This window comes from Tistrella sp. (assembly GCF_002684955.1).
Taxonomy (GTDB): domain Bacteria; phylum Pseudomonadota; class Alphaproteobacteria; order Tistrellales; family Tistrellaceae; genus Tistrella; species Tistrella mobilis.
Genome location: NZ_NYWI01000076.1, coordinates 1 through 112,370 on the forward strand (window position 1 = coordinate 1; position 112,370 = coordinate 112,370).

Sequence of the window (112,370 nt, forward strand, 5' to 3'; positions counted from 1 at the left end):
ATGGCTTTGGCATTCCTCCGCCTCGCCATGATCCGGATCATGATGCGGAGAATCGCAAGGAGCCGGAAATCATAGATAACTTCTCGGACGGACTCTGAGATCGCCAGCGCCGTCACGAAGGGCAGCTGATAGTACAGCTCGTAAGGCATGGTGTTGCGCTCACCGCCCCAGATCGCCAGGCGGATGATCAGCGATGCGGCGAAGCTTGCCGGCAACAGCCAGCGGGGCAGGGTGCGACGGTAGTGGCGGGCCAGCCCACGCGCCAGAAGATGGGCACCGGCCGAGAAACAGGCATAGCCGGTGAACGATAAGACCGTGGTCCAGGGGGTGACCCGCAGCAGAACCTCTGCGGCCGGCGCCCCGGTGCCCACCCCCCAGGCGGCGGCGATCCAGCCCAGATGCCGGAAGGCCGGGTGCGAGCGGGCGATCAGCAGGAAGACGGCGGCGAACAGCCCCGACACCACGACGTTGATCGCAAGGGCGAGCAGGCCGCCGGTCATGCGATGCTCCGCATCCGGCAACGCCGCCGCACGAGGTCTGCGTGCCGTGGTATCGGCATCTCATCCTCCCCTTCGTCCGGATCACCCGGTGTGGCACCACAGGGTGTATTTCGGAAATGATCATTCCATCGAGACGAAGCCGTCGGATGGATGGCATCCGCAGGTACCGGGGTCTTCATCACAAGTTTTCGCGTTCCGGCATCATCTTCCAAACGCTTTCTTCATGCTTCCTGTCGTTTTCTATCCAGGATAAAGCAAAGCTCCACCACATGCCGGTCCTGGAGGTTAAATGGCGCGCGACGCAGCCGATCCGGCGGCAGCCCGCAAGGGTATGTCCGGCCTCGGGTCGCAGATCTGGATCGCGGGGCTCGCGGGCCTGATGACGCTGATGCTGGCCCTGCAGATCTGGGCCGGCTTCGGCGTGATCTCGTCGACCCGTGCGGTGGCCGACGGCGACGCGCTGATGCGGGAAACCGACAGCCTGCTGCATCTGCTTCAGGAGACCGAGGTCACGCAGGGGCGATACCTGCGCCTGCAGACGGCGGAGGCGCTCGATGACTACCGCCGCACCCGTGGCAGCGCACCGGTCGCCTTCGGTCAGCTGGCACGTCTGGCAGAGGCGGAAAAGGCCGACAGCGGTGCCGGGTGCAGCGTGATGACGGCGATGCTGGAAGAGGCGTTCCGGAGCATGGACCGGGTGATCCACCTCCGCCAGGCGCGCGCCGATGACGAGGTTCTGATGGCCGCGGAAGCGCGGCAGATGCAGGCGGTCGATCTGGCGCGCCAGCAGATCGCCCTGGCGCAGACCCAGATCGGCCAGCGGATTTCTGCGCGGCTTTCGGCTGCCGACGAGAATTTCACCATCGCCGCCGGCGCCTCGCTACTGGGCTTCAGCTTCGCCATCCCGTCCGCGATCGTCATGTTCCGCCGCCTGCGCCGCAGCCGGGAGCAGGAACGCCATCTGCGCCTTCAGGTCGAAGCCGCCAATCTGCAGCTGGAAAGCCGGGTGGCGGTGCGGACGGCCGAGCTTCTGCGTGCCAATCGCGCGCTCGCCGACGCCAATGCGGTCAAGGATCGCTTCCTGGCCAATATGAGCCACGAGTTGCGCACGCCCTTGAATGCGGTGATCGGGTTTTCGGACATGATCGCGACCGAGATGCTGGGCCCCGTCGGCAACCCGCGCTACACCGGCTATGCACGCGACATTCTGGCCAGCGGCCGCCATCTGCTGGCCCTGATCGAGGATATTCTGGACCTGTCGCGCATCCAGGCCGGGCGGATCGATATCGACCCGGTGGAAACCTCGCCGCGCCAGCTGGCGGCCGAGGCGATGTCGATCGTCTCGACCATGGCCCGCGATGCCGGTGTCGAGATCGTATTGGAGGCGGATCAGGCCCCGGATCAGGCCAGGCTGGATGCGCGGCGGGTGAAGCAGGTGCTGATCAACCTGCTGACCAATGCCATCCGCTATGGCAGTCAGGGGGGAGAGATCCGGCTTGGCATCGCGCCGGCCGAGGCGGCGCCCCATGCGGTGCGTTTCGTGGTGGAAGACGGCGGCGCGGGCATGACCGAGGCGGAGCTTGCCCGCGCGCTTCAGCCCTTCGAACAGGTCTCGGCCGACCGCCAGCGGCGGGCGGGCGGCACCGGGCTCGGCCTGCCGCTGACCCGCCTGCTGGTCCTGGCCCATGGCGGACGGTTCGACATCACCAGCCGCCCGGGCGTCGGCACCCGCGTGGTGGTCGAGATCTGACCCCTGTCGCAGAAAGCGACAGGGGCGGCGTCGCATGCGACAGCCGGGCCGTCGCAACGCGCGACGCCGCCCCGGGTGACGCAGGGCAATGACGGATTGAAACTCCAGATATTCCGCGGTCTTATCCTGATCATTCCCGGGTGGCATGACGGTTGCGATGACCGGAACGACGGCGCGCGAGGGAACGCCGCGCCGAATGTTCCGGGAGGAAGACCTGATGGATACGATCCAGCCGAAGAAGATGGGGCTCGACGTCGATAACCCGTATAAGGGGCAGTACGAGAACTATATCGGTGGCCAGTGGGTGGCCCCGGTCGGCGGCGAATACTTCGACAACGTCTCGCCGATCACCGGCAAGCCCTTCTGCCGGGTGCCGCGTTCGGGTGCGGCCGACATCGAGAAGGCGCTGGACGCCGCCCATGCCGCCCGCAAGTCCTGGGCGCGCACCTCGACCACTGAACGCGCCAACCTGCTGTGGCGCATGGCCGACCGGATGGAGCAGAACCTGCTGCTGCTGGCGGTGGCCGATTCGATCGACAACGGCAAGCCGGTGCGCGAGACCATGGCGGCCGACCTGCCGCTGGCCATCGACCATCTGCGCTATTTCGCCGGCTGCATCCGCGCCCAGGAGGGCGGGATCTCCGAGATCGACCATGACACCGTCGCCTATCATTTCCACGAGCCGATCGGCGTCGTCGGCCAGATCATCCCCTGGAACTTCCCGCTGCTGATGGCGGCCTGGAAGCTGGCCCCGGCGCTGGCCGCCGGCTGCTGCGTGGTGCTGAAGCCCGCCGAGCAGACCCCGGCCTCGATCCTGCTGCTGATGGAACTGGTCGGCGACCTGTTCCCGGCCGGCGTGATCAACGTGGTCAACGGCTATGGCCGCGAGGCCGGCCATGCGCTGGCGACCAGCACCCGGATTTCCAAGCTCGCCTTCACCGGGTCCACCCCCACCGGCAAGCTGGTGCTGAAGGCGGCGGCCGACAATCTGATCCCGACCACGGTCGAGCTGGGCGGCAAGAGCCCGAACATCTTCTTCGCCGACGTGATGGACCGCGACGACGCCTTCTTCGACAAGGCGCTGGAAGGGCTCGCCATGTTCGCGCTGAACCAGGGCGAGGTCTGCACCTGCCCGTCGCGCGTGCTGATCCAGGAATCGATCTATGACCGCTTCATCGAGCGCGCGATCAAGCGCGTCGAGGCGATCACCACCGGCAACCCGCTCGACCGCAACACCATGGTCGGTGCGCAGGTGTCGGAAGCGCAGATGGAGAAGATCCTCTCCTATATCGATATCGGCCGTCAGGAAGGCGCCCAGTGCCTGACCGGCGGCGAGCGCAGCCGCCTGTCGGAAGATCTGGCCAACGGCTTCTACGTCAAGCCGACCATGCTGCTCGGCAACAACAAGATGCGGATCTTCCAGGAAGAAATCTTCGGCCCCGTCGCCTCGGTCATGACCTTCAAGGACGAGGACGAGGCGCTGGAGATCGCCAACGATACCTTCTACGGCCTGGGTGCCGGGGTGTGGAGCCGTGACGGCACCCGCGCCTATCGCATGGGCCGCGAGATCGAGGCCGGCCGCGTCTGGACCAACTGCTACAACCTCTATCCCGCCCACGCCGCCTTCGGTGGTTACAAGCAGTCGGGTATCGGCCGCGAGAACCACAAGATGGCGCTGTCGCACTATCAGCAGACCAAGTGCCTGCTGGTCAGCTACAACCCGAACGCCCTGGGCTTCTTCTGAGCCGGGCGTCGGTCTGATCGGGGAGGGCGAAGACGATGGCACGCCTGGTCTATCACGAGGGCGAGCGCGAGGCGCATCGCCGGTTCGGGGTCGAGGACGAGGCGGCGGAGATCTCGGACATGGTCACCGACCGGCTGAGCCTGGGGGTGCGCCGTTTCATCGAGGCCCGGTCCATCGTCTTCGTCACCACCGTCGACGGCACCGGTCGTCCGGTCACGGCCTTCAAGGCGCGACCGGACGACATGCCGGGGCAACCGCCGCTGATCCGCGCCGCCGATTCGAAACGCCTGATCATGGCCCTGCAACCATGGGATGATCTGGACGTTTTTGATAACTGTCTGCAGGATGATATCGGTATCGGCCTGCTCTTCGTCGATTTTGATCGGCGGGCGCGCTATCGCGTCAATGGCCGGTGCCGCGCCGTCGATCCGGCGGCGATCGAGGCGGAGATGGGAACGCTCTGGCCCCAGGCCCGCGCGCTGGTAGAGGTGACCGTCGACCAGGCCTATGCCAACTGCCCGGCGCGCATCGTGCGGCTGATCGCCGCCGACTGAACGCCGCCAGCCATACCCGCTGACACGGTCTCTCACGCTGACCTTACCGGTCGTCGTGACGACGTCGCATGCCTTGGAACACAACCTAAGATAAAAGAGGGAGGACGATATGGTGTCCCTGAAGTCAGCCGATCTGAATGCCCCCCGTCGCCAGGCGATCGACGCCATGAAGGCGAGCCTGTCGCCCGAGCAATGGGCGCGGAACGCCGCCTTCGTGGCCGAGCTGCGCCGCGAGATTTCGGCGCACCCGGTGTCGCGCCACCCGGCGATCGACATCCTGAACCGTGGCGTGCTCGATCACGACGCGATGCGCCTGATCCATCTGGAATATCGCCACGCCATCGTGCAGATCTTCACCGATGCGCTGCTCGCCGCCCAGATGCAGAGCCGCCAGCTGGAGCCGCGCCTGGCCCCCGCTTCGAAGATGGCCGGCCGCTTCCTGCTGACCCTGAACGTGCTCGACGAATTCGGCTTCCGCCCGGGCAAGGACACCGAGGGCTATTACCGCGGCAACCCGGCCTGCGCTCATTATCCGCTGTTCGAGGCGGTGCTGGACGATTACGGCGTCAGCGCCGACGACCGGGCGACCTTCAAGCCCACCGCGATCGCGACCGAGGTGCGATCCTTCCTGGAAGATGCATACGGCAGCTATGTCGATGTCTCGGCCCTGCTGGCGGTGGCCGAGGAAGAGGTGATCCTGTTCAGCCCGCCGCTGCGCCGGGCCACCGGTGCCCTGGGTCTGGGGGTCGATGACGGCTACTACTACGTCCATGGCGTCAGTGACGACGACACCGCCGAGGCGGCGGATGACGATCACGAGGACGATCTCTGGTTCATCCTGACCCAGGCGATCACCGAGGATCAGTTCGATCACGTCCGCCGCATCAGCCTGGAATATTGCGACCTCTGGGTGCGGTTCTGGGACGAACAGCTGGCGCTCGCCGGCGCGGCCGAGACCTCGGCTGCCTGATCCGGCGATGCAGCCGGGCCTCCGCCACCTCGGGGTGAGGGTGGCGGAGGCCCCTTTTCGATTCGGGGTACATAAAGAATGCCAGGGAGGCCGATCGCATGGTGACCATCCCGGCCGCCGAGGCGGCGGTGCTGGAGGCGCTGCCCTTCTTCATGCTGGGAACCGTCGATGCCACGGGTGCGGCGGACTGCTCCCATCGCGGCCGCATGCCTCGGGGAGAAGGCGGGGGCGAGGGGGGGCATGATCCCCTCGTCAAGGTGACGGGCCCCCGGCGGCTGGTGTTCCCCGACTACAAGGGGAATGCCATGTTCAATTCGCTGGGCAATCTGATCCAGCGCCCGGCGGTCAGCCTGCTGTTCCTCGATTTCGCCCGTGGTCTCAGGCTCAGGGTCGACGGCGATGCCGTGATCCATGACGACCCGGCCCGCTGGCCCGATGCCTGGCATGGCTGGTGGCCCGCGGCCCTGCGCTGCATCGAAGTGGCGGTCACCGGTTACGATGCCGGCTCAGCCGGCACCGTGCCGCGGTTGCGACCGGACGAGGCGGCGGTCACGCCGCTTCGGTGACGTGCCAGGCGCCGCGGCCCAGACGGTTCCAGGCATTGATCAGGGCGATCTTCATCGTGATGGCCGCCTGTTCCTCGGGCGACCAGTGGCGGGCCAGTTCGGCGCGCGGGGCATCGAGTGCCGCCTCGTCAAAGGGCAGGGTCAGGGCTTCGGCCCAGGCGAGGGCGGCGGCGAGGCGGCGATCTTCAAGTGCCGCCACGGCGGCCGGATCGCCCATCTGCGCGATCAGCGCGTCGTCCACGCCGGTCTCGCGCGCTTCGGCCAGATGAAGCAGCTTGCAATAGCTGCAGCCGTTCAGCCGCGAGACGTGAAGGTCGATCAGATGGCCGAGGGCCGCAGGCAGGGCAGGGCCGTTCAACGCCTCGCTCGCAGCCATCAGCTTGCGCGACGTTGCGGCCGTCGCCTTTGAGCCGTGGATGTCGATCAGGGATGTGGCGGCGGGCAGATTGGCGAGGTTGGTCATGACGGACACTCCGTTTCGTCATCGGGCCTGGCCATCAGGCCAGGGGCCATTCAGGTCTTGATACCTGTCAGACGACGGCGGGGCCCCGGACGTGACATCCCTGGACGCAAAAAGACGGCACCCGGCAAAAAATACCCGGCAGATCCGACCCGGCGGCAGAAAATGCCGGGGGATCTGCCGGGTTGTGTCGTTCCGGAAAAGGCCGGTCAGGCGGTTGCGCTGACCCGCGAATAGGCGCCGGCGGCGGCGTTCTGGCCATAGCCCTGCTGGCCCGAGGCGCGGCCGCTGGCACCGGCTTCGGCGACGATCTGGGCGTCCAGCGCATGCCAGGCTTCCGACAGCGGCCGGAGCAGGCCGATCACGTCATCGGCGGCTTTGGCATCATTGCGCAGGTCGATCTGGATCATCCGGTTGAGCATGAACCGGTAAAGCCGCGACAGATTGGCAGCGATCTCGCCACCCTTCTCCAGATCGAGCGTCGCCTGCAGGTGGACGATGATCTCACCCGCATGATTGTTCGCGTCGTGCCGGGCCTTGACGTCACCGCGTTCGATGGCGGCCTTCGCTTCCTGAAGCCAGGTGATGGCACGGTCGTAGAGCATTGCCACGCGCTGCGCGGCGCTGGCCGTCATCACCGACTGGATGCGATAGGTCTGGGCGGAGGCGCCGTAGGGGTTGCTCATCGGCCTATTCCTCGTGTGGCAGCGCCGCGGATCAGTTGTTGGAGTTCGGGTTCATGGCATCGACCTGGGCCTTCAGGCTTTCCAGAATCGAATTCATCTGCGAGAGCGATTCTTCCATCCGCAGGAACTTCGCCGTGATCCGGGTCTTGTACAGGTCGAGGCGGGTTTCCATCCGGGAGATCTGATCCTCCCAGGCGTTGGTCCGGGTCTCGAATGTATCGAGCTGTGCAGCAATCGTGCCAGTCTCGCTGGCAAGCGCTTTGTCGGCAACGTCGTAGAGCTGGGAGGCTACACCCTGGGTGACACTGAAGGTGCTGTTGGTCGTGCCGTCCGCACCCGGGCGGAAAAACAGCTTCAGACCCTTGGCGCTGCCTTCGGTGGCGGTCAGTGTGGTGCCGCTGACCTCCATGTCGACGCCGTCGAGCTTGGCCGAGGTGATCACCCCCCCGGCGACGGTGACTTCCAGATTGTAGCCGCCATTCTTGTAGCCGGTGGTCGAGGCAAAGCTCACAAGCGACAGATCGGCATTGTCGGTGGTGAAGCGGAAGCTGAGCAGGTTGCGCACATCGTCGAAATTGTTGAGCAGCGATTCGTTCAGCTTCGCTTCGTCGATCTGCAGCGTTTCTTTGTCGAGCGGATCGGTCAACGTCGCGGTCGAGGTCAGCGTGATGCCGATGGCCGAGAGTGCGGCGAAATCGATACCCAGGCCTTCGACATCACCGTTGATGGCATCGCGCAGCGAGGTATTCATGTCCTTGAGCGCGCTGTTGCCGAACAGCGGCCCGGCATCTTCGGATTTGGTGCCGTCGGCTGCGGTCAGGTTCTGCTCGTTATAAAACCGGCGCATCTCGTTATAGGCGTCGACGAAGGCGTAGACCTGATCCTTCACGCCGTTCAGGTCGCGTTCGACCTGAAGGTTGATCTTGGTGCCTTCCTCGGCCTGGTAGAGATTGATGGTCATGCCGGTGAAGAGGTCGGAGACCGTGTTGCTGCTCCGCTCCACCACCAGATCATTGTCGACACCCAGCGAGGCCATCAGCCCGTCGCTGTCGATGACGCTGAGCTGGCCGCCATTGGTGTCTTTCAGCACCAGCCGCGCACCGCCGCCGTCATCCATGATCGAGGCCTCGACACCAATCGCCGCCGCATTGGCGTTGATGGTGTTGGCGAGGTCGGAGAGGCTGTCGGTGGTGGTATCGAAATTGATCGCGACCGATCCCAGGCCCGTGGACAGAGTGAAGCTGCCGGTCGACGGCGCGGTCGAGACCAGTGACTTGATCGAGGCCGAGTCGTTGGCGAAGCGGTGGCTTTCATAGCGCGACGGGTCTTTCAGACCGTCCACCGCCATACGCGCGGTCTGCGCTTCCTGCAGCACGTTCGAGAAGGTCGCCCCGCCATCGGCCGAAATGCCGAGCGTGGAGAGCACGCCGCCGGTCTCGTTGCCGATCTGGATCGGCTCGCCGGTGGCATCATTGGTCAGCACCAGATAATTCTGGGTACCGCCGACCGAAATGATGCTGGCGGTCACACCGGTCTTCGTCGTGCCGGTGTTGGCGTTGTTGATCTTGTCGCGCAGCGACTGCAGCGAATCCGTGCCGGAGACGTTGATCGTGGTCGCCACACCATCGCCGTTCACGATATCGAAGCTGCCCGACACCGAATTGGCCGCCCCCCCGAAGGCGCTGCCGAGATCCGTGGTCTGCGACGATGCCGCACCGGTCGCGACTTTGGCCTGGGTCGCTACCCTCAGCACCTCGATCGAGCGCACGCCGACCTCGGCCCGGTTAGTGGCCGAGATGCTGACCAGATTGGCGGCATTGGAGGCCGTGCCGCCATCGAGGCGCGACGTCTGCAGAAAGATGTTCTTGGTCTCGAAAGCACTGCCGCTATTGTCGAAGGTCACCTTGCCGCGCAGACCGTCAACCGCGGTGCGGAAGTTCTGCATCAGGGTCTGGTATTCCTTGAGCGCGGCGATCTGTTTGTCGACCGTCTCGACCTTGGTCTCCAGCCGGTCGATGGGCACACGCTTCGCCTTGACCAGCGCCTCGACCGCTGCGTCGGTATCGATACCGCTGTTCGACAGGCCGGTCACGGTGAGGCGGCCGTTCGCATCCGTCGACAGCTTGTAGCTGGAACTTACCGAACTGGTCGACATGGGGCCTTGCCTCTTCGCAGAACTGGATCAGGCGGCCGGCTGTAACCGGCAGATGCGTGTCGGACGGACCGACCCGGACAGTTTACAACGTCCGGTCGACGACGGCACCGACCATCTCACGCAGCGCCGCGATCATACGCAGCGTCTTCTCGGGCGGCAGCTGCTCCACCACCTCACCGGTGTTCCGGTCGACGATACGGCCGACCACGTCGCCGGTATTGGTATCGATGTCGAGCGCCAGCTTGACCTGGCTGGCCATGCCGCCCAGATCAATGCCCTGTTCCCGCAGGGCCTTGGCCAGAGCTTCGGCTGCCTTGTTGCCGCTGCTCTGATCTTCCGTCTGGGTCAGGTCGACCCGTCGGAAGGGTTCTATCGTGGCAGCGCGCGCATAGCCCGCCGCTGCCGCTGATTCGCCGCCACCACCGCTCCCTGACCGGGCATTGGTTGCCGGCCGGTCGGTCACGGTCTGAACGTATGAGCTTCCGCGTACCGATGCGATGTCCATTGTCCCCTCCATGGCGGCCGCGTTCCCTTGCCCTGACGCGGCTGCTGAGGATGCCTTGACGGCTTGCTGTACATGTCGGGTCGAGACGTGCGGTACACGATGGATGTCACGCAAAAGCGGACGGCAGCGCCAAACCGGCCCCGCCGCCCGTCAGGTGCGATCTCTCGGATCGTGCCACCGTAATGGAAAGGCGCCGGAACCGCCGGGCCATCAGGCGCCGGCGGTTCCGGAAGGGCCGTCAGGACAGCAGCTTGAGCAGGTTCTGAGGCATCTGGTTGGCCTGCGCGAGCATCGACACGCCGGCCTGCATCAGGATCTGCTTCGAGGTGAACGAGGTCATCTCGGAAGCGATGTCGAGGTCGAGCAGCTCGGACCGTGCGGCCTCGCTGTTCTCGATGCTCGACGCCAGGTTGGCGGCGGCGAATTCCAGACGGTTCTGGTTCGCACCGATACCGGCGCGGCGCTCGTTGACCTCGTCAATGGCTGTCGCGATGTTGTCGATCGCGGTCTCGGCATTGGCGCGGGTGTCGAGCGTGTCGGCGGCAAGGCCGGCAGACAGGGCCGCCACAGCGGCGCTGTCGAGGGTGAAGGCCATGTCGTCTTCGGCCGCCGTCGTCCCCGTACCGATCTTGTAGGTGAAGGTGGTCGAGGCGCTGTTGGCGACGGTCGCGTCGAAGGTGTTGTTCGCCGTGATGGCGGTCGCCGGGTCGAAGTCGGAGGTCAGCGTCAGGGTCAGGCCGAATTCGTCGAACCGGACATCCTGGGTCGCACCGGCCGCCGGGGCCGCGGTCACCTGCTCAGAGGTCTGGGCCACACCGGTGGTGGTGTTGGTGACCGTGAAGCGGTTGGTGGTGGTGTCGTATGCGATGCTGAACTGATCGGCGTTCGACACGCCGGCCGCGTTGTTGTCGAAGGTGATCGCGCCGAAACCGTCGGCCGATTCGATATCGGTGCCGATGGTGCCCGCGGTCACGGTCTGCGAACCGTTGATCAGCTTCTGGCCGTTGAACTCGGTATCACCGGCAATACGGTCGATTTCCGTCCGCAGCTGGGTGAATTCGTCGTTCAGATAGACACGCTCGGCGTCGGAGACCTGGTCCGAGGCGGCCTGGGTGGCGAGCGTCTTCATCCGGGTCAGAACGTCGCTGATGCTCGACAGCGCGCCGTCGGCGATCTGCAGCATCGAGCCCGCCTGACCGGCGTTGACGCTGGCCTGACGCAGCGCCGCGGTCTCGGATTCGAGACGCTTGCCGATGGCGAGCGAGGCGGCGTCGTCACGGCCCGACAGAACGCGAGTACCGGCCGACAGCTTGGCGAGCGACCGGGTCGCATCACTGTCGCTGTCCTTCAGGTAACGGTACGCGACGTTGGCCGAATAGTTGGAGGCAATGGTCATGGCCATGGTACGGTCTCCTACTTGGAACCGATGGCGCGGGCATCCACCCGCTGATGCCGACATCCTGTCGGCAGCACGTCCTTCCTGGTCGTGCCTGTGGGTAAGTATGCAATGGCGATGCCAGAGACGCAAGCCCCTGAAATACCGTGAGGCAGCCTGTCGCAGGCAGAGGAAACCCGGCAAAATCTGCCGGGTTCTGGCGGTCTGGCCCGGCAGATTTTGCCGGGAGACGGTGCAACCGGGCTATTTTTGCCGGGCTGGCCATACGCCGGATGGGGCGTGCGCCGGGCGCACCGGCCTGAACGACTGCGGGGCGGCCCGGTTCCCTTTGCGGCGACCCTGAGGTGCCGCTGCGGGACGGGGCCGCCCCGGAGGACGGTCCTGGAGCGGAAGAGGGGGCCGCGGTCGCGGCCGCCCTGATCAGCCCAGCAGCTTGAGGAGGTTCTGCGGCATCTGGTTGGCCTGGGCGAGCATCGAGACGCCGGCCTGCTGCAGGATCTGCTTCGAGGTGAACGAGGTCATCTCGGAGGCGATGTCGAGGTCGAGCAGTTCCGAACGGGCGGCTTCGCTGTTCTCGATGCTCGACGCCAGGTTCGCCGCGGCGAATTCCAGACGGTTCTGGTTGGCACCGATGCCCGCGCGCCGGCTGTTGATCTCGTCGATCGCGGCGGCGACGTTGTCGATCGCGGTTTCGGCATTCGCCCGGGTGTCGAGGGTGTCGGCGGCGAGACCGGCCGAAAGCGAGGCGACGGCCGCGCTGTCGATGGTGAAGGCCAGATCGTCTTCGATCGCGTTGGTGCCGGTGCCGATCTTGTAGGTGAAGGTCGCCGAGTTGGTGTTGGCGATGGTCACGTCGAAGGTGTTGTTCGTCGTGATTGCGGTCGCCGGGTCGAAGTCGGAGGTCAGCGTCAGGGTCAGGCCGAATTCGTCAAACCTGACATCCTGCGTGGCGCCGGCCGCCGGAGCCGCGGTCACCTGAGCCGAGGTCTGGGCAACACCGGTGGTGGTGTTGGTGACCGTGAAGCGGTTGGTGGTGGTGTCGTATGCAACGCTGAACTGATCGGCGTTCGACACGCCGGCGGCATTGGCGTCGAAGGTGATCGCGCCGAAGCCGTCGGCCGATTCGATATCGGTGCCGATCGTGCCCGCGGTCACGGTCTGCGACCCGTTGATCAGCTTCTGGCCGTTGAAGTCGGTGTCGGCCGCGATCCGGTCGATTTCCGACCGCAGCTGGGTGAACTCGTCGTTCAGGTAGACACGCTCGGCATCCGACACCTGATCCGAGGCCGACTGGGTGGCCAGCGTCTTCATCCGGGTCAGGATGTCGCTGATGCTGGAGAGCGCACCGTCGGCGATCTGGAGCATGGAGCCCGCCTGGCCGGCATTGACGCTGGCCTGACGCAGGGCTGCTGTTTCGGCTTCCAGCCGCTTGCCGATGGCGAGCGAGGCGGCATCGTCACGGCCCGACAGCACGCGCGTGCCGGCCGAGAGCTTGGCGAGTGAACGGGTGGCGTCGCTGTCGCTCTCGCGCAAATGGCGGTGCGCGACGTTCGCGGCGTAGTTCGAATTGATCGTCAGCGCCATGACTTGGTCTCTCCGATACTTGCGCTTCCGGTGGCTTTGGAGCGTTCCATCGCGCCACTTCGAGCGGCCAACCCTGGCCCGGCCCGCACGGCACGATCTGATCGGGGACGCTTATTGCACGGGGTGTGCCAAGTCTGAAAAATTATAAAATTCAATAAGTTATAATGTTCGATCCGCCGCATCTGCAGACCGTGCGGAGATTCCGACCCGGCAGTTTCCGCCAGGGCGGGCGGCAGAAACTGCCGATCGGCAGGCTCGCATCACCCGAGGCACGGCGGTAATCTCGTCGCGACCCCGTCAATATCTGCCGAGCCGGAGGAGCCCCATGGCCGGACCCGAGATGGTCGAATACGAGGATGCATCGCCCGAGGTGCGGGCGGTCTTCGACGACATCATGCAGACCCGTCGCGTCGACCGGCTGAACAATTTCTGGAAGGTGATCGCGGTCCACCCGCCGACCCTGAAGCGGACCTGGGAAAGTCTGAAGGAGGTGATGGCCCCGGGCGCGCTGGACCCGATGGTGAAGGAGCTGATCTTCACCGCCGTCAGCGCCACCAATGGCTGCGCCTATTGCGTCACCAGCCATGGCGGCGCGGCGGCGAAGGCCGGCGCCAGCCCCGAGATGATCCGCGAGATGCTGGCCGTGGTCGGCATGGCCAACGAGACCAACCGCCTGGTCTTCGGCTATCAGGTGCCGATGGACGAGCCGCCTGCCACCGCCGCCGAAACGGATGCGGCCGACGCTTCGAAGCGTCGGCCGCGGTCAGCTCAGGTCAGGGCGCGTCGGGCGGGGCGCGATCAGCGGTAGCCGTATCCCACCACACCGGTCTCGGGGCGGATCTGCAGGGTGTCGTAGCCGTCGAGCAGCGCCTCGGGGCCGAGAACCGGGTCGCAGGCCCGGAAGATGATGTCGAAGCCCTCGATATGGCGCGGCAGCATATCCGGCTCATCCTGCAGCCGCTGCCAGGCGAGCACGCAGGTGACGCCCAGCGGCCGGCGGGCGACGGCAAAACCGTAGCGGCCATAGGCGTTGCGGCGCGGCACGGCCGAGATCTGCGGCTCCAGCCCCGGGAACTCCTTGGCCAGCAGCAGCCGCAGCTTTTCCTGGGTGAACCGGTCGCGGGGCGCGTTCACCGGCAGATCGGCGAAAGACCACAGGCTGTCGGTGCGCACCAGCCAGAGATCGGCCTCCAGCCGGTTCTGTCCGGCTTCGACCGAACGGTTGGGCAGGATCGACACCTGCTTCAGCTCCGAACCGTTGTTCGATTTCGTCTGGGTGACGATCAGCGGATCGGGGGCCGCCGCCAGCCGGGCCAGCGCCTCCAGCGGGCCGAGACGGGTGGCGCCGGCCTCTTCCGCCAGCGCCGTCGGCTCGGGGCCCGCACCTTCATAGGTGCAGCCGGCAAGGGCCAGAAGGCCCAGGACAGCCGCGACGAGGCCGGGGAGAGCAGGCTTGCGCATCCGGGTCATCGGGATCACTCCGGATAGAAGGTGACGACGCGCAGGCCCTCGCGCGATTCGGGCGTGCTGAGTTCGGTATCGAGCCGCTGGAACAGATCGCGTGATTGATCGAGCTTGCGGGTATGATAGAGCGACCAGGCCCGCATCAGGGCCAGATCCCGCCGTTCGGGGGCGATCTGGCGGCGGGTGTCGAGCAGGCGCATCGCCAGCAGATAATCCTCGTCGTCATAGGCGGCCTGGGCACGGGCGGCAAGCAGTTCCGCCTGCAGATCGGTACGGCGTTCCGGGGTGATCGGCTGGGTTTCGATCATCCGCTGCGCCTCGCTGACCAGCCCCATCTGCATCAGGGTCAGGATTTCGCCATAGACGGCATCCGCCCCCATCTCGCCGCCGGCCGCGCGGGCCTGGGCAAAGGCGTATTGGGCTTCTGCGGGCCGGCCGAGGCCCAGCAGACACCAGGCGCGCTGCATGGCGGTGCCGGGCGCCTCTACCGGCACCGGCGGCAGGGCGGCGGCGCCTGAAAGCGTCGTGGCTGCCGGTGCGGCAACGGCGGTGGCGCGCGATCCTGCGCTCGCGCCGCCGGGGACGATGCCCCCTGCTGTGGCCCGCCCTGCCGTGGTCGACACCCCTGCCGGCACACCCGTCTGTGCACTGGTGGCGCCACGGCTCGCCACGGCATCGGGGGGATAGCCGTAGGAGCGGCCATAGACGTCGCCCCCGGTATAGCCTGTGGTCGGCGCATAGCCGGCCGCGGCCGGCAGGCCCGCCCGATAGACCGGCTCGCCCGCCGACCAGGACACACCCGCCCGGCCGGTGCCATATCCGGTATAGGCGGTGGGCACGGCGTCGGGGGGCAGCACCGGTGGCAGGCGCCCGGCCAGGGCGCGGGTGGCGTCGGTGGGCATTTGTGCGGCATATCCGGCCGCCCCGCCCCGCGGATCCGGGGCCAACCGGCCATCCAGCACCAGCAGGCAGCCGGCATTGTCGCCGCGGGCATAGGCTTCGGTCGCGGGGCCGCCGCCACCGCCACCGCTGCCGCGCAGACCGCTGAAGAACTTCGTCAGCCGCGCCGAGCGGCCGGCATATTGCTGTTCCAGTGCCTGGAACCGGGCGGTCTGGCCACTGCCCTGCAGGCCGAGGGCAAGGCCTTCGACCGCCTCGTCTCCGCCGCCCCAGGCCAGCGCATTTTCGAACCAGAGCGCCGCCGTGGCGGGATCCTCGCGCCGGCTGTGCCACCAGCCGAGCGCTATGGCGGCGCGGGCATCGTGCTTTTCTTCGGCCCAGGTCGCGAAATCCACCACCATTGCGCGCGGCGCGTTGGTCTGGCGGCCGAGCATGGCGCTCATGCTGTCGACATAGTCGCGGCCAAGCCCCGACGAGCGGGCGAGGCGCGCCGCCTCGGCGGTCTTGCCCTGGCGGGTGAGGGCCTGAATCCGGCCGCGCAGCCCGGCCTCCTTCGCACCCCAGCCTTCGGCCTTGCGGAACCAGGCTTCGGCCTCGCCGGCCTGGCCCTGTTCCATCAGATACCAGGCGACCAGCATTGCGCCGTCGGCATCGCGGCCCGCCTCGACATCGGCCTTCACCGCGTCCAGCGTTTCGGCGGTCACTTGCGGCCGGGTGCCGGATTTGCGGGCCTCGGGCGACATCGCCGCGGCCAGCTCGCCGCGGCGCAGCCCGCCGACCACCTGCTGCAGCGCCGCCGGATCGGTGCCGACCCGGCCGCGTTCGATCGCCACCAGCTGTTCCACCTGATCGGATGGCAGGATGGTGCCGGCCTTCTGCAAGGTGGCGCGCCGCTCCTGCGCATTGTCGCAGGTGGACACGATGGTCCGGTAGAGGCCGAAGGCCGCATCCGGATCGCCGAGTTCGGCCCGCGCTTCGGCCAGGCGCCACATGCTGTCGACGCTGGAGCAGCTGATCAGCGCCGGATGGCGGTCGGCGATCTCCACCACGGTCCGCCACTGCTTCGCATCGCTGGCCGAGACCAGCCGGGTGCGGTCTTCGCCCATGGCCAGGGTGTCGAGCATGGCCTGCGACGGTGACCAGCCGGGATAGCGGCCGCGCAGCTCCGCCACCCGTGCCCGTGCCTCGGCAAAGCGGCCATCGCCGATCAGATCCCAGATCGGGCGTTCGTCCACCGGGCTGTCGGGCGTGCGGCTGAACAGGTCGGTCGGCGTCTGCCAGTCGGGATGGAGCGCCTTCAGCCGGCGGATTTCGGCCTCCAGCTTCTCCATGTCGCGGATGCGGGCGTAATAGCGCAGCGCCGTTTCGTCGACGGTGCCGGTGGCCGGCGTGCTCGGCTGAACCTCGACCCGCACGCCGGGGGCCAGGCTTTCGGCGCCGGATCGCGGGGTGGCCGTGCCCTGCGCCGCGGCCATGCCGGTGCCGGCGAGCAGGGCGATCACCGACACCATCGCCGGCGCCGAGGCGCGGAGAAGCGGTCTCAGGGTCACAGGCATGCAGGCTTCCTCCCGGCGGCGGCAAGGCGGACCATCAGGGTCAGGCTGGCCGCGTAATACGAGGCGTCGTCGTCGACGGCGGTGACATCGGCCGGCATCGGCCTGTCGTGAACGATACAGGCGACCAGGCCGGCCACGGCGCGGAAACCGGCATCGCTGCCGCGCTCGGTGACCCTGCCGTCGGGCAGGGCCACCACCTGCGGCCGGTCGGTGATGCGGGCGGCCCCGGCCGGCCAGAGCCGGTCGAGATCGACATAGATCGGCAGGGCAGGGTCCAGCACCCCGGCCCAGGCCAGATACAGCGGCACCCGCACGGCGTTGTAGCCGAAGGCGGCGGGGAAATTCGGATCCTGCGGCAGGGTGAAGGCGCCGTCAGGCTCCGCCACCACCCATTCGGGCGGCAGGGCCGGGGTGCCGAAGCGCACGGCGGCCATGACCGCCGGGGTTTCGGCGGCAAGCCGGTTCCAGACCGCGGCGCCGTCCGGATCGATGTCGGCCAGAACCGGGAAGGCCGGCAGCACCCAATAGGCCGGGTTCACGACCACCGACGGGTCGCGGCGGAAGCCTTCCTGGCCGGGCAGGACCATCAGCCGCCCGGCATGTTCCACGATCACGGTGCGGCGGATCGCGGCGGCAAGTTCTGCCGCCGCCTCGCGATAGCGATCGTCGCTCCAGCGCCGCCCCGCTTCGGCCAGCGCCCAGGCCGCCAGGATGTCGCCGTCCGACGCGCTGTTGCGATCGGTCACCGCCGGGTCGGCCTTGGGGTCGTAGCGCCAGGCCATCATGCCGTCATCGCGCACGAACAGCGTGGTATAGGTCCACGACCAGATCCGCGCGAAACTGGCCCGGTCGCCCATCAGCACCGACAGCAGCAGGCCATAGCCCTGGCCTTCCGAATGGCTGATGCCGCCATTGCCGGTGTCGATCACCCGGCCTTCGGGGGTGAGAAAACGCTGCCGCCAGTCTTCCCACAGGGCCACGGTGCCCGCATCCAGCCCCGCCTTGCGGTCGGCCTCGGGCCGCGGGGTGTCGGCGCGCGCCGTCTGAACCGGCGGGGTATCGGCAGGGGCGGGGGGCGGCAGCTGTGTCCGGTCTTTCGCTATGGCTTGTCCCTCTGACGAGACGGCCTCTGACGAGACGGGCACGACCACCGGCGTCGCCGCCGCAGCCAGGGCACGCGGGGCCGGCTGGGCCGGTGCGGCCGGTGCCGTCCCGGCCTCGGCGGTGCCGTCCGGCGTGCGGCTTTTGGTGGTCGCCCAGACTGCAAACGCAATCGCGGCGATCACCGCCAGGCTGATCACGCGGGAACGGCTGCTCATACGGGTCTCCGGGGGGAATGGCGAACAAGAATATGGGTGGCGACGCCCAGCGTACCGATCAGCAGGGCGATCACCGCGGTCCAGATCAGCACATTGCGCGAGAACCAGCTGGCGGTGATCGACAGCACGCCGAAGGGCCCCACCTCTCCGGTCAGCACGTGATAAGACGGGCCGCCATCGGCCGTCGCCCCCGTGCGCCCGTCGCTGGCCAGCGTGGCGACACCGCCCTTGAGCGCGTCCCAGGCCTCGTCGGCGGCCAGCAGCCGCACGCCGCCCAGCAGGCGCTGATCATCGGCCGCGGTCACCAGCGTCCAGGTGGTGCCGACATCCTGGGGGGCGGCATACTGCATCACCGCCAGCAAGGGCCGGCTGCCCTCGGTGAACAGCGTTTCCGGGCTGCGCCGGTCGGGCAGGGTCTCGTCCAGAATCCAGCGGGTCTGGGTGCGCAGCCAGCCCCAGCTGCGGCTGGCCCAGCCGATCATGCCGTCGCCCCGGTCTTCGGCATTTTCCCCCAGCCGGCGCTGCCATTCCTCGCGCAGCCCCTCGGACCAGCGACTGGTTGCGGCGGCTCGGGCTTCCAGCCGCCGGGCCGTCTGTGCCTGCAGCAGCTGCGGGCCGGATTCGGCATCACCCCCGGGGGCCGCGGCGTCGTCGCCCTCGACGATCGTCTCGGGCAGACGGCCGCGGTTCAGATCGCCCAGCAGTTCGGGCCCGACCGGTGCCGCCGCGACCAGATCCAGGCCCAGCCGCGCGATCGGCGCCACGATCAGCGTGTCGCGGGCGCGCAGCCGCGGCATCTGGTCGTAGAAATGCGGTTCCATCGGCACGCCGGCCGCCCGGGCCATGCGGGCAATGACCGTGGCCGCCGCCGTCACCCCCAGCGGCTGGTCCAGCGGGGTCACCACATGGAAGGCGCTGATGTCGTGGCCGGGGCGGTTATAGGGAAAGCCGGTCCCGGCCATGACCCGCAGATCGGGCAGGCTGGCCAGATGGGCGACCGGCGGCACCTCGATCGCCGTGGTGTCGAACAGGGTGAAGCGCGGTGCGCCGCCGCCCGCCGTGCCCCCGCCCCCGGGGCCGGCCAGAACGCCGTCGGGGCCGCAGAAGGCGGGTGTGCCGGGCAGGCGGGTCTCGAACGAGATCACGTTGCGGCCGGGCTGGAACATCGACAGCGGTGCCAGCAGCTCGGCATTTTCGATCAGGGCGCCGCCGGGGGCGTCCAGCTGCAGGGCGGTGGCGAAATTGCCGTTGATCAGCACCGCCACTTCGGCCCGCGGGCCGACATTCGCGCCATAGGCGGCATCCAGACGGATCCGGACCCGCGAATTGTCGCCGACATACAGATCCATCGGCATGTCGACCGGCAGGTCGATGCGCTGGCGCAGACCGTCGAAGGGATCGGTGTGATAACCCAGCTGGGCAAGGCTGTAGCTTGCGTCGCCGTCGATCCTGGGGGTGGGGCGGGCGGGCACGCGGGTTTCGATGTCATAGAGGTCCGCCACCAGCCGGTCGCTGCCGGGCAGGGGCCGGGTCTGGTCGGCGAAGCGGCGGGCCGCCAGCTGGGCCTCGCGGGTGTCGCGGCCGGTCAGCACCAGGATGCTGCGGCCGCCGGTGCTGCGGATCAGGCGCAGCACGCCGTCGCCGGCATCGCCCGGATCCTCGCCCACCAGCCCGGCAATGGCCGGTGCCGAGCCCACCACGATCACCCGCCGGGGGCCGTCGGCAGAGCCGGGATCCGACAGCTGGCGGGCCAGCCGGGTATCGTCGGTGGCGTCGATCATCTCGAAGGACGGCATCGACACCCCGGCGCGGATCGCCAGCGCCTGGGCGGCGATCGCAGCCGCCGTCATCCCGCCATCCGACCGGAAGCCGTCGGCGACCACGATCGCGACCGGATCGTCCGCCAGGGCCGGATCGGTGATCAGGCTGTCGAAATCGGCCAGGCCCGGGCCGTCATCGGCGACGGCGAGCATCAGACGCGAGGCCTGATTGTCGAGCCGCGCCCAGAGTTCATAGGTGGACGGGATGTCGCAGAGCAGCCGATGGCGCTGTCGGGCGATGATATCCACCCGGTTCTGGCCGACCGTCAGCATCTCGACCGGCAGTTCGATCCGCGCGGTGACCGGGCCGCGATGGGCATCCAGTGGCAGGCGGGCCACCGGCTGGCCGTTGATCCAGACATCCAGCGCCGAAGCCTCGGGCGAGGTCTCGACCGAATTGCTGTAGACCAGCTTCAGCACCGCGTGATCGACCGCCACCGCATCGGGCAACAGAACCGAGAAGCGGCCGACCGCATACTCGCCCGAAAGCAGCGTGCCGCGGCTGCCGGTCGGGTCCAGCGGCACCAGGGCGTAGCCGAGCATGTCGTCCGGCACCGGCTGGGGGGCGGGGGTGGGTGCCGGGGCCGACGCCGCCGGCAGCGGTGTCGGCGGCACGGTCACCCGCGGTGCCTGCGGCCTGGGGGCCGCCGGTTCCGGTGCCGGGCGTGGCTGTGATGCCGGGCGGGGGGCCGGCGGCGATGCACGCCGCGGCTGTTCCACCGCCCGCGGTGCCGGTGCGGGTTCCGCCGGCGCCGGCGCCGGGGCGATGACCCCGCGATAGGCGCCACCGGCATCGGCCGGGGTCTGCCCCCAGAGCTTCAGATCCACCGGCCCCTGCGACTGGGCCATGGCGGGGGCGGCGCCCAGCTGCAGGGCAAGCACGCCCAGCGCCAGAAACCGGAGACGGCCGCGGGTGGCGAGCGGTACACGGAATGATGGATGGATGGCCATCTGCGTCGTCCTCCGGCTCAGCTGGTGCGCGGGGCGGGTGCGCTGCCGCTCCAGCCGGCGGGCGGCGTGAAATTTCCGTCCGGCGGCACGCCGTCTTCGGCGCCGGCCGGCTCGATCTGCAGCCGCGGCGGCGGGGGCGGCGCCGGGTTGGTGCGGAAGCGCGATCCGCCCAGCACGAAGCCGAGAGACCGGAAGCCGTAGGCGGCGCTCAGACGGATGAAATGGGCAACGCCGCGCACCACGCCCGGCCGCCTGTGACGGCGCGAGAGCAGTTCGGCCCAAAGCGCGCTGGAGCCGTAGACCAGATCCACGATGGCTTCTTTGGCGGCGTCGGTTTCCGGCATGAAGCGCAGGCCGATCTGGATGTTGCCGGCATCGTCGGGCCGGCCATAGCGCATTTCGACCGGCACCGGGCGGGCCTCGCCGGTGGCCATATGGGCGGGTGCCGTCAGCTCGTCGACCAGAAGCTCGGCAAAGCGGCCGGTCAGGCGACCCTTGGGCGCCTGGCGCGCCGGAATGGCGAGCCGGGCACCGCCCTGCGACAGGTCCAGCAGCGCGCCTTCATAGAGCGTGCCGTCGATCAGGATCCGGGCCGGGCGCTTCACCGTGACCCGTGGGGCCGCGCGATGCTGGGCGTGCTCGCAGACCACCCCCAATGCCGCCGAGGCGAGCAGCAGGTTGAAGGTGTTCCAGAAGGTCACCACCAGCAGCACGTCGCGGGTGGCCGGTTCCATCCACCAGCGCCAGAGCGCGGCAACCGTTCCCAGAACCAGCAGGCCGACCACCACCACCAGCGGCTTCGCCAGCGGCGAAACGTGGTCATGGGCCAGGGTCGCACCCTTGGCGGTAACCTGGAAGGTCGGCTTGCGTGGGTCGATCATCGTCTTGACGATCGCGACCGAGGTATGCAGCGACTGGCTGAGTTCGTAGAGTTCCGAAATCAGCGGCCAGCGGAACCGGCCGTTGAGTGCGTTCTGGATCATCAGCGAGGCGACGAGATAGGTCAGCGTATAGCCGGCAAACTCCGCCGCCGTCGCCCGATAGATTTCCAGCCCGAAGAACAGATAGAACAGCGGCGCGACCAGGAACATCAGCCGCGAGAACGGGAACAGCCAGAACATGCTGCTCGCGAGATAGCACAGCCGCTGGGGCAGCCGCAGGCCGCGCTTGATCAGCGGGTTCTTCATCATGAAGATCTGGGTCATGCCCTGGGCCCAGCGCGAGCGCTGGCCGATGAAGGCGGCATAGCTTTCCGGCTGCAGGCCGGCGATCAGCGGCTTGCCGTAATAGACGCTGTTATAGCCGCGGGCATGCAGGTCGAGCGCGGTTTCCGCATCCTCGGTGATCGACAGGCCGCTGAACCCGCCCACTTCTTCCAGGCAGGCACGGCGCAGCAGGGCCGCCGATCCGCAGAAGAAGGCGCCGTTCCAGCGGTCCAGGCCGCGCTGGATCATGCCGTAGAACATCTCGTTCTCGCTGGGCATGCGCTCGAAGGTCTTGAGGTTGCGCTCCAGCGGATCCGGGCTGAGGAAGAAATGCGGGGTCTGCACCAGGAACAGCTTCGGATCCTTGCGGAAGAAGCCGACGGTGGCGAGCAGGAAGTCGCGGGTGGGCACGTGGTCGGCGTCGAACACCGCGATCAGGTCGCCATGGGTTTCCGGCAGTGCGGCATTCAGATTGCCGGCCTTGGCATGGGCGTTGGTTTCCCGCGTCAGATAGTGCACGCCCAGCCGGGCGCACATCGCCTTCAGGCGCTCGTGCCGTTCACGCGCCTTCAGTGCCTCCTGCGGGTCGGCCGACATCCGCTTCACATCGGTCGATCCGTCGTCGAGCAGATAGACGTTCAGCCTGTCGGCCGGATACCACATCCGCTTTGCGCCGATCAGGGTCGTCTCGATCAGCCCGTCATCCTCGTTGAAGCTGGGCACGAAGACATCGACCGTCGGCAGTTCCGCCGGATTTTCGGGCAAAGGCGGGCTCATCCGCGTCACCGGGTCGATCACGACGAAGTTGTTCACGAAGAACATGACGATCGCGTAGACCTCGGCCGCATAGAGCACCAGGCCGGGCACGAAGGCGAAGGGGTCGTCCAGCGGCGGCAGGGTGGACAGCGTGCGCCAGCACAGATAGCGCGCCACGATGAAGCCGCCGATCATCACCAGCATGGTGCGGCGGACGCTGGCGTCCTCGTGCGCCCGGGTGCCTTTCAGCACCGCCATCGCCGCCAGCAGCAGGATCATCAGCACGATCTGCGCCGGCAGGCTCACCGGTTGCGCCGCGGCCGCCAGCAGCGCGACCAGCGCCAGGATCCAGATCAGACCGAGCGCGAGGCGCCCGAAGCGTTGTGCGACCATCCTGTCAATTCCATACCGGGTCCGGGGTGATACCAGGGACACGGATCGTCGTCGACGTTCCGCTGCGACGTGGGGGCTGACCGGTGCGACGACCAAGGGATGGTTCGATATGACCCTCTGGAAACATAAAATGCCAGTAAAATTTTCCGAAGAATCTCTTGAATGCCCGCGTGCCCACCGCTCCTCGATGCATGATGACGCATCGAGCGATGGGCCCGTCAAGTCAACATTGCGTAAGACAGCAGACCATGGACACGCCCTGCGCTGTTCCAGCCACACTCGGTGGCAAGCGCATCGATCAGCGCCGGACGGCTCAGATGCTCGAACAGGCGGGCGATGACGGCGGCATCGGCGGCGAAGGCGGCGCGGGCCTCTCCGGCCTCCGGCGCGGCATCGGTGTCGAGATCGAGTGCTGCCACCCGTGCGGCAAGTGCCGTCATGGCGAAGGTGACGGCCAGCCGGATGCCGGGCAGGGTTTCCGGCGTGGTCGTGGGCAGCGGGGCCGCCGCCGGCGCGTGGGGAGAAGCCAGAAGCTGATGGTCGATCCAGGCATCGAGCATCCGGGCGAGGCCCGAGGGGGCGGCATGGCGCCGCCAGGCCGCGTCGCGTGCGGCCCTCAACACATCGGGATCGTCCTGCCCGCGGATATCGAGCGCAAGCGTCGTGCGATCGAGCGTCACACCCAGCGCCGCCTCCAGCCGCCCGGTCAGCCGGTCGAGCGCCGGCCGCCAGACGCCGCCCGTGGCATGGACCAGGGCGCCCAGGGTCAGCAGCAGGCGCGGTTCGTCGAGCGGGTCGCCCGCCGGCTGGGGCAGGCGGTCGAGGATCGATCGGGCAAGCGCCGCCGCCGCGGCGGGTTTTTCGGCCTCGGCAAACCGGGCGACCGAGCCGGTGAGCGCGGTGAGTGCGCGCATGCGCTGATCGGCCGGCGCATCGGCCGCCAGCCGGGCCATCACCGCCCTCAACCCCTCGCCGGCAGGGGCAGGGGGGCCGACACCGTCCCGGGCGGTGGGGTCGAGCGCCAGCCGGGCGATTTCCGGGCAGGCGAGCTGGGCGATGCGCAGCCGGCTGCCGTCGGCGAAGCTCGCCACCCGGCGCGGGAAGCCGCCACAGGCTTTGGAGAGCACGTCATGACCATGGGCTGCGTGCAGCCGGCACCAGCCCTGATCCAGCGCCACACAGGCACCGTCGCGGCGGGCCATGCTGCGGCCGGCATCGGCATCGGTGCTGGTGAGCGAAGCCAGTTCCGCCGGTGGGAACAGGTCCTGCCAGCGCGCCCAGGTCTCGTCGTCGACCTGCATCGACCAGCCGGCGCAGCAGGTGTCGCCGCAGGCGGGGCCGATGCAGGTGAAGGCATCGAGAACGGGTTGGTTGCGCGGGCTGTCCTGCTCCATGCGGTCCGGACGAGACGGGTTGGGCTCAGCCTGCGATCAGCGGCTGGCGGATCGGATATTTGGGATTGTGCAGCACATGCTGCCAGCCCCGGCGCGCCTCGACATCCACCAGGATCGGCGCCCGGCGGTTGATGGTCAGCAGCACGCCGCCTTCCACCCGGTGGCTGGCGACCACCAGCAGTACGGCGGCATTGGTGCGCGCGATGCCCAGATGGGCCAGCGCCTCGTCCAGATCCTCGGCATCGATGGCATCGGTCTTGACCGGCACCGGCAGCACCAGCATCGACACCTTGGGATTGTCGATCGAGACCAGGATCTTCAGATGGTCGATGCGCTCGTCCGCAACCTCGGCGAGGGCGAAGCGGCCGCGACCGCCCAGGCCGACCAGGCCGCGGGGAATTTCGATGGCGCGATCGGGGTCGATCGCGATCCGGCCGAAGCGGGTGTCGAGCACCAGCGGCGCGTCGGGGGTCATCGGGGCATCGGGGGTGGTTTCGGACATGTCGGGCGACATCCGGATAGCATGGGCGACAGCCGTCAGCATGACACGCTTTCCTTCGCTTGAGCAGTCCCCGTATGGGCAAGTGCCGCGATACGGGGGAGAATCGGGTGGATGCAGGGGCAGGCCCTGCGGGGGGCGCTTACTTCAGATAGTCGGCCAGCGACATCCGGTTGATCTGCGACACCATCATGTAAGAGGCGTCCAGAATGGTCTGGTCGTTGGACATCCGGATCGTGGCCGAGGGGATGTCGGTATTCTCGATCGCCGAGATGGCTTCTTCCTGCGTCACCTTCCGGTCCTCGTGGCCGGTGATGATGCTGTCGAGCCGGGCCTGATTGGTGCCCACCTCGGCGCGATAATCGGCGAGGGTGGCGATGGCGTCATTGACCATGGTCAAGGCGGTTTCCGCCATGGCGGTCGATCCGATCTGGCCGGCCTCGATCGCCGCCTTCAGCGAGCCGATCAGCTGCTGAAAGCCTGGCCGGTCGGCATTGATGCCGTAATCCATGGTGATCTGGTCGTCGAGCCGGGCGCTGAGTTCGACCTCATCGCCCGCGTAATAGCTGGCATCCGGGTCGCCCCAGATCGCCGGATCGGGCACCGGGACGGTCACCGGCTTGGTATCGGTGCGCGAGCCGCCGAACAGATAGCGGCCGTCCTCCGACACGTTCAGCGCACCGGTCACCGTGTCCAGCAGACCCTGGGCTTCCTGTTCCAGTGGCACCGCATCCGACAGCCCCGAGGTGGTCGCCTGCATCAGCAGGGTGCGCAGGCTGCTTGCCGCATCACCGATGGCCGAGAGACTCTGGTCGATCAGGGTCAGCCGGCGATCCACATCCTTGGCATTCGACAGATAGTTGTCGATCCGCGTCGCCTCGGAGCGCAGGTTCAGCGTCTTTTCCGAATCCCCCGCGATGCCCGCATAGTTCTGGGCGACCTTGCCGCTGGAGATCTGCGTGTTGGTCGCATAGGTCCGCGCCTGAACCTCCATCACGTTGTTCAGGCTGCGGTTCATCTGGGCGTAGTTGGTGACGCGGATCATGATCGGAAACCTGCATCGAGAGGATCTGGCGGAACCGGCGGGGGCCGGGCGTCATGCTGAATGAAGGGGCCGGCCGGGTCAGTTGCCGACGATGTTGAGCAGCTCGTCGAACATCTGCTTCGCGGTGGTGAGCACGCGGGCCGATGCGGTGTAGGCGTTCTGGAACACGATCAGGTTGCTCATCTCCTCGTCGATGTTGACCCCCGTGACCGAGGCATCGCGATAGGAGAGATCTTCCTTCAGGATGGCCGAGTCGCTGGCGCGGGTAGAGGCTTCGGCCGACACGCTCGCGATGTTGGAGATGATGCCCGAGGCATAGCCGGTCAGCGTGTAGTTGCCGCGGGCGAGCGAGCCCACCCCGGGCATCGCCTGGGCGGTGTTGACACCGACCGCCAGCGCCTGGGCGTTGCGGTTGTCGCCCGAGGTGACGGCGACGTCGCCCGCAAGCAGGGCGGTGTCTTTCAGCAGCCCGGTCGCGACCCGGCCCGGATCGGCGACCACGGCCTTGGACACTTCGATCGTCGCGGCATCGTCGCCGTCGAACAGGTTGTTCAGCCCCAGATGATGCGACAGGCCGCGCACCGTGCCGTCGGTGTCGGTCACCTGGCTGGTGCTTTCCGACAGCGCGATGCCCGAGGCGGTCCCGGTGGCGGTCAGCGTGAACTTGCCGTCCACGATCGAGGCCGAGACATAGGGGCCGAGCGCGCTGGCATTGATGGTGTCGCGCAGGTCGCCGATGCTGGTGACGGTGGAGAGATCGATGTCGAGCGGGGGGGCCACCAGCGTGCCGTCGGCTGCAACCGCGGCGATGCGGAAATTGCCGGTGGCCGAGAGCGGCGTGGTCGCCGCGACATCGGTCGAGCCGGTCAGCGACGAGGGTGCCAGCCAGCCGGTGCCCTGGTTGTGGATGGCGTTCATCCGCTCGACCAGATTGTCGGCCAGGGTGTCGAGCTGGCCGCTGAGCGCCGCCAGATCCTTGTCGCGCACCTGCAGCAGGCCGGCGAGGTTGCCGCCCTTGATGGTGGAGGTGACCTGATCGCTGGTGCCGCCGGTCACCAGCACATCGCCGTCGTTCAGCTCTTCCAGCGTGTCGGGATCGACCGCCACCGCCTTGATCGGGCCATAGACGGCGTCGGCGCCCGGCTCCATCACCGGCGTATAGGTCAGCTGGCGCAGGCTTTCGTCCAGCAGGGTCTGGCCGGCGCCGGTATAGATCGCGATCCGGCCGTTGCTGCCGCTGACGATTTCGACGTCGATCTCGGCGGACAGGCTGGCGATCGCGATGTCGCGCTTGTCTTCCAGCTCGGATGCCGATTCGCCCAGCGCATTGGCGCGCTGGATGCGGGCGTTCAGATCATAGATCTGGCGCAGCGCCGCATTTGCGGTCTCGACCGAGTCGCCGATCTTCGCATCGGTGTCGGCACGCACCTGGCCGACCTGGGCGGCATTGGTGTTCAGCCGGTCGGTCAGGGCCTTGGCGGACGAGACCAGATTGTAGCGCTCGCTGCCCGACTCGGTGGCGTTGGCGACCGATTCGAGCTGGGTGAGGAAGGCATCCAGATCGGCCGCGATCGAGTTGCTGCCGCCGACCTTGCCGAACATGCTCTGCACCTGATCCAGGATCGAAGCACGGGTGCTGTCGCGCGCCTCGTCGGAAGAGGCGCGGCGCAGCTCGGCCCGCAGATAGTTGTCGACCTCGCGCTCGACGCCGGTCACCCGCACGCCCATGCCGTAGCCGCCGATGGTCGCCGATTCCTGGACGACCGTCTTGCGGGTATAGCCCGGCGTGTTGGCGTTGGCGACGTTCTGCGACGTCACCGACAGCCCCGCCTGGGCCGCGTTCAGGCCGGTGGTCGCGTTGCGGAAGGCGGCGTCGAGGGAGAGCGACATGGCGAAGGGCTCCGGCGGCTCGGGGTCTGGATCAGATGCTGGTGTTCACGCTGATCGCACCCGCCCGGATGGTGCCGGCGCGGCCTGCGGTGCAGGTGCGGCCATTGGCGCCATAGACGGTGGTGGGGGCCTGGGCCCGGACGATGGCGCTGCGCACCGCGCCCAGGATCCGTTCGTTGAGCGAGCGGGCCGCCCCGATCCGACGCAGGTTTTCCTTCACCGCCTCGGCGAAGCGCGGGGCGATTTCGCCCAGGCGCGCGAAATCCGGGGTCTGCCGCACCGCCGCCTGATCCTGCCGGCCGAGCAGGGCATAGAGCTGCTCGTAGCCGCGGCCCAGGCGCTGCTTGTCGCCCTGCAGCGCGCGCATCCGGTCCATGTCCTTGATCGCCAGCGCCGCGGTTTCCTCTTCCAGCACCCGGGTCAGTTCCTCGACCACATGGGCGAGGTCGGCGACCAGGGTGGCGACTTCGGGATTCTGGCGACCGGCGGCGGCACGAATGGCGGCAGCGAGGCCGTCCTGGCCGGCGGTGATGATGTCGGTGGGTGCGGGCATGACGAAACTCCCGAAGGGACGGCAGGACAGCTCAGGACTGGGCTTCCTGTATGCGGATCAACTGGTCGAGGACTTCGGCAGAAAGACCGATACCGCCGGCCTGGGCCATGGCCTGGCCGGTCTTTTCGGCCAGCATCGACTTCTGGAAGTCTTCCGCCGCCCGGGCGCCGGCGCCGTCGCCCATGCCAGGCATCAGATCGATGCCTTCCAGCATGGTCGACATCAGCCGCGACAGGAAAACGCCTTCCAGGGCTTCGGTCTTGTCGCGGGCCTTGTCGATGTCGATGCTGCGGCCAGTGGCCAGCTGGTTCAGCCGGCCGGTCTCGACGCGGCCTTCGGCATCGCGGCTCTGCGTGCCCGAAAAGGCGGAGGGGATGAGCGGGGTGGCAAGGGCGCCGGAGCTGCTGATCGACATCTGACCGGTCCTCACATCACTTCGATTTCGGCCTGGAGGGCGCCTGCAGCCTTGATCGCCTGCAGGATCGAGATCATGTCGCGCGGGCTGATGCCGAGCATGTTCAGCCCGTCGACCAGTTCCTGCAGCGTGACCCCCTTGGGCAGCACCGCCAGCTTGCGGTCGTCGCCCTTGTCGACCTGGATGTTGGTGCGCGGCACCACCGCGGTCTGGCCCTGGGAGAAGGGGCCGGGCTGCGAGACCTGCGGGGTCTCGGTGATCCGGATGGTCAGGTTGCCCTGGGGGATGGCGACGGTGTCGATCCGGACGTTCTCGCCCATCACGATGATGCCGCTGTTCTCGTCGATCACCACCTTGGCGACCTGGTCGGGCTGGACGCGCAGCTGTTCGATCTGGGTCATCAACCCGGCGACGTCGCCCTGCCACTGCGCCGGCACCTGGACCCGCACGCTGGCGGGATCGGTCGCCTTGGCGATGGCGCCGCCCATATAGGCATTCACGGCAGAGGCGATGCGCTGGGCGGTGGTGAAATCGGGGTTGCGGAGCGCGATCGTCACCTGGTCGAGCGAGTCGAAGGCGAAGGTCACCTCGCGCTCGACGATGGCACCACTGGCGATCCGGCCCACCGTCGGCACGCCCTGGGTGACCGAGGCGCCCTGGCCCTGGGCCGAGAAGCCGCCGACGGCGACCTGGCCCTGGGCGACGCTGTAGATCTCGCCATCGGCGCCCAGCAGCGGGGTGACCAGCAGGGTGCCGCCCAGAAGCGAGCTGGCATCGCCGATCGCCGAGACCCGCACATCGACCCGGCTGCCCTGGCGGGCGAAGGGCGGCAGGTTGGCGGTGACCATCACCGCCGCCACATTGTCGGTGCGCAGGCGCGATCCGCGGCTGTTGACGCCCAGCCGTTCCAGCATCGCCACCAGGCTCTGTTCGGTGAAGGGGGCGTTGTTCAGGCTGTCGCCCGTGCCGTTCAGGCCCACGACCAGGCCGTAGCCGACCAGCAGGTTGTCGCGCACGCCTTCGATATCGGCGATGTCCTTGATCCGCGACTGGGCCAGTGCCCCGGTCGGCAGGGTCATGGCCGCCACGGCGACCAGCGACGCCGCGAACACGGCGCGGATCGCGCGGAAGGCGCGGCGCGGGCGGTCATGGGTCAGATGGCGGGAGGCGGACATGGGCGGATCTGCTCCGGTTCGGGGGGCTTCGCTTCGGCAGTGCAGATGCGAGAACCGTGCCAGGACAGAAGCCTTTGCCGTGTCGTGGTTTTTATGGTGCGACCCGGGCAGGGCGGGCAGAAGCGGCCACAGGGGTCGCGGCAAGCGCTGCATGGTGCCCGGCAGAAACTGCCGGGTTCCCGCTGCAACAGCGGGCCGCCTGATGGCCGCTTGCCGCCGGGGCTTGGCACCCGGCACATGCACGCCGATATACAGATGTGGGTGCCGGTTGTTATAAACGTCGTATGCAGCCCGCGGTCCCCGGTGGGACCGCTTCAGGCAGTGGAGGCTGACGAGGCAATGAAGGTCACAGGCGTCGGTACCGGCGCGCCCGCATCCAAGAGCCGTCGGACCCAGGGTCGCAGCGGCAGCTCCGACGATTTCGCGAGCCGCGTCGACGACGGAGGTGAGACCCGCTCCACCGCGGCGCCCGCCAAGGCGGGGCCGCTGACCGCCATGGACGCCCTGCTGGCATTGCAGGGTGTGCCGGGCCGCGGCGAGGATGCCGATCGTGATGCGGCCGAGCGCGGCGGCCAGATGCTAGACCTGCTGGACGACATCCGCCTGGGTCTGCTGGACGGGCGGGTGCCGAAGGCGGCGCTCGGCCAGCTCCGCAGCCTGGTCGATGCCGAGCGTGGCAAGGTCTCCGATCCCCGTCTGGCAGAGGTTCTGGCCGAGATCGACGTTCGTGCTGCCGTCGAGCTTGCGAAACTCGATCGTATCGGGTAACTACAGGCCCGACCGGACGGGCCGCCGTGTTCCCCCGCGGGCCGGCCGCCAACCGGAACGCGAGCGACCACCTGCCCGCGGCCGTATCGTGGGTGGATGGCCTCTCTGAGGGGAGACCAGGATGGCTGTCACGCTGCCGCCCGACTACTTGCCGTCCGAAGACGAGCCGTTCATGAATGATCGGCAGGTCGAGTTCTTCCGCCGTCGCCTTCTGGCATGGCGCGAGGAAATCCTCCGGGAATCTTCGGAAACGCTGCGCAACCTGCAGGAAGACAGCCTGCAGGAGCCGGATATTACCGACCGTGCCTCGGCAGAGGCCGATTGGTCGATCCATCTGCGCACACGCGACCGTCAGCGCAAGCTGATTTCCAAGATCGATGCCGCGCTGAAGCGCATCGAGGATGGTTCCTACGGCTATTGTGAGGAAACGAGCGAGCCGATCAGCCTGAAGCGGCTGATCGCACGGCCGATCGCGACCCTCAGCATCGATGCCCAGGAACGCCACGAGCGCCGCGAGCGCAGCTATCGCGACGACTGACCGCGGGGCCATGCACCGGAAGCGGGGCATGTCGTGGCCCTGCAACCGCCAGAACGTAAGGGGCGCACCGATGCCGGGAACATCGGTGCGCCCCTTATTTTTTCTGAGCGCGGCCCATATTCCTGAACGTGACCCGATATTCTTGAGCGTGACCGGGAAACCATGTCTGCTGGAGGGTGGTCGGGCGACGGCTGTGATGCCATAGTCGTGTAACGGTTGCATGCGGGAAGGGGGATGGTCCCGCAGGGCAGGTGCCGGGAACACGTGGGGGACGTGGCTGCCGATGGACGGTCGTGCATGGCCTTAACCGGGCCGACGGGGGAATCCGATCCGACGATGTCGATGGCCGATCCGACGATCGCGATGGAGCGTCGGCGTCGGCGTGAGCGCCGCTGGCTGATCGTCGTGGCCTCGCTCGGCGTCGTCTTCTCGATCGTTGTCTGGTCGATCGCCCGACATGACCGGCTTCAGGCCAGCCGGCACGCTTTTTCCGAGATCGCGACGGCCACCGCGGCCGCCATGGCGCTGGACATCGACCGCCATATCGGTGTGGCCGACGATCTTGCGGCCCTGTTTGCCTCGTCCAACGACGTCTCGGCCGACGAGTTCGAACGCTATGTCGTCTCGGCCCGCAGGCGGGCGCCGGCGATCAGCGCTCTGGCCTGGTATCGCGGCCAGATCGTCTCGCCCCTGCGGGAGGTGCCGCCGGCCCCGGGGGAGATGCTGCCTCATGACGTGGATCTGATGGCGGCGCGGCTGGAGCGGCAGGTCCTGGTCCAGGCGCGGGATGTGGCCGGGCCCGAGGACGAAACCGGGCAGCTGTCGAGCGGCCCGCCCGTGGAGCCGTCGGTCATGACGCGGCTGGTGGAACGGGCCCTGTTTTCGGGGGCGACGGCGGTGGAACCCTTCGGTCATCCGGATGCGAGCGGCCCGGTCACCGGGCTGCTGTTCGCGATTCCGGTCCGCACCGGCGGCAGGGTCGGCGGGCTGGACGTGGTGATCGGCCTGATCGACGCCATGCGGCTGGTCGACGATGTCGGCCGGCGCACCGACGATCTGATCCGGGCCGGCAAGCTCAGCCTGCGGCCGATCGAGCGCCTGCCCTCGGCTGCCGCCGTGTCACCGAGAATTTATGACCGCATGCCGGAAGGATCCGATCCCTCGGCCTGGACCCGGGTTCGGGGTGTAGAGGTGGGCGACCGGCTGTTCCGGATCAAGATCGCGGCCGGCAGCGACATGCCCGGGCGCTGGACGATCGAAGTGCCGGCGCTGGCCGTGTTGCTGGCCGGCTTTGCCGTGACCGGCATGGCCGCCGGGCTGCTGCGGCGCACCCAGCGGCGCGCTGCGATGCTGGAAGACGCGCGGGCGGGCAATCTGGCCACCCTGCGTCAGCTGGAGGCCGAAATCATGGCCCATGACGACACCGAGCGGCGGCTGGTGGAGACGGTGGAGCGCCTGGCGATCAGCGAGCGCCGCTTCCGCAGCACTTTCGATCATGCGGCCGTGGGCATCGCCCATCTGAGCCCGGCCGGCACGATCGAGCGCAGCAACAGCCGCTTCGCCACCATTTTCGGCCTGTCGACCCAGACCCTGCGCGGACGGCGGGTGGATGATTTCGTCCATCCCGACGACCGCCCGGACTGGACGGTCGGGGTGACCGCCCTGCTTTCGGGGCAGACGGATGTGCTGTCGACCGACTGCCGGGTGATCCGCGCCGGCGAAGCGATCTGGCTGCGGGTGACGGCAAGCCTGGTGCGCGACACGCTCGCGGGCGGCGACGACCGCCTCAACCACGTCATCATCGTGGTCGACGACGTGACCGAGCAGACCGTGATGATGCGCCGGCTGAGCCTGAGCGAGCGCAGCCTCGCCTCGGCCCAGCGCGTTGCCGGCCTCGGCATCGTCGAATGGGATCCGGCGACGGATACGGTGTGGTGGTCGGCCGAAACCTACCGGCTGTTCGATCGTCCGCCCGCGTCCGGCCCGCTGCCCTTCGAACGGCTGGCGGAATATGTCGTGGCCGAAGACATGGCGCTGCTCGACCGGGCGCTGGCCCATACGGTGGAAAGCGGCGCACCGCTGCGCATGGACCTGCGCATCCGCCGTCCGGGGGAGGAGCCGCGCTGGCTGCGGGTGGAAGGCGCCATGGAGGTGGATGGCGGCCGGCGGGTGCTGCTGGCCGCCCTGCTGGACGCAACCGCCGACCGGGTCGCCGCCCAGACCCTGCGCCGCGCCAAGGAACAGGCCGAGGCCGCGAACGAGGCCAAGTCGATCTTCCTGGCCAATATGAGCCACGAACTGCGCACGCCGCTGAATGCGATCATCGGCTTTACCGAAGCCATGCTCGGCGGGCTGGGCGGCGCGCCGTCGGACCGGCATCGCGGCTATCTGGCCGATGTGCTGTCGGCCGGCCGGCATCTTCTGGGGGTGATCGAGAGCATTCTGGATCTGTCGAAGATCGAGGCGGGCAAGGCCCGGCTGGATGAAAGCCATGCCGATCTGGGCGCCATCGGCCGCGAGGCGGTACGGCTGATCACGCCGCAGGCGGAGACGCGCGGGGTGGAGGTTTCTCTCGACCTGCCCGATCCGGCGCCGGTGGTGCTGGCCGACCGGCTGAAGCTCCGCCAGCTGGTGCTGAACCTGCTGTCGAATGCGGTGAAGTTCAGCGACACCGGCGGCGCCGTCTCGCTCTCGGTCGTGCGGCGCAAGGAAGGCGGTGTGATGCTGGAGGTCGTGGATGACGGCATCGGGATGGACCCCGAGCAGATCGCCGTCGCCCTGCAACCTTTCGAGCAGCTGGCGGCGGGGCGCGGCCGGGGCGGCGGCACGGGGCTCGGCCTGCCGCTTGCCCGTGCGATCGCCGAACTGCATGGCGGCCGGCTGGAGATTTTGAGCCGCCCGGGCCTCGGCACCACGGTGCGGGTGACCCTGCCGGCAGAGCGCACGCTGGGCCTGGACGGCGCACCCGAGCCGCCGGTCGCGGCCAGAAAGCCGACGAGCCCCGGAGATCTTCCCCCGGGGCCCGCCGGCCGTCTGCATTGATCTGCCGCCCGGGTCAGAAGGGCAGCAGGATGTCCATGACCTGGGTGCCGTAGCGCGGCTGCTGCACGTCCGAGATCTGGCCGCGGCCGCCATAGGCGATGCGGGCCTCGGCTATCTTGTCGTGCGGGATGCTGTTGTCGCCGGCAATGTCTTCCGGCCGGACCACGCCCGCCACCAGGATCTCGCGGACCTCGTAATTCACCCGCATCTCCTGGCGGCCGTTGATGACCAGATTGCCGTTGGGCAGGATCTGGGTCACCACCGCGGCGATCGAGATGGCGACCGCCTCGGTTCGCTGCACGCCGCCCTGGCCGACATTGCTGGTCGACGAACCCAGATCGACCAGGCTGCCCGGATCGATCGGCTCGGCCAGCACCTTGCCCAGCTGGTTTTCGACACCGAAGAAGCCGTCGAGGCCGATCTTCTCGCTGTTGGTGCGCGACCGGTTGGTGCGGTTGTTGATCTGGGCGCGATCGTTGATCGTGACCTTCACGGTCAGGATGTCGCCGACCTGCTTGGCGCGCTGATCGTCGAAGAAGGCGCGGGCGCCGGCCTTCCACAGCGAGTTGGGCGCGCGGCTGTCGGTGCGCACCGGCGGCATCGGCATCGAGACCGGCTTGTAGCCTTCCGTCTGGGTCGGGTTGTTGATCGGCGACAGGTCGGGCGCCTTGCCGATGTTTGCAATGCGCTCACCGGCATTGCAGGCGCCGAGGGCGAGGGCCAGGCCGAGGACGGCGACATGGGCGCCACCGAAGCGGCGACCGGTCCGGGCAGGGGCAGAGGTGCGGGGGGTGCGGGCCGTCGTCATGATGCGGTCCTCGGATCTCGGGAAGCCTTGGGAAAGGAAAAAGCTCGGGCAGATGCGGCAGTGGTCAGTTGCGTGCCAGGCTGGGGCCGGCGTCACCAACTTCCAGCGTGCCGTCGGGGGCGACCCGGCCGTAGACGGTGTTGCGGCTGCGCGGGTTCAGCACCCGGACGGTCTCGCCTTCGCCGCCATCGTCCAGCGCCTGGCCCTGAGCGGTGAGCACCAGACCGCCGCGGCGGAAGATCATGGTGACCATCTCGCCCTTGCGGATCAGCTGCGGGGTGCCGACGTCGCGGGCCATCAGCGGCCGGCCGGGATAGCCCGGGCGGCGCAGGGCCTGGCCGATCAGCTGGTTGGGGTCGGTGACCTGCTGGTTGGTCAGCCGGCGGCGTTCCACCTCGATCAGGTCGATATCGCCCGGGCCGATGATGGCGCCGCGCGCCAGCCGTTCCCGCAGCACCGGAACCGAGACCACCGCGGTCGCGCGCCCGGCCGCCACCACCACCAGCGGTGCCAGCCCCTCGCCCTGATCGACCTCGATCCGGGCCGAGAAGCGCTCGCTGCGCGGGTCGTAGATGAAATCCGCCAGGCGCGGCATCACCTCCAGCCCTTCGGCCACGATGACCTCGGGGGCGCGGCCGGTATAGTCCAGCCGGTATTCGTCGGCCATGCCGGCACCGGGCGCCCGGTCGAGCGCATCGGTGATCAGCGCGTCGATCTGCTCCCGCGGGATGCGCTGGCCCCGGCGGGTGATGGTCACTTCTTCCGTGCCGGTCGACGGCTGCCAAGCAATTTCTGCCCGGCGGGCCATGCCGTCCAGCTGGCGGGCATTGATGGTCATGCTCTCGCCGGGGGCGGGGGCCGGAAAGGCGATCAGGCTGCCGGTCTCGGGCGCCAGACCGTCGAACAGATCGGACAGGCGGACCTGGGCGCTGCCGACATCCGATGCGGCACGCAGAACGACCCCGGCCATGGCCGGGACCACGGCAACGCCGGCAAGCAGCAGGCCAAGGCCGGCGGCGCGGAGATGACGGGTGAGGCGGGCGGTGGGGCGGGTCATGGCGGCCGGGCTCCGATAACGGAAGAGGACGGGAGGCAATCAGCGCAGCTTGGTGACGGTGGAGTACATCTCGTCCGAGGCGGTGATGACCTTGGAATTCATCTCGTAGGCCCGCTGGGCGGTGATCAGGTTGGTGATTTCCTTCACCGGGTCGACGTTCGAGCGCTCGATATAGCCCTGCAGCAGGGTGCCGTAGCCGGCGGTGCCGGGCACGGCATTGGCGGGCTCGCCCGAAGACGGGGTCTGGGCGAAGAGGTTGTTGCCCAGCGCTTCCAGGCCGCCTTCGTTCGGGAAGATGGTCAGTTCCAGCTGGCCGACATTCTGCGGATCCACCTGGCCGGCCAGCTTCACCTGAACCTCGCCCGTCGGGTTGATCGAGATTTCGGTGGCCTCGGCCGGGATCACGATCTGCGGCTGAACGGTGAAACCGTCGGCGGTGACGATCGCGCCCTGGGGCGACAGCTGGAAAGAACCGGCGCGGGTATAGGCATCGTCGCCATTGGGCAGCGCCACCCGGAAATAGCCGTCACCCTGGATCGCGAGATCGAGCGGGTTGTCGGTGACCTCCAGCGGGCCCTGCAGGGTGATGCGGTAGACCGAGGCGGTTCGCACGCCCAGGCCGATCTGCACGCCCGACGGCACGATCGTGCCCACATCCGACGAGGCCGAGCCCACGCGGCGCTGGTTCTGGTAGAGCAGATCCTGGAATTCCGGGCGCCGCACCTTGTAGCCGGCGGTGTTCATGTTCGCGATGTTGTTCGCGATCACGTCGACATTGGTCTGCTGGGCGACCATGCCGGTGGCTGCGATGCTGAGCGATCTCATATGCCTGGCCTCTCTCTTCCGATCCTGTACGTCCTGGGGTCAGCCGGCTCAGGCCTGACGGAGAATGCGCTCGACGGCGCGGCGCTGGTTGTCGTGTTCGGTGTCGATGACGTTCTGGGCGGCCTCGAAGGCGCGCAGCAGTGACATCATCCGGGTCATCTCCACCACCGGCTGGACGTTGGAGCCTTCGATCATGCCCTGCACGACTTTGGGCTGGTCGACCTCCTGCGGCTGCGAATCGGTGGCGTAGAGGCCCGACTGGGTCTTGCGCAGCAGATATTCGCTTTCGAAATTCACCACCCGGATCTGCGCCACCGGGCCCGCATCGGTTGCGACCGTGCCGTCGGTGCCGACCCGGATCGGGCCGTCGTTCAGCGGCACCGTGATGGTGCCGCCACCCGCCGCCGTGACCGGGTCGCCGGTCACGCTCACCAGCCGGCCGTCGACATCGGTCGAGAACTTGCCGTTGCGGGTGTAGCGGGGGCCGAAGGGGGTTTCGACCTGGAAGTAGCCGTCGCCCTCGATCATCACGTCCAGCGGCGCGCCGGTCTGGATCGGCCGGCCCTGGGCCAGGTTGCGGACGACCGCGACGTCGCGGGCGAAATGGGTCTTGGGCGCATCCGACGGATCGTGGAGGAAGTCGGTGAACATCATCCGCTCGCCGCGATAGGCCGTGGTCTCCGCGTTGGCGATGTTGTTCGCCACCAGCTCCAGCTCGCGGGCCATCGTCATCTGACGCGACAGGGCGACATAACTGGTGTTCTGCATCGGATCGGCCTCGAAACGCTCTGCTGCCGGCATCCCGGCGGGGTCGCTGAACCTCTATGCAGATGGCGTGCCAAACTCGTAAGATATTGAAAGATATGAAAGTTGATGGATGGGTCTGCGGCAGAAAGCCGACTCTGCCCCTGCCGGGCGGCAGGATCTGCGGGTCGACCGCCGGTCGGTCCGGAAAAAATTGCCGGTCCGTGGTGCAGCGCAAGAGCTTGTTAACCGTGTTCCGATTAGGGTACGGCTGAACGGTGGAGAGGACGGCCGCGCCTGCGGATCGGACGGCACCGGGGCTTGCAGCTCCGTCAGAGGCGGACGATCTCGTATATCAGAGGCACGTGCCCGGATCTCCGACGGGACGGACAGAAGCGGGAAGCTTGGAAGATGGCGGACGAGGCAGTCGGTATGGACGGCGAGGGCGAGGGGAAGAAGAAGGGCGGCAAAAAGCTGATCCTCTTCATCCTGCTCCCCCTTCTGCTGATCGGCGGTGGCGGAGCCGCTGCCTTCCTGACCGGCATGATAGGTGGCGGCGGCGAGGAAGCGGCCCATGCGGAAGGCGATGCGGCCGGGCACGGCGCTGCGGCCGCCGCAGGCGGCGGCCATGGCGCGGCCCCGGCCGGCCAGCAGGCCCGCGATCCGCTGACCGCGGTGTATTACGATCTCCCTGAAATGCTGGTGAACCTGAACACCGGCGGCAAACGTGTGAGTTTCCTCAAGCTGAAGGTTTCCCTCGAACTCCAGAAGCAGGAAGATACGCCCCTGGTCGAAAAAGTGCTGCCGCGCATCATCGACAGCTTTCAGGTCTATCTGCGCGAGATGCGCGTCGAGGATCTGAGCGGGTCTGCCGGCATCTACCGCCTCCGCGAGGAGCTGCTCGACCGGGTGAACGTGGCGGCCCGGCCCGTCGTGGTGAACGACGTGCTGTTCCGCGAGATGCTCGTCCAGTAGGCGGCGGGCGGCGGGGCCCCGGCCACGCCGCCTCTGCCGGAAGGAGACCAGGTCCATGGCCGATCCCAACGACGAAGACGGCAGCCCCGACGAAGACGCCATCGCCGCCGAATGGGAAGCGATGATGGCGGCCGAGGGCTCCGGCGAGGGCGGCGGCGACCAGGGCGATGTCGATGCGCTCTTCGCCGAAGAGGGCACGCGTGCGCTCAGCCAGGACGAAATCGACAGTCTGCTGGGCTTCGACCAGGGCGACGAGGGCGACGAGGAACGTTCGGGCATCCGGGCGATCATCAACAGCTCGCTGGTCTCTTACGAACGTCTGCCGATGCTGGAGGTCGTGTTCGACCGCCTGCAACGGCAGATGACCACTTCGATGCGTAACTTCACCTCGGACAACGTCGAAGTCTCGCTCGACAGCACCTCGTCGATCCGCTTCGGCGACTATCTGAACTCGATCCCGCTGCCGGCGATGATCGCGGTGTTCAAGGCCGAGGAATGGGACAATTACGGCCTGGTCACCGTCGACAGCTCGCTGATCTATTCGATCGTCGACGTGCTGTTGGGTGGCCGGCGCGGCACCACGATCATGCGGATCGAGGGCCGGCCCTATACGACCATCGAGCGCAACCTGGTCGAACAGATGATCCGGGTGGTGCTGAACGACCTGTCCGCGGCCTTCGATCCGTTGAGCCCGGTGAACATGAAGTTCGAGCGGCTGGAGACCAACCCCCGCTTCGCGACCATCGCCCGCGGCGCCAATGCCGCGATCGTGGCGCGGTTCCGGGTGGATATGGAGGATCGCGGCGGCCGACTGGAGATCCTGATACCCTATGCGACCCTGGAGCCGGTGCGCGAACTGCTGCTTCAGATGTTCATGGGTGAGAAGTTCGGTCGCGATACGATCTGGGAGACTCATCTCGCTCAGGAGCTGTGGTATACGAACGTGACCGTCGAGGCTCTGCTCGACGAACAGACCCTGACCCTGGGCGAGGTGATGAGGTTCAAGGTGGGGACCACCCTGAAGCTGAATGCACGGCCGAATTCCGATGTGCTGGTGCGCTGCGGCAGTGTGCCGCTGGCGCGCGGCCGTCTGGGGCGGGTTATGGATAACATCGCGGTCCAGCTCAAGGACAGCGTGCGCAAGTCGAAGATGACACGATGAGCTTCAGCCTGGGCATGATTCTCGACGTGACGCTGGTGGTGCTGCTGGGCGCCACCATCGGCTATTGCGTCGCCCTGCACCGGCGCCTGGGGGAGCTGCGTGCCGCCCAGAGCGAGCTGCCCAAGCTGATCGACAATTTCATCGAAGCCACCCGCCGGGCCGAGGCCGGCATCGCCGGGCTGAAGGCGGCGAGCGCCGCCACCGCCGACGAGATCGGGCCCAAGCTCGGCGAGGCGCAGGTCCTGCGTGAGGATCTGGCCTTCATGATCGACCATGGCGGCAAGCTGGCCGACCGGCTGGAAGCCGCTGTCCGGGTGGCGCGGGTGGAGGCGCAGAGCCGTGCCGCCGCCCCCCTGGCCTCCGCACGGCCCGAGTCTGTCGAGCGGGGCGGGCCTGCCGATCGGGGTGGGCCCGCCCGGCGCAACGGCGCCGCCGAGCCCCAGGCCCATGATTTCGACGACGAGGACGACGACCGGCCGTTGCGCGCGGAGCGGCCGGCGGCGACACCCGAACCCGCACAGCCGCGCGCCCAGCGCAGCCGCGCCGAAACCACGGCCGCGATCCTGCGCATGCTGAAGGGGGGTGACTGATGGCCTCTCTGATCCGCAGGCGGCGGACGACGGCGCCTGCACCACAAGCCGCTGCCGCGAACCCGAGGCCGAGTGTTGCCGCCGTGCAGCGCCGCTCGGGCCCGCTGGGCCTGCGCCTGCTGCCGGCGACGATCTTCGTGGCGGCATTGATGCTGTCGGTGCGCGTGGTCGACATCTTCGACGGCCGGGATCCGGCGGTGGAGATCGGTGTCGGCGGCGCGCCCGCCGAGGCGCAGGCCGTGCCGCCGACCCCGCCCGAAGGCAAGCCCGGCACCGAGGGGGGCGCTGCACCGGCTGCGGCCGCGCCGGCCCAGCCTGCCGCGCCGGCCCAGCCTGCCGCGACCGAGCCTGCACCGGCACCCGACCGTCCGATCGCGACCGACGCCTTCCGCACCCCCGACGTCCCGTCGGGGAGCGAGGGGGCCGAGCCGATCGACGTGAGCAAGCTGACCCGCGGCGAGGTGGCCGTGCTGCAGCGCCTGTCCGAACGTCGCCGCGAGCTTGACGAACGTCAGTCCCGGGTCGACGAGCGCGAGCGGCTGCTGGCGGCGATGGAGACCCGCATCGACGACAAGATCGCCCAGCTCCGTTCCATCCAGACCGAGATCGAGTCCCTGCTCGGCAAGGTCAGCGAGGCACAGGAGAGCGAATATCAGCGCCTGGTCCGCATCTACGAGGCGATGGAGCCCGAAGATGCCGCCCGGATCTTCCAGGGGCTGGACCTGCCGGTACTGATGCAGGTGATGGAACGTATGAAAGAGCGCCGCACCGCGCCGATCCTGGCCCAGATGGACCCGGTCCGCGCGCGTGAGGTGACCACGGAACTCGCCGAGCGGCGCAAGCTGCCGCCCGGCGCGGAAGGTGCAGTGGAGGGCGGGACGCTCGCAACCCCGGCTGCTCCCGGAAACGGCAACTGAAGAACGAACGGAGTTGGACCCTTATGAGTGTCGACCTCAACATGCCGATCCTGATCGTCGACGATTACAAGACGATGCTGCGGATCATCCGTAACCTGCTGAAGCAGCTCGACTTCGTGAACGTCGACGAGGCGACCGACGGCGGCATGGCCCTGCGCAAGCTGCGCGAGAAGAAGTATGGGCTGGTCATCTCCGACTGGAACATGGAGCCGATGACCGGTCTCCAGCTGCTCAAGGAAGTGCGCAAGGACGTGAAGCTGAAGGACACCCCCTTCATCATGATCACGGCCGAAAGCAAGACCGAGAACGTGCTGGCGGCCAAGGAAGCCGGCGTGAACAACTACATCGTGAAGCCGTTCAACGCCGAGACGCTCAAGTCGAAGCTTGTTGCGGTCCTCGGGCCGTTCTGATTTCAGGCGGGTTCCGGTCCTTTCGCAGGCTCATCGGGAGCACCGTGCTATGAACGTCAAAGGCAATCTGCGTGCCGACCTGCAGCAGCGTATCGATACGCTGCGTGCCGAACGCGGCGAGAACGTGCAGCTCTCGGAAGTGACCGAAGTGGTCGAGGCGCTGCTCGGCACGATGGATGGCGATATCACCGCCCAGGAGCTGCAGCTCTATGGCGAACTGAACGAACTCGCGACCTACATCCAGCGCGCCAAGCTCGAAATCGCCGAGCTGAGCCCGCATGAGATCCGGACCGATCACATCCCGTCGGCCACCGACGAGCTGGATGCCATCGTGGGCGCGACCGAGGTTGCGACCAGCAACATCCTGGATGCGGTCGAGACCATCGAGACCGCGCTCGACGGTATGGAAGGCGAGGCGGCCGACCGGATGCGCGATCAGGTGACCCGCATCTACGAGGCCTGCAACTTCCAGGACGTGACCGGTCAGCGCATCGGCAAGGTCGTCAAGACGCTGAAGTATATCGAGATCAAGATCGACGCCATGATCTCGGTCTTCGGCGATATGGGCGAGGCCGAGAAGGCCCCGGCCGACCCGTCGCACAAGACCTGGAAGGATGTGGTCTCGCGCGTCGACGACGATCAGACGCTGGAAGGGCCGGCGTCGAACGACGATGCGATCCGCCAGGAAGACATCGACGCGCTGTTCGATTGAGACCAGAGGCTCAGATGCTGCGATCGGCGGGAAGCTGAGGGAGACGGGGAATGGAGGATGAGGCGCCACGCCCCAAGCGGCGGCACGCCGACGGCAACGTGGCCCTGTATCTGGGGCTCTACCTCATTCTCCTGTCCTTCTTCATCATGCTGAACGTGATCTCCAAGGTCAGCGAAGAGAAGGTTCAGTCGACGGTCGACAGCCTGCAGTCGACCTTCGCCTCTTCGACCGCCACCGATGGCCGGCTCGACCGGATCGCGATCCTCTATGGCCCGGGCAATATCTCGGAAGCCTTCCGCACCGCCCTGTTCGAACTGCTGCAGGCAGCGATCCCGCGTGCCCGGGTGCAGGCTTTCGACAATGGCAACGTGCTGCAGGTGCGCGTGCCGATGGACGAGGTCTTCACCGAGGGGGAGCCCCGGGTGCGGCCGCGGGTTTCGGACCTGCTCGACCGGGTGAGCGATCTGCTCTCCACCCGCGGGCCCGAGGTGCGCGAGGTGACCTTTGGCCTGCCCCGCGGCCCGGGTGGTGATGTCGACCGGCAATCCCTGCTCCGCGCCGGGGTGCTGGCCCGCACCGCCGTCGCCTTCGGCATGCCCGAACGGATCCTGGCGACCGGTGTCGGCGACCACAGGGACCCCGAACTGGTGATCGAGTTCCGCGCCGGGTCCCCGCCGCAGATCGACCCTCAGGGCGGGGGGGCCGCACAATGAGCGGCCTGGACGATCCGATGGGCGCCGATGGAGCCGGCGGCGAGGACGGACCGGTCCATGGCGAGCCGGCCAAGGCCGACTGGATGTACACTTTCGCGGATCTGGTCTCGCTGCTGCTGACCTTTTTCGTGATGCTGTTCGCCATGTCCTCCCTTCAGGACGACCGTTTCCAGGAGATCGCAAGCTCGCTCGGCGCGCGGCTGAACCTGACCCAGGCGGTGCCGGCCCCGCGGCCCTCGGCCTCGGTCGACATGCCGAGCGTGCTGATCCCGCGGGCGGTGGATCTGGATTATCTGCGCCGGATCATGACCGCCAAGCTGGCCCAGCTGCCCATGGCGGAACGCATCCCGGATCTGGAACTGCGGCGCGAGAACGGCCGGGTGGTGCTGTCCCTGCCGGCCGACAGCCTGTTTCAGCCAGGCAGTGCCGAACTGGTGCCGGGCGCGCGCCGGGTGCTGTTCCTGCTGGGTGAAAGCCTGTCGGTTTTCGCCAACCGGGTGAGTGTCGAGGGCCACACCGATCCGATCCAGATCCAGAACGACCGCTATCCGTCCAACTGGGAACTGTCGATCGATCGTGCCGCTTCGGTCGCACGGGCCTTGCGCCAGAGCGGGTACACGAAGACGATAGCGGTCTATGGTCACGGGTCTTCGCGGTTCGACGATGTCGATATCCGCCTGCCCAGGGACGAACGCTATGCGAAGAGCCGGCGGGTCGACGTGCTGATCGACGAACCGGAAGCGGAGGGCTTCGGATCGTGAGGGATCTGAAGGGAGGGTACGGGCCCGTAACGCGGCTGACGGTCGCGCTGGCGGTGGCGGCAGGGTTGTGCCTGCCGTCGATGTCCCCCCGTGCCTTCGCCCAGCAGGCGCCTGCCGCCGCGGCCCGGCCGGACGGGGCTGCCGCGCAGACCCTGCCGTCCATCCGCGTGCGTACCGGCCTGCACCCCACTTTCGGCCGCATCGTCTTCGACTGGACCGGCCGTGTCGGCTATGAGGTGAAGGTAGAGGGCAATGCCCTCACCATCGTCTTTCAGGAACCGGTGACGATCGATGTGACCGACGTGCCGGTGCGCCTTGGCCGCTATGTCGCAGCGGCGGCGGTGGAGACCGGCAACGGCCGCACCGCGGCCGGTTTCACCGTCAAGGCCGATGCCCGCATCCGCCATTTCTATGTCGGCAATCGTGTGGTGATCGACATCTATGAACCCGCCGACGCCGCGGCACGCGCCGCCGGGCGGGAGCCGATCGCCGACATCGCGACGCTGGTGGGCGAGAGCCCGACCCCTGCGACGCCCACGCCGACGCCTGCCGTGCCCGACGGGCCGGTGCCGCCGGTTCAGATCCAGACCGCGCCGGGTGCGGCGCCGGGCGGTGCCGACATCTCGGGAACCACGCCGGCGGCCCCCGCTGCCCCCACCCCCGCGACGCCTGCCCCTGCCGGTGGCCTGCCTGGCCTGCTGCCCGGTTTTCAGGCCGGCACCGGCAGCACCGAGGCCTCGGGTGTCACGATCATCACCACGCCCGCCGATCGCGGCGTGGTGATCGATTTCGACTGGGGCGGCAATGCCCCGGCCGCGGTGGTGTTCGAAGCCTATGATGCCATCTGGATCGCCTTCGACCGGCCGGCCAATGTCGTCACCGAAAGCCTGACCGGGCCGTCGGCGGGGCAGATCGAACGGGTGCTGGTGGTCGACAATCCCGACCGGGCGCTGGTGCTCCGGCTCGACACCCGGCCGGGGCTGAGGCCGCATGTCCGCCGCGACGAGGGGATCTGGCGGGTGCGGCTGCTGGAAGACGCCCCCTTGCCCGACCAGCCGCTGACGGTGGCCGGCGGCACGACCGGCGGGCTGGTGGTTGATGGCAGCGATGGTGCAGCACCGCTCAACGTCACCGACCCGGTCTCGGGCATCCACATGATTCTGGTACCGATACGCGCGTCGTCACGCGGGGTGGTACCGGCGCGGAAATTCGTGCCCTTCGAGCTGCTTGAAACCGCGCAGGGCGTCGCGATCCGGCCGCGGCCGGATACCCTGCCGGTCGCCAGCCGCCGCGACGGCGTGGAGATCGGCGGTGGCGGCGGCCTGCCGATTTCGGCCGAGGCGCTGGCGCCGGCTGCCCTGCCGCCGGCCCCGGCGGCCCCGGTGCAGGAGACCGATACCGAGGCGGCCCGGCTGATGACCGAAATGGCGATCGGCGGCCGCGATCCGTTCGATTTCGCCCGCTGGGTGCGCACCCCCGATCTGATCACCGAGACCCGCCAGGCCCTGCAGCAGGCGATCGTGTCGGTGGCGCCGCCGCTGCGCACCGGGCCGCGGCTGACGCTGGCGCGTTTCCTGCTGGCCAACGGCTTTGCGGCCGAGGCGGCGGGGGTGATCGAAACCGCGATCGCCCTGGAGCCGGGCATTGCCGACCGGGTGGATGTGGTGGCCCTGAAGGGGGCCGCGGCCTATATGCAGGGGCATTACGACGAGGCCGAGACCGCCTTCAACGATCCGCGCTTCGATCAGGATCCCGGCTATGCGCTGTGGCGCGCGGCGGTGGCGGCCGGGCGGGAACGCCATCAGCAGGTGGGCGAGTATGCCTCGGGCGGCGTGAAGGTGCCGGCCGATTTCCCCGAAGCACTCAGGGTGCGGATGCTGGTCCAGATCGGACAGTCGGCGCTGACCAGCGGCCGGCTGGAGATCGGCCGCGAGATCCTGGACAACCTGTCGTCGATGAACCTGTCGCCCTCCGATCGGGCGATGACCGATTATCTGTCGGGTCTGGCCGACAAGGCGGCCGGCAATCCGGAGGCTGCCATCCAGCGCTGGCGCGCCATCGCCGACCAGGGCATCGACCGCAAGGTCTCGGTTCTGGCCCGCCTGGCGCAGATCCAGACCGAGGTCGATACCGGCGCAATCACCCCGGCCGACGGCGCGGCCGCGATCGACAAGCTGCGCTTCGACTGGCGCGGCGACGAGATCGAGCTGCACATGCTGCAGCTTCTGGGCGAGATGCAGGAGAAGGCCGGCAACTACCATGATGCGCTCGCCGCCTGGAAAGAGGCCGTGACCTACTATCCCGACGCCCCGCAATCGGCGGCGCTGGCCAAGCGCATGAGCGACACTTTCTCATGGCTGTTCGTCGATGGTGGCGCCTCGAAACTGGCACCGCTGGATGCGCTGGCCCTGTTCTACGACTATCGCGAGCTGACCCCGGTGGGCGAACGCGGCGACGAGATGATCCGGATCATGGCCGACAAGCTGGCCGCGGTCGATCTGCTCGACGAAGCCTCGGAACTGCTCCGCCATCAGGTCGCCTTCCGGCTGAACGGTGCCGACAAGTCGCGGGTGGGCGCCCGGCTGGCGCTGATCCGCCTGCTGGACAACGACCCCGCCGGTGCGCGCCAGGCCCTGCAGGACAGTGTCACCGCCGACATGACCCCGTCGCTGGTCGAACAGCGCCAGCGGCTGGAGGCGCGGGCGCTGGCCGATCTGGGCGAATATCCCGGCGCCTTCGCGGCGATCCAGGGGGATGACGGTGCCGAAGCCCGCCGGCTGCGGGCCGAATTCAACTGGGCCCAGGAGAAATGGGGCGATGCGGCCACCGCCTATCGCCATGTCATCGAGCCGGTGCTGAACAGCCCCGACGCCCGGGTCGACGACGTCACCGCGCGCGAGGCGCTGAAGACCGCGGTTGCGGCCGTGCTGGCCGGCAATGACGAGTTGCGCCGTGAGCTGCGGCAGAAGCTGGGCCAGCGCATGGCCGGCACCACCGTCGCCGGCGCCTTCCGTTTCGTGACCGACCCGATCGCACGGCCGGAAAGTGCCGATTTCCGCGCGGCGCTCTCGCAGGTTGGCAGCTATGAGAGCTTCCTGGCCGCCTATCGCCAGCAGGTCGCGACCCAGCGCCTCAGCACGATCAACTGATCAGGGCACGTCCCCTTGATCCCGGCTGCCGCTTTGCGGTTCCGTCTGCCGCGGCGAGGCTTTAGGATGCGCGCCTCCGGTCCCGGGCCGTCTGCCGCCGGGATCGCATGTCCTGTCCCTGCCGGAGCTTCGTCCGCATCTTGTCCGCGCCCGCCGATCCGTCCCGCAATCCCGCCTGGCCCTTGCCTGAGCTGATGATCACCGAGGGCTGGGCCGATTACGCCCTGCTCGACAGCGGTTATGGCCGCAAGCTGGAACGCGCCGGTCGGATGACCGTCATCCGGCCCGAGCCCCAGGCGATGTGGAGTCCGGCGCTCGACGAGGCGGCGTGGGAACGGGCGGATGCGATGTTCGATGCCGACCGGACATCGGAAGACGACGGCGGCCGCTGGCGCTTCGCTCGCGGCGACATGCCCGAGACCTGGCCGATGACATTCGAAGGCGTCGGCTTCCTCGGCCGGTTCACACCCTTCCGGCATCTGGGCTTTTTTCCCGAACAGGCGACGCAATGGGCCTGGATGCTGCCACGCATCCGCGCGCGGGTCGCAGCCGGCGGCCCGCCGCCACGGCTGCTGAACCTGTTCGGCTATACCGGTGTCGCCTCGTTGCTGGCCGCCTCTGCCGGGGCGGAGGTCGTGCATGTCGACGCCTCGAAAAAGGCGATCCATCAGGCGCGCGAGAATCAGGCCGCAGCCGGCCTCGACGATCTGCCGATCCGCTGGCTGGTAGAGGATGCCCGCCGCTTCCTGGCGCGCGAGGTCCGTCGCGGCAACACCTATGACGGCATCCTGCTCGATCCGCCCAAATACGGCCGCGGCCCCAAGGGCGAGGTCTGGAAGCTGTTCGACGATCTGCCGCCGATCCTGGCCGATGTCGCGGCCGTGACCGCCCCCGATGCCATGTTCGTGATCCTGACCGCCTATGCCACGCGCCTTACCTCGGCGGCGCTGGCCGGGCTGATGACCGAAACCATGGGCCGGCTGCAGGGGCGGGTGTTCTGCGGCGAGATCGCCACGGCCGAACTCTCGGCCGGCCGGGTGCTGCCCACCGCGCTCTTCGCCCGCTGGATGTCCGATACGGCGCTGACGGCCGAGCCCGCCGCCCTTCGCGGAGCCTGAGACATGACCTTGGAAATCGATGCGAGGCCGGTGAGCAGCCTCGCCAATCCGGCGGTGAAGCGGCTGGCCGGGCTGCACCTGAAGAAGAACCGCGAGGCGACCGGCCTGTTCCTGGTCGAAGGGCTGCGGGCGGTGATCGAAGGCGTGGAACTGGGCTTCACGCTGGACGAGGTGGTCTTCGTCGACCGGCTGCGCGATCTGCCGCCCGGGCGGCGGCTGGCGAAGCTGATCGCCGGCACCGGCGCCCGCGCGCTGGAGGTGACGCCCGAGGTTCTGGTCAAGATCGCCCGGCGCGACAACCCGCAGACCGTGATCGGCGCCTTCCGCCGCCGGGAATTCACCCTGGCCGACGTCCGGCCCGAACCCGGTGCGCTGTGGGTGGTGCTGGAAGGGATCAAGGATCCCGGCAATCTGGGCACGGTGCTGCGCACGCTGGATGCGGTGAAGGGGGCCGGGGTCATCCTGGTCGGCGACACCTGCGACCCCTGGTCGGTGGAAGCGGTTCGTGCAACCATGGGCTCGCTGTTCGTCAACCGCATCGTGCGTGCCCCGATGGCGGCCTTCCTGGACTGGCGCCGCGGCTGGACCGGCACGGTGGTGGGAACCGCGCTCACCGCAGCGGTGGATTACCGCCTGGTGGACTACCGGCCGCCGCTGCTGCTGATGATGGGTAATGAACAATCGGGCCTGCCGCCCCAGATGGTGGAGGCCTGCGACCGGACGGTGAAGATCCCGATGCTGGGCCGCGCCGACAGCCTCAACCTGGCGGTGTCCACCGGCATCATGCTTTACGAGGTCGTGCGCTGCCGCCAGCCGCTGGCAGAAAGCTGACCGGGCAAGCGGAAGGACCAGCAGATGACCGAGGCCGCCACCAGCCGCGCCTTTGCGGCCCTGGCCCTGCCCGGGGCGATCGATCTTCTGACCGCTGCCGCCGAAGGCCGGCCGCTCGGGCCCTCGGCGGTGCGGGATGCCCTGCTGGATGCCGGGCTGCTGGTCGGGGCGGAAGACGGCGGCTTCAGGCCGGCGCGTGCGGTGCTGCTTGACCTCGCCGATCTGATCACCGCGCCGCTGACGGCGGGGCAGGACCCCGGTTTCGCCATCCCGCGAATGGGTTAGGCCCCAGACTGGCCCGCGTGCCGCAGCTGCTTGACGGCTTGAGACGACCGGTCATATTGTTCGATCAATCCTTCCGCCCCCGGGGTGACCGCCATGCCGCGAACCAAGGACAGCGCCGATATTCCGAACCGTCTGCTGAAGGCGGGGCGCGATCTGTTCTGGCGCGACGGCTATAACGCCACCGGCATCCTGCAGATCACCGAGACCGCGGGTGTGCCCAAGGGCTCGTTCTACAATCACTTCCCCAGCAAGGAAGCCTTTGCGGTCGCGGTGATCGGCCAGTATGGCGACCATCTGCAGCGGTCGTGGGATGCGATGGTCGCCGCCGCCCCGCCGGGGGCGCAGGCCACCATCGCCCATGTCTTCAACGAGATGATCGCCTGGCACGAGCGCGCGCCCGACCGACCCGGCTGCCTGATGGGCAATCTGGCGGCCGAGATCACGCTGTCGAGCGCGTTGTGTCGCGAGGCGCTGCAGGCGGCGCATCTGGCCTGGCGCGGCCGTCTGGCCGGGCTGATCCGCGAGGGGCAGGACAAGGGGGAGCTGCGCCGCGATCTGCCGGCCGGGCTGCTGTCGGGGCTGATCTGGGATGCCTGGGAAGGCGCGCTGCTGCGCATGAAGCTGGAACGCTCGGCGGAGCCGGTGCGGCAGAGCATGACATTGCTGCTGGGGCAGCTGCTCTGGCCCCATCATCAGGCCGACCCGCATCGGGCCGCCTGACGCATCACAACGACAAGACGGCCATAACGACAAGACGGGAGGAACAGGATGACGCAGCGCCTGTCAGGCAGGGCCGCGCTGGTGACCGGCGGCGGTGGCGGGATCGGTCGTGCCACCGCACTCGCTTTTGCCCGCGAGGGGGCGCGGGTCTGTGTCGCCGATATCGACGCCGATGCCGCCGCGGCGACGGCGGATGCGATCACGGCCGGCGGCGGCGAGGCCTTCGGGCTGGCGGCCGATGTCCGCCATGGCGATCAGGTGAGCCGGATGGTGGCGCAGGCGGTGGCACGCTTCGGCCGGCTGGACATCGCTTTCAACAATGCCGGCATCGAGATCGAAACCGGCCCGCTGGTGCGTGGCGACGACGAGATCTATCAACGCCTGATGGATGTGAACGTCAAGGGCGTGTGGCTGTGCATGAAGCACGAGCTGGCGCATATGCAGGATCGTCCGGGCGGCGGGGCGATCATCAACACCGCCTCGGTGGCCGGGCTGGTCGGCGCGCCGGGGCGTGCGCTTTATGCCGCCAGCAAGCATGCGGTTCTGGGCATGACCAAGAGTGCGGCGGTGGAGAACGGCCGCAAGGGCATCCGCATCAATGCGGTCTGCCCCGGGGTCATCCGCACCGACATGATGGCCCGGGCGGTGGAGCGCCGGCCCGATCACGAGCCGCTGATGGCGGCCATGCACCCGATCGGCCGGGTGGGGGAGGCAGAGGAGATCGCCAATGCGGTGGTCTTCCTCGCCTCGGACGACGCGGCCTTCGTTCTGGGCCATGCCCTGACGGTCGATGGTGGCATGACCGTGATCTGATAAGGATCAGCTGCGGCCGAGCCGCACCCCCGCGGCCGACAGCGCGATGCCGGCCAGCATCAGAGGGGTGATCGGCTCACCCAGCAGCAGCCAGGCCATGATGGCGGTGGCAGAGGGCACCAGGAAGAACAGCCCGGCCGCGCGGGCAGCCGCACCACGCCGCATCAGCGCGCCCAGGATTGCGATCGCGGCGATCGAATTCACCAGGGCCAGCCAGACCACCGCACCGGTCACCTCGGTGGTCCAGACCATGTGGCCGGTTTCCAGCAGCAGGGCGGCGGGCACCAGGACCAGCCCGCCGGCCGCCGTCTGCACCATGCCGGCCAGCCTGAGGTCAAGCCCCGCGCAGAACCGCTTCTGCCAGAGCGAGCCGAAGGAAAGACCGGCAAGCCCCGCCGCCACCAGCAGATAGGCGTGGAGCGGTGCCTGGCCCGGATCCCCCAGGCGCTGCCCCACCACCAGACCGACACCGGCCACCCCGAGCGCCAGCCCCGCCAGATGCCGCCGCCCCGGCCATTCGCCCAGAAACGGCCCGGCGGCCACCGTCACCACCACCGGCATCAGCCCCATGATCAGCGCCGCCGTGCCCGCCGGCACGCCGGCGGCCATGCCGCCATACAGCCCGCCGAACTGCAGGCCGTGCATCAGCAGCCCGGTGACGGCGGCATGGACCAGCAGCATCGGCCGTGCCGGCCGCCGGATGCGCAGGGCGGCGACGATGCCTGCCATCACCAGGGTGGCGAGGGCGAAGCGGATCACGCTCATCGTCAGCGGTTCCAGCCCGTGGAGTGCGATCGCGCCGCCGATATAGCCGGTGCTCCACAGCAGAACGAAACCCGCCGGCATCGTCCGGTCGATCAGGGTGGGGGCGACCGGGGTTGGGGTGATCGGGGTGGGGGCGACCGGGACGGGGGTGGGGGCCTGGGTATGCGATGCGGTGCGGATCATGGCGCATCCTCGGGAGGGCGGGGCAGGGCCGGTCGTGCGGCACCGCCCGATGGAGAACACGCGCAGTGTGGTTCCCAAGGTAAGCGCTTGTAAAATCGAATGGCGTGATCCACCCTATCACGCTCTGTTATAGGTATTCCAAGCGACAGGCCGCCGGATGATCCGCCCCGATCTCGACATCACCCTGCTGCGCTGTTTTCTGACGGTGCTCGACGCCGGCGGTTTCGCCCGCGCGGCCAGCCTGCTCGGCCGGACCCAGCCGGCGGTCAGCCAGCAGATCCGGCGGCTGGAAGATCTGCTGGGCCACCGGCTGATCCAGCGCGCCTCCCCCGGGCGCAGCCAGCCGCCGCAGCCGACGGCCGCGGGGGAACGGTTGGCCGAACAGGCCCGGCGGCTGATTGCGCTGCATGACGGGCTGGTGGCGGACATGCTGGGGCTGGAGGAACTGCCGGCCACGCTCAGGCTGGGCGTGCACCAGCATGCCAGCGACGAGATCCTGGGACGGCTGGTTGCAGAAGTGGCGCGGCTACGCCCCGGCACCGGTCTGGACCTGCGCATCACCCACAATGCCCAGCTGACGGCAGAGATTGCCGCAGGTGAGCTTGATCTGGCGCTGCCACTGGCGGTCGTGATGGATGGTGCAGGGCAGGATGGAGGGGCCGGGCACGAGGGGGCGCTGCCGGTTTCGATCGACTGGCGCGGGACAAGCGAGGCAGCAGGCACCACGGCGCTGCCCCTGATCGCCTTCCGGCCACCCTGCATCTTCCGGCAGGCGGCGATCATGGCGCTCGGGCGTGCCGGGCGGCGCTGGCGCCTGGTTCACGAAGCGACCGATGCCCGTTCCCTGGCGGCGGCACTGTCGGCCGGTCTGGGCGTTGCCGCCGTTCCCGATGTCGGGCGCTATGACGACATTCCCCATGCCCCGGCCGGGCTTGGCCTGCCGCCCCTGCCGGGGGCGATGCTGCGGCCGGTGGCAGCACCAGGGCTTGGTGCCGATCTTGTCGCGGCCCTTGCCGGGCTGGCGGCCGGGCGCTGAGCCGCGGGATCAGCGCAACCGCACGCCCCGCCATTCCCCGGCATCGATGGCTGCCGCGTCACCGGCGGTCGACAGCAGCTGGGGCAGCCTGCCCGCGAAGGCATCGACAGCCTGGATGGTGTCTCCGTCGCGGATGCACCCCGTCTGGCGATGGCTCGCTGCGTTGTCGTGTTCCTGCCAGACGCACAGGCGATTGAAGGCGAACAGCCAGGCGGCCCGTCTCATGACCTCGGCAGGCATGCTGAACTGGTGTTCGCACTGGCGATTGAGGTTCTGGGCAAGCCGGGTTATCGCCCGATGGCATCTGAAGACCGCGCGCCGGAGCACATGTCCCTCTGCGTCGCTGATCAGGGCAACGGCGTTGGACTGTGCGTGATCTCCGATCAGCTGGGGGGCTGCCCATGATCGGAATTGCAGGAGCGCTCCACCATCTGCGCCGGCGGCGAGGGTCACCTCGGCACCGCCGTCACTGGTCCCGGTACGTGAAACGGGCGTCGACACGGTTGCCGATGAGGCTGCGGCAACTTCCTGCCCGGCAATGAACAGTGCCATGGCTGATACGGCAAGCTTCCACCTGATCATACGTCCCGCCCGTCATGCTTCGGTGTGGCCGGATTCTGTCGCGCAATGCGGATAGTCTACGCGAAAAAAAACCATGGCGCCCATCCCCGTTTGGGGGATCTGGCGCAGATCAGGTGGCGGGACACCTCAGGCGGCGAAACTGCGGACCAGACTGCCGGCGATCAGCGACCAGCCGTCGATCAGAACGAAGAAGATCAGCTTGAACGGCAACGAGATCATCACCGGCGGCAGCATCATCATACCCATGGACATCAGCAGCGATGCCACCAGCATGTCGATGATCAGGAAGGGCAGGAAGACCAGGAAGCCGATCTCGAAAGCACGGCGCAGCTCGCTGACCATGAAGGCCGGCACCAGCACCTGAAGGGGAACGTCTTCCACCGATGCGGGCTCGGGATCGAGCGCCGCCATATCCACGAAGGCCGTCAGCTCGCGTTCGCCGACATGGGCGGTCATGAAGTCGCGGAAGGGGGCGGAAATCCGGTCGAAGGCTTCCTCTTCGGTGATGTCTTCGGCCACCAGCGGCGCCACGCCCTCGGTCCAGGCGCGCTCGAAAGTGGGCGTCATCACGAAGCCGGTCAGGAACATGGCAAGGCCGATCAGCACCGCATTGGGCGGTGTCTGCTGCACGCCCAGCGCGCTGCGCAGAAGCGACAGCACCACCACGATCCGGGTGAAAGACGTCACGGCCACCAGCAGCCCCGGTGCCAGAGACAGCACGGTGACCAGGGTGACGAGCTGAACGATCCGGCCGGTGAAGCCGCCCGGATCCTCGGCCCCCAGATCGACGGTGACCGACTGGGCAAAGGCCGGATGACTGCCGGCCAGGGCCGCCAGCAGAACCAGGATCAGAAGGCCGGCAAGCTGTGCGGTCTTGTGCCGCACGACCTGATTCACCGGTCGAACTCCGGCGGGATCCGCCGTCCGGGCTGAGGCGGAAAGCCGCGCCGCCGCTCGGTTCCGCGCCGGTCGACGCGCAGCACCGGCTCGTCCTCGTCGTCGTCATCGGCATAGTCGCGCGCAGCGACGGGGGCGGCTGCGGGGCGGAAGCCTGGCTCAGTCCCCCGCATGGGCGCGGGTGCGGCGGCCATATCGGGCGCCTCGATGGCCCGCTCGATCACCAGATCACCGTCGCCGCCGATCAGCAGCAGATGTTCCACATCGTCGCGGCGGATCAGCACCAGCCGCCGCTTGGGGTCGATCTGGCGGCTTTCGACCAGGGCAAGCCGGCGGCCGCGGGCGGGGGCGCCGGCCCGGTCGCCCCAGCGGCGGATCGCCAGGGCGACAAGCCCGATCAGCCCGGCCACGAGCGCCAGCCCGGCAATCATCTGGAGAATATCGTTGAAGGTCATGCAAGCGGTCCGGAAGTACAGGGGCGCGGGAAGGCTGGGGCGCGGGAAGGCTGGGGCAGGGGTCGTGGTGCCTCGTCGCAGTCAGCGATTGCCTGTGCGGCCATAGGCGGCTGTGGCGCGCTGGCGGGCGGAGAACCCGCCCATCTCGCGGGCGGTTTCATCAAAAACCTGGCGCATCTCGCGCTCCAGAACGTTCAGCGCATCGATCAACCCCAGCATGCGCGGACGGACGGACTGGCCGCTGCCGGGCGGCAGGCTCGCCAGCTGTTCGCAGAACCGGGTGACCCGCACTTCCATACCGTGCAGGTCCACGGCATCGCCGCGGGCCAGCATCTCGCGGGCGACGGAAATTTCCGCGGCGATGGCATCCAGCGCCGCCACCGGGTCCTGGATGTCCCCAAGGCCGGTTCTGCGATCGTCGTCGCCCTGATCAGGCGTCATCACCCGTCATCCTCCGTCGGTGTCCACGTGCAGCGTCCCCATCGTGCAGCGTCCCCATCGTTCCGCGTCGCCCTCGATCAGCGGTCGCCGCCGCCCAGACTGCCGTTCAGGCGGTAGAGATGGGCCAGAATCTCCGCCACCGCCGCAAAGGCCGCCGGCGGGATCGGGCTTTCCGGCTCCAGCGCCTCAAGGATCGCGGCCAGGTCGGCATCCCGCCGGACGGGGATCCCCGAGGCGAAGGCCATGGCGAGGATCTTTTCGGCAAGGGCGCCGTGGCCGGCCGCCAGCACTTTGGGCACGTCGTCGCCGGTGGGATCGAAGCCAAGGGCCACCGCCACCTGGCGTGGCTGCTTCTGGGTCATCTCGGATCATCCCGTCGGGCTGACACGGCCCTTCGTCTGGCAGACCGGGGCCGTCGTCTGGCAACAGATTTCATGATGATCCCTTCCAGGCCCATAAGCAACTCAGAGAGCCGGTCAAAGAGCCTGGCCGGGCGCCGGGATCGCGACAGACCTTCGCTCAGCCGGCTTCGTCGGGGGCGGGGCCGCGGGTCACGAAGGCCGGCACGTCTTCCGGCGCGCCGGTCTGCCCGGCTTCGTCCAGGCCCAGCGCCGCGCGGTTTTCCGCCTGGACCCGGTCATAGACCTCGCGCCTGAGTACGGTCGCATCGGCGGGGAAGGTGAGGCCGAGCCGCACGGTCTTGCCGCGCACCTCGATCACGGTCACCTCGATCTCGTCGTTGATCACCACCGCTTCACCGACCTTGCGGGTCAGATAGAGCATGCTCGCCCCTTCCATGTCCGGGGCCCGTCTCCGGCAGGCCTTGGCCTTCCGGATCGGGGCGCCGGTTCCGAACCGTCGATTTCCGCGGTCTCGCCGCCCTCTGCAGCCGGCGCGCGCATCTGTCGCGCACGTCCTTCTCTTGATCCGCGGGCGCCGCGGTTTTACGTTTCCTTAAGGCCGCCGGCATATCCTGTTGATCCTGCGGCGACCTTCCTGCCACGATGCGGGACAGGCATCCGGAAGCGGATCCTGTTGCCGGCCCTGCCGGCCCGCCTCGCGCGCTTCCTGAAGATATCCGATCGGACCGGGCCCGACGATGGACATAACGCGCATACCGCTGTTCTCTTCCCTGAAGAAGCGGATGGGCTGGCTGACCGAACGTCAGGCGGTGCTGGCCCAGAACATAGCGAACGTCAACACGCCGGGCTACAAGGCACGCGATCTGAAGCCCGTCGATTTCGGTGCCATGGCCGAACGGGCCTCGGGGTTGCGGATGACCGGCGCCTCGACGGGCGGCGGCAGCAGCATGGCGGCCGGCGGCGAGCTGCAGATGGCCGCGACGAAAACCGGCCATATGGCGCCGGCCGTGGCGGATGGCGGCTACCGTGCGGCTGAAGACCGCAAGCCGCTCGAGGTCACGATCGACGAGAACAAGATCAACATCGAGGATCAGGCGGTGAAGCTTGCCGGCAATGCCAGCCAGTTCACGCTTGCATCCGCCCTCTACAAGAAGCATATGGACATGATCCGCACGGCGCTCGGGCGCGGTGGCGGGGCGGGGTAAGGCCATGACGGATCATCCCGCTGACATCGGCCAGGGGAGGCTTGCCTCATGGACCTGATGAAGATCACGCGGATCTCCGCGGCCGGCATGCAGGTACAGTCGGAACGCCTGCGGGTCGTCGCCGAGAATCTCGCCAATGCCGACAGCACCGGAACCACGCCGGGCTCGGAACCTTACCGCCGCCGGACGATCAGTTTCGCCGAAGGGCTGAACAAGGAACTGGGTCTGCCGACGGTTCGGGTGTCGCGTTACGGCGTCGATCAGTCGCCTTTCGATCGCGAATACGATCCGGGCCATCCGGCAGCCGACGAGAACGGCTATGTGTTGCGCCCCAACGTTAATCCGGTGGTCGAGATGGTCGACATGCGCGAGGCCCAGCGCGGCTACGAGGCCAATCTCAGCGTCATCGAGACCACCCGCACGATGGTGCAGCGCGCGCTCGATCTGCTGCGCTGACACCTGACCTGCCGCCGGCCCCGGCCGCTACGCCCCAGAACACGGACGGATCAGACCCATGGATGCCAAGTTCGCCTCAGCCGCCGCCGCCTACGCCAATGCCGCCCGCGGCATCAAGGCGCCGGGCACCGAGGGCGGCGACCGGGCCGGTGCTTCCGGCGCCTTCGCAGACATGGTGAGTGACGTCATCGGCCAGAGCGTGAAGGCCGGTCAGGCGTCGGAACGGGCGGCGATGCAGGCGGTTTCGGGCACCGCCAGCCTTCAGGACGTGGTGACCTCGGTTGCTGCCGCCGAAACCTCGCTGCAGACCGTGGTGGCGATCCGCGACCGGGTGATCGGCGCCTATCAGGAAATCATGCGCATGCCGATCTGAGCGCAGCCGTGGCCTGCGTTCCGTTCCTCTCTCTTCCGCTTCGTCTTCCCCAGTTCCGGACCGGCCGGCCATGACGCCCAACGAGGCAATCGATATCGGGCGCGAGGCGCTGTGGACGATGCTCAAACTGGGCGCGCCGGTCATGCTGGTCGCGTTGACCGTGGGCCTTGCCATTTCGCTGGTCCAGGCGCTGACCCAGATCCAGGAAATGACCCTGTCCTTCGTGCCGAAGATCATCGCCATCGTCGTGGCGCTGGTGATCTTCCTGCCGTTCATGTGGACGGGCATGTCCGACTACACCCGCCTGCTTTACGAGCGCATCCCCGCCATCGGCGCGGCGCCATGACGCCCGGAGGGCCTGGGGCATGACCGACCTCCTTGGGGTAGAGGTCTTCTCGGTCCTGCTGGTGTTCCTGAGGCTCGGCGCCGCCCTGATGCTGATGCCCGGCATCGGTGAGACCAATGTCTCGGCCCGGGCCCGGCTGATCCTGGCCCTGCTGCTGTCGGTGGCACTCGCGCCCGTGATCGAGGCCGATCTGCCTGTTACGCCCGACCAGCCGGCAGAGATTCTGCGGCTCGCCTTTCTCGAAGCCGCCGTCGGCATCCTGCTCGGCCTGATGCTGCGGCTTCTGGTGGCGGCCCTGCACACGGCGGGTGTGGTCATCTCGATGCAGAGCGGTCTTGCGACCGCCATGATGTACGACCCCACCCAGCAGGCCCAGGGCGCCTTGCCGGGCAATTTCCTGACCGCGCTGTCGCTGGTGCTGATCTTCACCAGCGGCATGCATCTGATGATGCTGGGAGCAATCATCCACAGCTATCAGACCTTCCCGGTGGGCGAGCCGCTGCCTTTCGGCGATGCGGCCGAGATGATGGGGCGGCTGCTGGACCAGGCCTTCGTGCTCGCGACCCAGGTCGCAGCGCCCCTGCTGCTGGTCGGCACCTTGTTCCAGGTGGCGCTTGGCCTGCTGGCGCGGCTGATGCCCACCATCCAGGTGTTCTTCATCGCCATTCCGGTCCAGATGCTGATCGGGCTGTCCGTCATGGCGATCACCCTGTCTGCCGCGATGCTGGTCTGGCTCGATCGGGTCGGCCAGCGTCTCGACATGCTCCTGCCCTGAAGCCGGGATCCTGAGCCATGAGCGAGCAGAGCGAAGACGACAGCCAAAAAACTGAAGACCCCACGCCAAAAAAGCTCGAAGAGGCGCGCAAGAAGGGTCAGCTGCCGTCCAGCCAGGAGATCAATCACTGGCTTATGCTGGTTGCGGTTTCGATCGCGATCGTGGCCGTACTTCCCGGCATGGTCCGCGATGTCGGGCTGGGCCTGCGCGGGCTGATCGCCAGCGCCGACACCTTTCTGATGGACCCGAGCGCCGTCGGCCATCTGCTCAGGGCACTGGCCATTCAGATGCTGACCTGGCTGGCGCTGCCGGTGCTGGTGTTCATCATCGCGGCCCTTGCCTCGGGCTTCGTGCAGCGGGGTGGCAATGTGTCGGCCGAGTCGCTGAAGCCCAGCCTCGACAAGATTTCGCTGATCGCCGGGCTGAAGCGTCAGTTCTCGGCCAAGGCGCTGGTCGAATTCGTGAAGGGGCTGCTGAAGATCCTGGTGGTCGCCGGCGTGTCGTGGCTGGTGGCCCGGCCGCGGCTGGAAGATCTGGATCTGGTGCCGCGCGAAGCGCCGGTGGCATTGATGGAACGGCTGGCCGATGATGCCTTCGTCATCGTCCTGGCGGCGGCCTGCGTGATGACCGTGATCGCCGCGGCCGACTATGCCTTCCAGCGCTATACCTTCATGCAGCAGATGCGGATGTCGCAGCGCGAGGTTCGCGACGAGATGAAGCAGAGCGAAGGCGACCCGATCATCAAGGCCCGCCTGCGCCAGATCCGCATGGAACGCGCCCGCAAGCGCATGATGGCGGCGGTGCCGACCGCCGATGTGGTGGTCACCAACCCGACCCATTACGCCGTCGCCCTGAAATACGACCCACCCAAGATGCATGCGCCGATGGTGGTGGCGATGGGCGTGGATGCGGTCGCCTTCCGCATCCGCGATCTGGCGCTGCAGAACGATGTGGCCGTGGTGGAGAACCCGCCGCTCGCCCGCGCGCTCTGGGATACGGCCCAGATCGACCGGGAAATTCCGGTCGAGCATTATCAGGCCGTGGCCGAGGTGATCGGCTATGTCTTCCGGGCCAAAGGGCGGCGCGTGCGCGGATGACCCGTGCTGTGGCATGATGCCCGAACGGCATCCCGCCGGAGACCATGACGGGCGAGCAGGACGGCATGAGCATCGAGGCATTGAAGGGCGCGACCCAGGCGGTGATGCGCGATCTGGTGATCGGCATCACCGGCATCGCCCTTCTGGCGGGCAGTACCGGGCTCGAACTGGGTGGCATGCCGGAAGGGGGTATGACCACGCTGGTCGATGTCGCCGGCCTGATCCTGATCATCTTTGCGGGTGCCGGGCTTGCGCGGGCGGCGGTGCTGCGGGCTGCCGCCATCGACACGCCCTCGGCGGTGACCGCCGTGCCGGACGATCTGCCCGAGGTGGTGCCCGAGGTGGAAGAGCCGCTGCAATTGCCGCCGCCGCCCCCGCAGCTGCCCGCCGGCCGTGGCGGCGGGCTCGATCTCGACATCGTGCCGATCGAGCCGGCGGAGGGACGTTTCCGGCGGCTGTTCGATCTGGCGCCGATCGGCATCGCCCTTGTCGACGATCGCGGCGGGGTGCTGGCGTCGAATGCCGCGCTGATCCGCCTGACCGGCGAGGACGGGCTGGAGCCCGGATATGCCTTCACCGATCTGGTGGTCCACGACCGGCGCTTTGCCCTGTCCGATGCCTTCGATGCGGTCTTCGGCGGCGCCGAGCGGATCACCGCGCCGATCGAGGTCTCGTTCCGCCAGCGCCCCGACCGGGTCGCCTCTCTGCTGTTGCGCCGGGCCGATGAAGATCATCTGGCGGCGGCCCTGATCCATGTCATCGACGTCACCGAGCGCAAGGAGCTGGAGGTTCAGTTCGCCCAGTCGCAGAAGATGCAGGCGGTGGGACAGCTGGCCGGCGGCGTCGCGCATGACTTCAACAATCTGCTGACGGCGATGATCGGCTTCTGCGACCTGCTGCTGATGCGCCATCCGCCGGGCGATGCGTCCTTTGCCGACGTCATGCAGATCAAGCAGAATGCCAATCGCGCGGCCAATCTGGTCCGCCAGCTGCTTGCCTTCTCGCGCCAGCAGACCCTGCAGCCGCGGGTGCTGGACATCACCGATGTCCTGGCCGAGCTTACCCATCTCCTCCGCCGGCTGCTGGGCGAGGCGATCGTGCTCGACGTCCATCACGGTCGCGATCTGGCGCCGGTCAGGGTGGATCAGGGGCAGCTGGAACAGGTGATCATCAATCTGGCGGTCAATGCCCGAGACGCGATGCCGAGCGGCGGGCAGCTGTCGATCGCGACCCGCAATTTCGCGAGCGAAGACACGCTGGCGATGGCTCGCGACTGGATGATGGCCGGCGGGCGCGAGCGCGTGCCGACCGGTGATTACGTGATGGTCGAACTGCGCGATACCGGCTCGGGCATTCCGCGCGACATCCTGCCCAAGATTTTCGAGCCGTTCTTCACCACCAAGGCGGCCGGGCAGGGCACGGGGCTCGGCCTCGCCACCGCCTATGGTATCATCCGCCAGACCGGCGGCTTCCTGTTCGTGCGCAGCGAGCCCGGCCGCGGCACCGCCTTCCGCATCCTGTTGCCCCGTCACACCGAGGTGGAAACCAGCGGGCTCGAAATCGATCTCGCCCCCGAAGCCGCGCCACCGCGCAAATCCGAGATCGCGGGTTCCGGCGGCCGGGTGCTGTTCGTGGAAGACGAAGATCCGGTGCGCGCCTTTGCCGCCCGCGCCCTGCGTCAGCGGGGCTTTACGGTGGAAGAGGCCGAAAGTGCCGATGTGGCGGCGGCCCGGCTGGACGAACTGGTCGAGGCCGGCATCGACGTGCTGGTCACCGACGTGGTGATGCCGGGCATGGATGGCCCGGCACTGGCCGAGAAGGTGCGCGAGAGGGTGCCGGGGGTCTCGATCGTCTTCATCTCGGGCTATGCCGAAGACACCTTCCGCCGCAAACTCGGCGACGATCCGAATGTCCGCTTCCTGCCGAAGCCCTTCAACCTGAAGCAGCTGGTTCAGACGGTGCGCGACGCCATGGACGAAGCCGCGGGGTGAACCTTCCTGAACGGCGATGCCCCGCCCTGCCTGGGGAGGGCAGGGCGGGGCATCGACCGGTGGATGCGACGCCGGGGCCTGGACGGGGCCGCGGGGAGGGGACGGGATGCGCGGCGCATCGGGCCCCGGCGCCTGCTGACGGCAGGGAGCGACGTCACGTCGCGCGCGTGCGCCGCCAGGTCTCTTCGAAGCCGTTCCAGGCGGTCAGGAACTGCTCCTTCCGGTCCTCGAACTGGCGGTCGGGGGCCGCCTGAAGCCTCTGATAGCTTTCGGTGACCCGCTGCCACGACTTGGACAGATCCGTCCGGGCCCGGTTGGCGCCGTAATCGTCCTGAAGCTGAAGCTCACGGACGCGCATCGCCACCTCGGCGTCCCAGCGCTGGATTTCGGCGCTGGCGGCCTGTTCGAACCGGATACGCTCCTGCGCATCGCTCGGCAGGTCGCGGCTGAGCGGGGCCGACTGGCCGGCAAGCGGATCGGTATCGGGTGTCGCTTCCAGCGTCTGCGAATCGATCGGGTCCGGTCGATCCATCAATTCCTGGCCGAAGGCGGGTGTCATGGTCGCGACCGCGCCGGCGCAGGCGATCGCAAGCGCCATGGCGAGCAGGCTGTCCATCCGCTTGATGGTGCTGTCGGTCATTACACGACCCTCCGTGACGAGGTCCGGCCTCCGGACTGAGGCGCGGGATAGCCAAAACTGTTGCGTCGGGGCAGTTCGCGGTCCCTCGACCGGCACCGATCCTCTGCTGGCGCCACGGCGAACCACCCCTCGCTTCGGATGATGCCTGCAGGGTGGGGCGGGCGGACACGGACAAAGCTGTGACAGAAGCGGGGCGGTACCTTGTCACGCTGTGACCTGGGATTCCTTCATGAGGCCGGTGGCGCACGCCGATGGGGGCTTGCAAGCTGGAACAAAAAGAGTACATAGTGATTGCAGGCGGCGGTGCTTGCATCGGGTGACCGCCTGTGGAACAAGAGGGGCGTGGCCATGGTGCCCATGGTTCAAACCGAACTGCGCCTGACAGGCAAGGACGAGATGGACAAGCAGAAGGCACTCGAAGCCGCGCTCGGTCAGATCGAGCGCGCGTTCGGCAAGGGCTCGGTGATGAAGCTCGGCCAGCAGGAAAAGGTCGATGTGGATGTCGTGCCGACGGGCTCTCTCGCCCTTGACATCGCTCTCGGCGTGGGGGGCTATCCTCGCGGCCGCGTGATCGAGATCTACGGCCCGGAAAGCTCGGGCAAGACCACGCTCGCGCTGCACGCGATCGCCGAGGCACAGCGCGGCGGCGGCACCTGCGCCTTCGTCGATGCCGAGCACGCGCTGGACCCGTCCTATGCGCGCAAGCTGGGCGTGAACATCGACGAACTGGTGATCAGCCAGCCCGACACCGGCGAACAGGCGCTGGAAATCGCCGACACGCTGGTCCGCTCGGGCGCGATCGACGTGCTGGTGGTGGACAGTGTCGCGGCGCTGACGCCGAAGGCCGAGCTTGAGGGCGAGATGGGCGACAGCCATGTCGGCCTGCAGGCCCGGCTGATGAGCCAGGCGCTGCGCAAGCTCACCGGCTCCATTTCGCGCTCGCGCTGCGTTGTGATGTTCATCAACCAGATCCGCATGAAGATCGGTGTGATGTATGGCAGCCCCGAGACGACCGCGGGCGGCAATGCGCTCAAGTTCTACGCCTCGGTGCGCCTCGACATCCGCCGCATCGGCGCGGTGAAGGAGCGTGACGAGGTCGTCGGCAGCCAGACCCGCGTCAAGGTGGTGAAGAACAAGGTCGCGCCGCCTTTCCGGCAGGTCGAGTTCGACATCATGTACGGCGAGGGCGTGTCGAAGACCGGCGAGCTGATCGACATGGGCGTCAAGCAGGGCATCGTCGAGAAGTCGGGCTCCTGGTATTCCTATGGCGACCAGCGCATCGGCCAGGGGCGTGAGAACGCCAAGACCTTCCTGCGCGACAACCCCGAAATCGCCCGCGAGGTCGAAAACCGGGTGCGCGAGGCCTATGGCCTGGGTGCCAACAAGACCCCGCTCTCGGTGGTCGGCGGCACGGCCTTCATGGCGTCCGACGACGAGGACTGAACCCTCTGGGGGACGGCGTGATCACCACGGGTGGTCACGCCCTGAACGCCCGCGTGGACAATGGCGGGCGGCGCGGGTAAAACGTCCGAACCCTGGGAGCGGCTGAACCTGAATGGCCGGGCCTCCGGGTGGGGCGGCGACGCATGGGGATCCTGGGATCCCCGGGGTCGCCGGCACCGCCTGCGGGGCTCGTTGCCGTTAAGGCCGAAGGGGCTGTTGAAGCCAGGGGCGCAGATGGCCGGAAACAATCCGGCCCGGCCCCCCGTTCCGTCGATCTTCACCTGCGTTTGCAACACGGGATGGCGTTTTCCACCATGACCAGCGCGACCGAGATCCGCCGGACCTTCCTCGACTTCTTCGCGAAGAACGGCCACGAGGTGGTCGCGTCGAGCCCGCTGGTCCCGCAGAACGACCCGACCCTGCTGTTCACCAACGCCGGCATGGTCCAGTTCAAGAACGTGTTCACCGGCGCCGAGAAGCGGCCCTATGACCGGGCGGCGACCTCGCAGAAATGCGTGCGCGCGGGCGGCAAGCACAACGATCTGGACAATGTCGGCTATACTGCCCGGCACCACACCTTCTTCGAGATGCTGGGCAATTTCTCGTTCGGCGACTATTTCAAGGAACAGGCGATCGATCTGGCCTGGAACCTGGTCACGCGCGAATTCGGCCTGCCCAAGGACCGGCTGCTGGTCACCGTCTATCACACCGATGACGAGGCGGCGGGCTACTGGAAGAAGATCGCGGGTCTCTCCGACGATCGGATCATCCGCATCGCGACCAGCGACAATTTCTGGGCGATGGGCGATACCGGCCCCTGCGGCCCGTGTTCCGAGATCTTCTTCGACCATGGCGAAGGCATCCCCGGCGGCCCTCCCGGCAGCCCGGACGAGGATGGCGACCGCTTCATCGAGATCTGGAATCTGGTTTTCATGCAGTACGAGCAGATCGCGCCGGGCAACCGGCTCGACCTGCCCAAGCCGTCGATCGACACCGGCATGGGGCTGGAGCGGATTGCGGCCATCCTGCAGGGCCAGCACGACAATTACGACATCGATATCTTCCGCCGGCTGATCTCGGCCTCGGCCACCGCCAGCGGTACCGAGCCCGACGGCCCGTTCAAGATGTCGCACCGGGTGATCGCCGATCATCTGCGCTCGTCGGGCTTCCTGATCGCCGACGGCGTGCTGCCGTCGAACGAGGGCCGCGGCTATGTGCTGCGCCGGATCATGCGCCGTGCCATGCGCCATGCCCATAAGATGGGCGTGGCCGAGCCGCTGATGTACCGGCTGGTGCCGGCGCTGATCGAGACCATGGGCGACCATTATCACGAGCTGCGCCGCGCCCAGGCCCTGATCACCGAGACGCTGAAGCTGGAAGAGACCCGCTTCCGTCAGACCCTCGACCGCGGCATGCGCCTGCTGGAAGAGACCACCCAGACGCTGGGTGCCGACGAGAAGCTGCCGGGCGAGGTGGCCTTCCGCCTTTACGACACCTATGGCTTCCCGCTCGACCTGACCCAGGACGTGCTGCGTGCCGAGGGCCGCGGGGTGGATACCGCCGGTTTCGAAACCTCGCTCGCGGAAGCCCGCGCCAAGGCCCGTGCCTCGTGGTCGGGCTCGGGCGAAGCCGCTACCGACCGGGTGTGGTTCGAGGTGCGTGACGCCGCGGGCGCCACCGAATTCCTTGGCTATGGCGCCACGGCGGCCGATGGCGTGGTGCAGGCGGTGCTGGTCGATGGCGCCCCGGTCGATGCCGCGGAAGCCGGCAGCCAGATCGCCCTGGTGGTCAACCAGACGCCGTTCTATGGCGAGAGCGGCGGCCAGATGGGCGATACCGGCCGGATCACCGGCGAGGGCGGGCTCGAGATCGAGGTCACGGATACGGCGAAGAAGCTGGGTGATCTGATCATCCATATGGGCCGCGTGGTTGCGGGCCGGGTGGCGAAGGGTGCCGCGGTGCGGCTGACCGTCGATACCGCCCGGCGCGATGCCCTGCGCGCCCATCACTCGGCCACCCATCTGCTGCATGCGGCCCTGCGCCGCCGTCTGGGCGATCACGTCACCCAGAAGGGCTCTCTGGTCGCGCCCGACCGGCTGCGCTTCGACTTCTCGCAGCCGACCCCGATCGCGCGTGAGGATCTGAAGGCGATCGAGGCCGACGTCAACCGGCTGATCCGCGCCAATGGCGAGGTCGGCACCCGGCTGATGACGCCCGACGAGGCCATCGCCCAGGGGGCCATGGCGCTGTTCGGCGAGAAGTACGGCGACGAGGTCCGGGTGGTCGACATGGGCAGCCTGCTCGGCGAAGACGGCCGCAATTCGGCCTATTCGGTCGAGCTGTGCGGCGGTACCCATGTCACCCGCACCGGCGATATCGGCCTGTTCAAGATCGTCTCGGAAAGCGGCGTCGCTGCCGGCGTCCGCCGGATCGAGGCGGTGGCGGGCGATGCGGCGCTGGCCTATGTGGAGCTGCAGCAGGACCGTCTGGCCGAGGCGTCCTCGGTGCTGAAGGCGCCGGCGGCCGAACTGGTCGACCGCATTCAGGGCCTGCTCGACGAGCGCAAGAAGCTGGAAGCCGAGGTGGCGAAGCTGCGCCGCGACATCGCGACCGGCGGTGCCGGCGGCGGCGAGCAGATCGAGCAGATCGGCGATGTGCGCTTCGCCGGCCGCGTGCTCGACGGCGTGCCGGCCAAGGAACTCCGTGGGGTTGCCGATGCGCTGAAGAAGCAGGTCGGCTCGGGCGTGATTGCGATCGTGGGCGTCCACGAGGGCAAGGCCGGCGTCGTGGTCGGCGTCACCGAAGACCTGACCGGCCGGTTCAGCGCCGTGGATCTGGTCCGCGCCGCGGCCGAGGCCATGGGCGGCAAGGGCGGCGGCGGCCGTCCCGACCTGGCCCAGGCCGGCGGCCCCGAGGCCGACAAGGCGGCCGATGCGGTGAAGGCGGTCGCGGCGGCGCTCGCCGGCTGACCGGTCGACGGGTCCTGGTTCCGAACGGGCGGCAGGTCATCACCTGCCGCCCGTTTTCGTCAGGGGGCCCGTATCGTCAGCGCGCATCGTCAGTTCCAGTCGTCGGGCTCTGCCGTCGTGACCCTGAGCAGGCGAAAGCCGGCCTTCAGATAGGCCCCGAAGGCGCGGGCATGGTCGGTGGTGTCGGTATGGAGCACGACGCGGGCCGCGCCGGCATCGAACGCCGTGCGAAGCGCATGGTCGAGCAGGAAGCCGCCCCAGCCGCGGCCCTGGGCGGCGGGGGCCAGGCCGAAATGCACGATCTCGGCAGCCGGGGCCGCGGGCGTGCCATGGGCGAGGTCCAGTTCCACGAACCCCAGAACCGTGCCGGCGGCATCCCGTGCGATCAGCACCCGCCGGCCCGGGCGGTCCAGGATCGCCTGCAGCGCGTCATGCGTCAGGCTCAGGCGGCGCGACCAGCCATGGGGGCCGCCCACGGCGCGATAGGCGGCAAGATAGGTTTCGATGTCGCCATCGGCCTGCATCAGGTGCAGGTCGGCCGGCTGCGGCCGGGGCGGGCCGGGCGGCGGCTGATCCGTGCCGAACCAGCTGAAGACCACCCGACTGCCGGTCATGCCGCCGCCTCGGCCGCCAGTTGATCCAGCGCCGCGGCGGGGTCGGCATCCAGGGTGATGGCGACCAGCGTCGGTTCCCCCGGCAGATCGGCATCGCGGCCGAGCGGCATGGCCGGGTAGAGCCGGTGCTGCACGCCATGCAGGGCGGCGCCCGGGCGGTCGCCCTCGGGCGGCAGCAGACCTTTCAGCCGCAGCAGCGACGGCCCCATCCGGGCGGCCAGGCGCTCTGCGGCGCGGATCACCCGCGCCTGCGAGGTGCCGGCCGGCAGCCGCCGGGTGGCGGTGGCGATGCGGGCATCGGCGGTGTGGTGGTGGCCGTGATGATGATCGTGCCCATGGTCGTGATCGTGCCCGTGATCATGGTGATGATGCCCATTCCCCGGAATCGAACAGGCGCCGTCGGCACAGATCCGGCGATCGGCCGCCGCTTCGGCGGCAAGCCAGGCGCGGGCGCTGTCGCCCCGGGCTTCGGGCGCATAGGGCAGGGGGGCGATCAGCCGGTCGGGATCGGCCAGCGCCGCCTCTCGCGGCAGGATCAGGGCGCCCGGGTTCAGCGCCTGCAGCCGTGCCGTCAGTGCCGCCGTGGCGGCGGCCCCGGCGAGATCCGCCTTGGTGATCACGATCCGGTCGGCCAGAACCGCCTGACGCAGCGCCTCTTCATGGGTGTCGCGCTGGCCGGCACCATGTTCGGCATCGACACAGGCGACGACGCCCGCCAGCGCGAACCGCGCCGCGGTCAGCGGATGGGCGGCCAGCGTGTGGATGATCGGCGCCGGATCGGCCAGGCCGGTGGTCTCGATGATCACCCGGTCCAGCCGGTCGATCTGCCCGCGGGCATGATCCAGATGCAGCCGCATCAGCGTGTCGGTGAGATCGGATCTGAGGGTGCAGCAGATGCAGCCGGCATCGATCGCCACCTGCCGTTCGCCGGCCATGCGCAGCAATTCATGGTCGATGCCCGTCTCGCCGTATTCGTTCACGATCAATGCCGTCGCCGGCGCGATCTCGGGCCGGCGGCGGAAGATCCCGGCGATCAGACTGGTCTTGCCGGCACCGAGGAAGCCGGTGATCACCAGCACGGGAATGCGGCGTTCGGTCATGGCGCGCCTCATCGGGAAGGGGGCACCAGCATAGGCAGGCCCGCAACCGTCGTCGAGACGTGACCGCCTGGGAGAATGGCCGTGTTTTCAGATGGCGGGCGGCGCCGTAGTGTTGGGGCCACGGCCCCTGGGGCTGCACGGGTTGGAGATGACGATGTTCGACAGAATTGCCGTCCTCGGGGCGGGGACGATCGGGATGAGCTGGGCGGCGCTGTTCGCCGCCAGTGGCCGCGAGGTGGTCGTCTATGACCCCGCCCCGGATACGGAAGCGCGCTGCCGCCGGCTGGTGGCGGCCAGTACCGAGGCGCTGAGCGCGCTGGGCCAGCCCCAGGCCGGCGACGACAGCCGGATGCGCTTCACCACCGACCCCGCCGAGGCGGTGGACGGCGCCGGTTTCGTGCAGGAAAGCGTGCCCGAGCGGGTCGAGGTCAAGCACGCGCTCTATGCCCGGATCGCGGATCGGCTGGCACCGCAGGCGATCATCGGCAGTTCCACCTCGGGGCTCACCCTCGGCCAGCTTCAGGCCGGATGTGCGGCGCCCGGGCGGCTGATCATCGCGCATCCCTTCAACCCGCCGCATCTGATCCCGCTGGTCGAGCTGATGGGCAACGGCCTGACAGATGCAGATGTGATCGACACCGCCGATGCTTTCTATACCGGCCTCGGCAAAGTCTGCGTGCGGCTGCACAAGGAGGTGCCGGGCCATATCGCCAACCGCCTTCAGGCGGCGATCTGGCGCGAGGCCATCCATCTTGCGGCCGAAGGCGTGGCGAGTGTCGAGGATATCGACAGGGCCGTCGCCTATGGGCCGGGGCTGCGCTGGGCGGCGATGGGGCCGGTCAGCCTGTTCCATCTGGGCGGAGGCCCGGGCGGCATCCGCGCCTTCTGCGACCATCTGGGCGGCGCCTTCCAGAGCTGGTGGCAGGATCTGGGCACGCCGATGATGACGCCCGAGGTGGTCGACATGCTGGCCGAGGGCGTGGCGGCCGGCCGTGATGCCCGCCCGATCGAGGAACTGGCGGCCGAGCGCGACCGGCTGATCCTGGCCTATCTGCTGGCGCGGGGGAGCAGGACGACGCCCTCCTCCTGAACACTGATCCTGAAAAGACGACGGGCGCGGCAGGAAACCCTGCCGCGCCCGCGATCGTCAGCCCTCTGCCTTGACGGCAGGTCCTCAGGAAGCCATGGCCTTCTTGAGGTTCTCGTCGATCTTGTCGAGGAAGGCGTTGGTGTTCAGCCACGCCTGATCCTTGCCGACCAGGATCGCCAGATCCTTGGTCATGTGGCCGGCCTCGACGGTCTCGACGCAGACCCGCTCCAGGGTCTCGGCGAAGCCGATCAGGGCGTCGTTGCCGTCGAACTTGCCGCGATAGCCGAGGCCCCGGGTCCAGGCGAAGATCGAGGCGATCGGGTTGGTCGAGGTCTCGCGGCCCTTCTGGTGCTCGCGGAAATGACGGGTGACGGTGCCATGGGCGGCCTCGGCCTCCACGGTCTTTCCGTCCGGCGTCATCAGCACCGAGGTCATCAGACCCAGCGAGCCGAAGCCCTGGGCGACGGTGTCGGACTGCACGTCACCGTCATAGTTCTTGCAGGCCCAGACGAAACCGCCGTCCCACTTCAGGGCCGAGGCGACCATGTCGTCGATCAGGCGATGCTCGTAGACGATGCCGGCGGCCTTGAACTGGTCGGCGAACTCGGCGTCGAAGACCTCCTGGAACAGGTCCTTGAAGCGGCCGTCATAGGCCTTCAGGATCGTGTTCTTGGTCGACAGATACACCGGATAGCCGCGCTGCAGGCCGTAATTCATGCAGGCGCGCGCGAAGCCGCGGATCGACTCGTCCAGGTTGTACATCGCCATGGCGACGCCCGAGCCCGGGAACTTGAACACCTCGTACTCGATCGCTTCGCCGCCGTCTTCCGGCTGGAAGCGGACGGTCAGGGTGCCCTTGCCCGGCACCTTGAAGTCGGTCGCGCGATACTGGTCGCCAAAGGCATGACGGCCGATCACGATCGGCTGGGTCCAGCCCGGCACCAGGCGCGGCACGTTGCGGCAGATGATCGGCTCGCGGAAGACGGTGCCACCCAGGATGTTGCGGATGGTGCCGTTCGGCGACTTCCACATCTGCTTCAGCTTGAACTCCTCGACGCGGGCCTCGTCGGGGGTGATGGTCGCGCACTTCACGCCGACGCCGTGCCTGGCGATCGCCTCGGCGGCGTCCACCGTCACCTTGTCGTTGGTCGCGTCGCGATGCTCGACGCCGAGATCGTAATAGAGAAGGTCGACGTCGAGATAGGGCAGGATCAGCTTGTCCTTGATGAACCGCCAGATGATGCGGGTCATCTCGTCACCGTCCAGTTCGACGACAGGATTGGCGACCTTGATCTTGGTCATGCGGACGATCTCCTCGGCGATGCGCGGCACCCCGGGGGCGCCGTTGCGACCGGGGCGGCTCCCGGGCCGGGACGGTCCGGGGCGGCAAACGCCGGTCGCGATCGGCGCGCAACATAGCATCGTGCGCGGCCGTTGCAAACCGGCCGCAAACAGCTTCCGCAGATACCGAAGATTGCGCGTGCACCGCACCGGCTTGACCCGGGGCGCGGTTCGGACCACGGTCTTCGGCACAGCCGCTTCACCACTGGAAGGCCCTCTCCGTTGACCGACCTGTTCAGCCTTGTCGAGCACCCGCTGGCGGTGACCCTGATCTGGCCGTTCGCACTGGGGCTGTTGCTGCCGCCGGTGCTGCGCTGGCTGGCGGGCGGCGCCACCGGCTGGCGGATCGCGGTGGTGGCGGTGCCGCTGGGGCTGCTGGCCGGGCTGGTGCTGATGCTGGGCCGGCCGGCGCTGCCGCCCCCATCCAGCACCCAGAAACTGCCCTATCTGCTGACGGCCGCCGCCGCAGCGGCGGCCATGCTGGGGCTGCTCGACCCCAGGCCCGCCCGGATCGCCGCCATCCCCGCCGCTCTTCTGGTGGTGGGCGGCGGCACGCTCTGGATGGCCGGCGCCCGGCTTGGCCGGTACGAAACCATCGATCTGGTGCTGCTGCTGGGCGGGCTGGGCCTGGGCTTTGCCGCCCTGCTCGGCCGGTTGAGCCAGAAGGCCGAAACCGACGGCGCCGGGCGCCAGCTGCTGGTGATCCTGGCGGCGCTGGGCCTGGGCTTCGTGGCGATCAATGGCGGCAGTGCCTCGGTGGGGCAGGCGGGGTTCATGGCCGCAGCCGCCGGGGCGGGCTTCCTGCCCTGGCTGCTTCTGCCCGGCCGGGCCGCCTTCGGGCAGGCCGGTGTCGTTGCCGCCGGCGGTTCGCTGGCGCTGCTGGCCGCCCATCTGGTGCTGTCGCGGCCAAGCGGTCTGGTCGTGGCCTGCCTCGCCATCCTGCTGCTGGTGCCCTTCGCCGACGGGCCCGCGGCGCGGCTGTCCAACCGTTTGGGCATCGGCCAGGGGCGGTTCGGAAAGCCGGCCCGACTGGTGGTGCTGGGGCTGGTCGCCGCCGTGCCGGCGGCGATTGCGGTGGCGATCGCCATCCTGGTGGGGGCGGGCCTGCCGTCCTGAGCGGTCGGGGGCCTCAGCCGGCGTTGAAGCATTCCGGGATGACGTTTAATGTTCCTGCGGACGGGAATGCGTGACCACGCACGACGTGTGGTCCGCAAGGGGAGGCGCAGGTGACGTCACGGAATATCGCCATCATCGCGGTTCTGGCCGCGATCATCGCCGCCATCGCCGGATGGCTGATCTGGGGTGGGGACGCGGAGGACAAGGCCGTGGCCACCGCACCGGTGCCGACGGCCCCGGCACCCGCGACACCGGCCCCTGCAGCTTCAGCGCCGCAGGCCCCGGCGCCTCAGACCGCGGCACCTCAGACCACGGCGCCTCAGACCGCGGCGCCCGAGGCCGCGGCGCCCGAGGCCGCGGCGCCCGAGGCCGCGGCTCCGCAGGCATCCGCGCCCGAGACGGCGGCCTCCGCACCGGCACCCGCGCCAGTCGCCGAGGCCACCGGCCGCGACGTGCTGGTGAAGCCCGCCACGCCTGAACCCGCCGCACCGGCGCCTGCCCCCGGGGCCGTCGCCGAACCGGCAGCGCCCAGTTTCGACATCGTGCGGGTCAATCCGCGCGGTGACACCGTGGTCGCCGGCCGCGCCGAGCCCAATGCCGAAGTGGTGCTGCGCGACGGCGGCACCGAAATCGGCCGCGCCCGGGCCGACGAGCGGGGCGAATGGGTGATCCTGCCCGAAAAGCCGCTCAACCGCGGCAATCGCGAACTCGACCTGGAAGCGACCCTGCCCGGGGGCGCGAAGGTGAAATCGAAGGATGTCGTGGTGCTGGCCGTGCCCGACACGGCCCCCCAGGCCTCGGCGGCGGCGGGGGATGCGAAGCCCCAGCCGGATCAGCCGATGGCGGTGCTGATGCCGCGTGACGGCGACGGCACCGGCCGTCTGCTTCAGCGCAGCGACCCGACCGGCGTGTCGGAAGGCCCGCTCAGCCTGGAAGTGATCGATTACGACGATCAGGGCCGGGTCAGCCTGTCGGGGCGGGCCCGGGCCGGCAAGGAAGTGCGGATCTATCTCGACAACGACCTGATCGCCACCGCCCGGCCCGACCCCGATCGCGGCGGCATCTGGGTGGTGACGCCCGAAGGCCGGATCCCGGAAGGCAAGGCGACCCTGCGGGTGGACCTGGTCGACGAAGGCGGCAAGGTGCTGGCGCGGCTGGAAACCCCGTTCTCGCGCGCGGCCTCGCCGATGATGCTGCCCGAGGGCCAGACCTATGTCGTCATCCAGCCCGGCGACTATCTGTGGCGCATCGCCCGCGCCACCTATGGCCAGGGCATCCGCTACACCACCATTTTCGAAGCCAATCGCGACCAGATCCGCAACCCGGACCTGATCTATCCGGGCCAGGTCTTCGTCCTGCCCGGGCATGACGGCTGATCAGCCGCCGATCCGCCCCTGGCGGGCCGAGATCCGGGCGGCGGCGACCCCGGCCAGGCTGATGGTCGCCGCAGCCAGCCCGACCGCCGCGAAGCCGTGGGCGGCCATCACCAGCCCCAGAACCGCGGTGCCGGTGCTGATGCCCAGATAGGTGACGGCGCTCATCAGCGCCATCACCAGCCCGCGGGCGGTGCCGGCACGTTCGGTGGCCAGCGTGTTGAGCGCGGTGACCACCGTGCCCTGGGCCAGGCCCCAGAGGATCAGCGTCGCCTCGAAGGCGACCGGCCGGCCCAGGCTCTGCGACATGGCGACCATGTCGACGGCCAGAACCGCCAGCGCCACGGTGAGGGCGCGATCCTTGCCGACGCGGTCGACCAGCCGGGCGTTGAGCGTGGAGCCCGCCAGGCCAACGCCATACCAGAGCACGATGGCGCCGGCCGCCGCGGCACCGCTGCCCTCCAGATTGCGCAGCGCCGTGCCGACATAGGCATAGATGCCGTAAAACGACACCATATTGGCGAGGTTGGTTGCGAGCAGCGCCGCCACCCCCGGCCGGGTGACCGCATGGCGCAGCCGCGCCAGGAACCCGGCGGCGTCGGGGCCGCTGCCGGTAGCGGGGCCGGCGGCATTGCGCGCGGGCGGCTGCGGCAGGCGCAGCACGGCAACCGCCAGAACCAGGATGATCAGCGCCGCCGCGGTCAGCGTGCCGCGCCAGCCCAGATGTTCGGCGGCGATGCCGGCCAGCGGCACGCCGGTGACCATGGTGATCGCCCAGCCGAACATCACCCGGCCCATCACCCGGCCGCGGGCGGCGAAGGGCACCATGTCGCCGACATAGGCATAGATGGTGGGCAGCACCGCACCGCAGGCCAGGCCCGAGAGCATGCGGGCCGCCAGCAGCATGCCGAAACTCTGCGCGGTGGCGGCGACGATGCCGGCGATGGTGGCGATGACCATGCCGGCTGCGATCAGCCGCCGCCGGGGCAGATGCCCGGCGAACAGGCCGAACAGCGGTGCCGAGACCGCGACCGCCAGCCCATAGGCGCTGATCGCGAAGGCGGCATCGGTGGCGGCCATGTCGAAATCGCGGGCGATATCGATCAGCAGCGGCGCCACCGCAAAGGCCTCGGTGCCGATGCCGGCCACCGCCGCGATCAGCGCCGCCACCGCCCAGCCGGGCAGGCCGGCCGGCATGTCGGCCGCAAGGGCGGGGGAGGGCGATGGCGAGCAGGAACTGGACATCGGGGGCACCACGCATCCGGGGGAGGGATCGCGGCGCAGAATAGCCGAACGCGCGTTCGGCGGAAGAGGGAAGCGCGCGTTCAGCCCGAGGTGACGGTCCGGTCGAGCAGGGTGACGGTCAGCGTGTCGACGCTGGCCGGGTTCAGGTTCAGCTGCGGTGCCGAGAAACGTTCGGCGAAGGCGAAGTTGTATGCCTGGGAACACGGGTTCAGGGCGGCCGCCCACTGGTTCCAGTGATTGGTGATGCCGGTGGGCCACAGCGCCGCGAACAGCAGGCCCTGGCCGGGCAGGGTGGAGAACCAGTCGGAACTTGCCATGTCACCAACGGCAATCGTGCCGCCCGAGCCCTGGACGGTGACCGCCGAGCCGATGGCACCGATGTTCAGCCCGGCGAAGAGATCGCCCAGCACCCAGCCCCAGACGTCGTTGCCCGGGGTCTGAAGCGCGCCGCCATTCAGCGAAAAGGCCGGGTTCGCGCCATAGCTTGCGGCCGGGTTCAGCAGGTTCCAGCGGTCGATGGTGATGGTGACGGTGGAAAACTGGCCGGTGCTGCCCGAGAGCGTGATGGTGCCGGCTGCATCGATCGACGCGGTCAGATCGTAGGTCTGGGCCTCGTAGATCGGGCCGGTTTCCTTGTCGTTGCCGGCGAAATTGCCCTTGATCAGGGCGATGGTGCCGCCGCCGAGGCTGGTGAAGCCCGGGACCGGCGCCGTCGTCTTCGGGCCGAAGGTTTCGATCAGCGCATCGTAATAGGACAGGAAGGTGTCATAGGGCGTGGCCGGCAGGCCGGGCATGGCGTCGGTCGACGGGCTGCCGAAGGGCGGATAGCTGTTGGGGCCGATGATCCGGACGAAATTGCCCGAGCCGTCGGTGACCACGCCCGAGGCGGGGTTGAGCAGCTGCTGCGACACGCCGGCCGGCAGGGGATTGCCGTCGGCCGCGAAGGCCGCGATCACCGCTTTCGCAGCCGGCGTCGACTGCACGGGATCGCTGAGGGCCGCGAGTGCCGTGTAGACGTCGGCGGCGGTGGTGCTGCCGGTCAGCCCCGCCAGACTGCCGGTGGATGTGCCCTGGAACGAGGCTTCCAGGCTCATCGGAATGCTCCAGAAATCGATCGCCGTCAGATCGGCGCAGCCGGTCGGCGTGCCGTCGAAAGTCAGCTCGAACTTGTCGAAGATATCGTCATTGCCGGTCAGGATGGAGGCGTTCGGATCGATGGTGCACGAGGGGGCACTATAGGCCACATAGATCCGGCCGCTGGTGGTGTCTTCGATGGTGAAGCTGGTGATCGTGGACAGCGCATACCAGGTCTGGGCGGTCATCGCGGCGCCGTTGATGGTCGCGCTCAGCGAACTGCCCCAGAAGCCCAGATAGACATCCGTGTCCGGCGTGCCCGAATTGTTGGTGACGGTGAGGGTGATGGACGCCATCCTGCCGATCCCTTCTGTCAAATATGTTGCATTTTGCAATACACCGGGGTGAGGCAGGTGAGACAGGCCGCGATCGAGGGTGAGGGCGGTCCAACGGGCAGGTTTCCGATGCATTGAGCACTCCATCTTATTCGCGAAGCTTTGCCGCAAACAAGAGAGATGTGACCAATCGGCAATACAATCTTTGCGGGAGCGTTCAGCCGGCAGAGGTTTCAGCGGTCGCCGGATCGTCGAGCAGCGCCAGCGCCGTCTGCACCAGCGCGGTCAGCAGCGCCGGTTCGGGCCGCACGCGCGACAGGGTGCGCAGCCCCATCAGCGTGCCCAGCAGATGGGCGGCCAGATCCTGCGGGGCCAGACGCCTGGTCACGCTGCCATCGGCCTGACCGGCGGTGATCCGGTCCAGAAAGAAGGCCTCGATCCGCCGCAGCGCTTCGGCGACCACCTCGCGGAAGCCGGAATCATGCGGGGCCACCTCCAGCGAGGCGTTGATCAGCATGCAGCCCTTGTGATCGGGATCTGAGATCGATCGCTCCAGCGGTTCGTCGAAAAAGGCGGCGAGACCTGCGCGCGGCGCCATGGCCGAACAGCGCCGGATGCGTTCGGCGATGCCACTTTCGATGTAGTGATTCAGCGCGCGGCCATAGAGGGCACGCTTGTCCCCGAAGGCGTTGTACAGGCTGGCGCTGGTGATCCCGGTATGCTGGACCAGATCGCGGACCGAGGTCAGTTCATAGCCCCGCGCCCAGAAGCACCGGGTGGCGGCATCCAGCACCTGCTCTTCGTCGAATTCCCGCGGGCGCGCCATGGCGAAGCTCCGTCCCCCAATCGTCCTGATGCATGCGATCGGCATCTTGCCAACCGTTTTCTAACGTGCATTATAAAACAAGCGTCATAAAACACAAGACGGCGCTCCGGGAACAGAATGGATGGATGGGCGATGGCCATGCAGCAGACGGCCCCAAAAGGGCGCGGGATCGAGGGCTTCGCCTGGGCGGCGCTTGCGGTCTCGATCTTTTCGGGCTGGTTCGTGGTCACACGGCTTGCGGTGGTCCACAGCCTGGAGGTCTGGGACATCACCGCCCTGCGCTTCGGCATCGGCGCGGTGCTGCTGCTGCCGGCCCTGTTCCCGCGCGGCCGGCCGCTGCCGGCCCGGGCGTGGAAAGAGGGGCTGGTCTTCTCGCTGCTCTGGGGGGTGCCCTTCGTGCTGCTGGTCGCGGCGGGGCTGCAACTGACATCTGCGGCCCAGGCCGCTTCGATCGCCCCCACCGCTATGCCGCTGTTCGCGGGCCTGCTCGGGGCCATCTTCCTGGGGGAACGCCACGGCCTGCGGCGCTGGGCAGGCTATGGCGCCATCGTCGCGGGACAGGTGGCCCTGATCCTGATCGGCACCGCCATCCACGGTCTGCCCGATCCCGGCGGCATCCTGGCCCTGCTGGGGGCTGCCGCACTCTGGGCGGTCTATACGCTGCGCTTCCGCGGCAGCCTGATCACCCCCATCCAGTCGGCGGCGTTGATCTGCTTCTGGTCGGCGCTGCTGTTCCTGCCGGTCTATCTGGCGGCCGGCCTGTCCAGTCTGGGCACCGCCACCACGGGCGAAATCGTCGTGCAGGGCCTGTATCAGGGCGTGCTGATGAGCGCGGTGGCGGTGATCACCTTCAACCGTGCGGTCGGCCTGCTGGGGCCTGCGGCCGCGACCGGCATCATCGCCCTGGTGCCGGTGGTCGCCTCGACCCTTGCCATCCCGGTGCTGGGCGAACTGCCCGCCCCGGCCGAGGCCCTCGCCATCCTGGCGATCGCAGCCGGCGTGCTGCTGGTGGCACGCCCGGTGCGGCGACCGGCCCGATCCTGAGTTCCTCCCCCCCGAAAACAGAGAGGGTAGCCCTCGTGATCCGCTTCTATTATCACCCGACCCCGAACCCGGCGAAGGTGGCGCTGCTGCTGGAGGAAACCGGTCTGCCCTACGAGCTGGTGCCGGTCGATACCCGCAAGGGTGAGCAGCACGATCCGGCCTTCCTGGCGATCAATCCCAACGCCAAGGTGCCGGCCATCGTCGATCTCGACGGGCCCGGCGGCAAGCCGGCGCGCGTATTCGATTCGACTGCGATTCTGATTTATATAGCCGAAAAGGCTAATGGCTTTCTGGGCGCGCCCCAGGACCGGCCGGAGCTGCTGTCCTGGCTGATGTTCATCGCCTCGGGGCTGGGGCCGTTCTCGGGCCAGGCGGTGCATTTCCAGCACGCCGCCCCCGAGGGGCTGGACTATGCCCGCAACCGCTACCGCCGCGAGGCCGAGCGGCATTACGAGGTGCTGGACCGGCATCTGGACGGGCGCGACTGGATCGCGGGCGACAGCTATACCATCGCCGACATCTCGGCCTGGGGCTGGCTGGAACGTGCCGAGCGGGTGCTGAAGGGCAAGACCGATCCGCTGGCCGACTATCCCAATCTGAAGCGTCTCTTCCAGGCGGTCGATGCCCGGCCGGCGGCAGAGCGGGCCCGCAGGGCGGGCAGCGATCACGAGTTCAAGACCGTGATCGACGAACAGGCGCAACGCGCGCTCTTCCCGTCCAACTATCCCAAAGCCGGGTGAGGATGCCCATGATCGACCTCTATTACTGGCCGACCCCCAATGGCCACAAGATCACCATGTTCCTGGAAGAGACCGGGCTGGATTATCGGATCCATCCGGTCGACATCAGCGCCGGCGACCAGTTCAAGCCGGCGTTTCTGGCGATCTCGCCCAACAACCGCATGCCGGCGATCGTCGATCATGCGCCGGCCGATGGCGGCGCGCCGATCAGCGTGTTCGAATCGGGCGCGATCCTGCTCTATCTGGCCGAGAAGACCGGCCGGCTGCTGCCCACGGAACTGCGCGCCCGCAAGACCGTCACCGAATGGCTGTTCTGGCAGGTGGGCGGGCTTGGCCCCATGGCCGGGCAGAACCATCATTTCGGGCTCTATGCGCCCGAGAAGCTGCCCTATGCCATCACACGCTATGTGAACGAGACCAACCGGCTTTACGGCGTGCTCGACCGGCGGCTGAAGGGCCGGCGCTATATTGCGGGCGACGACTATTCCATCGCCGATCTGGCGAGCTATCCCTGGGTGGTGCCGTGGAAGCGCCAGCAGCAGACCCTGGACGATTTCCCCGATCTGCGCCGCTGGTTCGACGACATCCGCGCCCGGCCGGCCACGGTCCGCGCCTATGAAAAGGGTGAGCCCTACATGTCGCGGCCGACCGTGACCGAAGAGGGCAAGAAGCTGCTCTTCGGTCAGACGGCGGCGTCTACAGGCGGCAGCGGCAGCTGATCCCGGTGACGGGGGCGGGGGTCAACCCCGCCCCATCAGCATGCGGTAGCGGATCTGGTCGAAGACCACGGCCAGGATCAGCAGGGCGCCGAGCAGCACCATCTGCATATAGGAACTGATCTGGGCCAGGTTCATGCCGTTCTGGACCAGAACGATGAAGAAGGCGCCGAGCACGACGTTTTCGACCCGCCCGATGCCGCCGCGCAGCGACACGCCGGCGATGACGCAGGCGGCGATGCTCTCAAGCGCGATGGTGCCGCCCAGATTGGCCTCGCCGCTTTCCACCCGGGCGGTGAGCAGAAGCCCGGTCAGCGAGGCGATCAGCGCGCAGATCACATAGGCGAAGACCAGTACCTTCTTCGTGTCGATCGCCGACAGATGCGCCGCCTTCATGTTGCCGCCGATGGCATAGACATGCATGCCGATGCGGGTGCGGCTCATCACCACCCACATGGCCAGCGCCGCCACCGCCGCCACCAGCACCGGCACCGGCACGCCGAACAGCCGGCCGAAGCCGAAGAGGTCGGCGAATTCGAAGGGCAGGCCGGAAACCGGCACGCCGCCGGTCAGGAACAGCGAAATGCCGGCCGCGACCGAGCTGACGCCCAGGGTCATGATGAAGGGCGAGACGCCGAAGGCGGCGACGCCGATGCCGTTGACCAGGCCGATCAGCATGGCGGCGCAGAAGCCGGCGGCGGCGCCGGCCACGATCACCAGCCAGACGGCATCGGGGAAGAGCTGACCCAGCGCCGTCATCACCAGCGCCGAGACCACCGAGGTGACCGCGACCGCGGCCCCCACCGACAGGTCGAAGCCGCCGGTGATCAGCACCAGCATCTGACCCAGAGAGACCAGCATCAGATAGACCGACTGCCGGGCGACATTGACCAGATTGTCGACGGTGAGAAAGCGGTCGGAGAGGATCGTGAACACGATCAGCGCCCCGGCCAGGAAGAAGGGCAGGACACCCAGACGGACGAACAGGCGGCGCAGCGGGTTGGCGGCGGCGCCCCGGGCGGTATCGGTCATGGGGGCGGGTCCCTTGGTCATGCCGGTGGCGGGTGCGGGCGTGTCGGTCATGCGACCTCCTCCTCTTCCGCGAAGAAATGCGCCAGGACGGCCGCTTCCGAGATGCCGTCGCGGCCGAGTTCGGCGGCGATGCGGCCGCGGGAGAAGACCACCAGCCGGTGGGCGAGGTTCATCGCCTCGGGCAGATCCGACGAGATCACCACCACCGCCTTGCCGGCCTCGGCCAGATCCCGGATCAGCCGGTAGATCGCGGCGCGGGCGCCCATGTCGACGCCGACCGTCGGCTCGTCGAAGACGTAGAGCGCGTAATCGCGGCCAAGCCCTCGGCCGAACAGCGTTTTCTGCTGGTTGCCGCCCGAGAGCTGGGCGGCCGGCCGGCCGCGATAGGCGGGCGGCAGTTCCACCCGCTCCGCCACCTGCTCGCAGGTCTTGCGGATGCGCGGCCAGGGCAGCAGACCCCGGCCGGGCAGACCGGGCAGCACCCCCTGGGCCAGGTTGTCGCGCACCGTGAAGGCAAGCTGCAGCCCCTCGGTCTTGCGATCCGGCGGCAGATAGTACGCGCCCGCCGCCATCATGGCGCGGGTGGAGCGGCCCGTGACATCCTGCGCCGCTTCCCGGTCATGCCAGATCACCCGGCCTGCTTCCACCGGCAACAGACCCATCATGGCGCGGAAGGCGCGTGATTTGCCCGAGCCGACCAGCCCCGCCACCCCTAGCACCTCGCCCGGGCGGATGTCGAGATCGATGCCGTCGACACCCCAGGCCTTCAGCCCGCGGATCGTGACCAGCGGCACTTGCGGGGCATGGGCGATGGCGGGGTAGATTTCGGTGATCGCGCGGCCGGCCATCAACTCGACCAGCGTCGCCTCGTCGGTGCTCTGCATCGGATAGGTGCCGATCTTCGTGCCGTCGCGCAGCACGGTGATCCGGTCGGCGATGCGGGCGAATTCCTGGATGCGATGCGAGATGTAGATGATGCCGACACCCTGGGCCTTCATCGCCGTCACCACCTTGAACAGATGGTCGACCTCGCGATCGGTCAGAGAGGCGGTGGGCTCGTCCAGGATCAGCAGCGAAACCTTGCCCTGCAGCGCCTTGGCGATCTCGACCATCTGCTGTTCGGCACGGCTGAGATCCGACACCCTGCGGCGCGGATCGATGCGGAAATCGAGCCGGGCGAACAGCGCATCGGCGGCCCGGCGCATGGCCGGCCGGTCGATGAACGGCCCGGCCTTCAACTCGTTGCCGAGGAAGATGTTCTCGGCCACCGACAGGGTCGGGACCAGGGAGAATTCCTGAAAGACCGCCGAAATCCCGGCCATGCGGGCATCGGCGACCGAGTGGAAGGCGACCGGTCGGCCGTCGAGGCGGATCTCGCCCTCGCTCGGCGTCGAGGCGCCGGCGAGCATGGAGATGAGTGTGGATTTGCCGGCGCCGTTCTCGCCGAACAGCACATGGACCTCGCCGCGCCGGAGGTCGAAATCGACCGCGTTCAGCGCCGTGACGCCCGGATAGCGTTTGGTCAGCCCCCGGGTTTCGATCAGGGGCGGCGGGCTGGTGTCTGATGTCTGGGCCATGGTCTCGGGCTGCCTGCTCGTTGACTGCGGGGGTGCGCAGACCGGCAGGGTGCGGACGGATCCGGCACCCCACCGGTGGAGCGGTTCGGGATCGGCCCGGTATCAGTTCACCGAGAAGACCGGCGAGAAGTTCTCGGGCGGCAGGATGCTTTCGCGCGCCACCTTGCCGATATTCTTCTGGTCGACCACGAAGATCTTCGGGCCGACATGCTTCACATAGTCCTTGCCTTCCAGGATGCGCACCGCCTGATCGACGGCGATGCGGCCCTGAATGACCATGCTGTCGGCCGGTGCCGCTTCGATGAAGCCGCGCCTGATGCCCTGATAGACGCCGGGGGTCATGTAGAAGGCGAGGATGCCGACCTTGTCGGTGAGGCCGCGTTCCCGCAGCAGGCCCTGGGCGGCCTCGGCGGTCACCGCGGTGCCGGCGATATAGGCGACGTCGGGCGTGGCCTGGAGCACGTCTTCCACCAGGCGCAGCTGGGCTTCCTTGCCGGTATCGCCATAACGCGGTTCCAGCACCTGAACCGCCGAGCCCTTGACCGCGTCCATGAAGCCCTTATGGGCGGCTTCCACCCAGCCGGCGCCCGCGGGCCCCGGGAACCAGCCGACCTTGACCGGGGCGGAGCCGGCCGGATGCTTGGCCGCCAGATACTTACCGGTCTCGCTGCCCATGGTGTAGAACGACACCAGCGACTTGGCGGCCAGTTCGGGCGAGGAGATGCCGTTGATCACGTCGATCACCGGGATCTTCTTTTCCGCCAGTTCCTTGACCAGATTGTTGAGCCCGTCATACGAGATCGCGCCGATTACCACGGCCTGGGCGCCCGAGGCGACGCAATCCTCGATCTGGCTGATCTGCTTGGGCAGTTCGGTATAGCCGCCGGCCTCGACCACGTTCAGCTTCACGCCCAGGCGCTTCGCCTCTTCGGTGACGCCATAGTCGACGCCCAGCCAGTAGGCATCCTTCATGTGCGGGAAGGACACGCAGACGTTCCACGGCTTGGACGCCTTGTCGAGCGGCACATAGTCGATGTCCTTCGACGTGCCGTCGGCCGAGAAGGCCGGGGTCACCTCGGCGGCGGGATAGGGAAACCAGTCCGCGGCCTGGGCAGCGCCTGTGAAGAGCGTGCCGGCCAGAAGAGCGATCGCGAGCTTTTTCATGACGTGAGCCTCTGATGTCGTCTTTGAACGTTCACGTTGTTTCGTGTTTGTTCTTGTTTTCGGCTGTCTTCTTCTTGCTCAGGCGGGTAGGCAGGTGGTCTGGTCCTCCGGGCGGTCTCCCCCGCCCGGAGGACCGGTCATCGGTCAGACCAGGGCATCGTGCAGGCGGGCGATCAGCGAGGCGCGATCCCGGCGGGCGGTGAGCGCGGTCGCCATGTCGACCTTCACGAAGCGGGTGGGGGTGTGCGGCTGCAACTGGCCGATCAGGTCCATATCGGCCGAGATGACGGCGCCCAGGGTGAAATAGCCGCCGCCCGAGACCGCATCGCGATGCAGCACGATCGGCTCGGAGCCGCCGGGCACCTGGATCGAACCGTACTGATAGCAGCCGTCGACGATGTTGGAGGGGTCGGAGCCGGCGCCGAAGGGCTGCTCGCGCGGCTCGAAGCTGAACGGCCGGCCGCCGCGGAAGCGGTAGCCGATGCGGTCGGCCTCGGGCGCCACCTTCCAGTCATCCTCGAAGAAGTTGCGGCCGGCCTCTTCGGTGATCAGACGCCAGTAGAGGCCGGGCAGCACCCGGATTTCGGCCGGCGTGCGGGGCAGGCGGCGCAGGCTGGGGGCAACCGAGCGGCCTTCATCGGCCCCCGGCCCCTCGCCCAGCGGCAGAAGATCCCCCGCGGCGAGCGCCCGGCCCTGGAAGCCGCCGAGGGCGCCGAGCGCATAGGTCGAGCGGCTGCCCAGCGCCTCGGGCACGTCGATGCCGCCCGAGACCGCGACATAGGCGCGGGCACCGGCCTGCAGATAGTCGAAGCTCAGCACCTGGCCGGCCTTGACCTTGAAGGCGGTCCAGCCGGGTTTCGGCTCGCCGTCGAGCTTCGGCGGCAGATCGGCGCCGGTGACGGCGACCGTGGCGTCGCGCTGGAATTCGAGCTGCGGGCCCAGGAACACCGCCTCCAGCCCGGCCGCATTTGCCGGGTTGCCGACCAGCAGATTGGCGGCGATGAGCGAGAGGGTGTCCATCGCGCCCGAGACGGGGATGCCCAGATGGAAATAGCCGGGCCGGCCCAGATCCTGGACGGTGGTGGCGAGGCCGGGGTTCAGAACCTTAATCGCCATCGAGGGCCTCCATCAGCCGGGCGTTGGTGCCGTCGATATCCGCCTTGAAGGCATCGAGATCGAAGGAAACCGGGCGGATGCGCGGGACATAGGTGTTCGCCGCAACCCGGGCCGTGATGGCGTCGTATTCGGCGCGGTCGATCGGCTTCCACTTCACGATGTCGCCCGGGCGGAAGAAGACCATGAAGTCCTGAAGGTAGGAGATCGACTGTTCGGGGTCGTAGATCGGCATCGGCGTGATGCCGAACATCTGATAGCCGCCGGCCCCCCGCACCGAATAGATGCACGAGAAACACCCGCCATATCCCACCGTCAGCTTGGGCGTATCGGTGCGGGGGCGCAGATATTTCGGCACCTGCAATTGCCGGTCGCGCTCCACCAGCTGGTAGAGGAAGGGCAGGCCGGCCACGAAACCCACCATCGACACGAACCAGGGCGCGGAATGATGGGCGCGGATGAAGCCCGCGGCATCGTCGAACCCGTTGATCCGGGCGGCATAGTCCAGATCGGTGCCGCTCGGGTCCTGGTGGCGCTCGCGGAAGCGCATCAGGGTCTCGTGGGTCCAGGGATCCTGGTAGTAGACCGGAATTTCGATGATCCGGGTATCGAGGCGCTTCGGCCCCTCTTCGGCCGCAGCTTCCAGCGCCTTCAGCTTCGCCATCATCTCGTCGGGCGCGATGACGTCGGGGTCGAACCTGACCTGGAAACTGGCATTGGCGGGGCAGACCTCGGTCACCCCGGCAATCGCCGCGGCCTTGACCGCGTTGCTCATGGTGAGCGCCTTGAAGAAGGCGTCGAGCGACATCTCTTCGTCCATTTCGACGAAGATGTGCTCGTCACCCCCGAAGGAATAGCGCGTCTTCATCCGGTCCTCCTATCGGGTGGCGAGGCCGCCGGCGGCCAGCCAGGCTTCGAGGAACTGGGTATGGGTGCGGTTCTCGCGCACCTCGGGCGATGCGGCGAGGGCCGCATGCAGCGGAATGGTGGTCTTGAGCCCGTCGATCCGGATGGCCTCCAGCGCCGCCGCCATCGCGTCGATCGCCGCCCCGCGGTCCTCGCCGGTGACGATCAGCTTGGCCAGCAGCGAGTCGTAGAAGGGCGGGATCTGATAGCCTTCGTAGATCATGCCGTCGAAGCGGATATGCGGGGCCTCGGGCACCGACATCGCGCCCACCAGCCCGGGGAAAGGCATGAAGCTGTTGGCGGGATCCTCGGCATTGATCCTGACCTCGATCGCATGGCCGTGGAGGCGGACATCCTGTTGTGCGATCGTGAGCGACTCGTCGCCGGCGATGCGGATCATCCAGGCGACCAGATCGATGCCGGTCACCATTTCGGTCACCGGATGCTCCACCTGAATGCGGGTGTTCATCTCGATGAAGTAGAAGCGGTTGGCGGCGTCGTCATAGAGGTATTCGAGCGTGCCGGCACCGCGGTAGCTGACGGACCGGGCAAGTGCGACCGCCGACGCGCAAAGCTCGGCGCGGGTGGCCTCGTCCAGGCAGGCGGCGGGGGCTTCCTCCCAGACCTTCTGGCGTCGGCGCTGCAGGGAGCATTCGCGCTCGAAGCAATGGATGGCATGGCGGCCGTCGCCCAGGATCTGGACCTCGATATGCCGGGCATCGCGGATGACCCGCTCCAGATAAAGCCCGCCATCGCCGAAGGCCGCCTCGGCCTCGGATGCCGCCTGCGGGGCCAGCTTGCGCAGCTCCGCCTCGTTTTCGGCGATGCGGATGCCGCGGCCGCCGCCACCGGCGGTCGCCTTGATCATCACCGGATAGCCGACGGCTTCCGCCGCGGCGACCGCGGCCTCGACATCGGCGAGCCGGCCGTCCGAGCCGGGCACCACCGGCACGCCGGCGGCGATGGCGGCGGCACGGGCGGCGGCCTTGTCGCCCATCACCCGGATGGTGTCGGCCGAGGGGCCGACGAAGATCAGCCCCGCCGCCTCGACGGCGTCGGCGAAGGCGGCGTTTTCCGCCAGGAAGCCGTAGCCCGGGTGGATCGCGTCGGCGCCGCTGGCCTTTGCGGCGTCGATGATCCGGGCGGCGTTCAGATAAGAGGCTTTCGCCGGGGCCGGGCCGATGCACACCGCCTGATCGGCCAGCCGCACCGCCAGCATGTCGGCATCGGCTTCGGAATGGCCCTGCACCGTGGCGATGCCGAGGGATTGTGCGGCGCGGACGATGCGCACCGCAATCTCCCCCCGATTGGCGATGAAGAGCTTGCGGATCGCCATCGCGCCCTCAGCCTTCAAGCTCGGCGAGCACCGCGCCCGCCATCACCGGGGTCTCGTTCTCGGCCAGGAAGCGGGTGATGGTGCCCGCGACCTCTGCCTTCACCTCGATGAACGACTTCATCACCTCGATCAGCCCGATCACCTCGCCCGGCGCGACCGTGTCGCCATCGGATTTGAAGGGCGGCTGGTCCGGGGCCGGGCGGCGATAGAAGGTACCGGGAAGCGGCGAGCGGATTTCGGCCATCGATGAGGGTCCTTCCGGCTGGCAGGAATGCGGGTGTGGTGCGGGGGCTTGAGACCGTGGAGATGCGGGGGAGGAAGGCGGCGCTGGCGGGGGGGGGGAGGGCAGTCGTCTTCAGGCCGCGGCGGAAACTTCGGCGGCATTGGCGATGCGGATGCCGGCGTCGATCAGCCCGGCGCGGATGGCAGTGCCGATCTTGAGCGCGCCCGGCGTGTCGGAATGGAAGCAGATCGATTCGAACTCGATCTCGATATCGTCGCCCTCGACGGTACGGACGCGGCCCTCCAGGCAGGCCCGGACGCATTTGCGGGCCACCTCCTCGGGGTCCAGCGCGCGCATCCGGCGGGCGAAGACGATCGATCCGGAGTTGTCGTAGTCGCGGTCGGCATAGAATTCGCGGATCACCGGCAGCCCCGCGGCGCGGGCGACCGCGCAGGTCACCGACACGTCCATGCAGTAGAGATAGGTTTCGGGACTGGACTTCAGCAGAGCCTCGACCAGCAGCTGCGACAGGGTCTCGTCGCGGGCGACTTCCATATAGAGTGCGCCATGCGGCTTGACGTGCTGAAGGCGAACGCCATGACGGCGGGCGAATTCGCGCAGCGCCCCCAGCTGATAGATGATGTCGTTCACCAGCTCTTCCGGCCGGGCCTGGATCACCCGCCGGCCGAAACCCTGCAGGTCGCGAAAGCCCGGATGGGCCCCCAGCGCCACACCGCGTTCGGCCGCCAGCCGCACCACCCGGTCCATCAGGTTGGGGTCGCCGGCATGAAAGCCGGTGGCGACATTGGCCGAGCTGATCAGGTCGAGCAGGACATCGTCCGGAGCTTCACTGATCGTCCAGTGGCCGAAGCTCTCACCGAGATCACAATTGAGATCGACCAGTCTTTTAGCCAAGCGTCTCTCTCCTGCTGCATGCGATCCGACGCGGTGGCGTGATACCGGAACGCGCTTGTTCACGTCTTCATGACAATATGGTGATCCATGATTTAACCCCTCGGCAATTTCTAAATTATGAGAATGCATTATCGAAAAAATCGAACGCTTGAATCTTCAACGGCTCTTTCAAATCCTTCATTCTCATGCATATCATCGAGGGCGCTGACCCCCGTTCAGGCATCTGTTCCGAAAATGCGGTGAGGCATTATCTGAAAATCAGAAGGTGTCGCGGATGTCGCTCAACTTCCGCCACGTGAAGTACTTCGTGGCCACTGCCACGCTCGGGCAGGTGTCCCGGGCGGCCAAGGAATTGTCGATCTCGCAATCGGCGATCACCGCGGCGATCAAGGAGCTGGAGGCCGAGACCGGCAGCCGGCTGTTCGACCGCACTGCCCATGGCATGGAGCTGACCGATGCCGGCCGCCGTTTCCTGGCGGCGGGCTACAGGATCCTGGCCAGCATCGAGGAAGCGCTGCAGCCGGGCACCGCCGATGATGCCTTCTCGGGCACGCTGTCGGTGGCGGCGAGCTATACCGTGCTCGGCTATTTCCTGCCCCAGCATCTGGAACGGCTGGAGCGGCGCTATCCCAATCTGCGCATTCAGCTTTATGAACTCAGCCGCGAGATGATCGAGGACGGGCTGGTCACCAACCGCTTCGACATGGCGGTGGTGCTGACGTCCAACGTCAACAATCCGGAACTGGTCACCGAGACCCTGATGTCGAGCCAGCGGCGGCTATGGCTGCCGGCCGGGCACCCGTTGCTCGGCCGCGACCGGGTGCGTTTCGGCGACATCGCGGAGGAGCCCTATATCATGCTGACCGTCGACGAGGCCGCCCATTCGGCGCTGAAATACTGGAACCGCACCCAGCACCAGCCGAATATCCGCCTGCGCACCTCGTCGATCGAGGCGGTACGATCGATCGTGGCCAACGGCCAGGGGATCTCGATCCTGTCGGACATGGTCTACCGGCCCTGGTCGCTGGAAGGCAAGCGCATCGAAACGGTGGTGATGGCCGAAGAGGTGCCGCCGATGAATGTCGGCCTGGCCTGGCGCCAGGGCGTTGATCTCAGCCCCGCGATGCGCCTGTTCCGTGGCTATTTTGCCGAGGTCTATCAGACACCGCAGAGTATGCTGCCCAGGTGATCTCGCCGTCTGATGACAGCTCGCCGCAGATCGGTTATCAGGAAAACAGGATGGCAATGATGCCGTCGTCTGTCATCGGGAGTGGGGCATGACCCGGAACGAGATCACCACCGAAAACCGGCAGCAGGTTCAGGATCGCCCGCTCTGGCTGCGGCCGGCACTTGAAGTCTGGGCATTGGCGCCGGCGACCCGGTTGATGGACGTCGTCAACCCCGATGGAGGTCCCACCACGTCCTGATCGCGAGGCCTGAGGGCCTGCATGATCGCGACACTGAGAGACCTTCTGCGGCGATGCCCGGACAGCCCTTTGTCTGCGGCCATGGAGGCAGGGCAGCGCCTGCATGTGAAGACCGGACAGGCAGCCGCCTGTGCCGGTCTTTTGCCATGGGCGGGCGTGAATGCCCGTCTGTCGGCGCAGGCGCTGGTCGAGGGCGAGGTGTCGGTGATGCGGGCGGGCCGCGAGGTGCCGCTGGAGATGCTGACCCGGCTTTCCCCCGACGGCCGGCGGGTGCTGCTGGATGCCCAGCTTCAGGCCCTGTGTCAGGGCGGGGCCAGCCTGGTGCTGATCGGCATGCATCGGCATGTTCAGGCACTGGCCGCGCTGGCCGCCATGGTCGAACGTCATGTCGAGGCGCCGGTCACCATCAACGCCTATGCCAGCTTTACCCGGGATGGCGCCTTCCAGATCCATCGCGACGGCCATGACGTGCTGGTGGTGCAGATCGCCGGCCACAAGCGCTGGTTCTGTCACGGCCGGCGCAGCGACCCGCCCTTCGGCGGCGACACGGTCGATCCCCGCCGCGATCCAGGTCCGCCCGAGGCGGAGATGGTGCTGGCGCCCGGGGATCTGCTGTTCCTGCCCAAGGGCGACTACCACCGCGCCGAGGTCGCCGAGGCGGGCGGACAGTCGCTGCATCTGACGCTGGCGATCCAGCGGCCGGACGGGGCGGAGGTGTTGCGCTGGCGGCTGCGCGAGATGGCGGACCGGCTGGCGGCACCGGTGCCGATGGATCCGTCCGCAAGGGGTGCGTATGAAGCGCAGCTGAAGGCGGTTCTGGCCGATCTGAGCGCCGGGTTGGATCTGGACCGCTTTCAGGCGGCACAGGCCGCGGCGCGCCCGCTGGGCGGGGCCACGGCCCTGGGGCTGGCCACCGGGGCCGGCGGACCGGAAGATGCGGTTGTGGTCCAGCCCGCCCTGCGCCGGCGCCCGGTATTGCCGGCGACGGGGCCGGCTGACATCAGGGCAGGTGGCGTGACGATCCGCCTGAATGCGCCTGAATGCGCGATCCTGGCGATGCTGCTGGACCGCGACATCGCGACGATGGGCGAGATCCTGGCCGGCCTGCCGTCCGAGGATCCGGCGGCCTTGCGTGCCGCGGTGGCGGCACTCGCCCGGCGGGGGCTGGTCTTTCTGACGGCCCCCTGACCCTTCCTCAGCCCAACCCTGAGTCCCCATCTGGCCGCTCAGCGGGCATGAGGGCCTTCCGCCACTTCCTCGACGATCTTGTCGACGAAGGCCGGCAGGTCGCCCGGATTGCGCGAGGTGATGATGCCCTGGTCGGTGACGACCTCCTCATCGATCCAGGTGGCGCCGGCATTGCGGACGTCGGTCGCGATCGAGGGGTAGGAGGTGACGGTGCGGCCGCGCAGCGCATCGGCTTCGACGAGCATCCAGGGGCCGTGGCAGATCGCGGCGACCGGCTTGCCCGAGGCCACGAAATCCTTCACCACCTGCACCGCTTCGGGCACCTGGCGCAGCTTGTCGGGATTGATCTGGCCACCGGGCAGGACCAGGGCGTCGAAATCCTCGATCCGTACATCGGCGGCCTTCAGGTCGACATCGGCCCTGTCGCCCCAATCGGTTTCATCCCAGCTGCGGATGCGGCCGGCTTCGGGGGCGGCGATCTGAACCTTTGCGCCGCGGCGCAGCAGCTCGTCCCGCGGATAGGTCAGTTCCGCGCGCTCGTAGCCGTCGGTTGCGAGGATCAGGATGCGGGCGTTTTCGATCACGGGCATGAGGTCTCTCCTTCCGTGAGAGGGGGGAGGGAGACCAACCCGTGTCGGCGATGCGGGTTCCGATCCGCCGGTCGATCAGACCGGGGCGTGGGTGCGGCGGTCGGCGGTGAAGGGACGGCCCGAGCGCGGGCGCGGCCCCGTCTTCACGGCCACCTCTGGCGGCGGGGCCAGTTCGTCATGCAGCCAGTTGACCACGGGGGCGGCGGTCAGCGCCATCCGGGCGACCTGGCCGACGATGGCATTGGCGGAGTAGGGCGGTTCCATCAGCTGTTCCTGATTGACCACCACGATATGCTGGCGCGGCGTTACTTCCACGCCGATGCCGGTCCGCCCCGACCAGGATCTGCGCCCGACCAGCGACAGGAAGCGCTGGCGGCGCTCCGGCGCTTCGGCCGAATAGGGCAGCACGCCCAGATCGGCGATCAGGCTGAGGAAGACGCCCTCGGGGGCTGCGCGCAGCGTGCCGGTATAGGCGATCTCGCGCCAGCGGAAGGTGAAGCGCAGCGGATCGGTGCCATCCTTGCGACGGATCTCACCATCCTCGCCGATCGATACGCTGAGCGGCATGATCGGCAGCGGTTGGGACGAGATGAAGCGGATCAGCCGCTCGCGGCGCGCCGCGGCGCTTTCGGTCTGATGGCCGATATCCGCAATCGGATCGACGGCGTTGTTCTGGGTCATCGTCGGTCAGTTTCCCGCTGCGATACCGGTCTCGCGGCGATGCCGGCAGTGTGATCTGCGGCCGGCATCGCCAATTCAGAATATAGGGGGCTCTGCATGGAATTGTCAGGCATGTCATGATGCGGGGGACGCATCTTTCGCAGCCGGCTCCCTTCCACGCGCATTCCGGGCCCCATCTTCGCCAGGTCTCATGTTTGACATTCCCGTCCGCCGACGTCTCGACCCGATCCTGGACCGTATCGGCCGCGGCCTCGCCGATCGTGGTGTCCGGGCCGATGCCCTGACGCTCGCCGGTTTCGGGGTCGGCCTTGCCGCCGTGCCCGCCCTTGCCCTGGGGGCATTCTGGACTGCGCTTGGTTGCATTCTGGTTAACCGCATCGCAGATGGGCTGGATGGCGCGGTCGCCCGCGCCGCAGGGCCGACCGATCGCGGCGGCTTTCTGGACATCGCCTGCGACTTTCTGTTCTACGCCGCCGTGCCCCTGGGCTTCGCCCTGGCCGATCCGGCGGCGAATGCCCTGCCGGCGGCCTTCCTGATCTTCGCCTTCGTCGGCACGGGATCGAGCTTTCTGGCCTTCGCGGCGATCGCCGCCCGGCGCGGCGGCGTGCCGCCCTCGGGCCATCGCGGCAAGGCGATCCACTATCTGGGCGGGCTGACCGAGGGCACCGAGACCATCCTGGTTTTCGTGATCATCTGCCTGTGGCCGCCGGCCTTTCCCTGGGTGGCCTGGATCTTCGGCGGGCTGTGCCTGATCACCACCGCAACCCGGATTGCCGAGGGCATGCGCGTGTTCAGATGACGACGGGGATATATCCACAAAAATGCACGAGTCCACGGAAATACACACAAGCGACATCGATCTGCAAACCAGTGGCGGCAGGATGACGGCCGTGCGGCGGCGTCCGCACGGATCTTCCCCTCCCAAGGACAGACAGCCATGTTCAAGCTCGTCTCCGGTGGCCTCGCCACGCTTGCGGCCGCTGCGGCCGTGGTGCTTCCGATGACCTTCGCCGCCCCCGCCCGGGCGGCGGATATCGACAATTCGGCGCTCTCCCAGGCCGATTTCCGCCCCCATGTCCGCACCTTCGGCCTGGTCTATACCCTGCCGGCAGAGGTGAATGATCTTCTGGACCGCACCATCCGTGGCCCGCTGAAGGAACGGCTGCTGGAGCTGAACCTGGTGGCCGAGGCGGTGAAGCCGAACATCCCCCATGTCACCGTGGTCCATGTCCACAATGCCGATCCCGCAACGCCGGCGCGGATGCTGGAGGCGCTGCCCCAGCTGCCGCCGGTGCTGAACGTCACCCTCGGCCGGTTCTACACCACCGAGGCGGCCAAGGGCGCCGGCCGCCCCTGGTGGCTGGATCTGGGCCTTGCCAAGGAAGGCGACGGCTTCGAGGCGATGATGGCCTTCAACACCACCGCCACCGCCGCCCTGGCGCCGCTGCGCGACGGGCCGCTGCCGCGCGTGACCGGCCCGGTCTATGCCGCGATGGGCGATGCCGGCAAGAAGCTGGTCCAGACCGTGGGCGTCAGCGGCGTGAATGTGGTGGACGGCGGCAAGGAGCTGCGCAGCCACAACCCGCACACCACCCTGGTCTACAGCATGGCCCGCTTCACGCCCGAGCTGCAGGCGGCGATGAACCAGACCGCCGAAGCCTTCAACCAGATCCTGCCCGACCCGATCCCGGTCAGCTTCAAGACCGTCTCGATCGTCGAGCTGGGTTTTGCCGGCAATGTGACCCGCGAGATCTATCGCGTCAGCCTGACCGATGGCGCGGTGACCGAGATCGCGACCGGCCGCCGGCTGCCGGCCCGTCAGCCCGCCGCCCGGAACTGACCGATGCTTGCGGATGAACGCCATCAGCGGATCCGCGCCCTGGTGGCGACCCTCGGACGGGGCGCCACCGATCGCATTGCCGCCGATCTGGGGGTGTCGCGCGAAACCGTGCGCCGCGATCTGGTGGAGCTGGAAGCCCGCGGCGACCTCTGCCGGGTGCATGGCGGCGTGCTGGCCCCGCGGCCGGCAGCCGAGCCGCCGCTGGCCGAGCGGAGCCGGATCCGCCCGCGTGAGAAGCAGGCGATCGCCCGCGCCGCCGCGCTCAAGATCGAACCGGGCCAGACCCTGTTCCTGGATGCCGGCAGCACTGTGGCGGAACTGGCGGCCGTGCTCGCCACCCTGACCGGGCTGACGATCGTGACCAATTCCTTCGAGGTCGCCGGCCGCATCGCCATGGCTGGTGCCGGCACGCGCGGGCTGGAGGTGATTCAGCTGGGCGGCCGCGTGGTCCCGGGGGCCGGGGCCACGCTGGGGGCCGCCACCATTGCGGAAGCCCTGCGCCATCATGCCGACTGGGCGCTGCTTTCCCCCGTTGCGGTGGATGCCGGTACGGGTGCCACCAGCCATGATCATGACGAGGCCGAGCTGGCCCGCGCCATGACCGCCCGCGCCGACCGGGTTGCGATCCTGGCCGACCATGCCAAGATCGGCCAGCGCAGCCGGGTCGGCTATTGCCCGGCCGAGCGGATCGATCTGCTGGTGACCGACACCCGCGCCCGCGATCTGCCGGCGCTGGACGCGCTGACCGATCTGGTCGGCGAGGTGGTCATCGCCTGAGCCGTCAGCCGCGCTTCCCGCCATGGCTGGCCCGCAGGAACTCGATCGGTGTCGTCGGCTTGCGGCCGAGAAGTTTCTCCAGATCGTCGCTCTGGCCGTCCCACTCGCCGGCATTGACGCCCTGTACCCAGGCCAGCACGAAACCGGCAGCCGGCTCGGGCAGCCCTGCCGCCATCAGCCGGGCGATGTAGTCCTGGTCCGAAATGGCATTGAACGGCACCGGCCTGCCGCTGATGTCAGACAGAATCTGCGCGATATCCCTGAAGGACACGGCCGGACCGCCGTAGAGCGAATAGGCCTTGTTTTCATGTCCCGCCTCGCTTAGCACCACGGCATGCGCTTCTGCCAGGTCGTCGCGGCAGGCATAGGCCGCCTTGCCGGCGCCGGCCGGGGCATTGATACCGGCATTCAGAAGGTCGCCACCGGCATAGAGTTCAATGTTTTCGAGAAACGGCGGATGACGCACCAGCGTATAAGTCAAACCGGAGGCCTTCAGCTTTTCCTCGACGCGAAGGTCCTCTTCGGTCACCTGCGGAAGGCTGGAGCCGGAGCCGGCCTTGTGGATGATCGGCATGTAGACGATGTGCTTGACGCCCGCATGCCGCGCCGCATCGATGACGTTATCGTGCTGGGTGCGCCGGTCCGTAAAGGCCGTGGCGGAAACGAGCATCACTTTTTCGACGCCATCGAATGCGCGCAACAGCCCCGCCTGGTCGAAATAGTCGCCCTGGCGAATATCGATGCCCTTCGAGGTGAGATCCGACGCCCTGGCGGGATCGCGGGCAAGACCGACAAGATCGCCGGCAGGTCTGCGCTTCAAAAGATGGTCGAGAGTCAGTCGGCCGATATTGCCGGTAGCGCCCGTCACAAGGATCCTGGTCATGATGTTCCCTTTATGCGCTGGTGTTCCTGCGCGTCGACATCGTCGTCCGATCCAGGTAAGACAGGGCAGACTCTCGATCCAGTACTGACCTTTTTGTAAGTGTCAGAAACAGGAGATCAGAATGACCGGGACAAATTTCCAATGCGGCCTGGAAGCGGTTCTGGCCATTCTCGGCGGCAAGTGGAAACCGCTGATCGTTTATCATCTGGACGGCGGGCCCAGACGCACCGGCGAGCTTCGCAGACTGGTGACCGGCGTGAGCGAAAAAATGCTGATCCAGCACCTCAAGGAGCTGACGGAGGACGGCGTCATCCGGCGGATCGATTTCCAGAAGGTGCCGCCGCATGTCGAATACGACCTGACCGGTTTTGGCAGAAGCCTGGCACAGGTCCTCGCGCCGCTATGCGAGTGGGGAACCCGTCACACTGCCGAGGTCGCAATGATCGTGCAAAAGCGGGACGGGGCTGCGAAGACCGCCTGACAGACATATCGCGTGTCGTAGTCGGTGCCTCCTCGTATCAGGCATCTGCCTTTCGCTGCGACAGCCGGCCGGCCACCCGCCGCACCCAGCGGCCGACCCGGTCGCCCAGCACCAGCATCGACGGGGTCAGGATCAGGGTCAGCAGGGTGGCGAAGCCCAGGCCATAGACAATGGCGGTGGACAGCTGCGTCCACCACTGGGTGGAGGGGGCACCGACAGCGATCACCCGGTTCGGGATGTCGACATTGATTGACAGCATCATCGGCACCAGGCCCAGCATGGTGGTGACCGTGGTCAGCATCACCGGCCGCAGGCGCTGCGCGCCGGTGCGGAGTGCCGCTTCCACGGCATCCACGCCCTTGCCCCGGATCTCGTTATAGGTGTCGATCAGCACGATGTTGTTGTTGACGACGATACCGGCCAGCGCGATCAGCCCGATGCCGCCCATCACGATGCCGAAGGGCTGGGCGGTGGCCATCATGCCGATCAGCACGCCCAGCGACGAGAACACGATCGCCGAGAGGATCAGCGCCGTCTGATAGAAGCTGTTGAACTGGGTGACCAGCACGATGGCGATCAGAAACAGCGCGATGCCGAAGGCGCGGCTCAGAAATTCCTGGGCCTTGCGCTGTTCTTCATCCTGGCCCTTGAACTTGACCTCCACCCTGGGATCGAGCGGGTTGGCCGCCAGCCAGGCGCGGATCTCACGCACCTTGTTGTCGGCCAGCACGCCGTCCGGCACTTCGGCATCCACTGTCATCACCCGGCGGGCATCGGTACGGTTGATGATGCCCTGGGTGGGGGCGGCGCGGCGTTCGACGAAATTGCTGATCGGCGTCTGACCCATCGCGGTCTGGATGCGCAGCTGGTCCAGCCGGTCACCGGTGCGGTCGATTTCAGGGAAGCGGACCCGGATTTCGACCTCGTCATCGGTGTCGTCCGGGCGATAGGTGCCGACATTGACGCCCTGGGTCACGAAACGCACGGCATTGCCCACCCCCAGCACATCGGCGCCGAAGCGGCTCGCCTGGGCGCGGTCGACGACCATTTCCCATTCGATGCCCGGCACCGGCCGGCTGTCGGCGATGTCGATCATGCCGCCGATTTGGTGCATGCCGGCGAGCACATGGTCGACGGCGCCCGGCAGGGTTTCGGGGAAACGGCTGGCCAGTTCGATCTGGATGGCCTTGCCGACCGGGGGGCCGGCCTCTTCCTCGCGGGCCTCGATCACCAGGCCCGGATGGTGCTTCAGGCGCTGGCGGATGGGTTCGAGGATTTCACTCGCATGCGGACGGGTGCGCCAGTCGGCGAATTCCAGATTGATGATGCCGATCACGTCCTCGGGCAGATCCTCGCCGCGGATGGTGCCGGTGCGGGTGTAGACGGTTTTGAAGCCGTCGAGCTTCAGCACCTCGGCCTCCACCTCGCGGACCAGGGTCTCCTTTTCCGAGATCGACATGTTGCCGCGGGCGCGGACCTGGACCTGGGCGTTGTCGGGTTCGACCGAGGGGAAGAATTCGACGCCGCGGCCGAACATGCCATAAGCCTGCAGGGTGACCACCGCCGTGACCAGCGCAATCGCCACCACCACCCAGGGGTAGCGGACGGCCTTGTCGAGGGTGCGGACATAAAGCCCGGCGGGCCCGCCGACCGAGCGGATGTCGCCGTCTTCGGCCGCGCGCAGCATCTCCACCACCCGGCCGCTCGATTTCGCCGGCTTGCCGATGATGCTGCCCAGCACCGGCAGGAAGATCAGCGCCATGGCGAGCGAGGCGGACAGCGTGACGATCAGGGTGATCGGCAGGAATTTCATGAACTCGCCGACGATGCCCGGCCAGAACAGCAGCGGCAGGAAGGCGGCCAGCGTGGTGGCGGTGGACGAGATGATCGGCCAGGCCATGCGGGTGGAGGCCTCGCGGTAGGCCTGGATGCGATGCGCACCCTCCAGCATGCGGCGGTCGGCATATTCGCTGACCACGATCGCCCCGTCGACCAGCATGCCCACGGCCAGGATCAGCGAGAACAGCACCACGATGTTGACCGTCAGCCCCATGGCGTGCAGCACCAGGATGCCGGTCAGGAACGAGCCCGGAATGGCGATGCCGACCAGGATCGACGAGCGCAGCCCCAGCGCCGCCAGCACCACGATCATCACCAGGATGATCGCGCTCGCCACATTGCTCGACAGGTCCGACAGCATCAGTTCGATCTGCTGCGACTTGTCCTGGCTGTACGAGATTTTCACGCCTTCGGGGAAGAGGGCGGCCTCGGCATCGGCGACCGCGCGGACCTCGTTGATCGTGTCGATGATGTTGACGCCGATCCGCTTGGTCACCTCCAGCGCGATCGCCGGCTTGCCGTCGACGCGGGCGAGCGATTCGGGGTCTTTGAAACTGCGCTGGCCGACCGCGACATCGCGGAAGGTGACGACCCGGCCGTCGATGGCCTTGATCGGCATGTCGAGGATGTCGTCGATCGACTGGATCAGCCCCGGCACCTTGACCGAGACCCGGCCCGCCTCGCTGTCGAGCGCGCCGGCCGGCACCAGCTGGTTGTTACGGCCGACCAGCTGGACCAGTTCGTCCTGCGAAATACCATAGCTGTCGAGCGCGCGCGGATCGACCACGATCTCGGCCAGATCCTCGCGATCGCCGGCGATGTCGACCTCGAGAACGCCCGAGAGGCCCTCGATCTTGTCCTGCAGATCGCGGGCGAGGCGGATCAGCAGGCGCTGGTCGACATCGCCCGACAGCGTCACCACCAGGATCGGGAACAGCGCGACATTGACCTCGTGCAGTTCCGGCTCCTCGGTCTCGCCGGGCAGGTCGGCCTTGGCGATGTCCATCTGTTCGCGGACATCGCGCTTGGCCTTTTCGATGTCGAAACCGGCCTCGAATTCCAGCACCACCGTGGCATAGCCTTCCTCGGCGGTGGCGCGCATCTCCTTCAGCCCCTCGACGGAGCGCAGTTCCTGCTCCATCGGGCGGATCAGCAGCCGCTCGGCATCCTCGGGCGAGATGCCGTCATGGCGCATGGTGATGTAGAGGATCGGGATCGCGACATCGGGGTCGCTTTCCTTGGGGATGTCGTTATAGGCGACCGAACCGGTGATCAGCAGCAGCAGCAGCAGGCTGAGCACCGTGCGGCTGCGTGCAAGACAGGCATTGATCAGCGTCTTCACGAGCCGGCCCCTTCACGCGCCGGGGCCTTGGTGGCGCCGGCCGCCGACAGATCGAGCTGGTCGAGCATGCGCTCCACCTCGGGCGGCAGCGGCACCAGGCCGCGCAGCTCCTGCGGCTGCACCTCGACCGCAATGACCTTGTCGCCGGGGGCGACATAGCCCTGGCCGACCACGATCACGCGCGCATGTTCGGCAAGGCCGGTGACCCAGACCCCGGCATCGCTGGCCGAGAGGATCGAGACCACGTCGAAGGCGACCCGGTCGTCGCCGTCCACCACCTTGACACCCCCCCGGCCGCGCTCGTCGAGCGACAGGAGGGCGGGGGTGAGCAGCACGGCCGGGTTGCGATCCAGCGGCACCGACACCTCGGCGGTCACCCCGCCGGGGAGCAGGCCGTCGGGATTGCCGACCTCGATCTCCACCCGGAAGGTGCGGGTCTGGGCATCGGCCTGACGGCTGATATAGGCGACCGAGCCGGTCACCAGGCTGCCGTCGGCCAGCCGGGCGCGGGCCTGCTGGCCCACCCTGATGGCGCCGATATCGCGTTCGGCGATGTCGGCGACGATCAGATAGGGCTCGGGCGCCAGCACCCGGGCGACCTGGGTGCCGGGCGAGACATAGTCGCCGATTTCGACATGGCGGCGATCGACGATGCCGGCAAAGGGCGCACGGACGATGGTGTCGTCGATCTGCTGCTCGATCTGGGCGAGTTCGGCGCGGGCGGCCTCGAACTCGGCCTTGGCCTCGGCCAGGCGCAGCTCGGTCTGGAAGCCCTTGGCGCTGAGCGACGAGGCGGCCTTCAGCTCCGCCCGGCGCTGTTCGACCAGGGCCTGGGCGCGGGCGCGCCGAGGTTCCAGATCGCGGGTGTCGAGTTTCGCGATCTCGGCACCGGCCTTGACCCGGCTGCCCTGGGAGACGGGCAGTTCGATGACCCGGCCGGCGCTTTCGGCAGCCACATCCACCACCCGGCGCATCTCGGTGCGGCCGCTGACCACCAGATCCCGGACCTGGGCGGTCAGCGTCAGTTCGGCCACCCTGACCGTGAACGGCTCCGCCGCTGCCGCGGGGGCCGCCTCCCCGGCGGCCGGCGCCGTCCCGGCCGCTGCATCCGCCGCCGGATCGGTGGCGGCATCAGCGTCGAAACCGTATTCGATGCGGCCGGTATACATCCAGGCACCAAGGGCGGCGGCCAGAATCAGGGCGAGCAGGATGGAGCGGTTCATGAAGGATCCCCGTCGTTCCGGGCGGCGGTTGCGGCAAGAGCTTCGACCAGGGCAGGGCCCCGGGTTTCGACATGGGCGAGGGCGGCGCCATAGACGGCGCGACCGAATTCAAGGGTGAAACGCGGCCCGGGCGGGATCTCGCCCTCTGCCTCTGCCTCGCGCCGGTCCAGATCGGCCAGGATCTCGCGATATTCCCCGGCCTTGATCTTGAGCGCGTCCTCGATCCGCGCCGGCGGCAGCAGGGCGGCGAAGAACATCTGGATCATGAATTCCGAGCGCACCCGCTCCCGCGGGCGCGTGCGGCACAGCGCCTCGGTGAAGCGGGTCAGGCCTTGGGGCGTGATCCTGTAGATCTTCTTGTCGGGCCGGCCTTCCTGCTCCACCTCGGTGACCGTCACCAGCCCTTCGGCTGCCAGATCGGCCAGGGCGGGATAGATCGAGCCGAAGCCCGCCGCGTGGAAATGCGCGAAGGCCCCCTCGAAAACCTGCTTGATCTCGTAACCCGTGGCCTCGCCGAGCGTCAGCACGCCCAGGCACAACGTCCGCACGTCCATGGCGTGGGCCCGTCCCGTCTCCCTGGTGGATCGTCCCGTGATATCGATCCGATATAACCCCGCCGCACTGTGCCATGACGGGCGGTGGTGCGCTATGTGAGATGTGTCACAGGTGAGGGGATTTCGGTCGGGGCGGGGGCACCCGTCACGTGGCTGCAAAGGTGGATCCCCGCCTTCGCGGGGATGACGGCATTTTATTTTTGAAGCAAGGCGATACCGTCAATCCTGTGGGCGTGGCGTGGATCAGGTGCCGCCGGCCAGGTCATCATACATATCCCGCCAGTACGGGTTCTGCTCCTCGATCAGGCGGATTTTCCAGGCGCGTTCCCATTTCTTGAGCCGCCTCTCCCGTTGGATGGCATCTTCGATCCGATCATAAAATTCGACATAGACCAGTTGGCTGATGCCATATCGGGATACGAAACCGTTCGCCACGTCACGATGTTCATGCAGGCGACGAGCGAGATTGGTCGTGACGCCAATGTACAGGGTGCCGTTAGGGCCATTGGCAAGTATGTAGATGCATGGGCGACGATCACTCACGGCAGGCTCCATTGCGTGATCGATGGGCGCGCATTCTTTATCCTGATAAAACCGTCATCCCCGCGAAGGCGGGGATCCACCTTTCTTGCCATGCCATGAATTTGCCGGCTCACCCCGGCGCCACCCCCGACACCACCCGCATCTCGGCCCGGAGCGGCACCCGGCCTTCGGCATCGGCGAGGGCGGCGAAGGCGGTGCGGATGCGGGTTTCGATGGCCGGGCGGGCCTCGGGGCGGGCGTCCAGGCGGTGGCCCCAGCTCATATCCAGCTGCGGGCGCCAGAAATCGTCGGCGAGGCGCGGGCGTGGCGAGAAGACGTGGGTTTCGGCGGTAACCCCGGTCAGGCCGGCGCGGGTCAGCGCGTCGGGCAGGCGGGTGCAGCTGCCGAAACGGAAGGGGCCGAGGGCGTCCGGATGGGCGGGCTCCACGCCAAGTTCGGCTTCGACCGCGGTGCCCAGCACCTCCAGCATGGTGCTGGCTTCACGCGTGGTCCAGATCATCAGCGCGGTGCGGCCGCCCGGGCGCAGCACCCGGCGGATGCCGTCGGCGACCGCCTGGGTGTGGGGGGCGAACATCACGCCGAAGCGGCTGACCACGGCATCGAAACTGGCCGGGGCGAAGGGCAGATGTTCCATGTCTGCGGCGGCGACCGTCAGCACGCCGCCAAGCCCGGCTTCCCGGCCGCGCTCGCGGATGGTGGGCAGCATGGCCGGCACCAGATCGGTCGAGACCACGAAACCGTCGTCACCCACCTTGCGGGCCAGCGTCATCGCCGGCTCCCCGGCACCGCCCGCCAGATCCAGCACCCGTGCGCCGGGGGTGACGCCCGCCGCCTCGGTCAGGATCTCGTTGAAGCGGGTCGCCATCGCCTCGAGCGGCCGGGCCCAGCGGCTCCAGGTCCGGGCCTTCGACGACCAGAGATCGCTCTGCTGGCGGGTGCGTTCGGCATGGGGGGGAAGGGTGGTCACGGGGCGTGTTCCTCGGGAAATGGGACAGGTCTCTCGGAAATGGGACAGGTCTCTCGGGCCGGTTGGCCGGCCTCGCTATCAGGGATGCGGCGGGATTATACCAGAGATCACCCGCCTGCGGCGGGAAGGGGCGCGCCGCTCGCCGGCGGCAGGCCCTGGGCACGGGCGGCGGCTTCGGCGGCTGCCAGCGCCTCGGGCGTGTCGATATCGCCCAGGCAGGCGGCATCGGGCATGTCCACCTCGACCACCACGTCCTCGTGGGCGCGGATCACGTCGCGGGCGCCGCGATCGCCGGTCTGGGCCATCATCTCGGTGAAGAAGCGGCGGTCGAACAGCACCGGATTGCCGCGCTTGCCCTGCCAGACCGGCACCACGATCAGCCGGCCCTCGTCCGGGTCATAGGCATCGATCAGCATGTCGATATGGCGGGGCGTGATGCCGGGCATGTCGGCGAGCAGCACCAGCGCCGCCTCGGCCCCATCGGGCACGTCGGCGAGGCCGATCGCGAGCGAGCGCGACATGCCGGCTTCCGGCTCTTCATTCACCACCACCGGCACCGGCCGGCCGCCGATCGCAAGGCGCACCGAGGGATCGGTGTTGGTGACGACGGTGAGCGCCCTCAGCCGGCTTTCGAGGGCAGCATCAAGCACATGGCCGATCAGCGGCTTGCCCATGATCTCGCGCACCAGCTTGTTCACCGGCCCGCCCATGCGGGTGCCGCGGCCGGCGGCCAGCACCACCGAGGCGACGTTGCGCACCGATTTGGGCGCGCCGCGCCGTGGCCCGGGCGAGGCGGCGGCGCGCGGCAGCGGGCGTTCGCCCACTTCCTTCAGCAGGCCGCCGACGCCGAAATCGGCGATGTCCAGCGCCTCGATCGCCTCACCCGCAGCCGCGCGCTGCAGCACACGGTCGAAGCCGTTGATCTTCGGGCTGCGGGCACAGCCCGGCGCGCCGATCACCGGCCGGCCGGCCAGCCGGCCCAGCATCAGCAGATTGCCGGGATCGACCGGCATGCCCAGGCGCACGATGGTGCCGCCGATATCGGTCAGCGCCGCCGGGATCACATCGGCGCGGTCGACGATCGCCGAGGCGCCGGCCACGACGATCAGATCCATCGGCTCCCGCGCGATATCGGCCAGCGCCCGGGCAAGCCGGGTGCGGTCGTGGGGCACGCGTTCGATCACCGGGGTGCGCGCGCCCAGATGCATCAGTCGGCTGCCGATGGCGCGGGCGGTCTCTTCATAGATCGACTGCTTCAGATGCGGCAGTTCGGTCAGGATCAGGGCGGCGTGGATCACCTGCCAGGGGGCGATGCGGATCGCCGGCCGGCCGGCCTTCGCAATCACCGCCAGCACCCGGTCGAGGGCGGCCTTGGGGGCCGCGAAGGGGATGATCTTGATCGTCGCCAGCATTTCGCCGCTTTCGCAGGCGGTGTCGTCGGCGAGTGTCGCGATGGTGATGGCCTCGTCGACCCGGTTGATCGCCTTCACCAGTGCCTCGTCGATCCGGCAGAGGCCGCGGGTGGCGGCATAGAGATTGACCCGGCCGGTGAAGGCCCGGGCGATGCGGGCATTGGGCCCGGCCACCGCCTGGGCGACCAGGCGCGCCGCTTCGTCCTCGTGCACGTCATCGGCCCCCAGACGGGCGCCGAGCACGGATGTGCGGCCCTCTTTGCGGATCAGCTCGATGGTCTCCGGATCCAGCCGGTGCCCCTTCTTCAGCACGCGGCCTTCGACCGCGATCGCGTGGGCCAGCAGAACGCCGTCTGCGTCGTCGAGCGGATGTTCGGAGAAATCCATGGGGGCGATCGGTTCACATGCTGGAGGGGGGACGGGATGGGGTGAAAGGCCCGGACATCAGCCCTTGGGCGGCCGCCGCCGCAGCGCCTCGGCACTGCCGAGGCGGCGGACGGCCACCACTTCCGACAGGATCGAGAGGGCGATTTCCGGCGCCGTGCGCGCGCCGATGGCGAGGCCTATGGGCGCATGGATGCGGGTGATGCGGCCGGCATCGAACCCGGCCTCTTCCAGCCGGGCGACGCGTTTTGCATGGGTGCGGGTGCTGCCCAGCGCGCCGATATAGAACAGCGGCGCGTCGAGGGCGAGCGTCAGGGCCGGATCGTCGAGCTTCGGGTCATGGGTCAGCGCCAGCAGGGCCGAAGCCGGGTCGAGGCCGATCTCGGGCAGCACATCCTCGGGCCAGGCGATGCGGGCGGTGACGCCGGGGAAGCGGTCGGGCGTCAGGAAGGCCCCGCGCGGATCGACCACGACCATGTCATAACCGACCGCCGCCGCCATGGGCGCCAGCGCCTGGGCGATATGCACCGCGCCGATCACGATCAGCCGCGGGCGGGGCGCGAAGACGTTCACGAACCAGCGCCGGCCCTCGGCCTCGACATTGGTCGCCTGGTCCTGGCGGATCGCGTCAAGCGCGGCATCGCGTACGGGCGCCGGCAGGGCGGCGCCCATGTCGCCGCCGTCGGTCGCCACCAGGGCGGTGGTTGCGGCATCATCCAGGGCGGTGACCAGCGCCACGCCACGGCGTGCGGCGCGGTCTTCGGCGATGCGGCGGATCAGTGTCGCGTCCATCAGGCTGCCGCTCCCGTCAATCCAGCCGTTCGACCCAGACTTCCAGCCGGCCACCGCAGGCGAGGCCGACTGCCCAGGCCTGATCGTCGCCGACCGAAAAATCCATCAGCTTCGGCGGGGCACCCGCGATGCAGGCCTGGGCCGCCTCGATCACCGCACCTTCCACGCAGCCGCCCGAGACCGAGCCGGCGAACCGGCCGTCGGCCGCCACCGCCATCTGCGATCCGGGCAGGCGCGGCGCGCTGCCCCAGGTGGAGACGACGGTGGCGAGCGCCACGCCCACACCCTGGCCGCGCCAGTCGAGTGCGGCACCCAGAACGTCGTCGCCGGTGGCGGTATCTGATCTGGTGGTCATCTCTGTCACCTCCTGATCGGAACGGCGGCATCGTCGGTCCGCAGGCCACGCCGCCAGGCTTCAAGCCGCGGATCCGCCTCGGCCTTCGTCCGGGTGAGCGCGGCTGCGAGCGCTTCGAGCCCGGTGAGATTATGCACCGCCCGGAACTCGTGGACATGAGGCAAAATCGCCCGCACGCCACGCGCCGCCGGCTGAAAGCCGTCGAAGCGCAGCAGCGGGTTCAGCCAGATCAGCCGCGGGGTCAGATGCGCCAGCCGCTCTACCGCCCGGCTCAGACTGTCGTCTTCGGCCCGGTCCAGCCCGTCGGTCACCAGCAGCACCACGGCATTGCGGGTCAGCACCCGGCGGGCGTAGCGGCGGTTGAAGGCGGCAAGCGCCGGCCCGATCCGGGTGCCGCCCGACCAGTCCTTCACCTTGCGCCCGATCGCCTCCAGCGCCTCGTCCGGGTCGCGGCGCGCCAGTTCGCGGGTCACCTCGCTCAACCTGGTGCCGAACAGAAACACGCTCACCCGCTGCCCGGCATCCTGCATCATCGCGTGCAGCAGATGCAGCATCATCCGGGCATAGGCATCCATCGAGCCCGAGACGTCGACGATCGCGACCAGCGGCGGCCGGGCGCGGCGATGGTGGCGGCGGGCCAGCGTCACCGCCTCGCCGCCGGTGCGGATCTGGCCGCGCAGGCTGCGGCGCAGATCGATGCGCGGGCCGCGCGGCGCGGCCTTCAGCCGCCGGACCGGCCGTTCGGGCAGGCGGGTGCGCAGCAGGCGGATCGCCCGGCGCGCCTCGGCCGCCTCGTCGGCGCTCATCTGTTCGAAGTCGCGGGTCTTCAGCCGCTCGGTCGCATCCCAGGTCAGGCTGGCATCGATCCGGGTCTCTTCGCGCAGCTTCTCTTCCGGCGGCGGGGGCGGCGGCGGAGCATCGCCGGCAAAGGCATCGGCCAGACGGCGGGCCAGTTTGCGGCCGTCGGGGGTGCGCTCGCTTTCCACCTGCGGCAGCAGCAGCGACAGCAGGCGCTCGCGCAGCTGCGGATCGCGCCAGAACACGTCGAAAGCCTGTTCGAACAGCGGCAGATGCTCCCGCCGCTTGACCAGCGTCGCCTTGAGCGCCGCATGCACCTGGGTGCGCGAGGCCATGTCGACGGCGGCCACCGCCGCGGCCGCGACCAGCACGTCGCCCGGACCGATGGCGATGCCGGCCCGGCGCAGCAGCCGCGCGAAGCGGCCGATATTGGCCGGCAGGCGGCCGCTGGTGCCGTCCTGAATCAAGCCGGTCTCGTCTCATGGCTGCGCGCCGCCATGTCGGCGCGGGTCTCGGCCAGCAGGCGGGCGGTTTCGGCGCCGGTCATGCGGGCGATGTCGTCCTGGTATTTCAGCAGCACGCCCATGCTGCCGTCGATCAGGCCGGGGTCGAGGTCGACGGCATCCAGCTGGACCAGGGCATTGGCCCAGTCGAGGGTTTCGGCCACGCCCGGTGCCTTGAACAGATCCTGGGCGCGCAGCCGCTGCACGAAGCCGACGATCTGGGCGGCCATCGCCTCGGCGACCGCGGGCGTCTTGCGGCGGATGATCGCCACTTCCCGCGCGGCATCCGGATAGTCGATCCAGCGATAGAGGCAGCGGCGCTTCAGCGCATCATGGATCTCGCGCGTCCGGTTCGAGGTCACGATCACGATCGGCGGGGTCTCGGCACGAATGGTGCCGATCTCGGGGATGGTGACCTGGAAATCGGCCAGAAGCTCCAGCAGAAAGGCCTCGAAGGGCTCGTCGGCGCGGTCGATCTCGTCGATCAGCAGCACCGGCGCGCCGGCAGGGTCAGGGCTGATCGCATCCAGCAGCGGGCGGCGGAGCAGGAAGCGTTCCGAGAACAGATCCTCCGACAGGCGCTCGCGCGCGCCGGCCTCTCCCGCCTCGCCCGAGGCTTCGGCCAGCCGGATTTCCAGCATCTGGCGGGCATAGTTCCAGTCGTAGAGCGCCTGGGCCTGATCCAGGCCTTCATAGCATTGCAGGCGGATCAGCCGCCGGCCGAGGGTTTTGGCCAGCACCTTGGCGATTTCGGTCTTGCCGACGCCGGCCTCGCCTTCAAGCAGCAGCGGCCGGCCGAGACGCATGGCCAGGAACAGCACCGTCGCGAGCGCCTCGTCGGCCACATAATCGCCCTGATCGAGCAGGGCCAGCGTGTCGGCGACCGAGGCAGGCAGCGGGACGGGGGAGGGGAAGAGCGTCAAGACCGGCTCCTCGAGGGATGGAATGGATCGGCATGCATCGTAAATCTGGCGCGCGGGACAGCCGCAGGCAAGCCGTCACGACATGCGAAGACGGCGGTGCGGGCACGTGATCCGCGCCCGCACCCGCCCTGGCCCGCATCCATCACGGCGGGCCGTGGAGCCGCCCGGCTCAGCCGAGGGCGGCCGCCACCGCGCGCTTTGCGATCACGCCGATCAGATGGGCGCGATATTCGGCACCGGCATGCATGTCCGAATTCAGCCCGTCGGCCGGCACTGTGATGCCGTCCAGCGCTTCGGGGCGGAAATCGGCGGCAAGGGCGGCTTCCATCGCCTCCACCCGGAAGACCGAGGGACCGGCGCCGGTGACCGCGACGCGGACCGAGCCGTCCTTCGCCCGGGCCACGAACACGCCGACCAGGGCGTAGCGCGAGGCCGGATTCGGGAACTTCACATAGCCGGCCTTCTCGGGGATCGGGAAGCGGACCTCGCGGATGATCTCGGCCGGTTCCAGCGCGGTTTCGAACATGCCGACGAAATAGTCGTCCGCCGGGATGCTGCGCTGGTCGGTGACGATGTCGGCGCCGAGCGCCAGCGCTGCCGCCGGATAATCGGCCGCCGGGTCGTTGTTGGCCAGCGAGCCGCCGATGGTGCCGCGGTTGCGGACCTGGGCATCGCCGATATGCGAGGCCAGATGCGCCAGCGCCGGGATCGCCGCCTTCACCTCGTCGGAGCGGCCGACGGCGGCATGGCGGGTCATGGCGCCGATGACCAGGGTGTCGCCGTCGCGGCTGATGCCGGCCAGCTCGGCGATGCCGTTCAGGTCGATGATGTCCGACGGTGCCGCCAGACGCTGTTTCATGGTCGGCAGCAGGGTCATGCCCCCCGCCACCAGCTTGGCGTCCTCGTTGGCACCCAGCGCCTGGGCGGCGTCGGCGACCGACGAGGGACGGTGATATTCGAATGCGTACATATCGGTGTCTTCCCCGATGACGTCCCGGCGACCCGGCGGCAGGCGCCGGGTCAGGAGGTGTTCACTCGGCAGCGGCGGGCATGCGCGCCGCCTGGATGGTCGACCACACCCGATGCGGCGTCGCCGGCATGTCCATGTCGGTCACGCCCAGCGGCCGGAGCGCGTCGATCACGGCATTGATGATCGCGGGCGGCGAGCCGATGGCGCCGGCCTCGCCGCAGCCCTTCACCCCCAACGGGTTGGTGGTGCAGGGCACCTCGTTATGGGCGACGGTGAAGCTGGGCAGGTCGTCGGCGCGCGGCATGCAATAGTCCATGAACGAGCCCGACATCAGCTGGCCGCTGTCCTGATCGTAGATCGCCGCTTCCAGCAGCGCCTGGCCGATGCCCTGGGCGATGCCGCCATGGACCTGGCCTTCCACGATCATCGGGTTCACCACCCGGCCGAAATCGTCCACCGCCACGAAGCGCTTGATTTCGACCACGCCGGTATCGGGATCGACCTCCACCTCGCAGAGATGGCAGCCATTGGGATAGGTGAAGTTCACGGGATCGTAATAGGCGCTTTCGTCCAGGCCCGGCTCCAGCTTCTCGTGCGGGTAGTTGTGCGGCACATAGGCCGCCAGCGCCACCTCGCCGATGCCGACCCCCTTGTCGGTGCCCTTGACCGAGAACCGGCCGTTCTGGAACTCGATATCGCCTTCTGCGGCTTCCAGCAGATGGGCGGCGATCTTGCGGCTCTTGTCGATCACCTTGTCGATGGCCTTGACCAGCGCCGAGCCGCCGACCGGCAGCGAGCGCGAGCCATAGGTGCCCATGCCGAAGGGGATGCGGTCGGTGTCGCCATGGACGATCTCGACCTGCGAAAGCGGCACGCCCAGACGGTCGGCCACCACCTGCGCGAAAGTGGTCTCGTGGCCCTGGCCGTGGCTGTGGGCGCCGGTGAACACGGTGACCGATCCGGTCGGGTGCAGCCGGACTTCCGCCGCCTCGTAGAGGCCGGCACGGGCGCCGAGCTGGCCGGCCAGCGCCGAGGGCGCCAGACCGCAGGCCTCGATATAGGTCGAGACACCCAGCCCCAGATACCTGCCGCGCGACCGCGCCTCGGCCTTGCGGGCGTCGAGGGCGGCATAGTCGATCAGCCGCATGGCGTCGTCGAGATTCCTGTGGAACTCGCCGCTGTCGTACTGCACCGCCACCGGGGTCTGATAGGGCATCATGTCGGCGGTGATGAAGTTCTTCTTGCGCAGCTCGATCCGGTCGATGCCGCTTTCGGCCGCGGCCTTGTCGACCAGGCGTTCCAGCAGATAGCAGGCCTCGGGCCGGCCCGCGCCGCGATAGGCGTCGACCGGCGTGGTGTGGGTGAAGGCCGATTTCACCTCGCAATAGATCGCCGGCGTCTTGTAGAGCCCGGCGAGCAGCGTGCCGTAGAGATAGGTCGGGATCGAGGGCGCGAAGGTCGAAAGATAGGCGCCCAGATTGGCGACCGTCTCGACATGCAGGCCCAGGAAATTGCCGTCGGCATCCATCGCCAGCCGGGCGCGGCTCCAGTGATCGCGGCCATGGGCGTCGGTCATGAAGCTTTCGGTGCGCTCGGCCGTCCAGCGGACCGGGCGTTCCAGCTTTTTCGCCGCCCAGGTGACGATGGCCTCTTCGGCATAGTGATAGATCTTGGAGCCGAAGCCGCCGCCGACATCCGGTGCCACCACGCGCAGCTTGTGCTCGGGGATCTGCAGCACATAGGCGCCCATCAGCAGGCGGATGACATGGGGGTTCTGGCTGGTGGTGTAGAGCGTGTACTGGCCGCTCGCCGGATCGTAATCGCCGATCGCCGCGCGCGGCTCCATGGCGTTGGGGATCAGGCGGTTGTTGATCAGCTCCAGCTCCACCACCCGGTGGGCATTGGTGAAGGCGGCCTCGGTCGCGGCCCGGTCGCCCAGTTCCCAGTCGTAGCAGAGATTGCCCGGGGCCTGATCGTCCCAGACCGAGGCGGCGCCATCGGCCAGCGCCCGGCGGGCATCGGCAACTGCGGGCAGTTCCTCATAGTCGATGGCGACGTCTTCGGCGGCGTCCTTGGCCAGTTCCTTCGAGGTGGCGATCACCACGGCCACATTGTCGCCGACATGGCGCACCCGGTCGGGCACCAGCGGCGCATGCGGCGGCTCCTTCATCGGCGAGCCGTCCTTGGAATGGACCAGCCAGCCGCAGGGCAGACCGCCGATGCCGTCGGCCGCCATGTCCTTGCCGGTGAACACCGCCACCACGCCCGGCCGCGCCAGTGCGGCCGAAGGGTCGATGTTCAGGATCTTCGCATGGGCGTGCGGGCTGCGGATGATATAGGCATAGGTCTGCCGCGCCAGCTGGATGTCGTCGGTATAACGGCCGCGGCCGGTCAGGAAGCGCCGGTCCTCGGTCCGCTTCACCGGCTTGCCGATCACCTGTTCGGTCATCTCGTCCTCACTCCTCCCGTCGCCCGGCAGGATCTTCGCCCGCCGGGTCTGTCCTGGCGGATGGCGGCGGTCAGCCGCGCATCGTCTCCGCGGCGGACTGCACGGCCTTGACGATGTTGTGATAGCCGGTGCAGCGGCAGATATTGCCTTCCAGGTGCTTGCGGATCTCGGCTTCGGTCGGGTTCGGGTTGTTCTTCAGCAGGTCGACCGAACTCATCACCATGCCCGGGGTGCAGAAGCCGCACTGCAGCCCGTGTTCCTGATGGAAGGCTTCCTGCACCGGGTGCAGCGTGCCGTTGGTGGCCAGCCCCTCGATGGTGGTGACCTCGGCGCCCTCGGCCTGGACCGCCAGCATGGTGCAGGACTTCACGGCATTGCCGTCGACATGGACGACACAGGCACCACACTGGCTGGTATCGCAGCCGACATGGGTCCCGGTGAGGCCGAGATGGTCGCGGATGAATTGAACCAGCAGGGTCCGCGGCTCGACCGAGCGTTCGACACGCTCGCCGTTCACCGTCAGGCTGATCTGGACCGGCATGTATAACCTCCCCATCGGTCGGTAGACGGACAGCCGCACACGCAAGGCTGCCGCAGGTCACGCGGTGCCGGCCCGGGCAGGCAGGCCCCAGGGTGGACGGGGAGAGGGGCGGCGACATTCCGGCGGCGAACGTACAGCCGCGCGATCGACCACCGCGATGGCGGGAACGCGCAGGGGCACGGCTGGGGCCGCATGGGCGGCGGGACGACCGTCATCCCGCCGGGTGTTCCTGACTCAATCCTCCCCCGGTCCGGGGCCGGGGGTCTTCCCCCTTGTTCGCTCCGATCCGGCATCAAGAGTGTGGCGCCGCCAAGGCCGGCCGGTCAAGGGTGATGGCGGGGGAAACCGGCGGGAAAAAACGGCGGATTTATGCCGCACTGCACCAATTGCGGCCGGGTTTGAGACCGGCTCGCAGCGGTTCAACTGAACGTCGGTCAGTATCCGCGGGTCCGCTCCACCGGGTCGAGCGGCGGCCGGCCGGCGGCATGTCGGCGCAGGCTTTCGGCCAGGATGGGCGCCATGGTCTCAGGGGTGCTGGCCGCCGCGACATGGGGGGTGAGCACGATTTTCGGATGCGACCAGAAGGGGTGGCTCTGGGGCAGGGGCTCGACCGCGGTGACGTCGAGCGTCGCCGAGGCCAGCCGGCCGTCGTCGAGTGCGGCAAGCAGATCGGCTTCGACCACATGGCCGCCGCGGGCGACGTTCACCAGATGCGCCCCCCGGGGCAGGCGGGCCAGCAGGCGGGCATCGATCAGCCCGCGGGTCTCGTCGGTCAGCGGCAGCAGGTTGACCAGGCAGTCGGTGCCGGCGATCAGCTGGTTCAGCCCGTCGGCGCCCGACAGGCAGGTGACGCCCGCCACCTGCCTGGC

At 68.2% G+C, this 112,370-nt stretch carries 106 protein-coding genes and 2 pseudogenes (1 of these 108 running past the window's edge); 46 read left to right on the top strand and 62 right to left on the bottom strand.

Annotated elements, in window-relative coordinates; translation table 11 throughout:
- Positions 1 to 500, bottom strand: a pseudogene (locus CMO28_RS25350) (hypothetical protein); the annotation flags it as partial.
- A 289-nt stretch (positions 501 to 789) separates the two neighbouring features.
- Here CMO28_RS25350 and CMO28_RS25355 point away from each other — a divergent pair.
- The 5 genes from CMO28_RS25355 to CMO28_RS25375 all read left to right on the top strand — a co-directional run bounded on the left by CMO28_RS25355 (position 790) and on the right by CMO28_RS25375 (position 6,084).
- Positions 790 to 2,250, top strand: coding sequence for a sensor histidine kinase (locus tag CMO28_RS25355; RefSeq protein ID WP_296718921.1), 1,461 nt, complete (start codon positions 790 to 792; stop codon positions 2,248 to 2,250).
- A 217-nt stretch (positions 2,251 to 2,467) separates the two neighbouring features.
- Entirely contained in the window at positions 2,468 to 3,994 is a 1,527-nt protein-coding gene (locus CMO28_RS25360; protein WP_041605524.1) for an aldehyde dehydrogenase family protein, read from the top strand.
- Positions 3,995 to 4,029: 35 nt separating this feature from the next.
- Positions 4,030 to 4,548 carry a hypothetical protein gene (locus CMO28_RS25365; RefSeq protein ID WP_296718925.1) on the top strand — a complete coding sequence of 173 codons (519 nt, stop codon included), beginning with the start codon at positions 4,030 to 4,032 and terminating at the stop codon, positions 4,546 to 4,548.
- Between the two features lie 112 nt (positions 4,549 to 4,660).
- Entirely contained in the window at positions 4,661 to 5,518 is an 858-nt protein-coding gene (locus tag CMO28_RS25370) for a hypothetical protein (protein ID WP_372021112.1), read from the top strand.
- 98 nt (positions 5,519 to 5,616) lie between these two features.
- On the top strand, positions 5,617 to 6,084 hold the full coding sequence (locus tag CMO28_RS25375; RefSeq protein WP_296718930.1) for a pyridoxamine 5'-phosphate oxidase family protein: 468 nt from the start codon (positions 5,617 to 5,619) through the stop codon (positions 6,082 to 6,084).
- On the opposite strand, the gene CMO28_RS25380 is transcribed toward CMO28_RS25375, so the two are convergent.
- The 6 genes from CMO28_RS25380 to CMO28_RS25405 form a co-directional block, all read right to left on the bottom strand.
- Entirely contained in the window at positions 6,068 to 6,547 is a 480-nt protein-coding gene (locus CMO28_RS25380; RefSeq protein WP_296718933.1) for a carboxymuconolactone decarboxylase family protein, read from the bottom strand. The genes CMO28_RS25375 and CMO28_RS25380 overlap by 17 nt on opposite strands.
- A gap of 206 nt (positions 6,548 to 6,753) precedes the next feature.
- Entirely contained in the window at positions 6,754 to 7,230 is a 477-nt protein-coding gene (gene fliS / locus CMO28_RS25385; RefSeq protein ID WP_296718936.1) for a flagellar export chaperone FliS, read from the bottom strand.
- Positions 7,231 to 7,261: 31 nt separating this feature from the next.
- Positions 7,262 to 9,385 carry a flagellar filament capping protein FliD gene (gene fliD, locus CMO28_RS25390; protein ID WP_296718939.1) on the bottom strand — a complete coding sequence of 708 codons (2,124 nt, stop codon included), beginning with the start codon at positions 9,383 to 9,385 and terminating at the stop codon, positions 7,262 to 7,264.
- Positions 9,386 to 9,467: 82 nt separating this feature from the next.
- On the bottom strand, positions 9,468 to 9,890 hold the full coding sequence (locus CMO28_RS25395) for a flagellar protein FlaG (protein WP_296718942.1): 423 nt from the start codon (positions 9,888 to 9,890) through the stop codon (positions 9,468 to 9,470).
- Positions 9,891 to 10,128: 238 nt separating this feature from the next.
- On the bottom strand, positions 10,129 to 11,292 hold the full coding sequence (locus CMO28_RS25400) for a flagellin (protein WP_296718945.1): 1,164 nt from the start codon (positions 11,290 to 11,292) through the stop codon (positions 10,129 to 10,131).
- Between the two features lie 414 nt (positions 11,293 to 11,706).
- Positions 11,707 to 12,870, bottom strand: coding sequence for a flagellin (locus CMO28_RS25405; RefSeq protein WP_296718947.1), 1,164 nt, complete (start codon positions 12,868 to 12,870; stop codon positions 11,707 to 11,709).
- Positions 12,871 to 13,195: 325 nt separating this feature from the next.
- Between CMO28_RS25405 and CMO28_RS25410 the strand changes: the two are divergent.
- A pseudogene (locus CMO28_RS25410) lies at positions 13,196 to 13,576 on the top strand (carboxymuconolactone decarboxylase family protein); the annotation flags it as partial.
- A gap of 92 nt (positions 13,577 to 13,668) precedes the next feature.
- Here CMO28_RS25410 and bcsN read toward each other — a convergent pair.
- The 12 genes from bcsN to CMO28_RS25470 all read right to left on the bottom strand — a co-directional run bounded on the left by bcsN (position 13,669) and on the right by CMO28_RS25470 (position 30,205).
- The gene (gene bcsN, locus CMO28_RS25415) at positions 13,669 to 14,340 is read right to left on the bottom strand and encodes a cellulose biosynthesis protein BcsN (protein WP_296718952.1); all 672 of its coding nucleotides are present in this window, start codon (positions 14,338 to 14,340) and stop codon (positions 13,669 to 13,671) included.
- 5 nt (positions 14,341 to 14,345) lie between these two features.
- Positions 14,346 to 16,790 carry a tetratricopeptide repeat protein gene (locus CMO28_RS25420; protein WP_296718955.1) on the bottom strand — a complete coding sequence of 815 codons (2,445 nt, stop codon included), beginning with the start codon at positions 16,788 to 16,790 and terminating at the stop codon, positions 14,346 to 14,348.
- Positions 16,781 to 18,109, bottom strand: a complete 1,329-nt coding sequence (locus tag CMO28_RS25425; RefSeq protein ID WP_296718958.1) for a glycosyl hydrolase family 8 — start codon at positions 18,107 to 18,109, stop codon at positions 16,781 to 16,783. The genes CMO28_RS25420 and CMO28_RS25425 overlap by 10 nt, the downstream gene beginning before the upstream one ends.
- Positions 18,106 to 20,880: a cellulose biosynthesis cyclic di-GMP-binding regulatory protein BcsB gene (locus CMO28_RS25430; protein WP_296718959.1), complete on the bottom strand. Its 2,775-nt coding sequence runs from the start codon at positions 20,878 to 20,880 to the stop codon at positions 18,106 to 18,108. The genes CMO28_RS25425 and CMO28_RS25430 overlap by 4 nt, the downstream gene beginning before the upstream one ends.
- A 17-nt stretch (positions 20,881 to 20,897) precedes the next feature.
- The gene (bcsA, locus tag CMO28_RS25435) at positions 20,898 to 23,234 is read right to left on the bottom strand and encodes a UDP-forming cellulose synthase catalytic subunit (RefSeq protein ID WP_296718962.1); all 2,337 of its coding nucleotides are present in this window, start codon (positions 23,232 to 23,234) and stop codon (positions 20,898 to 20,900) included.
- A 218-nt stretch (positions 23,235 to 23,452) separates the two neighbouring features.
- Positions 23,453 to 24,628, bottom strand: coding sequence for a flagellin lysine-N-methylase (fliB, locus tag CMO28_RS25440; RefSeq protein ID WP_296718964.1), 1,176 nt, complete (start codon positions 24,626 to 24,628; stop codon positions 23,453 to 23,455).
- 25 nt (positions 24,629 to 24,653) lie between these two features.
- On the bottom strand, positions 24,654 to 25,130 hold the full coding sequence (fliW, locus tag CMO28_RS25445) for a flagellar assembly protein FliW (protein WP_296718974.1): 477 nt from the start codon (positions 25,128 to 25,130) through the stop codon (positions 24,654 to 24,656).
- 139 nt (positions 25,131 to 25,269) lie between these two features.
- Positions 25,270 to 26,172: a flagellin gene (locus tag CMO28_RS25450; RefSeq protein WP_296718977.1), complete on the bottom strand. Its 903-nt coding sequence runs from the start codon at positions 26,170 to 26,172 to the stop codon at positions 25,270 to 25,272.
- 78 nt (positions 26,173 to 26,250) lie between these two features.
- The gene (gene flgK / locus CMO28_RS25455) at positions 26,251 to 28,062 is read right to left on the bottom strand and encodes a flagellar hook-associated protein FlgK (RefSeq protein WP_296718980.1); all 1,812 of its coding nucleotides are present in this window, start codon (positions 28,060 to 28,062) and stop codon (positions 26,251 to 26,253) included.
- A gap of 31 nt (positions 28,063 to 28,093) precedes the next feature.
- On the bottom strand, positions 28,094 to 28,615 hold the full coding sequence (locus CMO28_RS25460; RefSeq protein WP_296718984.1) for a hypothetical protein: 522 nt from the start codon (positions 28,613 to 28,615) through the stop codon (positions 28,094 to 28,096).
- A gap of 31 nt (positions 28,616 to 28,646) precedes the next feature.
- Entirely contained in the window at positions 28,647 to 29,030 is a 384-nt protein-coding gene (locus tag CMO28_RS25465) for a rod-binding protein (protein WP_296718986.1), read from the bottom strand.
- 11 nt (positions 29,031 to 29,041) lie between these two features.
- Entirely contained in the window at positions 29,042 to 30,205 is a 1,164-nt protein-coding gene (locus CMO28_RS25470; RefSeq protein WP_296718989.1) for a flagellar basal body P-ring protein FlgI, read from the bottom strand.
- Positions 30,206 to 30,544: 339 nt separating this feature from the next.
- Between CMO28_RS25470 and CMO28_RS25475 the strand changes: the two genes are divergently transcribed.
- The 3 genes from CMO28_RS25475 to CMO28_RS25485 all read left to right on the top strand — a co-directional run bounded on the left by CMO28_RS25475 (position 30,545) and on the right by CMO28_RS25485 (position 34,553).
- A complete protein-coding gene (locus tag CMO28_RS25475; RefSeq protein WP_014744610.1) occupies positions 30,545 to 30,973 on the top strand; it encodes a flagellar assembly protein FliX in 429 nt (142 codons plus the stop codon).
- A gap of 121 nt (positions 30,974 to 31,094) precedes the next feature.
- Positions 31,095 to 31,511, top strand: a complete 417-nt coding sequence (gene dksA / locus CMO28_RS25480; RefSeq protein WP_014744611.1) for an RNA polymerase-binding protein DksA — start codon at positions 31,095 to 31,097, stop codon at positions 31,509 to 31,511.
- A gap of 342 nt (positions 31,512 to 31,853) precedes the next feature.
- Positions 31,854 to 34,553, top strand: coding sequence for a sensor histidine kinase (locus CMO28_RS25485; protein ID WP_296718995.1), 2,700 nt, complete (start codon positions 31,854 to 31,856; stop codon positions 34,551 to 34,553).
- A 13-nt stretch (positions 34,554 to 34,566) separates the two neighbouring features.
- Here the strand turns inward: CMO28_RS25485 and flgH are convergent, their stop codons facing one another.
- The 4 genes from flgH to flgF all read right to left on the bottom strand — a co-directional run bounded on the left by flgH (position 34,567) and on the right by flgF (position 38,011).
- Positions 34,567 to 35,361, bottom strand: coding sequence for a flagellar basal body L-ring protein FlgH (gene flgH / locus CMO28_RS25490; protein ID WP_062762566.1), 795 nt, complete (start codon positions 35,359 to 35,361; stop codon positions 34,567 to 34,569).
- 64 nt (positions 35,362 to 35,425) lie between these two features.
- Positions 35,426 to 36,418: a flagellar basal body P-ring formation chaperone FlgA gene (flgA, locus tag CMO28_RS25495; RefSeq protein ID WP_062762564.1), complete on the bottom strand. Its 993-nt coding sequence runs from the start codon at positions 36,416 to 36,418 to the stop codon at positions 35,426 to 35,428.
- A 39-nt stretch (positions 36,419 to 36,457) separates the two neighbouring features.
- Positions 36,458 to 37,243, bottom strand: a complete 786-nt coding sequence (gene flgG, locus CMO28_RS25500) for a flagellar basal-body rod protein FlgG (protein ID WP_014744615.1) — start codon at positions 37,241 to 37,243, stop codon at positions 36,458 to 36,460.
- Between the two features lie 48 nt (positions 37,244 to 37,291).
- Positions 37,292 to 38,011 carry a flagellar basal-body rod protein FlgF gene (gene flgF / locus CMO28_RS25505; RefSeq protein ID WP_296719003.1) on the bottom strand — a complete coding sequence of 240 codons (720 nt, stop codon included), beginning with the start codon at positions 38,009 to 38,011 and terminating at the stop codon, positions 37,292 to 37,294.
- A gap of 387 nt (positions 38,012 to 38,398) precedes the next feature.
- On the opposite strand from flgF, the gene CMO28_RS25510 reads away from it, so the two are divergent.
- The 14 genes from CMO28_RS25510 (at position 38,399) to CMO28_RS25575 (ending at position 51,143) form a co-directional block, all read left to right on the top strand.
- Positions 38,399 to 38,962, top strand: a complete 564-nt coding sequence (locus CMO28_RS25510; protein ID WP_041604843.1) for a flagellar basal body-associated FliL family protein — start codon at positions 38,399 to 38,401, stop codon at positions 38,960 to 38,962.
- Between the two features lie 55 nt (positions 38,963 to 39,017).
- The gene (gene fliM, locus CMO28_RS25515; RefSeq protein WP_014744618.1) at positions 39,018 to 40,124 is read left to right on the top strand and encodes a flagellar motor switch protein FliM; all 1,107 of its coding nucleotides are present in this window, start codon (positions 39,018 to 39,020) and stop codon (positions 40,122 to 40,124) included.
- On the top strand, positions 40,121 to 40,714 hold the full coding sequence (locus tag CMO28_RS25520; protein ID WP_296719012.1) for a DUF6468 domain-containing protein: 594 nt from the start codon (positions 40,121 to 40,123) through the stop codon (positions 40,712 to 40,714). The genes fliM and CMO28_RS25520 overlap by 4 nt, the downstream gene beginning before the upstream one ends.
- Positions 40,715 to 40,797: 83 nt before the next feature.
- Complete coding sequence (locus CMO28_RS25525; protein WP_296719016.1) at positions 40,798 to 41,631, top strand: MotE family protein; 834 nt, start codon at positions 40,798 to 40,800, stop codon at positions 41,629 to 41,631.
- Between the two features lie 23 nt (positions 41,632 to 41,654).
- Entirely contained in the window at positions 41,655 to 42,041 is a 387-nt protein-coding gene (locus tag CMO28_RS25530) for a response regulator (RefSeq protein ID WP_014744621.1), read from the top strand.
- A 49-nt stretch (positions 42,042 to 42,090) separates the two neighbouring features.
- Positions 42,091 to 42,753, top strand: a complete 663-nt coding sequence (locus CMO28_RS25535; RefSeq protein ID WP_062766235.1) for a protein phosphatase CheZ — start codon at positions 42,091 to 42,093, stop codon at positions 42,751 to 42,753.
- 50 nt (positions 42,754 to 42,803) lie between these two features.
- Positions 42,804 to 43,466 carry a flagellar motor protein MotB gene (locus CMO28_RS25540; protein ID WP_062766232.1) on the top strand — a complete coding sequence of 221 codons (663 nt, stop codon included), beginning with the start codon at positions 42,804 to 42,806 and terminating at the stop codon, positions 43,464 to 43,466.
- A complete protein-coding gene (locus CMO28_RS25545; protein ID WP_296719022.1) occupies positions 43,463 to 44,227 on the top strand; it encodes an OmpA/MotB family protein in 765 nt (254 codons plus the stop codon). Before CMO28_RS25540 ends, CMO28_RS25545 begins: the two co-directional genes overlap by 4 nt.
- On the top strand, positions 44,224 to 47,376 hold the full coding sequence (locus CMO28_RS25550; protein ID WP_296719025.1) for a hypothetical protein: 3,153 nt from the start codon (positions 44,224 to 44,226) through the stop codon (positions 47,374 to 47,376). Before CMO28_RS25545 ends, CMO28_RS25550 begins: the two co-directional genes overlap by 4 nt.
- 140 nt (positions 47,377 to 47,516) lie before the next feature.
- Complete coding sequence (locus CMO28_RS25555) at positions 47,517 to 48,494, top strand: RsmD family RNA methyltransferase (RefSeq protein WP_296719027.1); 978 nt, start codon at positions 47,517 to 47,519, stop codon at positions 48,492 to 48,494.
- Positions 48,495 to 48,497: 3 nt separating this feature from the next.
- On the top strand, positions 48,498 to 49,325 hold the full coding sequence (locus CMO28_RS25560; RefSeq protein ID WP_296719030.1) for a TrmH family RNA methyltransferase: 828 nt from the start codon (positions 48,498 to 48,500) through the stop codon (positions 49,323 to 49,325).
- Positions 49,326 to 49,349: 24 nt separating this feature from the next.
- Positions 49,350 to 49,610 carry a hypothetical protein gene (locus CMO28_RS25565; protein ID WP_296719033.1) on the top strand — a complete coding sequence of 87 codons (261 nt, stop codon included), beginning with the start codon at positions 49,350 to 49,352 and terminating at the stop codon, positions 49,608 to 49,610.
- A 93-nt stretch (positions 49,611 to 49,703) separates the two neighbouring features.
- Entirely contained in the window at positions 49,704 to 50,330 is a 627-nt protein-coding gene (locus CMO28_RS25570) for a TetR/AcrR family transcriptional regulator (protein WP_296719036.1), read from the top strand.
- A gap of 48 nt (positions 50,331 to 50,378) precedes the next feature.
- The gene (locus CMO28_RS25575) at positions 50,379 to 51,143 is read left to right on the top strand and encodes an SDR family oxidoreductase (RefSeq protein WP_296719039.1); all 765 of its coding nucleotides are present in this window, start codon (positions 50,379 to 50,381) and stop codon (positions 51,141 to 51,143) included.
- A gap of 6 nt (positions 51,144 to 51,149) precedes the next feature.
- Here the strand turns inward: CMO28_RS25575 and CMO28_RS25580 are convergent, their stop codons facing one another.
- A complete protein-coding gene (locus tag CMO28_RS25580) occupies positions 51,150 to 52,091 on the bottom strand; it encodes a DMT family transporter (protein ID WP_296719042.1) in 942 nt (313 codons plus the stop codon).
- 157 nt (positions 52,092 to 52,248) lie between these two features.
- On the opposite strand from CMO28_RS25580, the gene CMO28_RS25585 reads away from it, so the two are divergent.
- Positions 52,249 to 53,127, top strand: a complete 879-nt coding sequence (locus tag CMO28_RS25585; protein ID WP_062766208.1) for a LysR family transcriptional regulator — start codon at positions 52,249 to 52,251, stop codon at positions 53,125 to 53,127.
- 9 nt (positions 53,128 to 53,136) lie between these two features.
- Here CMO28_RS25585 and CMO28_RS25590 read toward each other — a convergent pair whose 3' ends face one another.
- The 6 genes from CMO28_RS25590 to csrA all read right to left on the bottom strand — a co-directional run bounded on the left by CMO28_RS25590 (position 53,137) and on the right by csrA (position 56,300).
- Positions 53,137 to 53,679 (bottom strand): hypothetical protein, encoded by a 543-nt coding sequence (locus CMO28_RS25590; protein WP_296719049.1) that lies wholly within the window; start codon positions 53,677 to 53,679, stop codon positions 53,137 to 53,139.
- Between the two features lie 156 nt (positions 53,680 to 53,835).
- Positions 53,836 to 54,606 carry a flagellar type III secretion system pore protein FliP gene (gene fliP, locus CMO28_RS25595; RefSeq protein ID WP_296719051.1) on the bottom strand — a complete coding sequence of 257 codons (771 nt, stop codon included), beginning with the start codon at positions 54,604 to 54,606 and terminating at the stop codon, positions 53,836 to 53,838.
- Positions 54,603 to 55,061 carry a FliO/MopB family protein gene (locus CMO28_RS25600; protein ID WP_296719053.1) on the bottom strand — a complete coding sequence of 153 codons (459 nt, stop codon included), beginning with the start codon at positions 55,059 to 55,061 and terminating at the stop codon, positions 54,603 to 54,605. The genes fliP and CMO28_RS25600 overlap by 4 nt, the downstream gene beginning before the upstream one ends.
- An 81-nt stretch (positions 55,062 to 55,142) precedes the next feature.
- Complete coding sequence (locus tag CMO28_RS25605; protein ID WP_062766196.1) at positions 55,143 to 55,502, bottom strand: hypothetical protein; 360 nt, start codon at positions 55,500 to 55,502, stop codon at positions 55,143 to 55,145.
- Positions 55,503 to 55,579: 77 nt separating this feature from the next.
- The gene (locus CMO28_RS25610) at positions 55,580 to 55,864 is read right to left on the bottom strand and encodes an EscU/YscU/HrcU family type III secretion system export apparatus switch protein (RefSeq protein ID WP_014744637.1); all 285 of its coding nucleotides are present in this window, start codon (positions 55,862 to 55,864) and stop codon (positions 55,580 to 55,582) included.
- 157 nt (positions 55,865 to 56,021) lie between these two features.
- Positions 56,022 to 56,300 (bottom strand): carbon storage regulator CsrA, encoded by a 279-nt coding sequence (gene csrA, locus CMO28_RS25615; protein ID WP_231889465.1) that lies wholly within the window; start codon positions 56,298 to 56,300, stop codon positions 56,022 to 56,024.
- A gap of 301 nt (positions 56,301 to 56,601) precedes the next feature.
- Between csrA and CMO28_RS25620 the strand changes: the two genes are divergently transcribed.
- The 7 genes from CMO28_RS25620 (at position 56,602) to CMO28_RS25650 (ending at position 62,107) form a co-directional block, all read left to right on the top strand.
- Positions 56,602 to 57,069, top strand: a complete 468-nt coding sequence (locus tag CMO28_RS25620; protein ID WP_296719061.1) for a flagellar basal body rod protein FlgB — start codon at positions 56,602 to 56,604, stop codon at positions 57,067 to 57,069.
- 48 nt (positions 57,070 to 57,117) lie between these two features.
- Complete coding sequence (gene flgC, locus CMO28_RS25625; protein WP_014744640.1) at positions 57,118 to 57,525, top strand: flagellar basal body rod protein FlgC; 408 nt, start codon at positions 57,118 to 57,120, stop codon at positions 57,523 to 57,525.
- Positions 57,526 to 57,583: 58 nt separating this feature from the next.
- On the top strand, positions 57,584 to 57,898 hold the full coding sequence (locus CMO28_RS25630; protein WP_062766186.1) for a flagellar hook-basal body complex protein FliE: 315 nt from the start codon (positions 57,584 to 57,586) through the stop codon (positions 57,896 to 57,898).
- Between the two features lie 70 nt (positions 57,899 to 57,968).
- Positions 57,969 to 58,244 carry a flagellar biosynthesis protein FliQ gene (gene fliQ / locus CMO28_RS25635; RefSeq protein ID WP_062766183.1) on the top strand — a complete coding sequence of 92 codons (276 nt, stop codon included), beginning with the start codon at positions 57,969 to 57,971 and terminating at the stop codon, positions 58,242 to 58,244.
- Positions 58,245 to 58,263: 19 nt separating this feature from the next.
- Positions 58,264 to 59,019, top strand: coding sequence for a flagellar biosynthetic protein FliR (gene fliR / locus CMO28_RS25640; RefSeq protein WP_062766180.1), 756 nt, complete (start codon positions 58,264 to 58,266; stop codon positions 59,017 to 59,019).
- 17 nt (positions 59,020 to 59,036) lie between these two features.
- Positions 59,037 to 60,116, top strand: a complete 1,080-nt coding sequence (flhB, locus tag CMO28_RS25645; protein ID WP_296719063.1) for a flagellar biosynthesis protein FlhB — start codon at positions 59,037 to 59,039, stop codon at positions 60,114 to 60,116.
- A 44-nt stretch (positions 60,117 to 60,160) separates the two neighbouring features.
- Positions 60,161 to 62,107, top strand: coding sequence for an ATP-binding protein (locus CMO28_RS25650; protein ID WP_296719067.1), 1,947 nt, complete (start codon positions 60,161 to 60,163; stop codon positions 62,105 to 62,107).
- A gap of 154 nt (positions 62,108 to 62,261) precedes the next feature.
- Here the strand turns inward: CMO28_RS25650 and CMO28_RS25655 are convergent, their stop codons facing one another.
- Positions 62,262 to 62,747 (bottom strand): hypothetical protein, encoded by a 486-nt coding sequence (locus CMO28_RS25655; protein WP_062766174.1) that lies wholly within the window; start codon positions 62,745 to 62,747, stop codon positions 62,262 to 62,264.
- A 357-nt stretch (positions 62,748 to 63,104) separates the two neighbouring features.
- Here CMO28_RS25655 and recA point away from each other — a divergent pair, with 357 nt between their 5' ends.
- Together recA and alaS are read left to right on the top strand one after the other, a co-directional pair.
- Positions 63,105 to 64,190: a recombinase RecA gene (recA, locus tag CMO28_RS25660; protein WP_296719568.1), complete on the top strand. Its 1,086-nt coding sequence runs from the start codon at positions 63,105 to 63,107 to the stop codon at positions 64,188 to 64,190.
- Positions 64,191 to 64,504: 314 nt separating this feature from the next.
- Positions 64,505 to 67,159, top strand: coding sequence for an alanine--tRNA ligase (gene alaS, locus CMO28_RS25665; protein ID WP_296719069.1), 2,655 nt, complete (start codon positions 64,505 to 64,507; stop codon positions 67,157 to 67,159).
- Between the two features lie 89 nt (positions 67,160 to 67,248).
- Here the strand turns inward: alaS and CMO28_RS25670 are convergent, their stop codons facing one another.
- Together CMO28_RS25670 and CMO28_RS25675 are read right to left on the bottom strand one after the other, a co-directional pair.
- Positions 67,249 to 67,773 (bottom strand): GNAT family N-acetyltransferase, encoded by a 525-nt coding sequence (locus CMO28_RS25670; RefSeq protein ID WP_296719070.1) that lies wholly within the window; start codon positions 67,771 to 67,773, stop codon positions 67,249 to 67,251.
- Positions 67,770 to 68,873, bottom strand: a complete 1,104-nt coding sequence (locus tag CMO28_RS25675; RefSeq protein WP_296719075.1) for a CobW family GTP-binding protein — start codon at positions 68,871 to 68,873, stop codon at positions 67,770 to 67,772. The genes CMO28_RS25670 and CMO28_RS25675 overlap by 4 nt, the downstream gene beginning before the upstream one ends.
- 148 nt (positions 68,874 to 69,021) lie before the next feature.
- Here CMO28_RS25675 and CMO28_RS25680 point away from each other — a divergent pair, with 148 nt between their 5' ends.
- Positions 69,022 to 69,963: a 3-hydroxyacyl-CoA dehydrogenase family protein gene (locus CMO28_RS25680; protein WP_416370983.1), complete on the top strand. Its 942-nt coding sequence runs from the start codon at positions 69,022 to 69,024 to the stop codon at positions 69,961 to 69,963.
- Between the two features lie 84 nt (positions 69,964 to 70,047).
- Here the strand turns inward: CMO28_RS25680 and CMO28_RS25685 are convergent, their stop codons facing one another.
- The gene (locus CMO28_RS25685) at positions 70,048 to 71,265 is read right to left on the bottom strand and encodes an NADP-dependent isocitrate dehydrogenase (RefSeq protein ID WP_062766159.1); all 1,218 of its coding nucleotides are present in this window, start codon (positions 71,263 to 71,265) and stop codon (positions 70,048 to 70,050) included.
- A 261-nt stretch (positions 71,266 to 71,526) separates the two neighbouring features.
- Here CMO28_RS25685 and CMO28_RS25690 point away from each other — a divergent pair, with 261 nt between their 5' ends.
- On the top strand, positions 71,527 to 72,420 hold the full coding sequence (locus tag CMO28_RS25690; RefSeq protein WP_296719088.1) for a hypothetical protein: 894 nt from the start codon (positions 71,527 to 71,529) through the stop codon (positions 72,418 to 72,420).
- A 110-nt stretch (positions 72,421 to 72,530) separates the two neighbouring features.
- Positions 72,531 to 73,796, top strand: coding sequence for a LysM peptidoglycan-binding domain-containing protein (locus tag CMO28_RS25695; protein WP_296719090.1), 1,266 nt, complete (start codon positions 72,531 to 72,533; stop codon positions 73,794 to 73,796).
- Here CMO28_RS25695 and CMO28_RS25700 read toward each other — a convergent pair whose 3' ends face one another.
- The 3 genes from CMO28_RS25700 to CMO28_RS25710 form a co-directional block, all read right to left on the bottom strand.
- Positions 73,797 to 75,038, bottom strand: a complete 1,242-nt coding sequence (locus tag CMO28_RS25700; protein WP_296719093.1) for an MFS transporter — start codon at positions 75,036 to 75,038, stop codon at positions 73,797 to 73,799.
- 80 nt (positions 75,039 to 75,118) lie between these two features.
- A complete protein-coding gene (locus CMO28_RS25705) occupies positions 75,119 to 76,468 on the bottom strand; it encodes a hypothetical protein (RefSeq protein ID WP_296719099.1) in 1,350 nt (449 codons plus the stop codon).
- A gap of 196 nt (positions 76,469 to 76,664) precedes the next feature.
- Positions 76,665 to 77,273, bottom strand: coding sequence for a TetR/AcrR family transcriptional regulator (locus CMO28_RS25710; RefSeq protein WP_296719102.1), 609 nt, complete (start codon positions 77,271 to 77,273; stop codon positions 76,665 to 76,667).
- 138 nt (positions 77,274 to 77,411) lie between these two features.
- On the opposite strand from CMO28_RS25710, the gene CMO28_RS25715 reads away from it, so the two are divergent.
- The 3 genes from CMO28_RS25715 to CMO28_RS25725 are packed head-to-tail and all read left to right on the top strand — an operon-like array spanning position 77,412 to position 79,776.
- Positions 77,412 to 78,317 (top strand): DMT family transporter, encoded by a 906-nt coding sequence (locus tag CMO28_RS25715; RefSeq protein WP_296719105.1) that lies wholly within the window; start codon positions 77,412 to 77,414, stop codon positions 78,315 to 78,317.
- A 35-nt stretch (positions 78,318 to 78,352) separates the two neighbouring features.
- Positions 78,353 to 79,057 carry a glutathione S-transferase family protein gene (locus CMO28_RS25720; protein ID WP_296719107.1) on the top strand — a complete coding sequence of 235 codons (705 nt, stop codon included), beginning with the start codon at positions 78,353 to 78,355 and terminating at the stop codon, positions 79,055 to 79,057.
- A gap of 8 nt (positions 79,058 to 79,065) precedes the next feature.
- Positions 79,066 to 79,776 carry a glutathione binding-like protein gene (locus CMO28_RS25725; protein ID WP_296719571.1) on the top strand — a complete coding sequence of 237 codons (711 nt, stop codon included), beginning with the start codon at positions 79,066 to 79,068 and terminating at the stop codon, positions 79,774 to 79,776.
- A gap of 21 nt (positions 79,777 to 79,797) precedes the next feature.
- Here the strand turns inward: CMO28_RS25725 and CMO28_RS25730 are convergent, their stop codons facing one another.
- The 8 genes from CMO28_RS25730 to CMO28_RS25765 all read right to left on the bottom strand — a co-directional run bounded on the left by CMO28_RS25730 (position 79,798) and on the right by CMO28_RS25765 (position 88,039).
- Positions 79,798 to 80,805, bottom strand: a complete 1,008-nt coding sequence (locus tag CMO28_RS25730) for an ABC transporter permease (RefSeq protein WP_062766243.1) — start codon at positions 80,803 to 80,805, stop codon at positions 79,798 to 79,800.
- Between the two features lie 47 nt (positions 80,806 to 80,852).
- A complete protein-coding gene (locus CMO28_RS25735; RefSeq protein ID WP_296719115.1) occupies positions 80,853 to 82,382 on the bottom strand; it encodes a sugar ABC transporter ATP-binding protein in 1,530 nt (509 codons plus the stop codon).
- 102 nt (positions 82,383 to 82,484) lie between these two features.
- Complete coding sequence (torT, locus tag CMO28_RS25740; protein WP_062766130.1) at positions 82,485 to 83,546, bottom strand: TMAO reductase system periplasmic protein TorT; 1,062 nt, start codon at positions 83,544 to 83,546, stop codon at positions 82,485 to 82,487.
- A gap of 144 nt (positions 83,547 to 83,690) precedes the next feature.
- Positions 83,691 to 84,662: a biotin-dependent carboxyltransferase family protein gene (locus CMO28_RS25745; protein ID WP_296719117.1), complete on the bottom strand. Its 972-nt coding sequence runs from the start codon at positions 84,660 to 84,662 to the stop codon at positions 83,691 to 83,693.
- The gene (locus tag CMO28_RS25750; protein ID WP_296719119.1) at positions 84,652 to 85,527 is read right to left on the bottom strand and encodes a 5-oxoprolinase subunit B family protein; all 876 of its coding nucleotides are present in this window, start codon (positions 85,525 to 85,527) and stop codon (positions 84,652 to 84,654) included. Before CMO28_RS25750 ends, CMO28_RS25745 begins: the two co-directional genes overlap by 11 nt.
- Before the next feature lie 9 nt (positions 85,528 to 85,536).
- Positions 85,537 to 86,901: an acetyl-CoA carboxylase biotin carboxylase subunit gene (locus CMO28_RS25755; RefSeq protein WP_296719121.1), complete on the bottom strand. Its 1,365-nt coding sequence runs from the start codon at positions 86,899 to 86,901 to the stop codon at positions 85,537 to 85,539.
- A 7-nt stretch (positions 86,902 to 86,908) separates the two neighbouring features.
- Positions 86,909 to 87,145, bottom strand: coding sequence for an acetyl-CoA carboxylase (locus CMO28_RS25760; protein WP_014744670.1), 237 nt, complete (start codon positions 87,143 to 87,145; stop codon positions 86,909 to 86,911).
- A gap of 111 nt (positions 87,146 to 87,256) precedes the next feature.
- On the bottom strand, positions 87,257 to 88,039 hold the full coding sequence (locus CMO28_RS25765; RefSeq protein WP_296719124.1) for a 5-oxoprolinase subunit PxpA: 783 nt from the start codon (positions 88,037 to 88,039) through the stop codon (positions 87,257 to 87,259).
- Between the two features lie 274 nt (positions 88,040 to 88,313).
- Here CMO28_RS25765 and CMO28_RS25770 point away from each other — a divergent pair, with 274 nt between their 5' ends.
- The 3 genes from CMO28_RS25770 (at position 88,314) to CMO28_RS25780 (ending at position 90,654) form a co-directional block, all read left to right on the top strand.
- Complete coding sequence (locus tag CMO28_RS25770) at positions 88,314 to 89,228, top strand: LysR family transcriptional regulator (protein ID WP_041604849.1); 915 nt, start codon at positions 88,314 to 88,316, stop codon at positions 89,226 to 89,228.
- A gap of 88 nt (positions 89,229 to 89,316) precedes the next feature.
- The gene (locus tag CMO28_RS25775; RefSeq protein WP_296719128.1) at positions 89,317 to 89,466 is read left to right on the top strand and encodes a hypothetical protein; all 150 of its coding nucleotides are present in this window, start codon (positions 89,317 to 89,319) and stop codon (positions 89,464 to 89,466) included.
- Positions 89,467 to 89,535: 69 nt separating this feature from the next.
- Positions 89,536 to 90,654, top strand: coding sequence for a JmjC domain-containing protein (locus tag CMO28_RS25780; RefSeq protein WP_296719131.1), 1,119 nt, complete (start codon positions 89,536 to 89,538; stop codon positions 90,652 to 90,654).
- A 38-nt stretch (positions 90,655 to 90,692) separates the two neighbouring features.
- On the opposite strand, the gene CMO28_RS25785 is transcribed toward CMO28_RS25780, so the two are convergent.
- Positions 90,693 to 91,244 carry a type 1 glutamine amidotransferase domain-containing protein gene (locus CMO28_RS25785; protein ID WP_296719133.1) on the bottom strand — a complete coding sequence of 184 codons (552 nt, stop codon included), beginning with the start codon at positions 91,242 to 91,244 and terminating at the stop codon, positions 90,693 to 90,695.
- Positions 91,245 to 91,319: 75 nt separating this feature from the next.
- Positions 91,320 to 91,925 (bottom strand): hypothetical protein, encoded by a 606-nt coding sequence (locus CMO28_RS25790; RefSeq protein WP_296719135.1) that lies wholly within the window; start codon positions 91,923 to 91,925, stop codon positions 91,320 to 91,322.
- 190 nt (positions 91,926 to 92,115) lie between these two features.
- Here CMO28_RS25790 and CMO28_RS25795 point away from each other — a divergent pair, with 190 nt between their 5' ends.
- The 3 genes from CMO28_RS25795 (at position 92,116) to CMO28_RS25805 (ending at position 94,542) form a co-directional block, all read left to right on the top strand.
- A complete protein-coding gene (locus CMO28_RS25795; RefSeq protein WP_296719137.1) occupies positions 92,116 to 92,724 on the top strand; it encodes a CDP-alcohol phosphatidyltransferase family protein in 609 nt (202 codons plus the stop codon).
- 138 nt (positions 92,725 to 92,862) lie between these two features.
- Positions 92,863 to 93,765: a hypothetical protein gene (locus CMO28_RS25800; RefSeq protein WP_296719140.1), complete on the top strand. Its 903-nt coding sequence runs from the start codon at positions 92,863 to 92,865 to the stop codon at positions 93,763 to 93,765.
- 3 nt (positions 93,766 to 93,768) lie between these two features.
- A complete protein-coding gene (locus tag CMO28_RS25805; RefSeq protein WP_296719143.1) occupies positions 93,769 to 94,542 on the top strand; it encodes a DeoR/GlpR family DNA-binding transcription regulator in 774 nt (257 codons plus the stop codon).
- A gap of 4 nt (positions 94,543 to 94,546) precedes the next feature.
- On the opposite strand, the gene CMO28_RS25810 is transcribed toward CMO28_RS25805, so the two are convergent.
- The gene (locus CMO28_RS25810) at positions 94,547 to 95,425 is read right to left on the bottom strand and encodes an SDR family oxidoreductase (protein WP_296719145.1); all 879 of its coding nucleotides are present in this window, start codon (positions 95,423 to 95,425) and stop codon (positions 94,547 to 94,549) included.
- A gap of 121 nt (positions 95,426 to 95,546) precedes the next feature.
- Here CMO28_RS25810 and CMO28_RS25815 point away from each other — a divergent pair, with 121 nt between their 5' ends.
- The gene (locus CMO28_RS25815; RefSeq protein ID WP_296719147.1) at positions 95,547 to 95,906 is read left to right on the top strand and encodes a winged helix-turn-helix transcriptional regulator; all 360 of its coding nucleotides are present in this window, start codon (positions 95,547 to 95,549) and stop codon (positions 95,904 to 95,906) included.
- 37 nt (positions 95,907 to 95,943) lie between these two features.
- On the opposite strand, the gene CMO28_RS25820 is transcribed toward CMO28_RS25815, so the two are convergent.
- From CMO28_RS25820 to CMO28_RS25885, 14 genes are all read right to left on the bottom strand, one after another.
- Positions 95,944 to 99,087 carry an efflux RND transporter permease subunit gene (locus CMO28_RS25820; RefSeq protein WP_296719150.1) on the bottom strand — a complete coding sequence of 1,048 codons (3,144 nt, stop codon included), beginning with the start codon at positions 99,085 to 99,087 and terminating at the stop codon, positions 95,944 to 95,946.
- On the bottom strand, positions 99,084 to 100,310 hold the full coding sequence (locus tag CMO28_RS25825) for an efflux RND transporter periplasmic adaptor subunit (protein WP_296719152.1): 1,227 nt from the start codon (positions 100,308 to 100,310) through the stop codon (positions 99,084 to 99,086). Before CMO28_RS25825 ends, CMO28_RS25820 begins: the two co-directional genes overlap by 4 nt.
- Entirely contained in the window at positions 100,307 to 100,864 is a 558-nt protein-coding gene (locus tag CMO28_RS25830) for a PadR family transcriptional regulator (RefSeq protein ID WP_296719155.1), read from the bottom strand. The genes CMO28_RS25825 and CMO28_RS25830 overlap by 4 nt, the downstream gene beginning before the upstream one ends.
- 243 nt (positions 100,865 to 101,107) lie before the next feature.
- The gene (locus tag CMO28_RS25835; protein WP_296719158.1) at positions 101,108 to 101,407 is read right to left on the bottom strand and encodes a GIY-YIG nuclease family protein; all 300 of its coding nucleotides are present in this window, start codon (positions 101,405 to 101,407) and stop codon (positions 101,108 to 101,110) included.
- Between the two features lie 109 nt (positions 101,408 to 101,516).
- Positions 101,517 to 102,374 carry a class I SAM-dependent methyltransferase gene (locus CMO28_RS25840; protein WP_296719160.1) on the bottom strand — a complete coding sequence of 286 codons (858 nt, stop codon included), beginning with the start codon at positions 102,372 to 102,374 and terminating at the stop codon, positions 101,517 to 101,519.
- Between the two features lie 107 nt (positions 102,375 to 102,481).
- Entirely contained in the window at positions 102,482 to 104,173 is a 1,692-nt protein-coding gene (locus tag CMO28_RS25845; RefSeq protein ID WP_296719163.1) for a molybdopterin-binding/glycosyltransferase family 2 protein, read from the bottom strand.
- A gap of 57 nt (positions 104,174 to 104,230) precedes the next feature.
- Positions 104,231 to 104,962, bottom strand: a complete 732-nt coding sequence (locus tag CMO28_RS25850) for an XdhC family protein (RefSeq protein ID WP_296719165.1) — start codon at positions 104,960 to 104,962, stop codon at positions 104,231 to 104,233.
- Positions 104,963 to 104,978: 16 nt separating this feature from the next.
- Entirely contained in the window at positions 104,979 to 105,317 is a 339-nt protein-coding gene (locus CMO28_RS25855) for an XdhC family protein (protein ID WP_296719169.1), read from the bottom strand.
- Positions 105,318 to 105,322: 5 nt separating this feature from the next.
- Positions 105,323 to 106,582 (bottom strand): vWA domain-containing protein, encoded by a 1,260-nt coding sequence (locus CMO28_RS25860; RefSeq protein WP_296719172.1) that lies wholly within the window; start codon positions 106,580 to 106,582, stop codon positions 105,323 to 105,325.
- The gene (locus tag CMO28_RS25865; RefSeq protein ID WP_296719175.1) at positions 106,579 to 107,541 is read right to left on the bottom strand and encodes an AAA family ATPase; all 963 of its coding nucleotides are present in this window, start codon (positions 107,539 to 107,541) and stop codon (positions 106,579 to 106,581) included. Before CMO28_RS25865 ends, CMO28_RS25860 begins: the two co-directional genes overlap by 4 nt.
- Positions 107,542 to 107,710: 169 nt before the next feature.
- Positions 107,711 to 108,511: an FAD binding domain-containing protein gene (locus CMO28_RS25870; protein ID WP_062770689.1), complete on the bottom strand. Its 801-nt coding sequence runs from the start codon at positions 108,509 to 108,511 to the stop codon at positions 107,711 to 107,713.
- Between the two features lie 61 nt (positions 108,512 to 108,572).
- Positions 108,573 to 110,960 (bottom strand): xanthine dehydrogenase family protein molybdopterin-binding subunit, encoded by a 2,388-nt coding sequence (locus tag CMO28_RS25875; RefSeq protein WP_296719182.1) that lies wholly within the window; start codon positions 110,958 to 110,960, stop codon positions 108,573 to 108,575.
- A gap of 70 nt (positions 110,961 to 111,030) precedes the next feature.
- Positions 111,031 to 111,501, bottom strand: coding sequence for a (2Fe-2S)-binding protein (locus tag CMO28_RS25880; RefSeq protein ID WP_014744694.1), 471 nt, complete (start codon positions 111,499 to 111,501; stop codon positions 111,031 to 111,033).
- A 434-nt stretch (positions 111,502 to 111,935) separates the two neighbouring features.
- Positions 111,936 to 112,370: the 3' end of a 2-hydroxyacid dehydrogenase gene (locus CMO28_RS25885; protein WP_296719186.1), read on the bottom strand. 519 nt of this gene lie beyond the right edge of the window; only the last 435 of its 954 coding nucleotides appear in the window; the start codon falls outside the window, past its right edge; its stop codon occupies positions 111,936 to 111,938.

Excerpts from the sequence above, each read along its gene's own strand:
- CMO28_RS25725 (WP_296719571.1), top strand. The coding sequence starts at position 79,066 with ATGATCGACCTCTATTACTGGCCGACCCCCAATGGCCACAAGATCACC.
- CMO28_RS25710 (WP_296719102.1), bottom strand. The coding sequence starts at position 77,273 with ATGGCGCGCCCGCGGGAATTCGACGAAGAGCAGGTGCTGGATGCCGCC.
- flgH (WP_062762566.1), bottom strand. The coding sequence starts at position 35,361 with ATGACGACGGCCCGCACCCCCCGCACCTCTGCCCCTGCCCGGACCGGT.
- CMO28_RS25600 (WP_296719053.1), bottom strand. The coding sequence starts at position 55,061 with ATGACCTTCAACGATATTCTCCAGATGATTGCCGGGCTGGCGCTCGTG.
- CMO28_RS25585 (WP_062766208.1), top strand. The coding sequence starts at position 52,249 with ATGATCCGCCCCGATCTCGACATCACCCTGCTGCGCTGTTTTCTGACG.
- CMO28_RS25815 (WP_296719147.1), top strand. The coding sequence starts at position 95,547 with ATGACCGGGACAAATTTCCAATGCGGCCTGGAAGCGGTTCTGGCCATT.
- CMO28_RS25875 (WP_296719182.1), bottom strand. The coding sequence starts at position 110,960 with ATGACCGAACAGGTGATCGGCAAGCCGGTGAAGCGGACCGAGGACCGG.
- CMO28_RS25380 (WP_296718933.1), bottom strand. The coding sequence starts at position 6,547 with ATGACCAACCTCGCCAATCTGCCCGCCGCCACATCCCTGATCGACATC.
- CMO28_RS25510 (WP_041604843.1), top strand. The coding sequence starts at position 38,399 with ATGGCGGACGAGGCAGTCGGTATGGACGGCGAGGGCGAGGGGAAGAAG.
- CMO28_RS25850 (WP_296719165.1), bottom strand. The coding sequence starts at position 104,962 with ATGGACGCGACACTGATCCGCCGCATCGCCGAAGACCGCGCCGCACGC.
- flgC (WP_014744640.1), top strand. The coding sequence starts at position 57,118 with ATGGACCTGATGAAGATCACGCGGATCTCCGCGGCCGGCATGCAGGTA.
- CMO28_RS25685 (WP_062766159.1), bottom strand. The coding sequence starts at position 71,265 with ATGACCAAGATCAAGGTCGCCAATCCTGTCGTCGAACTGGACGGTGAC.
- CMO28_RS25405 (WP_296718947.1), bottom strand. The coding sequence starts at position 12,870 with ATGGCGCTGACGATCAATTCGAACTACGCCGCGAACGTCGCGCACCGC.
- csrA (WP_231889465.1), bottom strand. The coding sequence starts at position 56,300 with ATGGAAGGGGCGAGCATGCTCTATCTGACCCGCAAGGTCGGTGAAGCG.
- CMO28_RS25460 (WP_296718984.1), bottom strand. The coding sequence starts at position 28,615 with ATGCCCGCACCCACCGACATCATCACCGCCGGCCAGGACGGCCTCGCT.
- flhB (WP_296719063.1), top strand. The coding sequence starts at position 59,037 with ATGAGCGAGCAGAGCGAAGACGACAGCCAAAAAACTGAAGACCCCACG.
- CMO28_RS25810 (WP_296719145.1), bottom strand. The coding sequence starts at position 95,425 with ATGACCAGGATCCTTGTGACGGGCGCTACCGGCAATATCGGCCGACTG.
- CMO28_RS25570 (WP_296719036.1), top strand. The coding sequence starts at position 49,704 with ATGCCGCGAACCAAGGACAGCGCCGATATTCCGAACCGTCTGCTGAAG.
- CMO28_RS25470 (WP_296718989.1), bottom strand. The coding sequence starts at position 30,205 with ATGTCCGCCTCCCGCCATCTGACCCATGACCGCCCGCGCCGCGCCTTC.
- flgG (WP_014744615.1), bottom strand. The coding sequence starts at position 37,243 with ATGAGATCGCTCAGCATCGCAGCCACCGGCATGGTCGCCCAGCAGACC.
- CMO28_RS25355 (WP_296718921.1), top strand. The coding sequence starts at position 790 with ATGGCGCGCGACGCAGCCGATCCGGCGGCAGCCCGCAAGGGTATGTCC.
- CMO28_RS25605 (WP_062766196.1), bottom strand. The coding sequence starts at position 55,502 with ATGACGCCTGATCAGGGCGACGACGATCGCAGAACCGGCCTTGGGGAC.
- CMO28_RS25475 (WP_014744610.1), top strand. The coding sequence starts at position 30,545 with ATGAAGGTCACAGGCGTCGGTACCGGCGCGCCCGCATCCAAGAGCCGT.
- CMO28_RS25400 (WP_296718945.1), bottom strand. The coding sequence starts at position 11,292 with ATGGCCATGACCATTGCCTCCAACTATTCGGCCAACGTCGCGTACCGT.
- flgF (WP_296719003.1), bottom strand. The coding sequence starts at position 38,011 with ATGCAGAACACCAGTTATGTCGCCCTGTCGCGTCAGATGACGATGGCC.
- CMO28_RS25755 (WP_296719121.1), bottom strand. The coding sequence starts at position 86,901 with ATGGCGATCCGCAAGCTCTTCATCGCCAATCGGGGGGAGATTGCGGTG.
- CMO28_RS25675 (WP_296719075.1), bottom strand. The coding sequence starts at position 68,873 with ATGACCGAACGCCGCATTCCCGTGCTGGTGATCACCGGCTTCCTCGGT.
- CMO28_RS25630 (WP_062766186.1), top strand. The coding sequence starts at position 57,584 with ATGGATGCCAAGTTCGCCTCAGCCGCCGCCGCCTACGCCAATGCCGCC.
- CMO28_RS25845 (WP_296719163.1), bottom strand. The coding sequence starts at position 104,173 with ATGGATTTCTCCGAACATCCGCTCGACGACGCAGACGGCGTTCTGCTG.
- CMO28_RS25650 (WP_296719067.1), top strand. The coding sequence starts at position 60,161 with ATGACGGGCGAGCAGGACGGCATGAGCATCGAGGCATTGAAGGGCGCG.
- CMO28_RS25565 (WP_296719033.1), top strand. The coding sequence starts at position 49,350 with ATGACCGAGGCCGCCACCAGCCGCGCCTTTGCGGCCCTGGCCCTGCCC.
- CMO28_RS25620 (WP_296719061.1), top strand. The coding sequence starts at position 56,602 with ATGGACATAACGCGCATACCGCTGTTCTCTTCCCTGAAGAAGCGGATG.
- fliM (WP_014744618.1), top strand. The coding sequence starts at position 39,018 with ATGGCCGATCCCAACGACGAAGACGGCAGCCCCGACGAAGACGCCATC.
- fliB (WP_296718964.1), bottom strand. The coding sequence starts at position 24,628 with ATGGAGCAGGACAGCCCGCGCAACCAACCCGTTCTCGATGCCTTCACC.
- CMO28_RS25730 (WP_062766243.1), bottom strand. The coding sequence starts at position 80,805 with ATGACCGATACCGCCCGGGGCGCCGCCGCCAACCCGCTGCGCCGCCTG.
- CMO28_RS25800 (WP_296719140.1), top strand. The coding sequence starts at position 92,863 with ATGTTCAAGCTCGTCTCCGGTGGCCTCGCCACGCTTGCGGCCGCTGCG.
- CMO28_RS25450 (WP_296718977.1), bottom strand. The coding sequence starts at position 26,172 with ATGATCCGCGTCACCAACTACGCCCAGATGAACCGCAGCCTGAACAAC.
- recA (WP_296719568.1), top strand. The coding sequence starts at position 63,105 with ATGGTTCAAACCGAACTGCGCCTGACAGGCAAGGACGAGATGGACAAG.
- torT (WP_062766130.1), bottom strand. The coding sequence starts at position 83,546 with ATGAAAAAGCTCGCGATCGCTCTTCTGGCCGGCACGCTCTTCACAGGC.
- dksA (WP_014744611.1), top strand. The coding sequence starts at position 31,095 with ATGGCTGTCACGCTGCCGCCCGACTACTTGCCGTCCGAAGACGAGCCG.
- fliQ (WP_062766183.1), top strand. The coding sequence starts at position 57,969 with ATGACGCCCAACGAGGCAATCGATATCGGGCGCGAGGCGCTGTGGACG.
- CMO28_RS25360 (WP_041605524.1), top strand. The coding sequence starts at position 2,468 with ATGGATACGATCCAGCCGAAGAAGATGGGGCTCGACGTCGATAACCCG.
- CMO28_RS25870 (WP_062770689.1), bottom strand. The coding sequence starts at position 108,511 with ATGTACGCATTCGAATATCACCGTCCCTCGTCGGTCGCCGACGCCGCC.
- fliS (WP_296718936.1), bottom strand. The coding sequence starts at position 7,230 with ATGAGCAACCCCTACGGCGCCTCCGCCCAGACCTATCGCATCCAGTCG.
- CMO28_RS25485 (WP_296718995.1), top strand. The coding sequence starts at position 31,854 with ATGGCCGATCCGACGATCGCGATGGAGCGTCGGCGTCGGCGTGAGCGC.
- CMO28_RS25700 (WP_296719093.1), bottom strand. The coding sequence starts at position 75,038 with ATGTCCAGTTCCTGCTCGCCATCGCCCTCCCCCGCCCTTGCGGCCGAC.
- CMO28_RS25830 (WP_296719155.1), bottom strand. The coding sequence starts at position 100,864 with ATGGACGTGCGGACGTTGTGCCTGGGCGTGCTGACGCTCGGCGAGGCC.
- CMO28_RS25735 (WP_296719115.1), bottom strand. The coding sequence starts at position 82,382 with ATGGCCCAGACATCAGACACCAGCCCGCCGCCCCTGATCGAAACCCGG.
- fliR (WP_062766180.1), top strand. The coding sequence starts at position 58,264 with ATGACCGACCTCCTTGGGGTAGAGGTCTTCTCGGTCCTGCTGGTGTTC.
- CMO28_RS25465 (WP_296718986.1), bottom strand. The coding sequence starts at position 29,030 with ATGTCGATCAGCAGCTCCGGCGCCCTTGCCACCCCGCTCATCCCCTCC.
- alaS (WP_296719069.1), top strand. The coding sequence starts at position 64,505 with ATGACCAGCGCGACCGAGATCCGCCGGACCTTCCTCGACTTCTTCGCG.
- CMO28_RS25795 (WP_296719137.1), top strand. The coding sequence starts at position 92,116 with ATGTTTGACATTCCCGTCCGCCGACGTCTCGACCCGATCCTGGACCGT.
- CMO28_RS25760 (WP_014744670.1), bottom strand. The coding sequence starts at position 87,145 with ATGGCCGAAATCCGCTCGCCGCTTCCCGGTACCTTCTATCGCCGCCCG.
- CMO28_RS25880 (WP_014744694.1), bottom strand. The coding sequence starts at position 111,501 with ATGCCGGTCCAGATCAGCCTGACGGTGAACGGCGAGCGTGTCGAACGC.
- CMO28_RS25365 (WP_296718925.1), top strand. The coding sequence starts at position 4,030 with ATGGCACGCCTGGTCTATCACGAGGGCGAGCGCGAGGCGCATCGCCGG.
- bcsN (WP_296718952.1), bottom strand. The coding sequence starts at position 14,340 with ATGACCCGGATGCGCAAGCCTGCTCTCCCCGGCCTCGTCGCGGCTGTC.
- CMO28_RS25425 (WP_296718958.1), bottom strand. The coding sequence starts at position 18,109 with ATGAGCAGCCGTTCCCGCGTGATCAGCCTGGCGGTGATCGCCGCGATT.
- CMO28_RS25655 (WP_062766174.1), bottom strand. The coding sequence starts at position 62,747 with ATGACCGACAGCACCATCAAGCGGATGGACAGCCTGCTCGCCATGGCG.
- CMO28_RS25750 (WP_296719119.1), bottom strand. The coding sequence starts at position 85,527 with ATGAAGACGCGCTATTCCTTCGGGGGTGACGAGCACATCTTCGTCGAA.
- CMO28_RS25580 (WP_296719042.1), bottom strand. The coding sequence starts at position 52,091 with ATGATCCGCACCGCATCGCATACCCAGGCCCCCACCCCCGTCCCGGTC.
- CMO28_RS25745 (WP_296719117.1), bottom strand. The coding sequence starts at position 84,662 with ATGGCGATTAAGGTTCTGAACCCCGGCCTCGCCACCACCGTCCAGGAT.
- CMO28_RS25375 (WP_296718930.1), top strand. The coding sequence starts at position 5,617 with ATGGTGACCATCCCGGCCGCCGAGGCGGCGGTGCTGGAGGCGCTGCCC.
- CMO28_RS25680 (WP_416370983.1), top strand. The coding sequence starts at position 69,022 with ATGACGATGTTCGACAGAATTGCCGTCCTCGGGGCGGGGACGATCGGG.
- CMO28_RS25705 (WP_296719099.1), bottom strand. The coding sequence starts at position 76,468 with ATGGCGTCCATCACCCTCACCGTCACCAACAATTCGGGCACGCCGGAC.
- fliD (WP_296718939.1), bottom strand. The coding sequence starts at position 9,385 with ATGTCGACCAGTTCGGTAAGTTCCAGCTACAAGCTGTCGACGGATGCG.
- CMO28_RS25715 (WP_296719105.1), top strand. The coding sequence starts at position 77,412 with ATGCAGCAGACGGCCCCAAAAGGGCGCGGGATCGAGGGCTTCGCCTGG.
- CMO28_RS25535 (WP_062766235.1), top strand. The coding sequence starts at position 42,091 with ATGAACGTCAAAGGCAATCTGCGTGCCGACCTGCAGCAGCGTATCGAT.
- bcsA (WP_296718962.1), bottom strand. The coding sequence starts at position 23,234 with ATGGTCGCACAACGCTTCGGGCGCCTCGCGCTCGGTCTGATCTGGATC.
- CMO28_RS25520 (WP_296719012.1), top strand. The coding sequence starts at position 40,121 with ATGAGCTTCAGCCTGGGCATGATTCTCGACGTGACGCTGGTGGTGCTG.
- fliW (WP_296718974.1), bottom strand. The coding sequence starts at position 25,130 with ATGTCCGAAACCACCCCCGATGCCCCGATGACCCCCGACGCGCCGCTG.
- flgK (WP_296718980.1), bottom strand. The coding sequence starts at position 28,062 with ATGTCGCTCTCCCTCGACGCCGCCTTCCGCAACGCGACCACCGGCCTG.
- CMO28_RS25825 (WP_296719152.1), bottom strand. The coding sequence starts at position 100,310 with ATGAACCGCTCCATCCTGCTCGCCCTGATTCTGGCCGCCGCCCTTGGT.
- CMO28_RS25395 (WP_296718942.1), bottom strand. The coding sequence starts at position 9,890 with ATGGACATCGCATCGGTACGCGGAAGCTCATACGTTCAGACCGTGACC.
- CMO28_RS25545 (WP_296719022.1), top strand. The coding sequence starts at position 43,463 with ATGAGCGGCCTGGACGATCCGATGGGCGCCGATGGAGCCGGCGGCGAG.
- CMO28_RS25790 (WP_296719135.1), bottom strand. The coding sequence starts at position 91,925 with ATGACCCAGAACAACGCCGTCGATCCGATTGCGGATATCGGCCATCAG.
- CMO28_RS25610 (WP_014744637.1), bottom strand. The coding sequence starts at position 55,864 with ATGACCCAGAAGCAGCCACGCCAGGTGGCGGTGGCCCTTGGCTTCGAT.
- CMO28_RS25855 (WP_296719169.1), bottom strand. The coding sequence starts at position 105,317 with ATGACCACCAGATCAGATACCGCCACCGGCGACGACGTTCTGGGTGCC.
- CMO28_RS25770 (WP_041604849.1), top strand. The coding sequence starts at position 88,314 with ATGTCGCTCAACTTCCGCCACGTGAAGTACTTCGTGGCCACTGCCACG.
- CMO28_RS25785 (WP_296719133.1), bottom strand. The coding sequence starts at position 91,244 with ATGCCCGTGATCGAAAACGCCCGCATCCTGATCCTCGCAACCGACGGC.
- CMO28_RS25805 (WP_296719143.1), top strand. The coding sequence starts at position 93,769 with ATGCTTGCGGATGAACGCCATCAGCGGATCCGCGCCCTGGTGGCGACC.
- CMO28_RS25670 (WP_296719070.1), bottom strand. The coding sequence starts at position 67,773 with ATGACCGGCAGTCGGGTGGTCTTCAGCTGGTTCGGCACGGATCAGCCG.
- CMO28_RS25590 (WP_296719049.1), bottom strand. The coding sequence starts at position 53,679 with ATGGCACTGTTCATTGCCGGGCAGGAAGTTGCCGCAGCCTCATCGGCA.
- CMO28_RS25775 (WP_296719128.1), top strand. The coding sequence starts at position 89,317 with ATGACCCGGAACGAGATCACCACCGAAAACCGGCAGCAGGTTCAGGAT.
- CMO28_RS25420 (WP_296718955.1), bottom strand. The coding sequence starts at position 16,790 with ATGCCTGTGACCCTGAGACCGCTTCTCCGCGCCTCGGCGCCGGCGATG.
- CMO28_RS25540 (WP_062766232.1), top strand. The coding sequence starts at position 42,804 with ATGGAGGATGAGGCGCCACGCCCCAAGCGGCGGCACGCCGACGGCAAC.
- CMO28_RS25560 (WP_296719030.1), top strand. The coding sequence starts at position 48,498 with ATGACCTTGGAAATCGATGCGAGGCCGGTGAGCAGCCTCGCCAATCCG.
- CMO28_RS25575 (WP_296719039.1), top strand. The coding sequence starts at position 50,379 with ATGACGCAGCGCCTGTCAGGCAGGGCCGCGCTGGTGACCGGCGGCGGT.
- CMO28_RS25430 (WP_296718959.1), bottom strand. The coding sequence starts at position 20,880 with ATGGCCATCCATCCATCATTCCGTGTACCGCTCGCCACCCGCGGCCGT.
- flgA (WP_062762564.1), bottom strand. The coding sequence starts at position 36,418 with ATGACCCGCCCCACCGCCCGCCTCACCCGTCATCTCCGCGCCGCCGGC.
- CMO28_RS25530 (WP_014744621.1), top strand. The coding sequence starts at position 41,655 with ATGAGTGTCGACCTCAACATGCCGATCCTGATCGTCGACGATTACAAG.